Here is a 99289-nt window from a genome sequence, read left to right as displayed (position 1 = left end):
CCCTGACGGAGGCCGGACCCCTGGCGGCGGAGAAACCCCCGAGGGCCTGCAGCCTGTTCCCGCCAGGGCCGGGAATGCACCAGGCGTTGAACTGGTGGGTCTGGCCGCGGCATGGCCGGGCGGCTCTCCGGTCTTCTCCGGCGTGGATGCCGTGGCAGTCCCGGGACGTTGGCTGGCGGTCACCGGACCGTCCGGTTCCGGCAAATCCACGCTGCTCTCGGTGCTGCTGGGCTTCCTGCCACCGGCATCCGGCCAGGTCCTGGTCACCGGCCGGGCTGCCTGGTGCCCCCAGGAAGCCCACCTGTTCGATTCCACCATCCGGGGAAACCTGCTGCTGGGACGGCCCGCCACCAACGGCGCGACTCCGGCAGGGGACCACGACCTGGAGGCCGTCCTGGCCGCCGTCGGACTCTCCGCGCTGGTGGGCCGGCTGCCGGCGGGGCTGGACACCCGGATCGGGCCCGGCGGTGCCTTCCTGAGCGGCGGCGAGCGCCAGCGCCTGGCGGTAGCGCGGACCCTGCTGACGGGCGCGGAAGTGATCCTGCTGGATGAACCCACCGCCCACCTCGATGCCGGATCCGCGGCCGCCATGCTGGCCGACCTGCGCGCCGGACTGCGGGACCGCACCGTGGTGCTGGTGACGCACAACCCGGCTGACATCCACGCCGGCGACGCCCGGCTGGAGCTTTCAACCTCCGCCGGACAGCCCCGAGGATCCCTGGCGCCCTCGCGCTGAGCGTTGCCGGATGCGCTTCGCCGCACCGGCTTCGGGGGCCGGCGGACCCCGGACGTCAGCCGTCGACGTCGTGCAGGTGATGGACCACGTCGTGCAGGAAATACTGTGAAAGCGTCAGGACGGTGAACTCCGAGCCGTTGCTGCGCAGGCCCTTGCGGCCCCAGTCCTCTTCCGGGACGCCGGCGAAGGACTCGGCGGCCTCGTGACCTTCCGCCGCCAGTTCCGGGCCCACCTCGGATGGATCGGCGTTGGCGTAGTCCTTCTCAAGGGCTGTCCGGTCCTGGTCCCAGTCCGCGAAGCGGGCGCCATCCTCGGCGAGCATCAGGTTCAGGCGCTGGTTGAAAAGGGTGAAGACGTCCCGCACATGGCACGCGTACTCCAGCGCCGACCACGTCTGCCCGTCGGGGCGCTCCGCCGCGTCCGGCCGGCGAAGGACGGCCAGCCACCGGGGAATCAAGCTTTCGATGCTTCCGGGAACCGTGGCAGGGGTGGCCGTGGAGGCATGGAAATTGCATTCCGGGCAGGGCCGTGACAGGACCCAGGTCCAGTCCTTTTCATCAGGAACGATAGGCATGGGAGCAGTCTAAGCCGTGCGGGCCAAAAGACTCTGGGCCGGGTGCAGCGGCCCGGCCAGCGTGGCCGCATGAGCCCGGAAGCGCGCCTGGGCGCGCAGAGTATGGTGCAGCTGTCGGGCCTGACGAAGCGGTGCGGCCGGAACACAGCGCTCGACGACGTGACCCTCACCATTGGACCGGGCGAGGTGTTCGGATACCTGGGTCCCAACGGGGCAGGCAAGACCACCACCATCCGGCTCCTGATGGGGATGCTGCGACATTGTGCTGGTGGCCGCGGGCACCATTGCGGTGCTGGTGGCGTTCGCCGTCGCCGGGTTCAGGCGCAGGGACGTAGCCGGCTGAGCCGGAGGTGGCCGCAGCCCTGCTTCGCCACGGGCCCTGCTCCGCGACGGGCCCTACTCCGCGGCGTCCCCTGCTGCGCCGCCGTCCATCCATGCCATGGCCGGCCCCACCACGTCCACGGCCTGGGAGAGCGGGACGCCCGAGCCGTCACGGCGGCCGTGTTCCTGCGGCAGTGACCGCGCCACTCCGCCGGCGGAGGACGCCTTGGCCGGCCCGTGGCCCGCCCACGCGAGGAGCAGCATGTCCTCGCCCTTGAGGAACCGGTGCGACCGGACCCCTGCAGTGGCACGCCCCTTGGCCGGATATTCGGAGAATGCGGTGACCTTGGCCGTGCCCGGGGCGGTGCCTGGGAGGGCGCCGTTGGTCCCGGCGATGGTGACTACGACGGCGGCCTCGTCCTGGGGCTGTACGGCACCAAAGAAGATCACCTGGTCGCCCGCGGCGAGTTTGATCCCGGCCATGCCGCTGGCGGTTCGGCCCTGGGGACGGACCACGGCTGCGGGGAACTTCAGCAGCTGTGCTTCCCGGGTGAGGAACACCAGTTCGGTGTCATCGGCCCCGGCCGGAGCGACTCCCACCACCACGTCCTTGTCCTTCAGGGCGATGACTTCCCAGTCTTCCCGGTTCAGCGGGTAGTCCGGCTGGACCCGCTTCACCACGCCCTGCGCGGTGCCGATGGCCAGGACTTCATCCAGCCGCACGAACGCCACCAGGGTTTCACCCTTCACCAGGGTCAGGAACTCCTTGGCCGACACGCCGCCGGCCAGGTTGGGCAGGCCGGCCACGGGCGGCAGGACCGGCATGTCCATGACCTGCAGCCTGAGCATCCGGCCCTGCGAGGTGACCGCCGCGATTTCGCCGCGGGCCGACGTCTTGACCACCGAGGTGTACACGTCGTGCCTGCTCCGGGGGCCAGCCTCGGCCAGCGGTTCCTGGGTGCTGGTGCGTGCCACCTGACCGGAGGCGGTGAGGATGGCCCAGCAGGGGTCGTCAGCGATCTCCAGGGACAGCGGCGCAGCCTTGCCCTTCTTTGCCCCGGCAAGCTCGGCAGCGGCGACGGTGGGGGACACGGCCTCGGACTCCAGGAGGACCGTCCGGCGCGGGGTGCCGTGTTCCTCGGCAATCGCGCCCAGTTCGTCGGAGACCACGGTGCGGAGCAGTTCCTCGGAGTCCAGGATGGCCTGCAGTTCCGCGATCTCGCGGCGCAGCTCGTCCTGCTCCTTCTCCAGCTCGATCCGGGAGTACTTGGTGAGCTGCCGCAGGCGCAGTTCGAGGATGTAGTTGGCCTGGACCTCGGTGAGGTCGTAGATGGACATCAGCCGCTCACGGGCCGCCGCGGCCTCGTCCGAGGACCGGATGATCTGGATGACCTCATCGATGTCCACGATGGCGATCAGGAGGCCCTCCACCAGGTGCAGGCGGTCCTTCTTCTTGCCCAGGCGGTAGACGGTCCGGCGGCGGACCACGTTGATCCGGTGGTTGACGTAGACGGACAGCAGGTCCACCAGGCCCAGTGTCTGCGGCTGGCCGTCCACCAGCGTCACGTTGTTGATGCCGAAGGAGTCCTCCATCGGCGTGTAGCGGTAGAGCTGCTGCAGGACCGCGTTCGGGTTGAAGCCGTTCTTCAGCTCGATGACCAGCCGCAGCCCGTGCTTCCGGTCCGTCAGGTCCACGATGTCGCTGATGCCGGTCAGCTTCTTGGCGTTGACGGCATCCTTGATCTTCTCGATCACCTTTTCCGGGCCCACCATGTACGGCAGTTCGGTGACCACCAGGCCGGTGCGGCGTGCGGAGAGCTGTTCGACCTCCACCTTGGCGCGGGTCTTGAAGGATCCGCGGCCGGTGGCGTACGCGTCGCGGATGCCGTCCAGGCCCACGATCCGGCCGCCGCTGGGCAGGTCCGGGCCCGGGACGAACCGCATGAGGTCATCCAGGGTGGCGTCGGGGTTGGCGATCAGGTGCCGGGCGGCGGAGATGACCTCCACCAGGTTGTGCGGGGCCATGTTGGTGGCCATGCCGACGGCGATGCCGGTGGCGCCGTTGACCAGCAGGTTGGGGAAGGCGGCGGGCAGGACGTCCGGCTGGGTCAGCTGGTTGTCGTAGTTGGGGACGAAGTCCACCACGTCTTCGTCCAGGTGGTTGGTGAGCGTGAGGGCGGCCGCCGCCAGCCTGGCCTCGGTGTACCGCGGTGCTGCCGGGCCGTCGTCGAGCGAGCCGAAGTTGCCGTGCCCGTCGATCAGCGGCAGGCGCAGCGAAAAGTCCTGCGCCATGCGGACCATGGCGTCGTAGATGGCGGCGTCGCCGTGCGGGTGCAGCTTGCCCATGACCTCGCCCACCACGCGGGCGCTCTTGACGTGGCCGCGGTCAGGGCGCAGGCCCATGTCGCTCATCATGTACAGGATGCGGCGCTGTACCGGCTTGAGCCCGTCGCGCGCATCCGGCAGGGCCCGGGAGTAGATCACCGAGTACGCGTACTCCAGGAAGGAGCCCTGCATTTCGGACGTCACGTCGATATCGACGATGTTTTCCGTGTAGCTGTCGTCCACGATGGGTTTTGAACTTTGCCGGCGGGCCATGGGGTTTGGTGGATCCTTCTGCGGTTACTGCGCAGCCACAGGGTGTGCTGCGATAGTTTTTGGCTAGGCTAAGCCTATGGTGGATCAGCCCGGGGACGGCGAATATCCGGAACATTGGGAAGCCGATGTCGTCCTGCGGGACGGCGGGACAGCGCATCTGCGGCCCATCCACCCGTCGGACGCGGACGCCGTCCAGGCCTTCCATACCGGGCAGTCGCAGAATTCAATCTACATGCGCTTCTTTGCGTTCAAGGCCAGGCTGTCCGCCAAGGAGCTCAAGCGGTTCACCGAGGTGGACTACAAGGACCGGGTGGCGTTCGTCATCACCATTGGCGGCGAAATCATCGGCATCGGCCGGTATGACCGGCTGACCGATCCCACCGAGGCGGAGGTCGCCTTCAACATCGCCGACGCCCACCAGGGGAGGGGCATCGGGTCCATCCTGCTGGAGCACCTGGCCGCCGCGGCGCACGAAAACGGCATCCGGAAGTTCACCGCCGAGGTCCTGCCGGAGAACCGCAAGATGCTGATGGTCTTCTCCGACGCCGGCTACGACGTCAAGCGGCATTTCGACGACGGCGTCGTCAGCCTGGAATTCAACGTCGACCCCACCGAAAAATCCCGTGCCGTGATGGAATCCCGCGAGCACCGCGCGGAGGCGAGGAGCGTCCGGGAGCTGCTGGCGCCGTCGTCCGTTGCCGTCATCGGGGCGAGCCGCCGGTGGGGGACCGTGGGGTACCAGCTGCTGGAGCACATCATCGAGGGCGGTTTCCACGGCCCGGTGTACGCCATCAACCCGGAGGCGCTGGAACTGGCGGGCATGATGTCCTACGGCAAGCTCTCCGAAGTTCCCCAGCCCGTGCAGCTGGCCATGATCGCCGTGCCCTACGAGGAAGTCGCCGGCGTGGTGGAAGAGTGCGCGGCCGCGGGCGTCAAGGGCGTGGTGATCGCCTCCGCAGGCTTCGCGGACGACGGCGAACGCGGGCTCCAGCGGCAGCGCGCCCTGGTGCGCCAGGCCAGGGCGAACGGGATGCGGGTGATCGGGCCGGCGTCGCTGGGCATCGCCAACACCCACCCCGACGTCTCACTGAACGCCTCCATGGCGCCCACCATGCCGCTGCGCGGCAGCCTGGGCCTGTTCAGCCAGTCGGCGGCCATCGGCGTCTCGCTGTATGCCGCCTCCAGCCGGCGCCGGCTGGGGCTGTCCAGCCTGCTCTCGGCGGGCAACCGGGCGGACGTTTCCGGCAACGACATGATGCAGTACTGGGAGGACGACGCCGACACCTCCGCCGTGGGCCTGTACCTCGAATCGATCGGCAACCCGCGCAAGTTCTCCCGCATCGCACGCAGGCTGGCACGCACCAAGCCGGTCATCGTCGCCAAATCCGACACCATGGGGCTGCGCCTGCCACCAGGCCATGCCGTCCGCACCACGCAGGCGCCGGCGGGAGCGCTGGATGCCATGCTGCGCCAGTCCGGCGTGATCCGGGTGGAAACCGTGGAACAACTGGTGGATGTGGCACAGGTGGTGTCGGGAAGGCTGCTCCCAGCCGGGCCCGACGTCGCCATCTTCAGCAACTCCCAGGCGCTGGGCAACGTGGTGGCGGACAGCGCTGCGGCTCACGGCCTGGGAGTGGCGCAGGTGGTTTCCGGGCTCGACCTGGACGCCGGACAGTCCGTGGCCCTGCCCCTGCTCCGGAAGGCCCTCCTTGACGCCCTTGCCTCGGACGCCGTCCACGCCGCCGTCGCCGCACTGCTGCCTGCCCGCGGGCTGACGGTCGACGCGGTGGCCCAGGTCCTCGCAGAATGCTCCGCAAGCGCAGGGAAACCGGTGGTGGCAGCCTTCACCGGAATCCTGGACCCCGCCATCAACGTAGAGGGCCTGCTGGGAACCGAGGGGTGCACCGTCCCCTGCTTCTCAAACCCCGGCGCCGCGGTGGCCGCCCTCGCCGCGGTGGTCCGGTACGCGGAATGGGCCGCCCGCGACCAGGGGCACTTCGTGGAGCCCGCCGGCTGCGACCCGCGGCAGGCGGCGGCTGAGATCGATGAACTGCTGCGGGATGTCACGGGCGAACAGCTCAAGCAACTGGACCCGGCGGCAACCGCCTCCCTGCTGGGGCACTACGGTATTTCCGTCCTGCCCTCGGCGCCGTTCACCACTCCGGATGAGGCGGTCGCCGCCGCCGACTCACTGGGCTGGCCGGTGGTGCTGAAGACCACCGAACTTGCCCTCCGCCACCGGCTGGACCTCGGCGGCGTGCGGCTTGGCATCGAGGACGCCGAATCGCTGCGCCTGAATGTGCTGCAGATGCGGCGTGCGCTCGCTGCCTACGGAGATCCGGCCCTCGAAGTCCAGGCCATGGCTCCCGTGGGACAGGCGTGCACGTTCCGGGCCATCGAGGACCCCCTGCTGGGCCCGGTCATCTCGTTCGGCCTCGCCGGTGACGCCGTCAACCTCCTGGACGACTGGTCCCACCGGGTTCCGCCGCTTTCGGCGGCGGATGTCCACGACTTCATCCGGGCGCCCAGGGCGTCCCGGAAGCTCTTCGGCTACCAGGGCCTGCCGGCCGTGGACGTGCACGCGCTGGAGGACCTCGCGGGCAGGCTGGCATGGATGAAGGACAACCATCCGGAGATCGCACTGGTGGAATTCAACCCTGTCCTGTGCGGCACGTCCGGGGCCACCATCCTCGCCGCGGACGTGCGGATCGGCAACGCCGCGCAGCGCACCGACAGCGCCCGCCGGGCCATGCTGGGCTGAGGCGGTTAGCAAGTGACCGGCCGATCTGTGAAAATGGGGGCATGAGCTTCCAGCCTCCCGCGTCGGCGCCCGAAACGCCCGGAAACGAAAACCAGGCAGTCCGCCAGCACAGCTCACACAACCACGGAGTCCAGGGCCAGAGCCTCGAGGACGCGCTGCAGAAGGCCGGGTTCTACCCCCGCCTGGTATCCGATGTTGTCGATGACGCACTGGATGGCCGGGACTGCGTGGCGCACCTGGTGCACCTGGAAACGCACTTCGACCGGGCAGAAGTGCGCCGCCACATCACCGTCCTGGTCCTCACCGCGGACATGCTGGTCATCACCCATGTGGACGACCAGCAGCTGGATGAGGCGGGGGAGCAGATCGTCGCCCAGATCTCCACGGAGTCCGTTCCCGTGTCCCAGATCAGGTCGGTGGTCCTCAGCTACATGTACGCGCAGCCGCAGAACTACAAGCCCTCCGACCCGGTCCGGGAACTGACCCTGTCCATCGCATGGTCCGGCGGCCAGCGGCTGGACATGGGTCCGGCCAGCTGCGGCGATCCGCAGTGCGAAGCGGACCACGGCTACACCGGAACCATTGCGCAGGAGGACATCGTGCTCCGGATCAGCGCCGAAGCTGACGGGCTGCAGGCCGTGCAGGACGCCAAACTGTTTGCCCGGGCCCTGCGCGCCGTCAACACCGGTTCCGCCGCCCCCGTATCCCACGCCCAGTCCATGGCGCCGCGGCCGCGCTCCGGAGTGTTCGGCAACCGGCTCAGCCGCGGGCACCAGCAGCGCTGATGCCGGTAGACCGCCACCACGCCGCACAAGCCTCCGGACGCACCCCCGACCTTCCGCCTGCTCCCGCCTACGGGCATCGTTCCATCGCTGAAGTGCTGACCAGTGCAGCCGCAAGCCTTGGGGTGGAAGGTTTTGCCAATACCCTCGGATTCCCTGCTGCCTCACGGGTGTGCGTGGTCCTCGCGGACGGACTGGGCCGGAACCTCCTCAAGCAGAAATCCGCCCACACCCCCTTCCTGCGCTCTGTGCTTCAGGCCGGGCAGGGCGACGTCCCGGTGTGGCTGGACTCCGCCTTCCCTTCCACCACAGCAGCGGCCCTGTCCAGCTTTGGGACCGGGCTTCCTGCCGGCCAGCACGGCATGGTGGGCTACGACGTCCTGGACCCTGACCAGGACAAGGTGGTCAACCTGCTGGGGAACTGGGATCCGGGCGTCGATCCGTCGGCCTGGCAGCCGTTCCCTACCGTGTTCGAACGGATCGCCGGACAGGTGGACGTCAGCACGGTCAGCCTCTCCCAGTTCGACGGCTCGCCCATGACCCGGGCCGCACTCCGGGGCGGCAGGTTCATTCCGGGGACAACCGCCCATGCCCGGACCGCCGCCGCGGCCGAAGCCATGGCAGCATCCGGCCCGTCCCTCATGTATTTCTACGTCAACGACCTGGACAAGGCCGGCCACCGCTACGGCTGCCGCTCCGAGCAGTGGGAACACCAGCTGGAAGAGCTCGATGCCACCGTCAAGCGGCTCAACTCCACCCTTCCCGCCGGCACCACCATCCTGCTCACGGCAGACCACGGGATGCTGGACGTGGCCGAACCGCAGCGGATCGATTTCTCCACGGACCCCGCCCTGGTGGAGGGCGTCCGGCACACGGCAGGTGAACCACGGATGGTCCACCTGTACCTTGAAGAAACGCATCTGTCGGACGGCGGCGCGGAGCGGCTGCTGGCGGCTTGGAAGGCGCGGTTCGGCGACCGGATCTGGGCCTTCACACGCGGTGAAGCCGTGGCCGGGGGACTCTTCGGCAAGGATGTCCGGCCCGCTGTTGAAGGCAGGATCGGTGACGTCATGATCGCGGCGCGGGACGCCGTCGCGCTTTACGATGGCCGGCGCATGCGGCCGACTGCCATGGAGGTGGTGGGCCAGCACGGCTCGCTGACCAAGGCTGAGCGGGAGGTCCCGCTGCTCTGCTTCACGGCCGAAGGAAGGAACCGCCGGCGTGGCTGAGCTCATCTTCTTCTCCGGCACCATGGACTGCGGAAAGTCCACCCTGGCCCTGCAGATGGACTACAACCACCGGGCCCGCGGCCGCGGCGGTGTCCGGTTCAGCCGCAACGACCGCGCCGGTGAGTCCCGGATCTCCAGCCGCCTGGGTCTGGAGACGGACGCCGTGGAGGTGCTGGACAGCACCGACTTCTGGGAGGAAGTCATGATCCGCCGCACCCAGGGGCAGCGTGTGGACTACCTGATCTGCGACGAAGCACAGTTCTACACGCCCGAACAGGTGGAGCAGCTGGCCAAAGTGGTGGACGAGATCGACGTCGACGTCTTCGCGTTCGGCATCACCGCTGATTTCCGCACCAGGCTGTTCCCTGGCTCGCAGCGCCTGATCGAGCTCGCCGACCGGGTGCAGGTGCTCCAGGTGGAGGCGCTGTGCTGGTGCGGCCGCCGCGCCACCCACAATGCCAGGACGGTCGACGGCGTCATGGTCACCGAAGGTGCGCAGGTGGTGGTGGGCGATGTGGACATGGTGGTGGAAGCCGCTGCCCCCGAGGCAGGGCATGTTCCGGTGGTGGGGTACGAAACCTTGTGCCGGCGACACTTCATGAGGCGGGTGACGGCTCACGGCGCATCCCTGATGGCACAGCAGGACCAGTTGCTGCCGTTCGACGTCGATGCCTGCCTTTGGCACGGCTCCGGTGGACCCGGCGAGGGCCGGGGGACAGGCTCGAAGGGCTGACCCTTCCCCGCACGTATCCGAACTTCCGCACCGGCGCCTCCATTCCGGGAAGCAGAAGCGCTTCCTTGCGGCTCCGACTCAAAATGTCGTACCCCTTTGTCATGATGGGTTTATGGGGAAGGCAGCGGTGGCGAGGGCGTTCGGGGAGATCAAGGCTGCCCTTGCCGTGCTGAATGCAGAGGTTGATGGGGCCGGTGTGGTGCCTTTTTCTGCGGCGGATCCGTTGGCTGGGTTGGCGGATGGTTGCCTGGAGATTCTGGCCGGGTCCCGTGAGGTTGAGGCCGGGATCGCTGGGTTGAAGGCCAGGGCGGCGGTGACGTACTCGGACACCGCCCACGTTGTTGCGGGGCCGGATGTTCCGGTGCGTGCGCAGGAGATGGCGGTCGCGGCGGAGATCGGGTGTGTGCTGGCCCTGGGGCCGCGGGCGGCGTCGTCGTTCCTGGTCACCTCGCACGCGGTCACGGCGACGTTGCCGCGCACGCTGGAAGCTTTGCAGGCGGGAGTGATCTCCTGGAGCCACGCGGTGGTGATGTCGGACGAGACAGCGTGCCTTGATCCTGATGGGGCTGCGGCGTTGGAAGCGCATTTCCTGGACCCGGACGCCCCGGACCCGGCGCGGGGGTGCCCGGTGGGGCAGTTGCCGGCGCACCGGTTCAAGGCCAAGGCCCGGACTTGGCGGGAACGCCACCAGGCCGGGTCCATCGAAAAACGCCATGCCAAAGGGGTCGCGGAGCGGCGGGTGGAGTTCCGGCCGGACCAGGACGGGATGGCCTGGCTGTCCGCGTACCTGCCCGCGGACCAGGCCCTGGCCGGGTGGAACCGGCTTACCGCGGCCGCCAGGGGCAGGCAGGGACCGGACGAGCCCCGCAGCATGCCCCAACTCCGGGCCGACACCTTCGCCAACGCAATTCTCACCAACAGCACTCCGAACGTCGGCGACACCGGCGGCGGTGTCAGCTCCAGCGGCAGCTTCACCGAGGTTGAGGGTGCCGTCCGGGACGGTGTGCAGTCGCCGATCCGTGCGCAGGTGCTGGTCACGGTTCCGGTGTTCTCGCTGATGGGCGTGACGGATGAACCGGCGGTGCTGGATGGGTACGGCCCCATCCCGCCGTCAATGGCCAGGGCACTCGTCGCTGGCGGTGCTGGCACGTTCTACCGGGTGCTGGTGGATCCTCGGGACGGGGCACCGTTGGAAATCGGCCGGACAAGCTACCGGGTCACCAAAGCCATGCGGGCGTGGTTGCGGCTGCGGGATGGCAAATGCCCGTTCCCGGGCTGCAGCAACAACTCCCTGGACAACGACGCCGACCACATCCTCGCCTGGGCCAAGGGCGGCCCCACCGGGATCAGCAACCTGGGACAGCCCTGCCCGAAACACCACAAACTCCGCCACACCACCGCCTGGAAACCCACGGCCGCCACGAAGAACGAACCACCCGGCTGGACCTCACCCACCGGCCGCCACTACCAAAGCGAACACCAGGACTGGGAACCTGCCCAATGGCCTCCGGGATGGCCGTCCGGGTTCTTGCCCGAGGCCCGCAACAAGCCTGAGAACGGAGCCTTCTGGAAGATGCCCTCCTCCAGCACCTTGCCGTGTGATGCGCCCATGTGCGGCGCACGGCCGGGTTGAGCAGCGCTGACTGCTACTGGGCCGTCCGGCGGTAGCGGATGTGCGTGGCCAAGGGAGAGTGGAGTACCTCGACGGGTTCGAAGCCAAATGATTCAATGCCGTCAAAAATCCGTTCACCCGAACCGAGTAAAACCGGAGCGATGTCCAGGGTGAGCTCGTCGATCACGCCGGCGGCCAGCGCCTGGCGGACGGTGGATGCTCCGCCGGCAATATCCACTCCCTTGCCCCCGGCTGCCTCGAGCGCCGCCGCGTACGCCGCATCGAAGCCGTCGGTGACAAAGTGGAAGGTTGTCCCGCCCTCCATCTGGATCGGATCATGCGGGTAATGGGTAAGGACGAACACCGGCGCATGGTAGGGCGGCTCGGGGCCCCACCATCCGCTCCAGTCCTCGTCCCAGTCTCCGCGGACGGGACCAAACATGTTCCGGCCCATCACGTAGGCTCCCCGCGGGCGCATCAGCCAATCAGCCGCGATCCCGTTGGCCTCGTTGGCGCGGGGATCGCCGATGTGCCAGCCGTGGAGTTCAAGCCCCCGCTTGCCCAGCGGGTTCTCGCGGCTTTGGTCAGGCCCGGCGACGAACCCGTCCAGGGACATTGACATGTGGCAGGTGGTGTCCGGCACAGCGAACCTCCAGGGGTAAGTGCAGCTTCTGACCGATGGTGTGCGGGGAGCCTAGCATGCAGCAGTTGGAGGAACTACCCCTGAGGGTGCCGGCAGAGAGCCTTTAGTCGCTCCGTGTGCCGAAGACGATCTCGTCCCAGGACGGGACGCTGGAACGCTTGGGCCGGGCAGGCCGTTCCGGCGCCTCGGTCTCGGGCAACTGCCCGGTAGAGGGGGATGCATCGTTTTGCTTGGGTGCCGGGCGGCGGGGATTGCTGCCCAGCAGCTCATCCAGCCCGGCGCCGCCGGAGTTACCGGACCCGGCAGCAGGCGCGGAACCGGACGGCTTCTGCGGGGACGCCGCAATGGTGATTTCCCGGGTGTCGGTACTGACGCCGTCGTGAAGCCGCAGGGCGTCATCGTTGCCGTCCCGGTGCGGCGGGAGCAGGCTCAGCCGGGACAACATTGACGGCCTTGCATCACGGCGCCGGATGAACGAATCCCCCTGGGCGGCCGGTGCGTCCTGCGGCCCGTCCTGGGATTCGGGGTCCTCCGATTCCGGCTCAGGAGCGGCCTCGGCGGCTACCTCGGAAGGCCGCGGGTGGGCAGCCGGGACGCCATGGGCCAGGAGCAGCGCCAGGGCGTCGTCCGAATCTTCGTCCACACCCAGCCGCTGGCCGCGCCGCGACCGGAGCATGTCCAGGAGGCCGTCGGATTCCTTTGCGGCTTCCTGCGCAGGACCCTGACCCCCAGAGGATGCCTTGGAGGAGTCCGCGTCAGTCTCAAAATCGAAGGGGCGGTCGGAAACCGCCGTGAGGCGGCGCGCGGGAACGGGGCCGTCCAAAGGCTCGAGTTCGCTCAGCTGCTGTGCCCAGCGGTTGGTGTTCTGCAGCGATTTGCGGCCGGGGTTGAAGGTCCACAGCGCGGGCGGCTCTTCCCCGATTCCGGAGGTCCCGCCGGGTTTGGCCTCAAAGCTTGCCGAGACAGTCCAGGTGCCGTCCTGGCGCCGCCACGAGTCCCATTCCACAGTGCCTGGGTCGATGCCGTGGGCCGAAAGCCGGTGCGCCACCATGTCGCCCAGCGTGGCCGGGTTGTCGCCGAACGCGGACCGGTAGACGTCGTGGCCGGGGGAGGGTGCCGCGACTTCAACCTTCCGTGCCTGCTGCGCAACGTACTCGCGTTCCGCCAGCACCGGGCCCTCGTAGCGCTCCACCTTGGCCAGCGGCATCCCGGACAACTCCGCGACGTCGGCAGCGGTGGCACCCGCACGGATCCGGGCCTGGATATCCCTGGGGGACATGGGAACGGCAGGCCGCTCCGTCCTCGGTTTCGCCGTGGACCGGCTGGCCGTCCTGAGGGCCTCATCGATCGGCAGCTGGAACATCTCGCCGCCGGCCCCGCTCAACAGGAGATGCGTCCCGTCGTCGTGCACGCCTACAAGCCGTAGATCCTGCATACAAATCCTCCACCCTGGCATTACTATCAACCGAAACTCTGCCACCCGGCGGTGCGGATTTGGCTCAAGAGGCAGGGCGCGCCGTGATTTTCCGCCGGATCAGGGCCCGGGCGGGGCGTAACGGGAGTGTCAGCGGCGGGCCAGGGCTGCCGTCAGTTGGTCAGGGTGGCGGGTCGAGGCCAGCCAGTAGGGGGTCCGGTCGGCCGGGTCAGTGATTTCGATCTTCACCACCGGATCGATCCAGCCGCGGATGCAAAGGTAGGCCAGCCCGTTCAGCCGGGTGCCGCGCTCCGCCGTCGCTTCGCCGGACGTGAACTGCTGCACACCGCCCACAAAGCGGCGTTCGATGGTGGCCCGTCCAACAGTGAGGGCGTCCGGCGTCACCGTGATGGAAGGCGTGGAAAGGACCAGGAGGACCGTGATGATGGCCAGGAGCACCAGTGCCGCGGTGTAGCCCGCTGCCATGCTGATGGGGGCGAAGACCAGGATGCCGGCCGCGGAGACACCGGCTGCGATAACCCAGATCCAGGCGTTGGGCCACAGCTTCTCCCGGTAAATAACCGGTCCGCCAGTGGAGGGGGTGCTGGGAACGGACGCGGGCGAGCTTGATTCGGGCATAGCCCAAGCTTTCCACCTTTGGCCCGCTATTTCACCTTGAGGCAAGCCTCCCGGCCAGTGCCGTGGCCGCGGGCTCCTTAGGACTGATTCGGGGGCGCGGGTTAGAGTGAGTGACCACCCTGCAGGTCCAGTTGAAAATGCTGGATCCGGAGCTGGAAGCGCCGTCCTACGCACATCCGGGCGACGCCGGCGCAGACCTCCGTGCCCGCGAGGACGTGGTCCTGCTGCCGGGGGAGCGCAAACTGGTCCCCACCGGCGTCGCTATCGCACTTCCGGAAGGGTTCGTGGCGCTGATCCACCCCCGCTCCGGCCTGGCCACCAAGCACGGCCTCACGATCGTCAACGCGCCCGGCACCGTCGATGCGGGCTACCGGGGCGAGATCTCGGTGACCCTGCTGAACACCGACTCCTCCCAGCCGATTGAGCTGCGCCGCGGCGATAGAATTGCCCAAATGGTCATCCAGCGGGTGGAGTACGCCCAGTTCATTCCTGTCAGCGAGTTGAGCGGTTCCGTGCGCGGCACGGGCGGCTTTGGGTCCACCGGCGGTTTCAACGTCCCCGGAGCCTGACACCAGGACGCACCCGCTGCCACGCCAGCACGCACGACGGCGGGACCTCCGCAGTTCCCACCGGCACCATTCAGAACTGGCACATTTTCAGGATTAAGGAGTCACCCATGGTCTTTGGGCTCGGCAGGAAAGCAAAGAATGAAGAGCCGGCGCAGCCGGCCGACGAGCTGACGATCGCGGAGGCCGGAGAAGGCGAACCGGGCACTGCCGCCCGCCGCCAGGACGGCCCCTTCGACGAGTCCGAAATCAGCAGCCGCGACGGCTTTGTTGACCTCGGCGCCCTGCTCATCACCCCGAGCGAGGGCCTTCAGCTCCGCCTTGAGGTGGAAGAGGCAACGCAGCGGGTAGTGGCAGTCACCCTGGACCTTAACGGCTCCAGCCTCCAGCTGCAGGCGTTCGCCGCCCCCAAGACAGAGACGCTCTGGGACGAGATCCGCGAACAGATCGGCCAGTCAGTCGGCGCGCAGGGCGGCCAGGTTGAAGAGATCGAAGGCGCTTTCGGCACCGAACTGGTGGCCAAGCTGCCCGCCGGACTTCCGGACGGCAGCCAGGGCTACCGGGTGGCCCGCTTCATCGGCGTCGACGGTCCCCGCTGGTTCCTGCGCGGCGTCCTGGGTGGACCCGCCGCGCTGGAACGCCCCGCCGCGGAACCGCTCGAGTCCCTGTTCCGGCAGGTCGTGGTGGTCCGCGGGGACAGCCCCATGCCGCCGCGCGATCTTCTGCAGCTCAGGCTGCCCAAGGACGCTTCAGCCACTCCTCCGCCCGCCGCACCCACCCTGGAGGAGCCCGAACGTGGTCCCGAAATTACCCAGATCGGCTGAGTCCCCGCAGGACGGAGCCACGCAGTCACCGCGTGGGATCACTCCGCTGGGCCAACTCCCCGACCGGGGCCGCGTCACGTGCCAGGGACACATCGACTCCGTGACGTTTGTACCTGCCGACCGGACTGCCGAATTCAGCGCCATCGTTTCGGAGGACGACGCCGCACGTCCGGCCGCTCCGGGACAGGGCCGGCCACCGCGGCTCCGCGTCGTCTGGCTGGGCCGCCGCCGGGTGCCGGGCATCGAAGCAGGTGCGGAAATCCGGGTCGAGGGGATGCTGGCCCGCGGCAAGGACATGCCCACCATATTCAATCCCCGCTACGAGATACTGTCCCGCCAGGAGAACGAATGACCGCGCACCAGCCCGAACAGCCCACCGGACCTGAGAAGCCCGGCAGGAACGGGCAGCAGCAGGGCGGCCCTCAGGCTCCAGGTCCGTCCCCGGTTGCCGGCCTCGCCGCTGAGTACGCTGCAAAGGCCGGACTCCACCGCACCCACGACGGACGCGTGGACGTCCTGCGGAGCGCCGGCGGAGTGCAGGGCATTGCGGAGAGCATCGTTCCCGGCCTTGTCTTCCTGGTGGCCTTCACCATCACCCGCGAGCTCACCCTGTCCCTGGTGGCCGCCCTGGCGTCGGCAGCTGTGTTCACCGTGGTCCGGCTGGTGCAGCGGCGCCCCCTGACCCAGGCGCTGGCGGGAGTGGCCGGCGTCGGCATTTCCGCCTGGCTGGCCAACACCACCGGAAAGGCGGAGGACTTCTACCTTCCCGGCTTCTTCACCAACGGCGCCTACATCCTGGCGATGGTCCTTTCCATTGCCGTCAAGTGGCCCGTGGCGGGCCTCCTCTTCGGTTTCATCCGCAATGAGGGCGTGGAGTGGCGCAAGGAACCGGCCCGGGTCAAGGCATACCGGCTGGGCACGTGGATCATTGTCGCGGTCCTGGCGCTCCGGCTCATCGTGCAGGTGCCCCTCTACCTCATGGGCACCGACGGCCTCGCCGCACTCGCCACCACCCGCCTCATCATGGGCGCACCCCTGTACATCCTCGGGATCTGGGTTGCGTGGCTGGTAACCCGGCCTGCTCCGGCCGAGCCTGAAGCCGGCGCAGACCGTACGGCCTGACGCCCAGGCCTCGCGGCGGCCGGCCTAGCCGTCGAAGCCGTCGTCGTCCAAAGCATGGCCGTGGCCGCCCGCGGTGGCCGGCTGGCCGTTGCCCGGGGCCTGTTCCCCGGCGTCGATGCTGCCCGGGGCGGACGAGAGCAGCTCCCGCAGTCCGTCCTCGGCAGTAATGGTGGTGACGAAGAAAAGTTCGTCCCCGCCGTCGATGACGTCGTCCCTGCTGGGCGTAATCGGCGCCTGGTCCCGCAGGATGGCCACCAGGGTGGCGTCCTCCGGCCAGTGAATGTCTCCCACGGTCATGCCGATGACGTGGGAGTCGTGGGGCACGGTGAATTCCACCAGGGACGCCACCCCGGTCTGCAGCGTCAGCAGGCGGACCAGGTCACCGATCTCCACTGCCTCCTCCACGAGGGCGGTCATCAGCTGCGGGGTGTTGACGGCTACATCAACACCCCAGGAGTCATTGAACATCCAGTCATTCTTCGGGTTGTTCACCCGGCCCACGGTGCGGCCAACACCGAACTCGGTCTTCGCCAGCAGGGACACCACCAGGTTCACTTTGTCATCGCCCGTTGCGGAGACTACGACGTCGGCGTCCTCCACCTTGGCGCCCTGCAGCGTGGAGAGCTCGCACGCGTCGCCCACCAGCCAGTGGGCGCCCCGCAGGCCGCTGCGGCCGATCACCTCGGGCTTGAGGTCGATCAGGAGGATCTCGTGCTTATGCGCCAGCAATTCCCTGGCGATGGATGATCCGACGCTGCCGGCGCCGACGATAACGACTTTCACTGATACTCCTTGGCGGGGGCTTTGGCGAGGATCTGGGCGATCTGTGCGCTGCGGTCCACCTGCAGCATGGCGTGCACGGTGTCACCGTCCTGGTACGCCGTTCCGGCGCCAGGCAGCAGGCCCTCGCCAAAGCGGGTGACATAGGCCACGCGGACATCGGCGGCCTTCTCAATGCTGCTGATCCGGTGCCCGATCCAGCCGGCGTCCAGGTCCAGTTCAGCCAGGACCAGCCGGCCCGAGGGCTCACGGAAATCACCGGCGAGATGTTGTTCGGGAAGGATGCGGCGCAGCACCTGGTCCGCGCTCCAGCGGACGGCGGCCACCGTGGGGATGCCCAGGCGCTGGTAGATTTCGGCGCGACCCGGATCGTAGATCCTGGCGACGACATGCGGAACGTGGAAGGTCTCGCGGGCAACCCGGGTGGCCAGGATGTTCGAGTTGTCACCGCTGGAAACGGCGGCGAAGGCGTAGGCCTCGCCAACTCCTGCCTGCTTGAGGGTCTCGCGGTCAAAGCCCACACCGGTCACCTTCCGGCCAGTGAAGCCCTGGCGGAGCCGGCGGAACGCGCGGTCATCCTGGTCGATGATGGCCACGGAATGACCGGCATCCTCCAGCGTGTGCGCCAGCGTTGCCCCCACCCGGCCACATCCCATGATCACGAAATGCGCCACCGTATCTCCTTTGTATCTAAGTCAGGATCGTGCAGCTAGAACTCTACCGGCATGGCCCTTGTTAGGCCTGGCAGCGGCCCGTCATGACATCGTCCGCGAATCAGACTAGCTTTGTGGGGTGTTGACAATACTGAACGCCGTCAAACGCGTGCTGGTGGGCAGGCCCTTCCGGAATGACCGACTGGCCCACACCCTCCTTCCCAAGAAGATCGCATTGCCGATCTTTGCGTCCGATGCCCTCTCTTCCGTAGCCTACGCACCGGACGAGATCCTGCTCACCCTGGCACTGGCCGGTGTCAGCGCCGTGGCGATCTCTCCGTGGGTCGGCCTGGCGGTGATGGTGGTGCTGCTGACCGTGGTGGCCTCCTACCGGCAGAACGTCCACGCGTACCCGTCAGGCGGCGGCGACTACGAGATCGCCAACGAGAACATGGGCAAGTACGCCGGCCTGACGGTGGCGTCCGCCCTCCTGGTGGACTACGTCCTGACCGTCGCCGTGTCGATGTCCTCCGCCGCGGCGTACCTGACCACGGCTGTGCCCTCGCTGCACGGCGAGCAGGCCGTCATCGCCACCATCGGCGTCGTCATCCTGGCCCTGGTGAACCTGCGCGGCATCAAGGAAGCGGGCAGCGTCTTCGCCGTCCCCACCTACATCTTCATGGCGTCCATCCTCGGCATGACCGCGGTGGGCATGTTCCAGGCCGCCACGGGGCAGTTGGGCGAGGCGCCGTCGGCTGCGTTCACCATTGTTCCCGCCGAAGGCTTCGACCAGGGCCTGGTGGGCCTGGCCGGCGCCTTCCTGCTGCTGCGGGCCTTCTCTTCGGGCGCCGCGGCCCTGACCGGCGTCGAAGCCATCAGCAACGGCGTTCCCAACTTCCGGCACCCCAAGAGCAAGAACGCAGCCACCACCCTGCTGCTCCTGGGCGTGATCGGCGCCGCCATGCTGGCGGGCATCATCTACCTGGCAAATGCCACCAAGGTCCACATTGTGCTGGACCCCGCCAAGGAATTCCTGCTGAACGGCAGCCCGCTGCCTGAGGGCTACATCCAGAACCCGGCCATCAGCCAGATCGCGCAGACCATCTTCGGCGAAGGGTCCATCCCCTTCTACATCGTGGTGGCCGCTACCGGCGTCATCCTGGTGTTCGCCTCCAACACCGCCTTCAACGGCTTCCCGGTCCTGGGTTCCATCCTCGCCCAGGACGGCTACCTGCCCCGCCAGCTCCGGACCCGCGGCGACCGGCTCGCGTTCAGCAACGGCGTGCTGGCCCTCGCGGCAGGCGCCCTGGTGCTCATTATTTCGTTCGACGCGGACGTCACCAAGCTCATCCAGCTCTACATTGTCGGCGTCTTCATTTCCTTCACGCTCAGCCAGCTCGGCATGATCCGGCACTGGGGGCGCGAGCTGAAACTGGCCAAGGACAAGGCCGTCCGGCGGAAGATGATCAAGTCCCGGACCATCAACAGCATCGGCTTCGGCATGACCGGCCTGGTGCTGGTCATCGTCCTCATCACCAAGTTCCAGCAGGGCGCCTGGATTGCCCTGCTGGCCATGTTCATCCTCTTCCTGATCATGTGGAGCATCCGGGCCCACTACGACAACGTCGCCAAGGAACTCGCCGTGGACGAGGACTCCTCACCGCGCGCCCTGCCCACCAGGGTCCACGCCGTCCTGCTGGTCTCCCACGTCCGCAAGCCGGTGCTGCGGGCCCTGGCCTACGCGCGGGCATCCCGCCCCTCCCGGCTGGACGCCATCACCGTGGACATCGACCCGGACGAGACCGCACACACCATCGCGGACTGGGAAAAACTTGAGATCCCGGTGCCGCTGACCGTGCTCGCCAGCCCGTACCGCGAGACCGTCACGCCCATCATGGACTACGTCAAGCAGATGCGCCTGGATTCCCCGCGGGACCTAGTGGTGGTCTACATCCCCGAGTACGTGGTGGGCAAGTGGTGGGAGCAGTTGGTTCACAACCAGACCGCCCTCCGCATCAAGACCCGGCTGCACTTTGAACCGGGAGTCATGGTGGCCAGCGTTCCCTGGCAGCTCAAATCCTCCGAAGAAGCCAAGAACCTCCAGGATGTCCAGTGACCGCCAACCCTTCCGCCGCTTTGCCGGCATCAGATACTTCCCTGCCCGCAGGGGATGAAACCGGCCACACCGGTGAGGAGGCCGTCCTCGACGTCGGTCCGGTGGCCCACGGCGGGCACTGCGTGGCGCGCCATGAGGGCCGCGTGGTCTTTGTCCGGCACGCCATTCCGGGGGAGAAGGTCCGCGTCAGGCTCACCGACGCCGCGGACGGCGCCAAGTTCTGGCGGGCCGATGTCATCGAGGTGCTGGAAGCATCGCCGGACCGGGTGGAACACTTCTGGCACGTGGCCGATTCCCTGCGCGCCTGGGGCCACGGCCACCCGCCGGTGGGCGGGGCCGAGTTCGGGCACATGACCCTGGCCCGGCAGCGTAGCCTGAAAGCGGACGTCGTGGCAGAACAGCTCACCCGGCTGGCCGGCTTCGACCAGGTGCCGTCCGTATGGACCGGCGGGGTCGAACGCGTAGGGGAAGCGGACGACGGCGGCACCGGCCTGGGGTGGCGCACGCGGGCGAGTTTTTCGGTCACCCCGGGCGGCAGGCTCGGGATGCACGCCCACCGCTCCAACCACATCGTTGCGGTGCGGGAGATGCCCCTGGCAAGCGAAGCCATCAACGCACTGCGCCTGTGGGACCTGGACCTGCAGGGCATCGAACGGGTTGAGGTGGCCGCGCCGGCCAACGGTTCCCGGCCCCTGGTGCTCCTGGCCCCCGCGCCGGGCACCAAGGACAAGCGGCTGCGGGCGATCGCCGCGGCGCTGCCGGCGGACGCATCGGTGGCAGCCTTCGATCCGCAGGCCGGCACCGTCACGCAGCTCCGGGGACGCACCTGGGTGCAGGAATCCGCCGCCGGCCATGACTACCGGGTGACCGGCGAGGGTTTCTGGCAGATCCACCGCGACGCGCCCGGGACCCTTGTGGGGGCTGTCACAGAATTCCTCCGGCAGGGTGACTTCCTGAACCCCGGAGCCGTGGTCGCCGACCTCTACGCGGGCGCCGGGCTCTTCACCGCCGTGCTGGCTGATGCCGTAGGGGAGACGGGGTCCGTCCTCTCGGTTGAAGGGGCGCCGGGGGCAAGCCGGGATGCCCGGAAGAACCTGCACTCCGCACCGCAGGTGGAGGTGGTCCAGGGGCGCGTGGAGCGGGTCCTGCGCCAGAAACCGCGGAACTTCGACGCCCTGGTCCTCGACCCTCCCCGCGCCGGAGCCGGGAAAGCCGTTGTCGGCCAACTCGTCGCGTCGCAGCCCCGGGCCATTGCCTATGTGTCCTGCGATCCGGCGTCGTTCGCGCGTGACCTCGGTTACTTCCGACGCTCCGGGTGGGAGCTCGCCGGGCTGCGGGCCTTCGACCTGTACCCCCACACCCACCACCTCGAGACAGTGGCACTGCTGACTCCGGCTCCATGATGCCGCCACGGTTTTCGACTACGATGGCCGTAGTAGTCCCACGTCGCGCCCGAATTCTCGGCCGGCCGTGTGCAAATTTTCGGGCCCTGGAACTACTTAGGGCTTCCTAACTAGCAGGCGGTCAACCGCGCGACAAAGATGAAACTGTTGCGAGAGGAGTCCTGCGATGAGCACTGTGGACAGCTTCGGTTCAAAAGGCAAACTTAATGTAGCCGGAACCGAGTACGAAATTTTCCGGTTGAACTCCGTTGAAGGTGCAGAAAACCTTCCGTTCAGCCTCAAGGTATTGCTTGAAAACCTGCTGAGGACCGAGGACGGCGCGAACATCACTGCCGATCACGTTCGCGCTTTGGCAGGCTGGGATCCGAATGCGGAACCCGATACAGAAATCCAGTTCACGCCGGCGCGCGTGATCATGCAGGACTTCACCGGTGTTCCCTGCGTGGTCGACCTGGCCACCATGCGTGAAGCCGTCAAGGACCTGGGTGGCGATCCCAAGCGGGTCAACCCGCTGGCACCGGCCGAAATGGTCATCGACCACTCCGTCCAGATCGACGCCTTCGGCAACTCCGGCGCACTGGAGCGCAACATGGAGATCGAATACCAGCGCAACGGTGAGCGCTACCAGTTCCTGCGCTGGGGCCAGACCGCATTTGACGACTTCAAGGTGGTCCCCCCGGGAACCGGCATCGTGCACCAGGTCAACATTGAATACCTGGCCCGCACCGTCATGACCCGCGAAGTGGACGGTGCACTGCGCGCCTACCCCGACACCTGCGTTGGCACCGACTCGCACACCACCATGGTCAACGGCCTGGGCGTGCTGGGCTGGGGCGTGGGCGGCATCGAAGCCGAGGCAGCAATGCTTGGCCAGCCCGTCTCCATGCTCATCCCGCGCGTCGTGGGCTTCAAGCTCAGCGGCAGCATCCCCGCCGGCGCCACCGCAACCGACGTGGTGCTGACCATCACCGAAATGCTGCGCAAGCACGGCGTGGTGGGCAAGTTCGTGGAGTTCTACGGTGAGGGCGTCGCGGCCGTGCCGCTGGCCAACCGCGCCACCATCGGCAACATGAGCCCCGAGTTCGGCTCCACCGCCGCCATGTTCCCCATCGACGACGTGACCCTGGACTACCTGCGCCTCACCGGCCGGTCCGAGCAGAACGTTGCCCTCGTGGAGTCCTACGCCAAGGAACAGGGCTTGTGGCACGATCCTTCCCGCGACATCAAGTTCTCCGAGTACCTGGAACTGGACCTGTCCACGGTTGTTCCGTCGATCGCCGGCCCCAAGCGCCCGCAGGACCGCATCGAGCTGACCGAGGCCAAGGACGAGTTCCGCCACGACCTGCTCAACTACGTCTCGCACGACGCGAACGCGGGCACCCTGGACGAGTCCCTCGAGGAGAGCTTCCCGGCTTCGGACGCGCCGTCCTTCACGGGCGGAGCGACCCATATCTCGGACACCGACCGCGAACCGCCGAAGTACTCCGCAGCGCATGGCGGCGCCGGGCGGATCTCCAACCCGGTGCCCGTAAAGATGGCTGACGGCCGCGAGTTTGAGCTGGACCACGGCGCGGTAACCATTGCGTCCATCACGTCCTGCACCAACACGTCCAACCCCTCGGTCATGCTCGCCGCCGCCGTGCTGGCGCGCAACGCCGTCGAAAAGGGCCTCACCGCCAAGCCGTGGGTCAAGACCTCCGTCGCCCCCGGCTCCAAGGTAGTCACCGACTACTACGAGAAGTCCGGCCTGACCCCGTACCTGGAGAAGCTCGGCTTCTACATCGTGGGCTACGGCTGCGCCACCTGCATCGGCAACTCGGGCCCGCTGGAAGCAGAGATCTCCGAGGCCATCCAGGCCAACGACCTCGCCGTCAGCGCCGTCCTGTCCGGCAACCGCAACTTCGAAGGCCGCATCAACCCGGACGTGAAGATGAACTACCTGGCGTCCCCGCCGCTGGTCATCGCCTACGCCCTGGCCGGTTCCATGGACTTCGACTTCGAGGCCGACCCGCTCGGCAAGGACGAGGCCGGCAACGACGTCTTCCTGAAGGACATCTGGCCCAACCCGGTTGAGGTCCAGCAGGTCATCGACTCGTCGATCGACAAGGACATGTTCGCCAAGGGCTACGAGGGCGTCTTCGAGGGCGACGACCGCTGGAAGGCACTGGACACCCCCGCCGGCGACACCTTCGCCTGGGACCAGAACTCCACCTACGTCCGGAAGCCCCCGTACTTCGAGGGCATGAAGGCCCAGCCGGAGCCCGTCAAGGACATCTCGGGCGCCCGCGTGCTCCTGAAGCTCGGCGACTCCGTCACCACCGACCACATCTCCCCGGCCGGTTCCTTCAAGTCCGACACCCCGGCCGGCCAGTACCTGCTGGCCAACGGCGTGGAGCGCAAGGACTTCAACTCCTACGGTTCGCGCCGTGGCAACCACGAAGTGATGATCCGCGGCACGTTCGCGAACATCCGTATCAAGAACCAGCTCCTGGACGGCGTTGAGGGTGGCTTCACCCGCGACTTCACCCAGGCTGACGGCCCGCAGGCATACGTCTACGACGCCGCGCAGAACTACCAGGCAGCCGGCACCCCGCTGGTGGTCCTGGCAGGCAAGGAATACGGTTCCGGGTCATCGCGCGACTGGGCTGCCAAGGGCACCGCACTGCTGGGCGTCAAGGCCGTCATCGCCGAGAGCTACGAGCGCATCCACCGCTCCAACCTCATCGGCATGGGCGTCCTGCCGCTGCAGTACCCGGCCGGCGAGAACGCTGCCAGCCTGGGCCTGACCGGCACGGAAACCTTCTCGGTGGAGGGCGTCACCGCCCTCAACGAGGGCAGCACGCCCAAGACCCTGAAGGTCACCGCCACCGCAGAGGACGGCTCCTCGAAGTCCTTCGACGCGGTGCTCCGCATCGACACCCCGGGCGAAGCGGACTACTACCGCAACGGCGGCATCCTGCAGTACGTGCTGCGCCAGATTTCCGCCAACTAGCGGGAACTGCCGCCCAGGCACCAACCTCCCCGAAGCCCCGGCCGGTCACCGACCAGCCGGGGCTTCGGCTTTGCATTCACACCAAGGCGTTAGAGTTAAACGGCACGTCTACCACCCGAAGGAGGGGTCATTGGGAATCTTGGACACCATCCGGAATCCGCAGGACCTGAACGAGTTGACCGAGGAACAGCTGGAACAGTTGGCTTCGGAGATCAGGGATTTCCTGATCACGAACGTCTCCCAGACGGGCGGCCACCTTGGGCCCAACCTCGGCGTCGTGGAACTGACGCTGGCCGTGCACCGCATCTTCGAATCCCCCCGCGACAGCATCGTCTTTGACACAGGGCACCAGTCCTACGTCCACAAGCTGCTCACCGGACGCCAGGACTTCAGCACGCTCCGCCAGGAAGGCGGGCTCTCCGGCTACCCGGACAGGGCCGAATCGGAACACGACATTGTGGAAAGCTCCCACGCGTCGTCGTCCCTGTCCTGGGCCGACGGCATTTCCCGGGCTCGCCAGCTCACCGGCGAAGGCGACCGGCATGTGGTGGCCATCATCGGCGATGGTGCCCTCACCGGCGGCATGGCCTGGGAAGCCATCAACAACATCGCGGCTGACAAGAAACGCCGCGTGGTCATCGTGGTCAACGACAACGGCCGGTCCTACGCCCCCACGGTGGGCGGCTTCGCCGACTACTTGGCGTCCCTGCGCCCCACCATCGACTCCTTCCGCGCCGCTCCCGCATACGAGGGCGCGCTTGACTGGTGGAAGAAGAAGCTCCAGGACGGCGGCCCCGTGGGGCAGTTCACCTACAAGAGCCTGCACGCCATGAAGAAGGGCATCAAGGACTGGTGGGCGCCGCAGGGCATGTTCGAGGACCTCGGCATGAAGTACATCGGCCCGGTGGACGGCCATAACCTCCAGGCCATGGAGCACGCGCTCTCCACTGCCCGGAACTACGGCGGCCCCGTGATCGTCCACGCCATGACGGAAAAGGGCCACGGCTACGCTCCGGCCCGGGCCCATGAAGCGGACCAGTTCCACGCTGTCGGCATCATTGACCCCGAAACGGGTGAGCCCACCGGCGCCGGCGGCGCCCAGTCCTGGACCTCCGTGTTCGCGGACGAGATCGCCGCCATCGCCGACGAACGCGACGACATCGTGGGCATCACAGGGGCCATGCTGATCCCGGTGGGCCTGCACAAATTCGCGGCCAAGCATCCCAAGCGCGTCATCGACGTCGGCATCGCGGAACAGCATGCGCTCACCGCAGCTGCGGGCATGGCTTTCGGCGGACTGCACCCGGTGGTGGCGGTGTACGCCACCTTCCTGAACCGGGCATTCGACCAGCTCCTCATGGACGTCGCCCTCCACAAGGCCGGCGTCACGATCGTCCTTGACCGGGCCGGCGTTACCGGCCCGGACGGCGCCAGCCACCACGGCATGTGGGACATGGCCATGGTCCAGATCGTCCCCGGATTGCACCTTGCCGCGCCCCGCGACGCCACTCGGCTCCGCGAGGAGCTGCGCGAAGCCGTTGCCATCAGCGATGCCCCCAGCGTCGTCCGCTTCTCCAAGGGATCCGTTGGCCCCGCCGTCGAGGCCCTGGAACGGCTCAGCGACGGCGTGGACATCCTGGCCCGCAGGCCTTCAGGCTCCACGGAAAACGACGTGCTGATCGTCAGCGTGGGCGCCATGGCCGAACTGGCCCTGGACGTTTCCAACCGGCTTGGCGCGCAGGGCATCAGCACCACCGTGGTGGATCCCCGCTGGGTCCTTCCCGTCCGCCGTTCCATCATTGCGCTGGCCTCACACCACCGCCTGGTGATCTGCATCGAAGACGGCGTCCGCGCAGGCGGCGTCGGCTCGCGTATCCGGCAGGAGATGCGTGCCGCGGGCGTCGACACCGCCCTGAACGAGGTGGGCCTGCCGGTGGAGTTCCTCGACCACGGCACCCGCAACCAGGTGCTGGAGCGCGTTGGGCTGACCGCCCAGCAGATCACGCACGACGTCGTCGCGCAGGTCCTGGGAACGAAGGTTCCCTTTGCGCGGCCCCTCCCCGGGCAGCAGCACCCCACCACCGGCAGCCTTCCGATCCTGTGAGGGACGAGGACGAACTGAAGTACCCCGGACCGGCGGGGGAGTCCGGACCGGTCCTGCACACCACCACCACACGCGTTCCCAACGGGCTGGAGCCGGGCCAGCTGGTGGTGTCCAGGAACCGCAAATGGAACGGCAAAGCCCACTGGGTGGTGCCGGGGCGGTACCTGGGCGAGGACCAGCACGGGTGGTGGATCTTCCAGGGCACCAATGAGTTCTGTTCCCGGCCCGGCGCCGCGTTCTACACCCGCTCGGACGCTGTCCTGCTGGTGCCGCGCCAGGGTGACTGGGTGGCCACGTTCTACGACTCCGCCCACCCCGGCGGAGTGCGGGTCTACATCGACCTCGCCGTGGGCCACGAGTGGACACACATCCGGCCTGCGGTAACCGAGTTCCATGTCATCGACATGGACCTGGACGTCATCCGGACCGCCGACCGCGGCGTCTTCATCGACGACCAGGACGAGTTCGCGGAACACAGCGTTTCCATGCACTACCCCCACCGTCTGATCGAGGACATCCAGGCCGCGGCGGACGGGCTCTACCACGCCGTCAAGGCACAGCACGCGCCTTTCGACGGCACCGACGTTGAATGGTTTACCAAAGGACGCACCACATGAGCGGCATTGTCAGGGTCTACAAACGTGACGACGAGGGCGCCCTCCAGTTCCGGGAAGCCTGGTTCGACGAGGAGTACTCCCAGTTCGTGATGAACTTCGGTGCCGTGGGGCACCAGAGCAAGACCGAGGAAACCGACGTCCCCGATGCCGGTGCTGCAGACGGCCTCCTGGACGCCTTTGCCGCACAGTGCGCCGAGGACGGCTACGCGGAGATCCCCAACGAGGAGCAGTTTTGGGTGGTGGCACAGTTCGCCCTCAAGACCAGGGAAGGCACCGACCGGGACCGCCGCCTTGAGCAAAAGGCCAAGGACGCCCTCATCAGCCACCTGGCCTGGCGCGGCCTGGGAACAGTGGAACGGTCCGAATTCACCGACTACAAGCTGAACATCTTCTGCCTGTGCCCGGACGTCAACAAGGCAGTCAACGCCATCAAGGTGTGCGCCCGCGGCGAGGACCTCGACTTCACCAAGCTCAGCATCGCGGCCGCCCCGTTCAGCGACCCCGACCAGTACAAGCTCAAGCACTCCGCCAAGCCCGCCAGCAGCTTCAGCCTCTAGGAGATCCCCGTGACCAGTTACCGCCGCGTTGGAAAATCAGGCCTCACCGTCTCCACCGTTGGCCTGGGCTGCAACAACCTGGGCCGCGCCAACACCGCCACGGAGTCGCAGGACGCCACGGACGCGGTGGTCAACGCCGCCATCGACTCCGGCATCACGCTGTTCGATGTGGCAGACAACTACGGCAGGGAAACGGGACTCAGCGAAACCATGCTGGGCAAGGCCCTCGGCAGCCGGCGCGGGGACGTGGTGGTTGCCACCAAATTCGGGATGGATGCCAAGGGGGCCAATGGTCCGGACTTCGGCGCCCGTGGTTCCCGGCGGTACATCATCCAGGCGGTGGAGGCCTCGCTGCGGCGGCTCGGTACCGACTGGATAGACCTTTACCAGTTCCACACCCCCGATCCGCTCACGCCCATCGACGAAACCCTGTCCGCGCTGGACACCTTGGTCCGCAGCGGCAAAGTCCGCTACATCGGCCACTCCAACCGCTCCGGCTGGCAGATCGCCCAAGCGGAATACGTGGCCCGCGAACTGGGCACCGCACGGTTCATCTCCTCGCAAAACCACTACAACCTCCTGGACCGGCGCGCCGAACTGGAGGTGACCCCGGCGGCGGAGGAATTCGGCCTGGGCGTCCTGCCATACTTCCCGCTGGCCAACGGCCTGCTGACCGGCAAGTATTCGCCGGGCCACGCTCCGGAAGGATCCCGGCTCAGCCACACCCGCACCAACATGGTGGACGACGCCGACTGGGACCAGCTGGGAAGGTACAGCGCCTTCGCGAAGGAGCGCGGCCTGACCGAGATCGAGGTGGCCTTCTCCTGGCTCGCCGCCCAGCCCTCGGTGGCCAGTGTCATCGCCGGCGCCACCAGGCCGGAACAGGTCCGGCAAAACGCGGAAGCGGCGGACTGGGTGCCCACCCCGGAGGACCTGGCCGCCCTGGACGGGATCTTCCCCGCCGTGCCCAAGGTCGCGCTCTTCTAGGCAACAGTGCCCGCCTACCTCCTGGACGTCGATACCGGCATCGACGATGCCCTGGCCCTTGCCTATCTTGCCGCCCTCCCGGACACGGAGTTCGTGGCGGTCACGGCCACCCCGGGCAACGTCGACGCCGACCAGGTGGCGCGCAACACCCTCGCCCTGCTGGAGCTGTGCGGGCGCCCTGGAGTGCAGGTGGCGGTGGGTGCCCGGAAGCCCCTGTCCATCCCCCTGATCACGACCCCGGAAACGCATGGGCCGCAGGGAATCGGCTACGCGGTGCTGCCTGAACCATCAGGCCAACCCAGTCCGCAGAATGCAGTGGACCTGTGGATCGAGCACGCCAGGGCCAGGCCGGGGGAGTTGACCGCGCTCATTACCGCTCCGCTCACCAACTTCGCTTTGGCCCTGCGGCAGGAACCGGAACTTCCCGATCTCCTGGCCAAAGTGGTAATCATGGGCGGCGCCTTCTACCACCAGGGCAACACCACACCCACCGCCGAGTGGAACACCCACGTGGATCCGCACGCGGCCAGGGAGGTCTACGCCGCCTACCGCGGCCGGCCGCTGGAGAAACTGCCCATCGTCTGCTCACTGGACACCACAGAACGCATGGAAATGCACCCGGCCCACGTCAGGGCGCTGGCCCGGGCTGCGGGCGCCGCCGTTCCGGAGCTGGTACTCCCGGAAGACCCTGAGGGCCGCCGCAGCACTTCCGACAACACCCTTATCAGGCACCTTTCGGACGCCCTGCGCTTCTACTTCGAGTTCCACCGGCTCTATGACCAGGGCTACCTAGCCCACGTCCATGACTTCTTTGCCGCCGGGGTGGCCGCCGGCACCCTTGAGTACGCCGCGCGCCCGGCCACGGTGGACGTCGAAACGGAATCGGGGCTCCTCATGGGAACAACCGTGGCAGACTTTCGCGGGCTTTGGGGCGCACCCCCGAATGCCCGGATCGTGTCCGCCAACAACCCGGAGCAGGCGTTCGGTGAGCTGGTGTCCGCCGTGGGGCGCCTGGCCCGGAAGACGGGGTGAGGCAGGCGATCCACGGCCGGCGCGGCAGGAACATCCTGCCCGGGACGCTGCCGGAGGATGGCCGGTAGAATGGGCTCCGGACCGGCCCGGCGCAGTTGCCGCCGGCTGCTGCCGAGGTGACATAGGCAGCCACATCCCGGCCCGGTACTGCCGGGCCACTGCCAGCACCCCAAAGGAACATTCCCCATGTCATCGCCCTCTTTGACGCTTCCGTCCCAGGAACGCCCCGCGGCCCGCCGCCGGCTGCTGGAGATCCTCGGCGCCCTGGCCATTGCCGCCACGTACGTCTACCTGGTCCTTAACCAGCCCGCAGACATCACCGGGGGTCCGGGCAGCGCATCGGCCCTGATCGCCCTCACCGGTTTCCTGGCAGGAGCGGTCCTGCTGATCGTCGCCGTGCTCCCCACCCTTCCTGCCTCCACCCTGGTGCTGATCCCGGTGGCGCTGGTCCTGAACATCGTGCTGGGCCAGTTTGTCGGCAGCACCCTGGTTCCCTTCTACCTCGACGCCATCGGCACGGTGCTGATCGCCGTTCTGGCCGGCCCGGCCGCCGGTGCCGCCACCGGCGCGCTCAGCAGCATTGTCTGGTCCTTCTTCAACCCCACCGTGCTGCCGTTCGCGGCAGGCGCCGCGCTCATCGGCTGCCTGGCCGGCCTCGCGGCACGCTACGGCCTCTTCCGCCGCTTCTACCTTGCCCCGGTTGCCGGCTTCGTCACCGGGATCATCGCAGGCGTCGTGTCCGCCCCCGTGGCAGCCTTCGTCTTCGGCGGAACGTCGGGCGTGGCCACCGGCGCCATCGTCAGTGCCTTCCGGGCCATGGGGGACACCCTCCTGGCCGCCATCACCAAGCAGGCACTCCTGTCCGACCCCATGGACAAGGCCATCGTGTTCACCATCGTGGCCGTCCTGGTCTACGCGCTGCCGCGCCGGACGCGGCAGCAGTTCCCCTTCATCCGCCGCCACCGGGTGCTCGCCGGCAGCAGCCCGGCCCCGGCGCCGCAGACGGGTGCGCACGCCGACGGTTCGAAGCAGGCACCGGGTACTGCGTCGGGACCGGCCAGCGATTCAGCGCTGAACGGCTGACCCAAGCACCGTGACAGCATCCCCGGCGGGCAGGACCGCGGCCCCGGCCAGGCGGGAGCGGCTTAATCCGCTGACCTCACTTGCCGCTGCCGCCAGCACCGCGGTCATGACGACGGCGGCAGCAAGCTGGGTGCTCTCAGGCACCGTGGCTGCAGCCTGCCTTGGCCTGTCACTGGCCACGGGCGCGGCCCGCCGCGTTGTGCCGGCTGCCGCGGCAGTCCTGGTCCCCCTCGGCCTTTCATTGCTGGTGCTGCACGGCCTCTTCTTCCCGGAAGGAAGGACCGTGCTGGCCGAGTGGGGACCTGCCCGCATCACGGCAGAGGGCCTGCAGTTTGCAGTGCAGCGCATCCTGCAGCTTGCCGCGGTGGTCCTGGCCCTGCTGCTGTTTTCCTTCAGTGTCAGCGTCCCGGACCTCGTGGCGGCCTTGTCGGCCCGCGGCGTGCAGGGCCGGTTCGCTTTCGTCCTGGCCTCCACCCTGACCCTGCTGCCGGCCATTGCCGGCCGGGCGCGCCGGATCCGGGAGGCGCAGGAATCGCGCGGCCTGGTCATCACCCGCGGGCTGCTGTCCAGGGTGGCGGCGTTCCGGCTGCAGGCGGTTCCCTTGGTCCTGTCCCTGATCGAGGATGCAGGGACCCGGGCCGCTGCCCTGGAAGCTCGTGGACTGGGCAACCCCGGACCACGGACTACCTACCGGGAAGTGCCCGATTCCACCGCCCAGCGGGCAGTGCGGGCCGTCCTGGTGGTGGCGGCACTGGCCGCACTGATTCTCCGGGTGGTGCAGTCGGGTGCCTGAACGCATGGCTTCTGCCGGCCGCGCCGTCCCCCTGGACAGCCCCGTGCTGGCTGCCGGGATCCGGAACTTTACCTTCCACGATGGGCATGCCCCCGCCCTTCATGACCTGGCTGTTTCCGTTGCGCCGGGCTCCTTCACGGCCATCCTCGGCGCATCCGGGAGTGGCAAGTCCACGCTGGGCCGGTTGCTGTCCGGCTGGCTGGCACCGGGCGGCCACGGCAGGCTGGCGGGATTCCTTGAGCTGGCCGGCACACGGCTGGACTTCGACGGCGGCACCGGGGACCCCCGGATCGATCCCGCCCAGTGGGGCCGGCAGGTGGGTTTCGTGCCCCAGGACCCTGCCGGCGTCCTGTCCACCGTCCGGGCCACGGTGGCCGAGGAACTCGCATTCGGTCTGGAAAACACCGGCATGGACCGTGCCGGGATGAAAGCCGCCGTGGAGCGAACCGCCGCGCTCCTGGGGCTCGCCGGCCAACTGGACCAGGACCCTGCCCGGCTGTCCGGCGGCCAGCTGCGGCGGCTGGCCATCGGCTGCGCGATCATCCCCGGACCTCCGGTGCTGGTCATGGACGAGCCCTTCGCCTCCCTGGACGCGGCAGGGGCCAACGAACTGGCCGTGTTGGTCCGGGACCTCCTCAAACAAGGCACCGCCGTCGTGGTCCTCAGCCAGGCGGTTGACCCGCTGCTGCTGGAGGCCGGCACTTGGCTGGTGCTGGCGGACGGCACGCTCACCTCCGGCGGGCCTCCTGCCGCGCCCAGGTCCGGCTCCGGGCTCCTGCCACCGGCCATCAGGCGCCTCGACCTGGAAACCGCTTCGAGCCCCGCGCCCCGGCCCTCCAGCCGCCGGGCGGTGGAGCTGCCTGCCGGCCCCGCGGCGCTGGAGCTGCGGAGGGTGTCCTTTGGATACCCTGAAGTGCCCGAACGCCGCCGCAGGCGTCGACGGCAGGAGCCGGGGCCGGACCGCCGCGCAATGGTGCTCCAGGACATCAACCTGTCAGTCCATCCGGGGGAAATCGTAGCTGTCACCGGCCCCAACGGTGCAGGGAAATCAACGCTCCTGAGGCACTTCAACGGCCTGCTCCGTCCCACCGCAGGCACTGTCCTGGTCCGCGGCGGCGACATCGCGGGAGCTCCGGTGGGAAAGACAGCGGCGTCCGTCGGCCTGCTCTTCCAGCAGCCCCGTGACCAGCTGTTCGAACGGACGGTGCTGCGGGAAGTCGGGTTCGGGCTGGACCGCCTGTTCAGTCCGGCGATGGCGGCCGATTACGCAGCCGCGGCGCTGGAGGCTGTCGGCCTCGCAGGTACGGCCCAGGAACATCCTGCCGAGCTGCCGGCGTCCGCCCAGCGACTGTTGGCCCTGGCCACCGTCCTGGCCCGCCGGCCTGCCGTCCTGGCGCTGGACGAACCGACGGTGGCGCTGGACGGCGACGGACTCGCGCTGCTCGATACAGCCGTACGGTCGGCAGCGGAGGCGGGCGCCGCCGTCGTGCTGGTCACCCATGAACTGGGCTATGCACGCGCGGCGGCGCACCGCATCCTGGCGCTCGACGGCGGCCGGCTGGTACCGGCCTGACCGCCGGTACGCCTAGTCCCGGGACTTGCTCGACGCGACGCCGGGCGCCAGGAAGCGCTTGCCGTTGACCCGCTCCGATGCGCCCACCCGGTCCAGGTACGGCGTAATGCCGCCCAGGAACATGGGCCAGCCAGCGCCCAGGATCATGCACAGGTCGATGTCCTCGGCGCCGGCCACGACGCCCTCGTCCAGCATGAGGCCGATTTCCTCTGCCAGGGCATCCTGGACGCGGCGCAGCACCTGCTCCGCGGTGGACGGGCTGGAGCCAAAGGACATCAGCTCAAGCGTCGACTGGGGGATGGCCCGGGAACCGTCCGGGGCGGTCTCCCACAGTGCCTTGACGTTGTTGTCGATGAGCTTCTTGAGGTTGTCGGAAACCGGGAAGCGGTCGCCGAAAGCGGCGTTCAGGGACTCCTGGACATGCTGCGCCACGGGCAGGCCCACCATGGCCAGCAGCGTGAACGGTGTCATGGGCAGCCCCATGGGCCGCAGCGCGGCGTCCGCCACTTCCGCGGGGGTGCCCTCGTCGAAGGCAGCCGTTACTTCGCCCATCAGCCGCAGCAGGATGCGGTTGACCACGAACGCGGCCGCATCCTTGACCAGCACGCCGGTCTTCTTCAGGGCCTTGGCCAGTTCGAAGGCGGTGGCGAGCACGGCATCGTCGGTCCGCGGGGCGCGGACGATCTCCAGCAGCGTCATGACGGCCACCGGATTGAAGAAGTGGAAGCCCACCAGCCGCTCCGGGTGCTGCAGGTCCGCGGCCATCTCCGTCACTGAGAGGGAGGACGTGTTGGTGGCCAGGATGCACTCCGGCGACACGATGCCTTCCAGTTCGGCGAAGACCTGCTTCTTGATGTGCAGTTCCTCGAAGACGGCCTCGATCACGAAGTCGGCATCCGCGAAGGCTTCCTTTGACACCGAGCCCGTCACCAGCGCCTTGGTGCGGTTGGCAGCGTCCTGGCTGACGCGCTTCTTCGCCAGCAGTTTGTCCACCTCGCCATGGACATAGGCCACGCCCTTGTCCACCCGGGCCTGGTCGATGTCGGTCAGGACCACCGGCACCTTCAGTTGCCGCGCGAAGAGGAGTGCCAGCTGGCCGGCCATCAGGCCGGCACCCACCACGCCCACCTTGGTGACGGGCCGGGCCAGCTTGCGGTCCGGAGCGCCGGCGGGGCGCTTGCCGCGCTTCTGTACCAGGTCGAGGAAAGCGTAGACGGTGGAGCGGAACTCGTCCGTCTGCATGAGCCCGGCGAGGGTTTCGCACTCCAGAGCGGCTGACTCCGCAGCGGTCATGGTGCGGTTCGCCTCGAGGATGTCCAGGACCTTGGCAGGGGCAGGGGAAGCGTTGGACGTCTTGCCTTCCACGAACTTCCGGCTGGCATCCACGGCAGCGGTCCAGCGGGCCGCAGCGTCAGGGGAGGAGGGATCGACGGCGTTGGGCCGCTCCGGGACCACGTCGCCGGAGATGACGCCCGCGGCCCAGGCCAGCGACTGCTCGAGGAAGTCGGCAGGTTCGAAGAGCGCGTCCGCGATTCCGAGACCGAACGCCTGGGCACCGGAAAGGGTCCGGTTGTTGCTCAGCGGGTTCTCGATCATCACCTTGACGGCGTTTTCGGGGCCCACCAGGCGGGGAAGGATGTACACGCCGCCCCAGCCGGGCACCAGGCCCAGGAAGGCTTCCGGCAGCGCCAGGGCGCCGGCACCTGTTGACACCGTCCGGTAGGTGGACTGCAGGGCGATCTCCAGGCCGCCGCCCAGGGCGGCGCCGTTGATGAAGGCGAAGCTGGGGACGCCCAGGTTGGCCAGGGTGGCATAGACGTCGTGGCCCAGCTGCGCCATCCAGAGTCCGTGCTCGCGCTTTTCCAGGGACTTCACGGCGGAAAGGTCGGCTCCGGCCACCAGGTAGTGCGGCTTGCCGGTGACGCCCACGCCCACGATTTCCCCGCGGGCGGCACGGTCACGCAGGCCTTCCAGCACCGTGCCGAGCTCCACCAAAGTGTTGGGGCCAAGGGTGGTGGGCTTGGTGTGGTCAAAGTCGTTGTCCAGGGTGACCAGGGCAAAGGTGCCCGGGCTGGGCTTCCCTGCAGTTCCCGGCAGGGCGATGTCCTGGACGTAGGAGTGGGTCACGGTTTCGTTGGGGAAGAGGTCCGCCAACGTGCGGAAATCTGCGGCGCTCATGCCATGGCTCCTTCGGAAGCGGTAGCAGCGGTGTCCCCGGCGGGAGTTCCACTGTAGTCGGGGTGGTGCGGGTTCTCCCAGATCACGGTGCCGCCCATGCCCAGGCCCACGCACATGGTGGTCATCCCGTAGCGGACCGACGGATCTTCCTCGAACTGGCGGGCCAGCTGGATCATCAGCCGGACGCCGGAGGACGCCAGGGGGTGGCCCACGGCGATGGCACCGCCGTAGCGGTTGACCCGGGGGTCGTCGTCGGAGATGCCGTAGTGGTCAAGGAAGCTCAAAACCTGGACGGCGAATGCCTCGTTGATTTCGAACAGGCCGATGTCCTCGATGCCCAGGCCGGCGTTCTTCAGCGCCTTCTCGGTGGCCGGGACAGGGCCGATGCCCATGACCTCCGGCTCCACCCCGGCATAGGCGTAGCTGACCAGCCGCATCTTGACGGGCAGGCCCAGTTCGGCGGCGGCTTCCGAGGACGCCAGGACGGCGGCGGTTGCGCCGTCGTTCAGTCCGGCGGCGTTACCGGCGGTGACCCGGCCATGGGCACGGAACGGGGTGCGCAGGCCGGCGAGGTCGTCCAGGGTGGTGCCGGGGCGCGGCGGTTCGTCCTTGCTGTGGACAGTCCAGCCCTCGCCGGGCTTCCGGGCGGCAACGGGAACCAGGTCGGGCTGGATCATGCCGTCCCGGTAGGCGGCTGCCAGCTTGTCCTGGGAGGCCACCGCATAGGCATCGGTGCGCTCCTTGGTGATGGCGGGGAAGCGGTCATGCAGGTTCTCGGCGGTGTTTCCCATGTTCAGGGCTGCCGGGTCCACCAGCCGTTCGGACATGAACCGTGGGTTGGGATCGGCGCCCGAGCCCATCGGGTGGTGGCCCATGTGTTCCACCCCGCCGGCGATGACGACGTCGTAGGCGCCGAAGCCGATGCTGCCGGCCGTGGTGGTAACAGCGGTCATGGCGCCGGCGCACATGCGGTCGATGGCGAAGCCGGGAACCGTGCGCGGCAGGCCGGCCAGCAGCGCGGCGGTCCTGCCGAGGGTGAGGCCCTGGTCGCCGGTCTGGGTGGTCGCGGCGATGGCAACCTCATCGATCCGCTCCGCCGGCAGCGACGGGTTGCGGCGCAGCAGGCCGCGGATGCATTTCACGATCAGGTCGTCGGCCCGGGTCCCGGCGTAGATTCCCTTCTCGCCGGCCCTGCCGAAGGGTGTGCGGATGCCGTCCACAAAGACGACGTCGCGGACAGTGCGCGTGGATGCGCCGCTTCCGTGCTGGCTCACGTGTAACTCCTCATCGAGATGTGGCGCGCCGGGTGCATGCCGGAGGGCGGCAGCAGCCTGGCGTCGGTCACACCGATGTTACTCGTGAGTAACTTAGCCTGCAAGGGGTGGTGCGGGACAGTTACTGGCCGCCGGCCGCGGCGACAGGTTTGGCTTCCTTGGGCGGCAGCGGCTGCGGGTTCAGGAATGCGCCGGCGATCAGCGGTGCACTGAGTTCCACCTGCCACCCGCGGGCCCCGAGCGCCCGCAGCTCAGCGGCAATGGAATCTTCGGTAACGATTGCTGGAGGCCGCCACGCCACGCGCCGCAGGTAGTCGGGCGTCAACAGGTTCTCCAGCGGCAGGTTCAGTTCCTCTGCCTTGGCCTGGAGGAGGGGCCGGGCAGTGGCCAGCCTGGCGGCGGCTTCGGGATCGCGGTCCGCCCAGACCCTCGGCGGTGGCGGGGCGTTAGTGGGCAGGTGCAGGGGCGGCAGTTCCTCCAGGTCCCGTGCTGCGGCGATGCAGCGCAGCCACCGTGGAGCTTCGCGCTGGGCCGCGCGGCCGTGGAACCCCTTGGTGCTGAGCAGTTGCGGGACGGTGGCGGGCATGGCCTTCGCCGCCGCTACCAGGGCGGAGTCCGGGATGAGCCTGCCCGGTGCCACGTCGCGTTTTTGCGCCAGGGAGTCGCGTTCCAGCCACAGCTCGCGGACGGCAGCCAGTTGGCGGCGGTCCCGGATCTGGTGCAGGCCGGAGGTCTTCCGCCAGGGGTCCACCCGGGGCGGAGCGACGCCGGCTTCGAGGATGGCAGCAAATTCCTGCTCGGCGTATTCCAGCTTCCCGTCCGCCTGGAGCAGTTCAATGAGTTCCTCGCGCAGTTCGGTGAGGACCTCCACGTCCAGGGCGGCGTAGCGCAGCCACGGCTCCGGCAGGGGCCGGGTGGACCAGTCGGCGGCGGAGTGTTCCTTGGCGAGCCCGAATCCCAGGAGCTGTTCGATGACAGCTGCCAGGCCCACGCGGGGAAGCCCGGCCAGGCGTGCGGCCAGTTCGGTGTCGAAAAGCTTGTCCGGCCACATCCCGAGTTCGGACAGGCAGGGCAGGTCCTGGCTGGCGGCGTGCAGGATCCATTCGACGCCGCGCAGGGCGTCATTGATGATGTCCAGGTTTCCGAAGGGTTCGGGATCGATCAGCCAGGTCCCGGCACCTTCGCGCCGGATCTGGACCAGGAAGGCCCGCTGGCCGTAGCGGAACCCGGAGGCACGTTCGGCGTCAACGCCTGCAGGGCCGGTGCCGGCGGCAATCGCGGCGGCGCAGCGCTCCAGGCCGGACTGGGTTTCGATGACCAGGGGAACGCCGTCCCGGGGTGCATCAAGATCGATGATTTCGGGGATGGGACTGTCAAAGCCCTCCACCGTGATGTGGGGTGCGGCAGCAGCAGCCGGGACGCCGGCTGTGGTGTTTTCCGGAATGTTTGGGGTCATGATGCCCCCAGTTTACCGGGCTGCCCCATAACCGTTCTGCCGGCCGCGGCGCCGGGGCGGAAGGGCCGTCACACCGTCGGGCAGGGGCGGCAGGCCCGCGAACGTGCAGACCATGTCGGACCAGGCTTCCAGGTGTGCCTGGACATCGGAGGAATCCGGCGTCCAGGAGGCCCGGAGCTCGATGTCGATGGAACCCGGGCGCCCGGCCAGGGTGCCGAAGCTTTCGGACAGGACGCGGGTGGCTGTGCCGCCGGCTGCCCTGTAAGCGGCCTTGTGGTTCTCCAGCGCTTCGACCAGCCACGTCCATGCCACGGTTCCCAGCATCTGGTCGTTGCCCATTTCCGGTTCCAGTTCGGCCCGTATGTAGGTCACGATGCGGAACTCACCGTCCCAGACCGCTGAGCCGTCCGGATCGTGCAGCAGGATGAACCGTCCGGTGGCGAGTTCCGTCTCGTCGTCGTCCGCAGCTCCTGCGGCGGCGGTCCCGGATGCTGCTGCGAAAGCCAGTGCCGCCGGTCCGTGGACGGGCGTGGAAAGGCTGCCTGTGCCGGGGGCCATGACTTCGGCACCGAGTGCGACGGCGAACGGAGCCAGCCGCGCAGGGGCAGGGATTTCGGCCAGGTGCAATTCCTTGCGGCACCGGGCTTTCCTGAGGGTTCCCAAGGCGTGGAGGAAATCCGGGGGAACCTGGTCAAGTGCGTTCACCTTGGCAGATTACGGGGCCGGGCGGGGCCGGGCAGGAAGGCTCGCCGTCAACGGACGGTCACCCTGCCTGGCCATCCCGGTAATCCCGCAGTTCATGGCGGATCGCGGCGGCAAAGGCATCAACATCCTCCTCGGTGGTGTCGAAGGAGCACATCCAGCGGACTTCCCCTGCTGCCTCGTCCCAGTCGTAGAAGCGGAACGAACTGCGCAGCCGGTCCGCCACGCCGGGTGGAAGGATGGCAAAGACGCCGTTGGATTCCGTCTTCTGGGTGGGGCGGACGCCCTCAATGGTGTCAACGGCGTCCCTCAGCCGGGAGGCCATGGCGTTGGCATGCGAGGCGGAGCGAAGCCAGAGGCCGTCTTCGAGCAGGGCGATGAACTGGGCGGACATGAACCTCATCTTGGATGCCAGCTGCATGTTCATCTTGCGCAGGTACACCAGGCCGTGGGCGGCCTCAGGGTTCAGCGCCACCACTACCTCGCCGAAGAGCAGCCCGTTCTTGGTCCCGCCGAAAGAGAGGATATCCACGCCGGCGTCCCTGGTGAAGGCCCGCAGGGGGAGGTCCAGGTGGGCGGCGGCGTTGGCCAGCCGTGCCCCGTCCATGTGCAGCTTCATGCCCTTTGCGTGGACATGGTCGGCGATGGCCCGCACTTCCTCCGGGGTGTAGCAGGTGCCCAGTTCAGTGGTCTGGGTGATGGAGACGGCCAGCGGCTGCGCACGGTGCTCGTCGCCCCAGCCCCAGGCCTCCCTGTCGATCAGCTCCGGGGTCAGCTTGCCGTCCGGGGTGGGGACCTGCAGCAGCTTCATGCCGCCGATGCGCTCGGGTGCCCCGTTCTCATCCATGTTGATGTGGGCGGTGGAAGCGCACACCACGGCGCCCCAGCGGGGGAGCAGGGACTGCAGGGACAGGACATTGGCGCCGGTGCCGTTGAAGACCGGGAAGCATTCGATGCCCGGGCCGAAGTGTTCCACCATCAGTTCCTGCAGCCGTGCGGTGTAGAGGTCCTCGCCGTAGGAAACCTGGTGCCCCTCGTTGGCTGCAGCCAGGGCTGCCAGCACCTCGGGGTGGACGCCGGAGTAGTTGTCGGAGGCAAAGCCGCGCACGCTGGGGTCGTGCAGCCGCAGCGTCGAGCGTGTTTCTGCTGTTGTCGTCATAGGGTTGCTCACGCTTTCAGTGTAGGTACAGTCATGGCGGTATCAGCCCGCCAGCCGGAGGCGGACCCCGTTGAGTTCGGCGGACGGCGTGCCGAAAAGGCGTACGACGGCGGCGGCCAGGTCAGCCACGTCCGTGGCCCCCGGGAATTTCCGCTCGGGGTGCGCGCGGCGCAGTTCGTCGTCAACGAGTGCCTTGACCACCAGGATGGTGGCAGCAGCCAGGTGTCCGCCGTCCCCGGCGGCGCGGCGGAAGCCATCCGCCATGGCCATGGTCCAGGCTTCCGCGGCGGCCTTCGCTGCAACGTAACTGGCCACCGCGGCGGTTGGTTTGTCCAGGGCGGTGGAGGACACCATGGCAAACCTGCCGGCCGGAGATGCGGCGATGTCGTCGAAGAAGACGCGGGAGACGTTGCGCAGTGTGGTGATGGCCCCGCGCTCCAGGAAGTCCCAGTCGTCGTCGGACTGGTCGGCGATGCCCTTGGCCCCGCGCCAGCCACCCACCAGGTGGATCACGGCGTCAAAGGGCCCGACGGCGGCGCTGACCTCTGCCCGAAGCTGCCGGACGGCCTGGAGATCGGCGAGGTCGCATGTGAAGGGGGTGACGCCGTCGCCCGCCTTGTCCGCAGCCTCCGTGATCCTGGCCTGTTCCGATCCCACGGTGGCCACGCGGTGCCCGGCCGCAGCCAGTGCGCGCGCAACAGCGACGCCGGATGCGCCGCTGCCGCCCGCCACCAGGACGGTCAGGGACCCGGTGGTGTGGGCGGCAGCGGCGGTGCCGGAAGGGGTCACAGGGCTGAGTGGCCGGTGATCCCGGCGGTTGACTCAATGACGGGGCGCATCTTCTTCTCCAATGCCTCGTAGAACATGGACAGCGGGAATTCGTCGTCCAGGACCTGGTCCGTGAGGCCGCGGGGTGTTCCCGCCAGTGGCAGCGCGTCCGGCCCCTTGGCCCACACGGAGGCCGGGTTGGGGGTGACGGTTGCGGACACCAGCTGGTAGGCCGCCAGCCAGTGGGCGGTCTTGGGCCGGTCGATGGAGCGCCAGTACAGGTCATCGATGCTGGCTCCGAGCGCGATCACAGCGTCCGCCACCTCATCCCAGTCGATGGTAAGCCGTGTGTCCGTCCAGTGCAGTACGTGCTGCTGGTGCAGCCACGCGAAAAGGAGCTGGCCACCCAGGCCGTCATAGTTGCGGACCCGGCTGCCGGTGATGGCGAAGCGGAAGATGCGGTCGAAGATGATGGCGTACTGCACGAGCCTGGCGTGCCGCCGGGCCTCGGGGTCGGCGGCGTCGTCCTTTTCGATCCGGACGGACTCGCGGAACGCGGTGAGGTCGCAGCGCAGCTCCTCGAGCGAGTACAGGAAGTAGGGCATCCGCTGCTTGATCATGAAGGGATCGAAGGGCAGGTCGCCGCGCATGTGCGTCCGGTCGTGGATCAGGTCCCACATGACGAAGGTGGCCTCGGTGAGGTCCTGGTCAACGAGCAGTTCGGCCGCGCCCTCCGGAAGCTCCAGGGAGGTGATCGCCGCGGCCGCCTTGAGCACGCGGCGGAACCGGGCAGCTTCGCGGTCGGCGAAGATGGCACCCCAGGTGAAGGTGGGGGTCTGGCTGACCGCTACCGTCTCGGGGAAGAGGACGGCCGAGTTGGTGTCGTAGCCGGGCGTGAAATCGACGAAGCGGATGGGGACGAACAGCTTGTTGGAATAGTCGCCGGCTTCCAGTCCCGCGATGAACTCAGGCCAGATCACTTCGACCAGCACGGCCTCAACCAGCCGGTTGCTGCTGCCGTTCTGGGTGTACATGGGGAACACCACCAGGTGCTGCAGGCCGTCAATGCGCTGCTGCTGCGGCTGGAACGCCAGCAGGGACGACAGGAAGTCCGGGACGGCGAACCCGCCCGCGGCCCATGCCCGGAAATCAGCGCAGGCGGCCTCAAGGTACTCCGCATCGTGGGGGAAGGCGGGGGCCAGCGCCGTGAGGGCCTCCACGATGGTTTCCACGGACCGGGCTGCCGCCGTGTGGTCCGCGGGCTCGGGGACGGAACCGTCCTGGACCTGGAGGGCCTGCAGGGCGGTGGCTGCGCCCTTGAGCCGCAGCCAATCCTCGTTCTGCGCGGAAATACCGGTGACGGCGGTGGTCAGGGTCTCTGTCATCGTCGGCTGCCTTTCTGGTTGCTTGCTTCTCTGGTGAGCGTAACAAGCAACCAGCAGGACTTATGCCCGAAGGGTTGTTGAATAAGAAATTCTTACCCTATGGCCCGGCTGGGGAGGAACGAGACCGGCCCCCGGCTGTGGGAACAGTTGGGGGCCGGTCTTTTTGGACGGGTTGCGGGGACTTCCCGTGGTGCTTATCGCTTAGCCCTGGGGTCCGTCGCCGGCTGCCTCTTTGGCCACGAGCCGGAGGGAGACCGAGTTGATGCAGTAGCGCTGGTCGGTGGGCGTTCCGTAGCCCTCACCCTCGAACACATGGCCCAGGTGCGAGTCGCAGGCGGCGCACCGCACTTCGATCCTGTCCATGCCCAGGGTGCGGTCATGGATGTAGCGCACCTTGCCCTCGGTCAAAGGGGCCCAGAAGGAGGGCCACCCGCAGTGGGAATCGAACTTCTCCTTGCTGGTGAACAGTTCAGCGCCGCACGCGCGGCACTGGTACACGCCCTCCGTATGGGTGTCCCAGTATTCGCCGGTGTACGGCCGTTCCGTGCCCGCCTGGCGCAGGACGTGGTATTCCTCCGGAGTCAGTTCCTCCCGCCACTGGGCATCACTTTTCTGGACTGCGGCCTCGCTGTCAGCAGCCTCCTGTGCGCTGCCATGCTGCGTTCCGGCGCCAACGCCCGGTGCCCTGTTGCCGAAGATGCTGTTTCCAAAGATGCTCATAGCTTTCCCAACGCTTAGGAGTCGCCGATAAATCCCGAGCCCGCGTACAGGTGGAGCACGGGGACGCCGAGTTGGTCCTGGGCCTTGTTGGCCCAGTCAGTGTGGAACGTATCGGCCACGGCATGCGGCCGCGTGATCACCACGGCCTGGGAAGCGCCGGTTTCGCGGACCTTGGCCACCAGGCTGTCAACCGCCTTGCCGTCCACCACCTGGCCGGTCACGCCGGAGCCCAGTCCCTCGAGCGCCGCGAGGGAGGCCGCCAGGGTTTCGTCGGCGTGCGCCCGTTCGGTGGCGGCATCAGGGTTGCGGGCGGCGAGTTCGCGGAAAGCCTTGGCAACGTCCAGCATGGACAGGTTCTCAAGGAAGTCCACCAGCAGGTGCCGCTCGGTATTGGCCGGGACCAGGACCAGCAGGCGGCTGTCCGCACCATCCACGAGCCGTTCGATGTTAACGCGGTCGTCCGCGCCCAGGGGTTCTTCAGTCAGGATGACGATGGGATCACTCATGGCCTTAGCCTAGTCCCGCCCGCTGGCCCCCGCACTGCCTGCCTTTGGACTGCGCGGGCCCTTGAACTGCGCGGGCCCTCGAACTGCACCGGCCCCTGAACTGCACCGCGGCCCGCGTCCCTCCCGGGCCGGCCCGGCGTCGCCGTGCCGCCCGGGTGCGGGAATGCGGGTATCTGCGGCAGGGCCGGTAAGAATAGTCCCATGGCACCTTTCCGGCGAGCGCGCCCTGCAATGACTGCATCCACCAGGGAATCCGTTGGGGTGTCGCCGGGGGCCAAATGGGCCGTTGGCGGCGCCATCGCCGGCGGCTCGGTGGCGGGCCTGCTGGGAGCGGGTTCCTCGGCGCTCGCCGTGTATTTCGCGCGGCGGGTCATCACTCCGGCACGGCAACGGGCGGCCGACAAGGAAGTCCTGGCGGTGATCCGGGACGGGCAGAAGCTGCAGGTGATCCTAGCTGCCGATGATGACACCACGGTGGACGGCGTCTACGGGTTCTTCTTCGACGGCGGCAAAGGGCACGCGCGGATCGGCCGCATCGTCTCCTACTCGCCCGCCGAGCGGACTGTGCTGCGCGAGGTCGAAGCCGTGTACAGCGGGGATCTCTTTACGGCACGCTGGGGATGGTGGAGCGGTGCCACCTACCCGGACCCGGCCGCCGTCGGAATCCCTGCCGAGGACGTCCTGATTCCCGTCGAGCGCGGCGAAGCTCCCGCCTGGCTGGTCCGGGCAAAGGGAACTGCCCGGACCTGGGCCATCATGGTGCACGGGCGCGGTGCCACCCGGCAGGAAGCGCTGCGGGCCGTGGGACCCGCGCTGGAACTGGGCCTGACCAGCCTGCTGGTGTCCTACCGGAATGACGGGCTGGCACCGTCAGCCGATGACGGCCGCTACGGCCTGGGGTCGACGGAGTGGCAGGACATCGAGGCTGCCATCGGGTACGCGATGGCCAACGGTGCCGAGGAAGTTGTCCTGTTCGGCTGGTCCATGGGAGGGGCCATTTGCCTGCAGACTGCCGATCTCTCCCGCCACCGCCACCTGATCAGGGCGATGGTGCTGGACGCACCGGTCATCGACTGGGTGACAGTGCTTGCCCACCATGCGCAGCTGAACCGGATTCCGTCGCTGGTGGGCAGGTACGGCCAGCTGATGCTGGGCCACCCCCTGGGACGCAGGCTCACGGGCCTCTCAGCGCCCGTGGACCTGAAAGTCATGGACTGGGTGTCCCGGGCCGTCGAGCTGCGGACGCCAACACTGATCATCCACAGCGTCGACGACGAGTACGTACCGTACGGGCCGTCCGCCCTGCTGGCCGAGCGGAACCCGGAGATGGTGACGTTCGAGACGTTCAACCACGCACGGCATACGAAGGAATGGAATGTGGACCCCGAACGCTGGGAACGGCTGGTGAAGGCCTGGCTGCGCCAGCAGCTCGCTCCGCGCCTCAATCCCGGCTCCGGCTCCGGCCTGACCCCTGGACGCGAGGCGAAATCTTCGGCCCAGCCCACGCAGGCGGGTGCCTGACATGGCGAAAGCACGCCCGGCAGGAACTGTGACCGGCCGCGGCAGGGAGCTGGCGGCGGAGCTTGCCGGGCTCGTGGCGTCGTCGGGCCCCGGACGGCCGGCGCAGGCCTCGCACGCGCCCTTCGACGGCTCAGTGGTGGGTGAAGTACCCGTATGCACCCCGGACGACGTCCATGCCGCCGTCGAAACCGCGAGCATGGCGCAGCGGCAGTGGGCAGCCCAGCCAATCGCCGAACGCCGCGCGGTGATCCGGCGGTTCCTGGCGCTGCTCCTGGACCGCGAGCAGGACGTCCTTGACCTGGTCCAGGCGGAGAGCGGCAAGTCCAGGCTGAGCGCCTTCGAGGAGTTCGCGGACGTGGTCCTGACGGCCGGCTATTACGAGCGGACAGCTGACCGGTACCTCCGCCCGCGCCGCCGGAAGGGCGCGGCCCCGGTCCTCACGCGCACCACGGAATACCGGATACCCAAGGGGGTTGTGGGTGTCATCAGCCCCTGGAACTATCCATTGACCCTTGCGGTTTCGGACGCCATCCCGGCCCTGCTGGCGGGCAACGGCATCGTCCTGAAGCCTGACTCGCAGACGCCCTTCACGGCCCTGCTGATGCTCAGGCTCCTGCGGGAGGCGGGCCTTCCGGAGGACCTGTTCCGGATCGTCACGGGACCGGGCACGGAAATAGGGCCTGCCTTGATCGGGCGGGTGGACTTCCTGATGTTCACGGGATCCTCCAGGACCGGCAAGACCGTCGCCAGGCAGTGCGCTGAGCGGCTGATCGGCTTCTCCGCCGAACTGGGCGGCAAGAACCCGATGCTGGTGCTCGCGGATGCGGACGCGGGCAAAGCGGCTGCCGGCGCGGTGCCCGCCTGCTTCTCCAACTCCGGGCAGCTGTGCGTCAGCATTGAGCGGATCTACGTCCATGCCGACCTTTATGACCGGTTCCTTGCGGCGTTTACAGCCAAGGTGAAGGGCATCCGGATGGGGTCCGGACCGGACTGGGACATTGGCATGGGGTCCCTTATCAGTACGGCACAGGTGGAGCGGGTGGACCGCCACGTCCAGGATGCGCTCGCAAAAGGCGCCCAACTCCTGGCCGGAGGACGGCGCCGTCCGGACCTGGGTCCGCTGTTCTATGAACCCACCGTCCTGGCCGGGGTTACGGATGAGATGCTCGTCGCCCGGGAAGAGACGTTCGGGCCGGTGGTTGCCGTCTACCGCGCGGCCGACGACGACGCCGCCGTCGCCCTGGCCAACGACTCCGACTTCGGGCTCAACGCCAGCGTCTGGTCCGCCCGCCGCGGCGAAGCAGTGGCCCGCAGGCTCCAGACGGGGACCGTCAACGTCAACGAGGGCTATGCGGCCACCTGGGCCTCGCACGATGCACCGATCGGCGGCATGAAGGACTCCGGCGCGGGCCGCCGCCACGGCCGGGAAGGCATCCTCAAGTACACGGAACCGCAGACCATCGCCGTGCAGCGGCTGCTCCGGGTGGCCCCCGCCCCCGGAATGTCCAACCATGCCTACGCACGGATCATGAAAGGGGCCATCACCTTGATGGGCCGCCTTCCCCGAAACCGCTGAGGACACAGCCTGTGCCAACACCCGAGGAGAACTGAGATGGCCAAAGGAACACGACTTTCCGGTGCAACACTGTTGGTCACGGGAGGGGGAAGCGGGCTGGGCCGCCGCCTGGCACTCGGCGCCGCCCGGCGCGGGAGCCGGGTGGTGATCTGGGATGTGGACGCGGCAGCGGGAGCTGCGGTCCGCGACGAAATCCGGGCCGCCGGCGCGCAGGCTGAAGCCCACGCCGTGGATGTCACGGACCGGGAGGCGGTCAAGGCCGCCGCAGCGAGGACCGGGCCGGTGGATGTGCTGGTGAACAACGCCGGGGTGGTCAGCGGGCACCGGCTCCTTGATGCGACGGATGAGGCCATCGAACGCACCATGCACGTCAACGTCATGGCCCTGTACTGGGTGACCCGCGCCTTCCTCGGCGGGATGGCAGAGCGGGGGCACGGCACCGTGGTCACCATTGCCAGTGCTGCGGGGATGGTGGGCGTCGCCCGGCAGACGGACTACTCCGCCAGCAAATTCGCCGCGTTCGGTTTCACCGAGTCACTGCGGGCCGAGCTCCGGGCGGACCAGACCGGGGTCAACACGCTGGTGGTCTGCCCCTACTACATCAACACGGGGATGTTCGACGGCGTCCAGACCCTTTGGCCCCGGCTCCTCCCCATCCTTGAGGAGGAGGACGTGGCCGCTGAAGTCCTTGACGCGATCGAGGCCGGCCGCCGGAAACTGGTCCTGCCGCCCCTGGTGAACCTGCTTCCGGTCCTGCGGATTCTGCCGGTCGGCGTCTTTGACCGGCTCATGGATGTGCTGGGCGTCAACCGCACCATGGACCACTTCACGGGCCGTCCCGGCAGCCGCGCGGGGGAGCCGGTCCGGGAAGGCCCAGGGCACGTCCCGGCCCTTTCACCGGAAGGGGACACTCGGCCCTGGCGCTGACAAAGGGAGCTGCCTACCGTCGGCTGCAAGGGGGGAACCATCAAGGCAATTGAAATGGGGCCCACAATGTATCTGACAAGGCGGCAACTCCTGCAAGCCGGCGCCGCAGCCGGTGCGGCCGTTGCGACGCAGCCGTATGGACCGGGAAGCGGGCGGGCAATTGCCACGCCAGGACAGGCCGGCCAATTCACCGAGCAGCTTCCAACGCTGGCCGAACTCGGCGTCCTGGACATGAGTGCCGGCGGCACTGCGTCTCTCTGGATGCGAAACGCCCAGCACCGCTTCCAGGCCGGCATGGGTGTGGCCGACACCCTGGCGTACCAGGACGGGACCTCCTCCCGTACATATTTGGGCCCGGTCATCGTCGCCCGGAAAGGAACCCCATTCAGCCTCACCGTCCATAACGGGATCGAACGGCATCCCCTTGGCTACGCCGTCGACGCGGAGCTCGTTCCTCCCGGCAGCAACGATGCTGCAGCGCCCAGGACGTCCGTGCACCTCCACGGAGGCAACACCAGGCCAGAGTTCGACGGCGGTCCCGAGCAGGCATTCAGGCCCGGCGCTTCCTACACATACAGGTATGGCAACGACCAGGACGCGGCCGGTCTCTGGTACCACGACCACGCGCTCGGCATTACGCGGTTGAATGTCTATGCGGGGCTGGCCGGCGGCTACCTGTTGCGGGACTCAGGTGGATCAGGAATAGATACCGGCGACGGTACCCACCTGCCCCCGCCGCCCTATGAAGTTCCGCTGATCATCCAGGACAAGATGTTCAACCCCGACGGCACGCTTGCGTACCCGCCGAACCCGGACCTTTCCACTGCCGGCGGAACACCGCGTCCTTGGGCGCCGGAGTTCTTCGGCGACGCGGCAACAGTCAACGGCAAGTGCCGGCCGAATCTCGACGTGGCCCGGGGGAAGTACCGGCTCCGCATGTTCAACGGCTCCAATGCCCGGTTCTACGACCTCAAGTTCACAGTGGATGGCGCGGCGCTCGCCTTCTTCCAAATAGGAACGGACGGCGGCCTGCTCAACGTACCGGTCAGGCTGAACAGGCTGCTCATGGGACCGGGCGAGCGGGCGGATATCGTGATCGATTTCGCCGGACACAAGCCCGGCACACGGGTTGTTCTGGCCAACAGTGCCCGCGTCCCCTACCCGGACGGCCCCGCCACCATCCAGCTCGGGGGACTCCCGCTGCCGCAAATCATGCAGTTCACTGTGACATCCCAGGCCGGATACACAGCGCCGATGCCTGGCAGCCTCCGGGACTGTTCCATCACCGATCTGGTGGCCAGGACCCCGGAGGCCATCAGGCCCATGGCACTGGTGGAAGTGGCCAACGCCGCCGGGGTTCCCCTCATGGCGCTCCTGAACAACCGAAAATTCGAGAGCGAAGACATTCTCCGGGTCCGGAGCGACAGCCTCGAAGAATGGGAACTAATCAATACCACGGGGGATGCCCACCCGATCCATGTGCACTTCACCCAGTTCCAGGTCCGCGACCGGCAAAAATTCGACGTCGACGGGTACCTGGCAGCCACCGGCTATGTAGACCCAGGGACCGGCCTGGTGACGCCAGGCCGCGGCAGCGCCGTTCCGGTCCGGCCCTTCCTGATCGGACGCCCTAAAGGGGCGCCGGCACATGAGCAGGGCTGGAAGGACACGGTCATTGCCATGCCCGGGGAAGTCACCAGGATCCGTGTTCCGTTCGGGGCAGGGGCGGCGGATGGAGCCCCGCTGGCCATCGGCTCATCCTTCAGTGGCGAGTACGTCTGGCACTGCCACATCCTGGAGCACGAGGACAACGAGATGATGCAGCGGTACATCATCGAGTAGCGGAATGAACCACCCCTGCTGCGGCTAAGCCCGGAGGTTGCCTGCGGCCAGGGAGCCGATGGGAGCCGTGACGGCGTCTGTCAGCCGGACCAGGTCAGCCGGCGCCAGCTCAATGTCCAGGCCCCGCCGGCCGCCCGAGACCAGCAGGGTCTCCAGTCCCAGGGCGCTGGAATCCAGCACCGTGGGGGAAGGCTGGCGCTGGCCGAGCGGGGAGATGCCGCCGAGGACATAGCCGGTGCGGCGCTGTGCTGCAGCGGGATCTGCCATGGCGGCCTTCTTGGCCCCCAGCGCCATGGCCATTGCCTTCAGGTCCAGGGTTCCGCTGACGGGAACAATGCCCACCGCGAGCCTGCCCTCCACGTCCACCATCAGGGTCTTGAAGACGCGGGACGGATCGATCCCCAAAGCCTCGGCTGCCTCCACACCGTAACTCGCCGCCGAGGGGTCATGGGTATACGGATGCAGCACAAAGGGAACCCCGGCCGCGGTCAGGGCCGCTGTGGCCGGGGTTCCCTGGGAGTTGTTCCTGCGTGCCATAACGGCGGGGTCAGGCCTGGCTGCGGGATGCTGCGGCAACCTTGCGCTTGATCCTGCCCAGCATGGCGGTCATGCCCCGCATGCGCAGGGGGGTGATGGCGCGGGTGAGTCCCAGCAGCTCCGGCATGTCGTCCGGAACCGACAGGATCTCGTCCGCTGTCAAACCGTCCAGGCCCTCGTGCAGCACCCCGGCGAAACCGCGCGTGGTGGGCGCCTCGGGCGGTGCCTTGAAGAACAGGCGGACGGCGCCGTCGTCGTTGGTTCCCGTCTCAACGGTGAGGAACAGCGGCGACTGGCATTCCACCACCTGCTCCAGGAGTTCGGGGTGGTCCTTGAGCCGGTCCGGGAGTTCCGGCAGTCCTTCCGAGAACTCCAGCAGCAGCTGCAGCCTCTCGGGTTCGGACAGGGCCTGGAAATCGTCCACGATCGCCGCCAGGGCGGAAGGCAAAGCTTGAGTAGTCATCGTTCCAAGTCTACGCGGGGGAGCGGGGTCAGGCTCCGACGGCGACGGGAACGGAACCCCGCTCGGCGCCCTTGACGATCGGGACGCGCACGGCGTTGCCCCACTCGGTCCAGGATCCGTCGTAGTTGCGGACGGTCTCAAAGCCCAGGAGGTACTTCAGGGCGAACCAGGTGTGGCTGGACCGCTCGCCGATGCGGCAGTACGCCACGACGTCGTCGCCTTCGGCCAGGCCGGCCTCGCCGAGGTAGATGGCTTCCAGTTCCTCCCTGCTGCGGAAGGTGCCGTCGGCGGCAGCGGCGCGTGCCCACGGGATGGACGCTGCAGTGGGGATGTGGCCACCGCGGAGGGCACCCTCCTCCGGGTAGGCCGGCATGTGGGTGCGCTGACCGGTGTACTCCTCGGGGGAGCGGACATCGATCAGGGGACCGGTGCCCAGGTGGGCCAGGACGTCATCCTTGAAGGCGCGGATCGGGGCGTCCTCACGCTCCACCACCGGGTAGTTTCCGGGAGCGGGAGCTGGCCGGTCCCTGGTCAATTCGCGGCCTTCGGCAACCCACTTGTCCCGGCCGCCGTCCAGCAGCCGGACGTCCTGGTGGCCGAACAGCGTGAAGACCCAGAGGGCGTAGGCGGCCCACCAGTTGGACTTGTCGCCGTAGATCACCACGGTGCTGTCGCGGGAAATGCCCTTCGACGCCGCGAGTTCAGCGAAGGCGGCACCGTCAACGTAGTCGCGGGCCACGTCGTCGTTCAGGTCCGTGTGCCAGTCGATCTTGACGGCGCCGGGGATATGGCCGGTTTCGTACAGGAGCACGTCCTCGTCGGACTCCACCACGACGAGTTCGCCGCGGGCCACGGCACCGCTTTCAACGGCGGCAGCAAGCCACTCAGTGGAGACCAGCCGCTCCGGGTGGGCATAGGCTGCGAACTTCTCATTCTGTTCAACCGGGTAGGGCATGGCTTGGCCTTTCACTAAGAGCACGGGAAACCGCGGAACATGCATTGGAACCTGTTCCCACACTAACCAGCGCCCGTGGGGTTGTCCGTATTCCGTTAATAGGGCGAAATGTTGCCTTCATCACGCCCTGGGGCGTGAGGCCGCCGTCCCGCCCGGGTAGGGCCCGCATTGCCGGTATCCTTTCTGGGGACCAACCACCAGCAGAACGGACCACCTTGGTACAGATCGAACAGCTTGCCGCCCGCACTCCGGCAGTATCGGTGGACGAACTCCTTAAGGGCTTCTACCCCTCGCCCCGGTTTGGGGAGGTTTCCTTTTCGAGCTACCGCCCCGACCCGAAGCAGCCCAGCCAGGCCGCCGCCGTGCGTGCCCTGGAGGGATTTGCCGACGGCGTGGGGTCGGGCAACGGAGGCGGGCTTTTCAAGAAGCTGTTCGGCAAGAAGGACGAATCCAGGGCGGGAATCTACCTGGACGGCGGCTTCGGCGTGGGCAAGACCCACCTGCTCGCCTCCCTGTGGCACGCGTCGCCAGGCCCCAAGGCCTTCGGTACGTTCGTGGAGTACACCAACCTGGTGGGCGCCCTTTCCTTCCGCAAAACGGTGGACGCGCTGAGCAGCTACCAGCTCGTGTGCATCGACGAATTCGAACTGGACGATCCCGGCGACACCGTCCTGATGTCCCGTCTCATGCGTGAGCTGGCTGACGCCGGGGTCAAACTTGCTGCCACGTCCAACACGCTGCCCGGCTCCCTGGGCGATGGCCGGTTCGCCGCTGTGGACTTCCAGCGCGAAATCCAGGTCCTGGCGGACCAGTTCGACGTGATCCGCATCGACGGCGAGGACTTCCGGCACCGTGGCCTCCCGGCTGCACCGGCGCCGCTGAAGAACAGCGAGCTCAACGCGCACATGAAGGCGGAATTCGACGGGAAGACCGTGGCCCAGGATGAGTTCTCCACCCTCATCCACCACCTGGCCGGCGTGCACCCCAGCCGCTACCGCCAGCTGATCCACGGCATTGACGGCGTGGTGTGGCGCAACGTGGAAACCATCACGGAACAGGCTGTAGCGCTGCGGTTCGTGGTCCTTGCAGACCGGCTCTACGACAAGGACGTGCCGATCCTGGCCAGCGGCGTCCCCTTCGACAAGCTGTTCACCGAAGAGATGATGTCCGGCGGTTACATGAAGAAGTACTTCCGCGCCGTCTCCCGCCTCACTGCGCTTGCCCGTGAAGGCCAGAACCACGAGCCCTCCTAGGCGGACTTCTTCCCGGGCCGGGGCCGCAACGCCAGCCGGACCAGCAGTCCGGCCAGCAGCGCCCAGAAAGCAGAGCCGATCCCGGCGAACGCCAGGCCGGACGCGGCCATCAGGAACGTAACGGCCGGAGCAATCCGGTCGTCCGGGTCCGCCAGGGCTGCCGAGGCCGCCGAGGCGAGGGTGCCGAGCAGTGCCAGCCCGGCAACGGCTTCAAGCATCCCGGCCGGCGCTTTGCTGACCACCGACACCAGGGCGGCCGAGAACGCAGCCAGCACCAGGTAGGCCAGGCCGGACGTGAAGCCCGCGATCCACCTCCTGCTCCGGTCCCCGCCGGCTTCCTCGCCGGCGGCAAGGGCAGCACTGAGCGCCGCGAGATTGATGGCGTGGCCGCCGAACGGGGCCCCAGCAACAGTTCCCGCCCCCGTGACGAGCATCGCCGAGCGCCACGGTGCCTCATATCCAAAAGACCTCAGCACGGCCACCCCGGGAATGTTTTGCGAGGCCATCGTCACCACGAACAACGGGAGCGCAAGGCCCGCCATCGCCTGGAGGCTGAACGCGGGTGTGGTCCAAGCCAGTGCCGGGACCAGGCCTGCCGGTTCAACAGGGGTTCCGGCAGATACCAGGGTTATTCCGATCACGCCCAAGGCGGCCAGCAGGGCTGCCGGCACCGCCCAGCGCGGGGCGAACTTCATCATCAGCAGCCAGCACAAGATCACCGGCGCTGCAAACGCCGGGGCGGAGCCGAGGGCCTTGAAGGGTGCCAGGCAGAGCTGGAGCAGGACACCGGCCAGCATGGCCTGGGCCAGGGAAGTCGGGATACGGGCCATCAGCCTGCCAAGCGCCGGCACCAGGCCGGTCATGGCCAGCAGCAGGCCCGCACCGAGGAAGGCTCCGACGGCGGCCGGCCACCCGCCGTCGGGCACTCCCGATGACGCAAGCAGTGCTGCGCCCGGCGTTGACCAGGCCAGTGTCACCGGGACCCTCGAACGCCAGGCGAGCACCAGCACGCCGAGTCCGACGGTGAGCGTTACGGCCAGGAGGCCGGACGCAGCCTGGGCAGGATCAGCGCCGACTGCCTTGAGTCCGGCCAGGACCACGGCAAAGGATGAGGTGAAGCCCACCAGCGCGGTGACGATCCCTGCGACCACCGGCCGGGAATCGGTCCGGGCCAGTCCGGGCTTGGTTGCCGTGGTGGGTGCGGGGGACTTGGGCATACCGGCAGGTTACCGGCCCGGGTTTGGCAACCGGCAATCCGGGGCGGCGAATGTCGCCGTTAAACGCCAAAGGTGCGGGTGCCGCCTCCCGGCGGGACCCGCACCTCCTTGACGTGCCGGGCAAAGCCCTGGCCAAATCCTCTACGGAGCCCTGTCAACCGGCGGAACCGGATTTCCAGGAGCTGCCGGGGGAACCTGCTCGGCGGCAGGTTCCTGCCCCGGGGTGCCGTTCTTGTCAACGAGCTTGGAAGCGCCATCCTGGATCTTGTCGACGTGGCCTGCGTACTTGCCGCCGGTCCTGGTGTCGACGAAATCGCCGGCCTTGGTGATGCCGTCCTTGATGGCCTGCTCGTTGCCGCGGATGAGACCCTGAGCCTTGCCCTTTAGATCGTCAATCAAACCCACGGGCACCTCCCTTCTATCGCGGAGCCAGGTCGCTCCTCGCGCATTCGATCCTATCCGGGCCCGGGAGGCGTGCCAAGGGAATCACGTTCGCCAGCAGCGGATGCGGCTTAAACGGAAAAAGCAGCTCCGGAGAGCTGCTGTTCGTGTGTGGGCGATACTGGGATCGAACCAGTGACCTCTTCCGTGTCAGGGAAGCGCGCTACCGCTGCGCCAATCGCCCGGAACCGGAAGACCGGCTGATGGGATATAAGAGAGCGGACGACGAGATTCGAACTCGCGACATCCACCTTGGCAAGGTGGTGCTCTACCAGCTGAGCTACGTCCGCATTGTGCAGATTGTTCCGGAAAATCCGGCGGTTCTGCCGGCAAGTTGCCTTGCCGAGTGGGCGATACTGGGATCGAACCAGTGACCTCTTCCGTGTCAGGGAAGCGCGCTACCGCTGCGCCAATCGCCCATTGCATCCGGAAACCCGGAAACCATGGTTTTCACCGAGGTGGGTACGGGATTCGAACCCGTGTATACGGCTTTGCAGGCCGCTGCCTCGCCTCTCGGCCAACCCACCGTGTTAGCGTCAATTCCGAAGAATGTTTGCTGTGACAGTGTCCTGCGAGCGGACGACGAGATTCGAACTCGCGACATCCACCTTGGCAAGGTGGTGCTCTACCAGCTGAGCTACGTCCGCATTTTGGAGGCTTGATTCCTTGCCGTTTCCGGCATTTCCTCGCGTTCCAACGAGTAAAAACAATATAGGAGGTTCCGGGAAACTCCAAATCGCCCCGGCGCGGCCGGCCCGCATGGCCCCTGCAACCGCGGAATTCCGCGGAATTTTCGAGTTACAGGCGTGTAATTCCGGCCGGGGTGAGTACGGCCGCCCCACCTTGTAATGCCTGATGCGCTGCTTTCCTGCAGGTGATGCGCTGCTTTCGTGCAGGCGCGGGCGGGGGTGGACGTGGCTGCAGGACCCCCATGGAGCATGGCTTTGAGTGTGGCGCCGGCCCGATTTTTCAATTGGGGCAGACGTGGGCTAGCATTCAAATGCATCGGGGCGATTGGCGCAGTGGTAGCGCGCTTCGTTCACACCGAAGAGGTCACTGGTTCGAACCCAGTATCGCCCACCGCAGAGGTCCGTTTCCGCTCATCAGCAGCGGAAACGGACCTTTTTTGCGTGCGGCTCCTGCCGCCGGAGATTTTGTCGGCCCCCTGTGAAAGAGTCTTTTGTATGACTGATCCGCTTCTTGCCCACGCCACCGAATACGGCCGGATGTACGCACGGTCAACGTCTGAGCAGTTCTCGGTTCCTTCCATCACCACGGTGATCAGCCAGCAGCCGCACGGCCTCGATGGCTGGTTCGGCTATATGGGTGCGAGCAGCCTGGCCAACGATCCGCTGCTCTCCGACTGCCTGGGGAGCCCGGCCAAAATCAAGCAGGCCATCAACCGTGCGGCAAAGGCGGCCGAAACGTACCGGGATGACGCCGCCAGGCGCGGGGACCGGGTACATAACTACTGCGAGCAGGTGGCCCTGCGGGCGCTCGGACGCCCCCATTCCATGAAGGAAGCCCGCGACGCCCTGGCCGCCAACGGGGAGGAGGCTTTCGCCGTGCGTTTCGACGAATGGTGGGAACTGTTCCGCGTGGAGCCCATCGCCCCGGAAATCACGGTCTGGAACAACTCGGTGGGATACGCCGGAACCCTTGACCTCGTGGCCAGGATCAACGGACGCATCTGCCTGATCGACTACAAGACCAAGGGCACAACCCGGGACGGTCAGGTCAAGCCCCTGGATGACAAGGTGGTGATGCAGCTGGTTGCCGGCATGAAGGCGGAAGAAAGCCTCGTGGATCCGGAGGCGGGGACCTGGGAGCCTTGGAAGTACGGTGAGGACCCGGTCCTGTTGGCGGTTGCCATCGGCGAAACGGAGGTCCGCCCCGTCCGGGCCAACCCTGAGGTCCTCAAGCACCACTGGTGGAAGTTCTGCGCCCTGCGCCGCGTCTGGGAACTTTCCGCGGACACCATCGGCGCGGGCACTGCGCTGCTGCCCATCGCACCCCCGCCCCTGGCCCGTACTGCCTAAGGAGACGGTGCACGTGAAGAGACTGCACCTAAACTGGACAGGTTCACTTTCCCGCCAACCGTGAGGACACCCAGCGCATGGCTATTCTGAATATCCGCATCATCGGCGATCCTGTGCTGCGCACAGTTGCCGATCCCGTGACGGAATTCGGACCCGACCTTGCAAAACTGGTCGCCGACATGACCGAGACCATGGAGGACGTGGAAGGAGCCGGCCTTGCCGCTCCCCAGATCGGCGTCAGCAAGCGCATCTTCACCTACCGGATCGACGGCGTCGAGGGCCACATCATCAATCCTGTCCTGGAGAACAGCGAGGACTACCAGCCGGACCACGTGGAGGGCTGCCTGTCCATCCCGGGCCTGGGCTTCCCGGTCCGCCGTTTCCGCGCCACCCGTGTCACCGGCGTTGACATGCACGGCAACCCGGTCACCATTGACGGCGAGGGGATGCTGGCGCGCTGCTTCCAGCACGAAAACGACCATCTGGACGGCATCCTTTACACGGACCGCCTCGAGGGCGAGGACCGGAAGGCGGCGCTGAGGTCCATCCGCAACGCCAATTACGACGCCGTCGCCGGACGGACCACAGCCAAACGCGCCAAGAGTGTGGGGTCAAGCTTCGGCGGGACCAGCTTTGGCGGAACCAGCACCCCCGGCTCCAGCTTCGGCGCAGCCGGGTGAGGGTCCTCTTCGCGGGGACACCCGCCGTCGCAGTTCCCTCCCTGGAAGCGCTGGTCAACGCCGGCTTCAACGTCGTTGCCGTCCTGACCCGGCCCGACGCGCCGCTGGGCCGGAAACGGGTGCTGACGCCGTCGCCCGTTGCCCAGCGGGCCGCGGAACTGGGCATCGAGGTCATCCGTGCCGCACGCGTCGATGCCGAGGCCATTGCCAGCATCAGCGCGGTGCAGCCGGACGTCGCGGCCATCGTCGCCTATGGCGGACTGGTTCCCCGCGATGCCCTGGGCATTCCGCGGCACGGCTGGGTCAATCTGCACTTCTCCCTGCTGCCCGCCTGGCGCGGGGCGGCGCCCGTCCAGCGGTCCATCATGGCCGGGGACGACGTCACCGGCGCAGTGACGTTCCAGCTTGAGGAAGGCCTGGACACCGGGCCCGTCTTCGGCACCCTGACGGAGGCCGTCAAGCCCCAGGACACGGCGGGTGACCTTTTGGAACGGCTGTCCCACAGCGGCGCGGTCCTGCTGGCCCAGACGCTTTCTGCCATCGATGCCGGTAAAGCAGCGCCGCAGCCACAGGCCGGCGATGTCACGCTGGCGCCGAAGCTGACCCTGGAGGATGGCCACCTGAGCTGGGCGCATCCGGCCCTGGCCATCAGCAGGCAGGCGCGCGGTGTCACCCCCGAGCCCGGTGCGTGGACCGTGCTGGACGGGCAGCGGGTCAAACTTGAGCCGGTGCGGCTGCGGCCGGATGTTTCCGGGCTTGCCCCGGGATCCGTGGCACTGCGGGACAAGGCCGTGCTGGTGGGGACAGGTTCGCACGCGGTGGAACTTACCCGGATCCAGCCCGCCGGGAAAAAGATGATGGCCGCCGCCGACTGGGCGCGCGGTTTGGCTTCACTGGAGAGCGTGGTGTTCGAATGACCGGGTCCGAAGGCAATACGGGCGGACGGGGAAGTGCCGGGGGACGCAGCGGCGCCGGGAAAGGCGGGCAGGGCGGCAGCAGCGGACCTTCCGGCGGCGGCCGTGGCAACGGCGGTCCCCGGGACGCCAGCCGGCGGAACGCCAAGGGGCGGGAACGCAACCGCGGGCCGCAACGGAGCTTCACCGACCAGGCGCCGTCCCAGCGCACCAGGCGCGCAGATCCCGCCCGCCTGGTGGCCTTCGAGGTGCTCCGCGCCGTGGCGGCGGAGGATGCCTACGCCAACCTGGTCCTGCCCGCACGGATCCGGCACCACCACCTGGACAAGCGGGACGCCGGATTCGCCACCGAGCTGAGCTATGGGGCCCTCCGCGGCCAGGGAACCTATGACGCCATCCTGGCGCGGTGCGTGGACCGGCCCCTGGCGCAGCTTGACCCGGCCATCCTCGATGCCCTCCGCATCGGTGCCCACCAACTGCTTGCCATGCGGGTCCCCGCCCACGCTGCACTGGACCAGACCGTGGGGCTGGCCCGCGCCGTGATCGGCGCCGGACCGTCGACGTTGATCAACGCCGTCCTTCGCAAAGTCGCAGCCCGGAGCCTGGAGGAATGGCTGGACCTGCTGGTGGAAGGCGAAACCGACGCTACGAAGGTAGCCGCGGTGAGGTACGCCCACCCCGAGTGGATCGTCCGGGCCATGCGCCAGTCCCTCGTAGCCCACGGCCGTTCCGCAGCAGAGATCGACGAACTGCTGGAAGCGGACAACGACGCACCTGTGGTTAACCTCGTAGCCCTGCCCGGCCTGGGCAGCCTGGACGAAGCGCTGGAAAACGGCGCCACCCCCGGGGAACTGGTCGAAGGCTCGGCCCTCTCCAGCGGCGGGGACCTGGGCCGCCTGGCCTCCGTCCGCGCCGGTACCACCAGGGTGCAGGACGTCGGTTCCCAGCTGGTGGCCAGGGCCCTGGCCGCGGTGGACCTCGGTGCACCCGGGGGAGCGGGCGGCGCGGGAAGTGAACCCACGGCCGGTGACGCTGAAGCATGGCTTGATCTCTGTGCCGGTCCCGGCGGAAAGGCAGCGCTCCTTGGTGCGCTGGCACACCAGCGGGGCGCCAAACTGCTCGCGAACGAGCCCGCGCCGCACCGGGCAAAGCTGGTCAGCCAGGCACTGTCCGCCGTTCCGCACGGCAGCTGGCAGGTCCGCACCGGTGACGGCCGTGAAGTGGGCGGTGAGCAGCCCGCGCGGTATGACCGTGTCCTGGTGGACGTTCCCTGCACGGGCCTGGGAGCATTGCGCCGCAGGCCGGAGTCCCGGTGGCGGCGCTCGCCCAAGGACATTGCGGATCTCGGGCCGCTGCAGCGCGAACTGCTGGCCTCGGCCCTGGCTGCCGTCCGGCCAGGGGGAGTGGTGGCCTACGTGACCTGTTCACCGCATCCCGCCGAGACAACAGCCGTCGTGGAAGACATCCTGCGCAAGCGCCCTGACCTGGAACTACTCAATGCCGGTGCGGCCCTGGACGCGGTCAGCCTGACCGGGAACCTGGGCGCCGGCCACGAGTCGACGGCGCAGCTCTGGCCCCATATCCACCACACCGACGCGATGTTCCTGGCCCTGATAAAGAAGAAGGCCTGACCGGGCAGAACGCCTGGGTTTTCCACCACGCACCTTGAAAGGCACCCCCGTGACGCAATGCTGCATCAATCCGAGCATCCTCTCCGCCGACTTCGTGAACCTTGAGGCCGAACTACAGCGGATCAGCAATGCCGACGCCGTGCACGTTGACGTCATGGACAACCACTTCGTGCCCAACCTGACCATCGGGTTGCCCGTCGTGCAGCGGATCCAGGCCGTCAGCCCCGTACCGCTTGACGCCCACCTGATGATCGCCGACGCGGACCGCTGGGCGCCTGGTTTCGCGGACGCCGGCCTGGCCTCCGTGACGTTCCACGCCGAAGCTTCCATTGCGCCCATCAAGCTGGCACGGGAACTGCGCAGCAGGGGATCCAAAGCGGGCATGGCCCTGCGCCCGGCAACCCCGGTGGAGCCATACCTTGACATGCTGCCGGAACTCGACATGCTGCTCATCATGACGGTGGAGCCGGGCTTCGGCGGCCAGGCGTTCCTGGACATCACCCTGCCCAAGATCCGCAGGGCCCGCGCGGCCGTGGAAGGCTCCGGGCTGGAGGTGGCCATCCAGGTTGACGGTGGCATCACGGAAGAGACCATTGCCCGGGCCGCCGAGGCCGGGGCGAACATCTTTGTGGCCGGTTCCGCCGTCTACGGCGCCGACGATCCCTCAGCTGCCATCGACCTGCTGCGCGCCAAGGGCAGCCGGACATTACGCGCGGCGACGGAATAACCGGGAGCCCATCCCGGTTGTGGCACAATAACAACACACATACGTGCTCCGGGGTCGGTGTAAGTCCGAACCGGCGGTGACAGTCCGCGACCCGCGCGCCGTTGTTCTCCCAGGAGGGCTCCGGCGAACGGTTGAACCGGTGGAATTCCGGTACCGACAGTTAAAGTCTGGATGAGAGAAGCACGTACAGCTGTATCTGCGCAGCCTTTTGGCTCCGCAGCGTTCTGCTGTCGTATCCCCGGAGCCATCGCGGTTCGACAGGGAAGGAACGACACACGAATGAACCCCCAGCGATGGCTCTTAAACGCCGCAAGCCCTGCCGCTTCAAAGGCAGGCCACACCTCCGCAACGGCAGCCGCATGACGGGCGCCGTAAAGCTTCAGCCCGCCGCCGGGGTGGTCACCGCCTTCAGCGCAGCCGAAACCGCCGCCATGGAGCAGGCCCTCCAGGCAGCGCTGAAAGGCCCCCGCGGCGCGAATCCCCTGGTGGGCGCCGTCGTCGTAGGCGCTGACGGCAAGCAGCTCGTTGCCGGCTACCACCGCGGCGCCGGCACCGCACACGCCGAAGCCGACGCGATTGCCCAGGCCGCCGCCGTCGGACTGGACCTTTCCGGCTGCACCATGGTGGTCACGCTGGAACCCTGCAACCACGTGGGCCGCACCGGGCCGTGCACGGAGGCGATCATCGCCGCCGGGATCACCGATGTGGTCTACGCCGTGGACGACCCCCACGATCCCGCTGCCGGGGGCGCGGCAACACTGCGCGCAGCCGGCGTCAGGGTCCGCAGCGGCCTGGGTGCCGACGAGGCCCTGGACCTGAACCGCCAGTGGTTCGAGGCGGTGGCTGCCAAGCGGCCGTTCGTCACCCTGCACATCGCGCAGACCCTGGACGCCCGCATCGCTGCCGAAGACGGCACCAGCCAGTGGATCTCCAGCCCGGAGTCCCTGGCTGACAACCACGGGATCCGCAGCCGCATCGACGCCATCCTGGTGGGCACCCAGACCGTGATGGTGGACAACCCACGGCTGACCGCCCGGGACGCCGCCGGCAACCCCGCGCCCAAGCAGCCGGTCCGTGCCGTCATGGGTCTCCGCGACATTCCGGAGGGCGCTGCAATCCACGGCGACGATGGCCTTGCTGTCCACCTTCCCACCCGCGACCCGCGCGAAGCCCTGTCCATGCTGTACTCGTCCGGCATCCGGCACGTCATGGTGGAGGGCGGGTCCAGCATCCTCAGCTCCTTCCTGGCGGCAGGCCTGGTTGACGAACTGATCGTTTACCTGGCGCCCACCCTGCTGGGGTCGGGCACCCCCGCACTGAACGGGCTGGGCATCACCAGCCTTCCCGACGCCCAGCAGTGGGAATGGGACGCGTCCGACGGCGGCGCGGTCCGGACGCTGGGCCGGGACCTCAGACTCCACCTCAGACCGCAACGGCACGTTGCACTTGACCACTCACCAACCCGCACAGCCGCGGAGCCAGCCCAGGGAGGCTACTGATGTTTACCGGAATTATTGCCGAGCAGGGGCAGGTGCTGTCCGTCGAGCGCGACGGCAACACCAGCGCCACCGTCCGGCTGCATGCGCCCGCCTCCACCGAGGGCCTGGCACTTGGGGGCTCCATCGCCGTCAACGGGGTCTGCCTCACGGCAACAGCGATTGACGGCAAGGACTTCAGCGTCGACGTCATGGGGGAGACCCTGGTCCGGAGCACCATCGGCGAGCTCACTGCAGGGGACTCCGTCAACCTGGAGCGTTGTGTTCCCGCAGGCGGCCGCCTGGACGGCCACGTGGTGCAAGGCCACGTGGACGGCGTGGGCATCCTGCTCGAACGGGAACCGCAGGGCAACTGGGAGCGGCTGCGCTTCGGCGTCCCCGCCAACCTGGCCCGCTACATCGCCGAGAAAGGCTCCATCGCCATCGACGGCGTCTCCCTCACCGTGACGGCGGTCAGCCCGGCCGCAGAGCAGGAACCCTGGTTCGAAGTGGGCCTGATCCCCACCACCCTCGCCGAAACCGGCCTGGGCACCAAGACCACCGGCAGCCGGGTAAACCTTGAAGTCGACGTCCTGGCCAAATACACCGAACGGCTCCTTGCCTTCAGCAGCGCCGCCGCACCGGCCGGCAGCGGCGAAGCTGCCATTGCGGGAGGTGCACTGTGAACGCAGCAGTACGCCTGGAACCCGCCGTGGCCCATGACCCCGTGACCAACGCCGTGACCGGCACCCCGGCATCCGGTGACCCGGTGACCGGCCGGGCATCGTCGGCGCCCGCCCGGGGACTGGACCCCATCGCGGATGCCGTGCGCGCCATGGCCGCCGGGCGTCCGGTGCTGGTGGTCGACAACGAGGACCGCGAAAACGAAGGCGACATCATCTTCGCCGCCCAGCACGCCACGCCCGCGCTGATGGGCTGGACCATCCGGTACAGCTCGGGCGTGATCTGCGTGCCGCTGACCGGGGACCGCGCGGACGCACTGGCACTGCCACCCATGACCGCTGTCAACGAGGACGCGAAGGGCACTGCCTACACCGTCTCCTGCGACGCGGCCGTCGGTGTCAGCACGGGAATCTCCGCAACGGACCGCGCCCTGACCGCGCGCATCCTGGCGGACCCGCAGGCCGGTCCGGCATCCGTGACCCGGCCGGGGCATATTTTCCCGCTCCGTGCAGTTGACGGAGGTGTGCGGGAACGCCAGGGCCACACCGAGGCCGCGGTGGACCTGTGCCGCCTGGCGGGCCTTGAGCCCGTCGGGGTGATCGCGGAAGTGGTGCACGACGACGGCGAAATGATGCGCCTGGACGGGCTCCGTTCGTTCGCAGCTGAACATGGGTGCCCCCTCATCTCCATCGAGGATCTGGTGGCGTATCTTGAAGCCGGGGCCGGGGGCGCCCCGGATGAGGATGCCCGGGCGGTTCCGGGTGAAGAAAAGGAGAAACGATGACGGCAGCGGCAGCCAGCGACGACAGCCAGCACAACGGTCACCGGAAGCCCCACGCGGTGTCCGGTGACGCGCCCCATCCCGTCAGCGGAGGGCCCGTGGTGCAACTGCCCACCGCCTTTGGCGACTTCGTGGCGCAGGCGTGGACGGACCTCGTGACAGGCGTGGAGCATCTGGCTGTCAGTTCCCCCAATGCTCCCACCGACGGAAAAGCTCCCCTTGTCCGGCTGCATTCCGAGTGCCTCACCGGGGATGTTTTTGGTTCCTACCGTTGCGACTGCGGGGAACAGCTCGCCTTCGCGCTGGAGCTGATCCGGGACAACGGCGGAACGCTGCTCTATCTCCGCGGCCAGGAAGGCCGCGGCATCGGCCTGGCCAACAAGATCAAGGCCTACGCGCTGCAGGAAGCCGGCTTTGACACCGTTGAAGCCAACGAGCAGCTGGGTCTTCCCGTTGATGCCCGCTGCTACAAGGCCGCGGCGCAGATCCTCGCGGAAATGGGCCTGCATGAAGTACGGCTGCTGAGCAACAACCCGGACAAGCAGAACAGGCTGGCCAAGGCCGGGGTGACGGTGGTGGAAATGGTTCCCACGGAGGTCCCCTCCCGCGAACAGAACATCCGGTACCTGCGCACCAAGAAGGACCGCATGGAACACCGGCTGCTGCTGGACACCCAGGTGGATCCCGTGCCTGTGACGGCCCCCGAAACCCCCTACGACCACGAACAAGACTGACGTCTTCACGAACGAACGGAACACAAGAAACCCATGAGCGGACACGGCGCCCCCGACATCGACCTCAGCACCCTCAACCCGGCTGAAACCTCGCAGCTGAAGCTGGCCATCATTGCTGCCAGCTGGCACACGCAGATCATGGATGGCCTCCTGGACGGTGCACTCCGCGCCGCCAAGGATGCCGGGATCGCCGAGCCCACCGTGCTCCGGGTTCCGGGCAGCTTCGAACTTCCCGTTGCCGCCGCGCGGCTGGCACCGCACTTTGACGCCGTGGTGGCCCTCGGCGTCGTAATCCGCGGCGGCACGCCGCACTTCGACTACGTCTGCCAGGCCGCGACGTCGGGCCTCACCGACGTCAGCGTCTCCACCGGCGTGCCGGTGGGCTTCGGCGTGCTCACCTGCGACAACGAACAGCAGGGCCTGGACCGCGCCGGCCTGCCCGGCTCCAAGGAAGACAAGGGCCACGAGGCCGTCACCGCGGCACTGGCCACCGCCGTCGTCCTCAAGCAGTACCGGAGCTAAGCGGCACTCCGCTGCACGGGCGCGGTGTGTATTCCCTCACATCGCGCCCGTCATGCAACCGCCCGGGAAGCGCCCTCACGGCCGCAGCAAGTAGGCTGGAGGGCGTGAAGAATTTCGAGACGCTGTTCGCTGAGCTCAGCGAGAAGGCAGCCACCCGCCCGGAAGGCTCCCGCACCGTCGCTGAATTGGAGTCCGGTGTTCACGGCATCGGCAAAAAAGTCGTTGAGGAAGCAGCCGAAGTATGGATGGCTGCCGAATATGAATCCGATGAAGCTGCGGCCGAGGAAATCTCCCAGCTGTTGTACCACCTGCAGGTTCTGATGCTCGCAAAAGGCCTGACCCTGGAAGACGTCTACAAGCATCTGTAGCCACCGGCCGGCGCTTTGCCGCCGGCCTCCTGTGGCCTGCATTGCCTGAAAACCCAGACCTTCCACCCAGAAAGAATTTCCCATGCTGCGAGTAGCCGTCCCCAACAAGGGCTCCCTGTCCGAAGCCGCCTCCGCCATGCTCTCCGAAGCCGGATACCGCCAGCGGCGCGACAGCCGCGAGCTGGTCATGGTTGATCCCGACAACGACATTGAGTTCTTCTTCCTCCGCCCCCGCGACATCGCGGTGTACGTGGGCCGGGGAACGCTCGACGTCGGCATCACCGGCCGCGACCTGCTGCTGGACGCCGAGGTGGAAGCGGAAGAACTGCTTCCGCTGGGCTTCGCCGCCTCCACGTTCCGCTTTGCGGGCCCGGTGGGCGATTTCAGTTCCGCCGCCGAACTCGAAGGCAAGCGCCTTGCCACCAGCTACGACGGACTGCTGCGCAACTACCTGGCAGAACGCGGGATCAATGCCAAGGTGGTGCGGCTCGACGGCGCCGTTGAATCCTCCGTGCGGCTCGGCGTTGCGGACGCCATCGCCGACGTCGTGGAAACCGGCAACACCCTCAAGGCCGCCGGCATGGAAATCTTCGGCGAACCCATCCTCAAATCCGAAGCCGTCCTGATCCGTCGCACCGGCGCCGGCGGAGCCGCCAACGGCACGGCCAAGGAGATCGAGGTCCTCATCCGCCGCCTCCAGGGCGTCCTGGTGGCGCGCCAGTACGTCCTGATGGACTACGACATCCGCAAGGAACTCGTAGAGAAGGCCGCCAGCCTGACTCCCGGCCTCGAATCGCCCACCGTCTCCCCGCTGCGGGACTCCGACTGGGTAGCCGTCCGGTCCATGGTGCCCAAAAAGGAAACCAACCGGATCATGGATGAACTCTACGACCTGGGCGCCCGCGCCATCCTGGTCAGCAGCATCCACGCCTGCCGCATCTGATCACCGGCTTCCCCAGCACCACCGAATACCAGGAGTTCCCATGGCAGTAGCAGTACGGGTCATTCCCTGCCTTGATGTCGACGCCGGGCGCGTCGTCAAGGGCGTCAACTTCGAGGGCCTCCGCGATGCCGGCGACCCCGTGGAACTCGCCCACCGCTACGACAACGCAGGCGCCGACGAACTGACCTTCCTCGACGTCACCGCGTCGTCCGGCAACCGGGAAACCACGTTCGACGTCGTCCGGCGCACCGCCGAGGAAGTCTTCATCCCGCTCACCGTTGGCGGCGGCGTCCGCGGCGTGGCCGAGGTGGACAAGCTCCTGCGCTACGGCGCGGACAAAGCTTCCATCAACACCGCGGCCGTGGCGCGGCCGGACGTCATCGACGAGATCACCCGGCACTTCGGTTCCCAGGTGCTGGTCCTGTCCGTCGACGCCCGCCGGACGCGCCCGGGATCCCAGCCCACGCCGTCGGGCTTCGAGGTGACCACCCACGGCGGCCGCACCGGCACCGGGATCGACGCCATCGAATGGGCCCGGGAAGCAGCCGACCGCGGTGTCGGGGAGATCCTGCTGAACTCCATCGATGCCGACGGCACCAAGGACGGGTTCGACCTCGAACTCATCAAGCTGGTCCGGGCCGCCGTCAGGGTCCCCATCATCGCCTCCGGCGGTGCCGGGGAGCCGGCGCACTTCCCGCCCGCCGTCGCGGCCGGCGCAGACGCCGTCCTGGCTGCGTCAATTTTCCACTGGGGCCCGGACAACATGATGTCCCAGGTCAAGGAAGCGATCCGGGCAGCGGGTTTCGAGGTCAGGTAGTCCCCACGGTCAAAAGCAAGGCCAGGTCACTGTCTGTGGCCTGGCGTTTGCTTTTAGAGCCCTACTTCGGCTGACTGGAGGAGGGCGACGGCGTCCGGCTGGCCTTCGAACGTGACCAGGGCATGGCGGGTGCGGCCGTGGGCGTGCATCAGCAGCTCGCCCGGCTCGCCGACGATGGCCACCGAAACAGGCGCACGCTTGGCTACGTGCCGCGGCCCGGACGGGCGGACCAGGACAATGCCCAGGTCCACGCCGCGGTAAAGGATGGCGGCGCGCTTAACCAGTTCGTCCCAGAGCGCGTCCGAGTAAGCCTCGTCCAGTGCCCGGGGGGCCCACCGGTCCACGGCGCGCCGGACGTCCTCCGTGTGCACGAAGTACTCGATCAGGTTGGCGCTTTCGTCCAGCGCCCGGATGCTCATCGGGGAGAGGGCCGGCGGCCCGGCGCGGAAGGTGTTCACCAGCCGGGCGTAGTCCTCGTTGCTGGTGAGCTTGGCGGCCAGCTTTGCGGTGGCCTGGTCCGAGGCCTTGGCCAGGCGCTTGATGATCAAACCGAGCCCGACGGCGGCCTTCCGCTCGCGCAGGTAAAGGTGCGCGGCAAGGTCCCTGGTACGCCAGCCCTTGCACAGCGTGGGCGCATCAGGGCCGGCCGCAAGCAGGGTTTCGGCCAGGACTTCTCGGGACGGTTCGACGAAATGCATCACTTGTGAAACTAGCACGAGTGGTGTGGAGATGGGCAGCACTGCGGCGGCCGGTGGCGTGCCGTTGTTCACAACAGGAGACCGGCCCGGGGAAGGCACTAGACTTGACCCGATGTCTGAGCAGCCAACCCCCGTCCAAACCGCAGGATCCGCCGTGTCCGCGTCCGTGCAGTCCGTGCCGGCGCCTTCCGTTGAATCCGCCCCGCCGGCAAGCCCGCTTCCCGAGGAGGTGGCCGCCGCGCTCAAGCGCGACGGTGCAGGCCTGGTGGCCGCTGTGGTGCAGCAGTACGACACGAACGAAGTGCTCATGCTTGGCTGGATGGACGACGAAGCCCTCCACCGCACCATGACCACCGGCCGCGTGACGTTCTACTCCCGCTCCCGCCAGGAGTACTGGCGCAAGGGGGACACCTCGGGGCACGTCCAGTGGGTCAAATCCGTGGCCATGGACTGCGACGGCGACGCACTGCTGGTGCGCGTCGACCAGGTGGGCGCTGCCTGCCACACCGGCACCCGGACCTGCTTCGACGGCAGGGACCTCGACGTGGTGGCCGGCCAGGCAGGGTAGGCGGCAGCCGCAGCCCGGCCGGCGTTTCCACCCGGCGGCGGCCATCCCAGCAAAGCACAACCAAGGTGCCGGCAACGCCGGCCCTTTTTGAAGAACAGGCGGACAAGCACAGCCATGCAGGACCTCGGAACCATCAGCCCAAGCCTTGAGGAGTTCCGGGAACTCGCCGGCCACAGCCGCGTCATTCCCGTCCGGCTCAAGGTCCTCGCCGACGCCGAAACCCCCATCGGCCTGTACCGGAAGCTGGCCCAGGGGCAGCCCGGCACCTTCCTCATGGAATCGGCTGCCGTGGGCGGAGCCTGGTCACGCTACTCCTTCATCGGTGCCAGGTCCCGCGCCACGCTCACCACCAAGGACGGCCAGGCGCACTGGCTGGGCGAGCCGCCCGCCGGGGTGCCGGTCAGCGGCAGTCCGGTGGACGCCATCCGCGACACCATCGACGCCCTGCGCACGGACCGCTTCGAGGGACTGCCGCCGTTCACCTCCGGCCTGGTGGGCTTCCTCGGCTGGGAAACCGTCCGGCACTGGGAGCGTCTGGTCAGTCCGCCGGAGGACGATCTGCACCTGCCCGAGATGGCCCTGAACCTGGTCACGGACATGGCGGTGCACGACAACGTGGACGGCACGGTCCTGCTGATCGCCAACGCCATCAACTTCGACAACAGCTCCGAGCGCGTCGATGAGGCCTGGCACGACGCCGTGGCCCGGGTCAAGGAACTCCTGGCCAGGATCAGCGCTCCCGTGGTGCAGCCTGTGTCCGTGCTGGCACCCGCTGCCCTGGACTTCGCCTCGAGCGTCCAGGAACGCTGGGATGAAGCCGAATACCTGGCGGCCCTGGACCGAGGCAAGGAAGCCATTGTCGACGGCGAAGTCTTCCAGGTGGTGATCTCGCGCCGCTTCGAGATGGAGTGCAACGCATCCGCCCTGGACGTCTACCGCGTGCTCCGGAACACCAACCCCAGCCCGTACATGTACATCTTCAGCCTCGAAGACGCCGAGGGCCGCGAATACTCCATCGTCGGGTCCTCCCCGGAAGCGCTGGTGACGGTCACGGGCGAGGAAGTCATCACCCACCCCATCGCCGGCTCCCGCCCCCGCGGCAAGACGGTCGAAGCGGACAAGGCCCTGGCCGAGGAACTGCTGGCGGACCAGAAGGAACGCGCCGAGCACCTGATGCTGGTGGACCTGTCCCGCAACGACCTCTCCAAGGTCTGCGTTGCCGGCACGGTGGATGTCACCCAGTTCATGGAGGTGGAGCGCTTCAGCCACATCATGCACCTGGTATCCACCGTGGTGGGGCAGCTCGCCCCGCAGGCCAAGGCTTACGACGTCCTGAAGGCCACGTTCCCGGCCGGCACGCTCTCCGGAGCCCCCAAGCCCAGGGCGCTGCGCCTCCTCGATGAACTGGAACCGCACCGCCGCGGCATCTACGGCGGCGTGGTGGGCTACCTCGACTTCGCCGGGGACATGGACATGGCCATCGCCATCAGGTCCGCGCTGCTCCGGGAAGGGCGCGCCTACGTCCAGGCCGGCGGCGGGATCGTGGCGGACTCGGTGAACCCCACCGAGGCCATGGAAACCGTCAACAAGGCTGCCGCCCCGCTGCGCGCAGTCCACACCGCCGGATCGCTGCACAACATTTCGGCGGAATCCCTGCCCGGCGGGACGGATTCCTGATGCCGGAGTCCGGAGTAACTGAGGGCACGGCCGGCAAGGCAGGGAAGGCGCGGAAGAACCGCAGCACGCCGGTGTGGGCACGCAAGTCGACGCTGGTGCTGCTGATCGCCCTCCTCGCGCTGGCCGCCTTCGGCACCACCACCCAGACCTGGATGACTGCCACCCTGGACCCCAACCAGGTGGGCCAGGCTGCCGCCACCCAAAGTGCCATCCAGGTGCAGGGCAGCAAGGCCGCCACCACCGTCACGGCCCTGGCCCTGGTGGCCCTTGCCGGGGGACTGGCAGCTGCCATCGCCGGCAGGATCGCACGGTGGGTCATCACCGCCATCATCGTCCTGGCCTCAGCCGGCGTGGTCACCGCCGCGGCAACGGTCCTGGCGGACCCGCTCTCGGCCGCGCAGGGAACCATTGCAGGCGCCACCGGGATCTCCGGCAGCCAGGCGCACGTGGAGCTCACTCCCTTTCCGGTCCTCGCCGTCGTCGCCGGCTGCCTCCTGGCGCTGGCAGCGCTCCTGATCCTGCCGGCGTCCCGTTACTGGAAGGCGCGCACCAAATATGACGCGCCCGGCGCCCCGGGAACCGCTCCAGCGGCAGGACCGGTGGACGAGATTGACAGCTGGGACCGGCTTTCCCGCGGCGAGGACCCAACGTAAGGCCTGCGGCCACCACCGCCGGCGCGGGCGTCGGGCCCAGCGGTACGCGGTCGGCGGCCAAAAAATGGCAGAATGTAAGCAGTATCCACCCTGAGGAGATTTTCCATGAGCAAAGCACCTGCGTCCGTTTCCAAGCCCGGCACCCGCCAGGTTGCCCCGGGCGCCATTGACCACAGCCAGGAACTGGGCCACGGCAACAGCCCGGCAGCATGGACCTGCGTCATCGTCATGCTCGTCGGCGCCCTCATCGCAGCCATCGCCTTCGTCATCGCCAGCACCCCCATCTTCATCGGCGGCGCCGTCGTCATGGTCATCGGCCTGATCCTCGGTTACGTCATGCGCAAGGCAGGCTACGGCGTCGAAGGCAGCAAGCTGAAGAACTCCGGCCACTGATGGCGACTGTTCTCGACGACATCAACGCCGGTGTCAGGGAGGATATGGAGGCCAGGAAGCGGCTCGTTTCCCTGGCTGAGCTGAAGGACCTGGCCCAGGCAGCGGCACCCGCCCGCGATGCCTGGGCGGCCCTCGGCGGAACCTCCCCAACCCGGGAACAGCTGAAAGTCATCGCCGAAATCAAGCGCCGGAGCCCCTCCAAGGGCGATCTCGCCAGCATCGGGGATCCGGCGTCGCTCGCCCGGCAGTACGCCGACGGCGGTGCCTCCGTCATCAGCGTCCTCACCGAACAGCGCCGCTTCAACGGGTCCCTGGCCGACCTCGACGCCGTGCGCGCCGCCGTCGACATCCCGCTGCTGCGCAAGGACTTCACGCTCGACGAGTACCAGATCTGGGAGGCCCGTGCCCACGGTGCCGACCTCATCCTGCTCATCGTGGCCGCGCTTTCCGACGCCCAGCTCACGGAGTTCAGCGCCCTCAGCCGCGAGCTCGGCATGAACGTGCTGGTGGAGACGCACACGGAGGAAGAAATCGAGCGGGCCGTCGCGGCCAACGCCCGGATCATCGGCGTCAATGTGCGCAACCTGAAAACGCTCGACGTCGACCGTTCCGTTTTTGCCTCCCTGGCAGGAATGATCCCCGCCGAGGCCGTCGTGGTTGCCGAATCAGGCGTCCGCGACGCGGACGACGTCACGCATTACGCCGCCAGCGGCGCCAACGCCATACTGGTGGGCGAGGCCCTGGTAAGCCACGCCACGCCGCGGGAACGCATCGCCGAGTTCACTGCCGCCGGCGCCGCCGCCATCGCTGCCCGCAGCTAAGGCACGCACCATCGAGCCTCCTGCGGGGCAGCAGCACGCTGGCCCGCGGGACAGGCACCCGTTCCGGCCCGGTACCGGAACTGCTCACTTTTTGACCACCAACTTCGAACAGGACAGGACTGATGGCTGAAGCACCCTCAGGAAACGCTGACAACACCACCGCGGAAGCATTCCTGCAGGGGGGATCCCTCCGCCACGCCCCGGGGCCGTACTTCGGCAACTACGGCGGCCGATGGATGCCCGAGTCCCTCATCGCCGCCCTGGACGAACTTGAAGAGACCTTCAACAAGGCCAAGGACGACCCCGAGTTCCGGGCCCAGATCGCGGACCTGAACAAGAACTACTCCGGCCGCCCGTCCCTGCTCACGGAAGCCAAGCGGTTCTCCCAGCACGCCGGGGGAGTGCGGGTGTTCCTCAAGCGCGAGGACCTCAACCACACGGGCTCGCACAAGATCAACAACGTCCTGGGCCAGGCCCTGCTCGCCAAGCGCATGGGCAAGACCCGCATCATCGCCGAGACCGGCGCCGGCCAGCACGGCGTGGCCAGTGCCACCGCCGCCGCCCTCATGGGCCTGGAGTGCGTGGTGTACATGGGTGCCGAGGACTGCCGCCGCCAGGCGCTGAACGTTGCCCGCATGGAGCTGCTGGGGGCCAAGGTCATTCCCGTGACCAGCGGGTCCCAGACCCTCAAGGACGCCATCAACGATGCCCTCCGGGACTGGGTAGCCAACGTTTCCACCACCCACTACCTGCTGGGCACCGCCGCCGGAGCCCACCCGTTCCCCGCCATGGTCCGCTACTTCCACGAGGTCATCGGCGAGGAAGCCCGCGCCCAGATCCTCGAGCAGGAGGGCCGGCTCCCGGACGCTGTCTGCGCCTGCATTGGCGGCGGCTCCAACGCCATCGGCATCTTCCACGGGTTCCTGGATGATCCCAGCGTGAAGATCTACGGGTTCGAGGCCGGCGGCGAAGGCGTGGAGACCGGCCGGCACGCCGCCACCATTACCCTGGGCAAGCCCGGGGTGCTCCATGGTGCACGCTCCTACCTGATGCAGGACGACGACGGGCAGACCATCGAGTCGCACTCGATCTCCGCCGGACTGGACTACCCCGGGGTCGGCCCGGAGCACTCCTACCTGGCCGATATCGGGCGGGTCAGCTACGAGCCCATCACCGACGGCGAAGCGATGGACGCCTTCCGGCTCCTGTGCCGCACCGAGGGCATCATCCCCGCCATCGAGTCCTCGCATGCGCTGGCCGGAGCCATCAAGGTGGGCCAGCGGCTTGCCGCCGAGGACGCCGCTTCCGCCGGCGAAAAGATCATCATCGTCAACCTGTCCGGACGCGGTGACAAGGACGTGGCCACCGCCGCCGAATGGTTTGACCTGTTGGACAAAAATTCCGCCGAATCGGAAATCGGCAAAGAGGGGGAGCAGCTGTGAGCAGCGCAGACATGGCCAACCAGGCTGAGACGGCCAGTAAGTCGGCAGCAGCGATCGACAGGGCCCGTTCCCAGGGGCGCTCGGCGCTCATCGGCTACCTTCCCGCCGGCTACCCCAGCGTGGAGGAAACCATCGCCGCAGGCATCGCCCTGGCGGAGAACGGAGCCGACCTGATCGAAATCGGCATCCCCTACTCGGATCCGGTCATGGACGGACAGGTCATCCAGGCCGCCACCACAGAGGCCCTGGCCAAGGGCTTCCACGTCAGCCAGGTGTTCGACGTCGTCGCCGGCATCACCAGCAGGACCGATGCTGCCGTCCTGGTCATGACCTACTGGAACCCCGTGGTCCGCATGGGCGTGGATGAGTTCTCGCGCCGGCTCGCCGAAGCCGGCGGCGCAGGGCTCATCACCCCGGACCTCATTCCGGACGAAGCCGCCGAATGGATGGCAGCCTCTGACAAGTACGGCCTGGACCGGGTGTTCCTGGTGGCACCGTCCTCGACGCCGGAGCGCATGCAGCGCACCGTGGACGCGAGCCGCGGGTTCGTCTACGCCGTATCCATCATGGGGGTGACGGGCGCACGGACATCCGTCAGTACGGCCGCCAAGGATGTTGTGGCGGCAGCGCACGGTGCAGGCGCCGAACGCGTCTGCGTGGGGCTTGGCGTCTCCACCGCTGACCAGGTCCGCGAAATCGCAGCCTACGCGGAAGGCGTCATCGTGGGCACGGCCCTGGTGGCCGCCCTCCGCGACGGGGGAGTGGACGCCGTCGGCGCCCTCACCAAGGACCTCGCCACCGGGCTGACCCGGGAATCCGGCCTCACGCAGGAAACCGGGGCGTAGCCAATGCAGCCGCTCCTTCAGGCAACCGCCCTGGCACCCACGTTGGTGTCCGCCAGCATCCCCAGCCCGGACTGGTCCGGCTTCGACATCCCCCTCCCGTGGGGCAGCCTGCGGATCCACGCCTACGCGCTGTGCATCCTGGCTGGCATCGTCGTAGGCCTGTGGCTGACGTCCGTCCGCTGGGCCAAGCGTGGTGCCCCTGAAGGCAGCGTCTGGGACATCGTCATCTGGGCCATCCCCTTTGGCATCATCGGCGGCCGGCTTTACCACGTGGTCTCATCCCCGGACGCCTACTTCGGCCCCGGCTTCGACGGCACCGGAGACCTCTCCCTGATCCCGCAGATCCAGCGGGGTGGCCTGGGAATCTGGGGCGCCGTCGTGCTCGGTGCGGTGGGTGCCTGGATCGGGTGCCGCCGCAGCGGCGTCAAGCTGAGCGCCTTCGTCGATGCCGCAGCGCCGGGACTGCTCCTGGCACAGGCCATTGGCCGGTGGGGCAACTACTTCAACCAGGAACTATTCGGCGGCCCCACCACCCTGCCGTGGGGCCTGCAGATTGACGCGAACAACCCCAACTTTCCGGCCGGCATGCCCGCCGACACCCTCTTCCACCCCACGTTCCTTTACGAGTCGCTGTGGAACCTGGCCGGCGTCCTGATACTGCTGGCCCTGGACCGGCGCTTCACCTTCCGCCGGAGCAGGCTCTTCTGGCTGTACGCCATGTACTACACGCTGGGCCGCGTCTGGATTGAAGCGATGCGCATCGACGATGCCGAACAGATCAGCATCCTTGGCATCACCACCAGGCTCAACGTCTGGACCAGCATCTTTGTGTTCCTGGCAGCCCTAACCGCCTTCATTCTGCTGGGCCTCAAGGGCCGGCCGGATCCTGACACCGTGTACCTTGCGGGCCGCGAACCGGACAAGGCCGTGACAACGGGACCACATGCCGGGACAGTCACAGAGGTCCGTGATCCGGACAATGTTGTCTCAGATAGTGATTCGCGTGGTAATCTCCCTGATAACCACAGCGGTTCCAGGCATGCTTCCGACCCCACGGAAGAAGCCGAGGCGGCACCGGCCGGCCGAAAGCCCGGAGCGGATGCGACGGCTGCCGGACACTCCGGCAGCACAGCCACGGAACCCGCACCGGAGGCCGGCACCGGCAAGTAGGGCGCCGGCCAGGCAGGGCAGTAGAGCCACCGCTCGAAGAGCCCGAAACCACAACGTCGTGGCATGGGGCACCGTCCGTACAGCGTGAAGCTGCTGTCCGGTGTTGCCCCGGGCAGGGGCCTGCGTAACCGTTAGTTCAGCAGGCTGCGCTGACCTACAATTTCCAGTAATCAACACTTTGTTGTGCCCTTGCAACGGCGCCGACGAGTGGGGCCAACGGTGTCCCTTCCATACGCACGATCAGGAGGAAGGACGTCTCCCATGACCCAAACTCTTAACACTCCCAGCTGGTCCGAACCGGATCAGCCCGGGGCTGCACTGTCGCCGTTCAAGCGCTTCGCCGCCATGCCGGAGGCCGCCGGGCTGTACAACCCGGAACAGGAAAAGGACGCGTGCGGCCTCGCCATCATCGCCACCCTTCGCGGCGAACCCGGGTACGACATCGTCGATGCCGCCCTCACCGCGCTGCGCAACCTTGAGCACCGCGGTGCCGTGGGCGCCGACGAGGGAACCGGCGACGGCGCGGGCCTGCTCATGCAGATCCCCGACGAGTTCTTCCGGGCCGTCACCGAATTCGAGCTGCCGGCCCCAGGCCAGTACGTTGCCGGCACCGCGTTCCTTCCTGCCGAGCAGCGGGAGGCCGACGCCGCCAAGGCAGGCATCGAGGGACTGGCCGCCGACGAGGGCCTGAAGGTCCTCGGCTGGCGCGAAGTGCCGGTAGTCGCCGACCTCGTGGGCGCCATGGCCCGTGCCTGCATGCCTTACTTCTCCCAGCCGTTCCTGGCATCCGCCACCGGTGAGGAACTGGACCGCAACGAACTGGACTCCCGCGCCTGGCGCATCCGCAAGCGCGCCCAGAACAAGTTCGGCGTGTACTTCCCGTCGCTGTCCTCGCGCACCATCGTCTACAAGGGCATGCTCACCACCGCCCAGCTGGAGCCGTTCTACCCGGACCTGTCGGACAAGCGCTTCAAGACCAAGCTCGCGATCGTCCACTCACGCTTCTCCACCAACACCTTCCCGTCCTGGCCGCTCGCGCAGCCGTTCCGGACCATCGCCCACAACGGTGAAATCAACACCGTCAAGGGCAACCGGAACTGGATGCGCGCCCGGCAGTCCCAGCTTGCCAACCCGCTGCTGGGTGACTCGCCGGAAGAGCTGTACCCCATCTGCACCCCCGGCGCCTCCGACTCCGCCTCCTTTGACGAGGTAGCGGAACTGCTGTGGCTGTCCGGCCGCCCCATCACGCACTCGATCATGATGATGATCCCTGAGGCCTGGGAAAACCACGCCACCATGGATCCGGCCCGCCGCGCCTTCTACGAGTACCACTCGCTGCTGATGGAACCCTGGGACGGCCCCGCCGCTGTTTCCTTCACCGACGGCAACCTGGTGGGCGCCACCCTGGACCGCAACGGACTGCGTCCCGGCCGCTTCTGGATCACTGAGGACGGTCTGATCGTCTTCGCCTCCGAGGTGGGCGTGATCGACGTCGAACCCTCCAAGGTGGTCAAGAAGGGCCGTGTGTCCCCGGGCAAGATGTTCCTGGTGGACACCGAGGCCGGCCGCATCATCGACGACGAAGAAGTCAAGGCCGAAGTGGCCGCGGCCAACCCGTGGGCCGAGTGGGTCAAAGACAACCTGATCGACCTCAACGACCTGCCCGAGCGCGAACACGTGGTGCACACCGCCGCTTCCGTCAACATCCGCCAGCGCACCTTCGGCTACACCACCGAGGAACTGAAGATCCTGCTGGGCCCCATGGCCCGCACCGGCGCCGAGCCCCTGGGCGCCATGGGTTCCGATACCCCGGTGGCCGTGCTGTCCAAGCGCCCCCGCCTGCTCTTCGACTACTTCGTGCAGTCCTTCGCGCAGGTCACCAACCCGCCGCTGGATGCCATCCGTGAAGAACTGGTCACGTCGCTGACCTGCGCCATCGGACCCAACGGCAACCTCCTGGACACCAAGCAGGTCCGCCAGCCGCAGGTCCAGCTGCCCTTCCCGGTGATCAACAACGACCAGCTCGCCAAGATCGCCAACATCGAGGACGCCGACGGCAACCGCGTGGCCATGAAGGTCCGCGGCCTGTACCGCCCCGAAGGCGGCGAGAATGCGCTCCGCGCCCGGCTCACCGAAATCTGCGAGCAGGTCTCCGGTGCGATCAACCGCGGTGTCCAGTACATCGTGCTGTCCGACCGTGACTCCAACGCCCAGTGGGCGCCCATCCCGTCGCTGCTGCTGGTCAGCGCCGTGCACCACCACCTGCTGCGCAGCGCCAACCGCACCAAGACCGCCCTGGTGGTCGAGGCCGGCGACGTCCGCGAGACGCACCACGTGGCCGTCCTGATCGGCTACGGCGCCTCCGCCGTCAACCCGTACCTGGCCATGGAATCCGTGGAGCAGCTCATCGCGGCCGGCGACGTCACCGGGGTGACCCCGCAGGACGGCGTCTACAACCTCATCAAGGGCCTGGGCAAAGGCGTCCTGAAGATCATGTCCAAGATGGGCATCTCCACGGTGGCCTCCTACACCGGCGCCCAGACCTTCGAGGCCCTGGGCCTGGGCCAGGAACTGGTGGACGAATTCTTCGCCGGCACGCACTCCCAGCTGGGCGGCGTGGGCCTGGACGTCATCGCTGCCGAGGTCTCCGCTCGCCACCAGATGGCCTACCCGGAGGGCGGCATCGAACAGCCGCACCGTCCGCTCCTGGGCGGCGGCGAGTACCAGTGGCGCCGCGACGGCGAGCCGCACCTGTTCAACCCGGAGACCGTCTTCCGGTTGCAGCACGCCACGCGTGAGCGCCGCTACGACATCTTCAAGGCGTACACCAGGGGAGTGGACGACCAGTCCACCAACCTCATGACCCTCCGAGGCCTGCTCAAGTTCAAGAATGAGCGCCCGTCCGTTCCCCTTGAGGAAGTGGAGCCCGTCTCCAGCATCGTCAAGCGGTTCTCCACCGGTGCGATGAGCTACGGCTCCATCTCCCAGGAGGCCCACGAGACGCTGGCCATCGCCATGAACCAGCTGGGCGGCAAGTCCAACACCGGTGAGGGCGGCGAGGACGTGGACCGCCTGCTCGACCCGAAGCGGCGCTCTGCCGTCAAGCAGATCGCGTCCGGCCGTTTCGGCGTGACCAGCCTCTACCTGACCAACGCCGACGACATCCAGATCAAGATGGCGCAGGGTGCCAAGCCCGGCGAAGGCGGCCAGCTGATGGCGCAGAAGGTCTACCCGTGGGTTGCCCGCACGCGGCACTCAACCCCCGGCGTCGGGCTGATCTCCCCGCCCCCGCACCACGACATCTACTCGATCGAGGACCTGGCGCAGCTCATCTACGATGCCAAGCGTGCCAACCCCTCGGCCCGTGTCCACGTAAAGCTCGTCTCCGAAGTGGGGATCGGCACCGTGGCGTCCGGCGTGACCAAGGCGAAGGCCGACGTCGTCCTTGTCTCCGGACATGACGGCGGCACCGGCGCCTCGCCGCTGAACTCGCTCAAGCACGCCGGTGTTCCCTGGGAACTTGGCCTGGCCGAGACCCAGCAGACGCTCATGCTCAACGGCCTGCGCGACCGCGTGGTGGTGCAGGTGGACGGCCAGCTCAAGACCGGCCGCGACGTTGTCATCGCTGCCCTGCTGGGCGGCGAGGAGTTCGGTTTCGCCACCGCCCCGCTCGTGGTGGAAGGATGCATCATGATGCGCGTCTGCCACCTGGACACCTGCCCCGTGGGCGTCGCCACGCAGAACCCCGAGCTGCGGGCCCGCTTCAGCGGCAAGCCGGAATTCGTGGTCAACTTCTTCGAGTTCCTCGCCGAGGAAGTCCGCGAAATCCTCGCCGAGCTTGGATTCCGGAGCCTCGAGGAGGCCATCGGCCACGCCGAGGTCCTGGACACCCGCGACGCGGTGGACCACTGGAAGGCCGACGGCCTGGACCTGGACCCGATCCTGCACGGCCTGGAGTTCGACGACGACGCGCCGCTGCGGAACATGACCGGCCAGAACCACGAGCTGGACAAGCACTTCGACCAGCGCCTGATCACCATGGCCACCGAGGCCCTGACCGACCGCAGCCCGGTGAAGATCACCGTGGACGTCATCAACACCGACCGTTCGGTGGGCACCATGCTGGGCCACGTCGTCACCAAGACCTTCGGTACCGATGTCCTGGCCACGGACACCATCGACGTCACGCTGAACGGCACCGCGGGCCAGTCCCTGGGCGCCTTCCTGCCCGCGGGCATCACGCTGCGGCTGTACGGCGACTCGAACGACTACGTGGGCAAGGGCCTGTCCGGCGGCCGGATCATCGTCCGTCCGGACCGTACCAACGTGTTCAAGGCGGAGACCAACGTCATTGCCGGCAACGTGATCGGCTACGGCGCCACCAGCGGTGAGATGTTCCTGCGCGGCCAGGTGGGCGAACGCTTCCTGGTGCGCAACTCCGGTGCCACCGCCGTCGTCGAAGGCATTGGCGACCATGGCTGCGAGTACATGACCGGCGGCCAGACGCTGATCATCGGGCGCACCGGCCGCAACTTCGGCGCGGGCATGTCCGGCGGTACCGCCTACGTCCTGGACCTGCGGACCACCCGCGTCAACAAGCAGGCGCTGGAGTCCGGCGAACTGCAGCTGCGCGAGCTGGACTCCGAGGACCGCGACATCGTCCACGGCCTGCTGGTCAAGCACGTGGAAGAAACTGACTCCCAGCTGGCGGCACGCCTCCTCGAGAACTTCGATGACACCGCCGCCCGCATCACCAAGGTGCTGCCGCGCGACTACGCGGCCGTGCTGCAAACCCGTCTCGACGCCATCGAAGAGGGCCTTGACCCCGACGGCGAAGAAGTATGGTCTCGAATCCTGGAGGTTACCGGTGGCTGATCCACGCGGATTTCTGAAAGTACGCCAGCGTGAAACCCAGCCACGCCGCCCCGTTCCTGTCCGCATCATGGACTGGAAAGAGGTCTACGAGGCGCAGGAAAAGGGCACGCTGAAAGCCCAGGCCGGACGCTGCATGGACTGTGGTGTTCCCTTCTGCCACCAGGGCTGCCCGCTGGGCAACCTCATCCCCGAGTGGAACGACCTCATGTGGCGGGACAAGGGCGATGAGGCAATCGAGCGCCTGCACGCCACGAACAACTTCCCCGAGTTCACCGGCCGGCTCTGCCCGGCGCCCTGCGAGGCGTCCTGCGTGCTGGGGATCAACCAGCCCGCCGTGACCATCAAGCAGGTGGAAGTTTCGATCATCGACGAGGCCTGGGACAACGGGTGGGTCAACCCGCTGCCGCCGGCCCGCCTCACCGGCAAGACTGTTGCGGTGGTCGGCTCCGGCCCCGCCGGCCTGGCCGTCGCCCAGCAGCTCACCCGGGTGGGCCACACCGTTGCCGTCTACGAGCGGGACGACAAGATCGGCGGCCTCCTGCGGTACGGCATCCCCGACTTCAAGATGGAAAAAGAGCAGGTGGACCGCCGCGTCGAGCAGATGAAGGCGGAAGGCACCCGGTTCCGGACCGGCGTGTCCGTGGGCACCGACGTCACCTGGGAGCAGCTGCGCAGGCGCTACGACGCCGTCGTGGTGTGCACGGGTGCCACCGTTCCGCGTGACCTGCCCATCCCGGGCCGCGACCTGGACGGCGTCCACTTCGCCATGGACTACCTGGTGCCCGCCAACCGCGCGGTGGCCGGGGAAACCATCGAGAACCAGATCAACGCCCACGGCAAGCACGTGGTGATCCTGGGCGGCGGCGATACCGGTGCCGACTGCCTGGGCACCGCCCATCGCCACGGCGCCGCCTCCGTCACCACCCTGGCCATCGGCAAGCAGCCGCCGGCCGAGCGGGCCAGCCACCAGCCGTGGCCGACGTTCCCCACCCTCTTCGAGATGGCCAGCGCACACGAGGAAGGCGGCGAACGCACCTACCTCGCCTCCACCGTCGAGTTCGTGGGCGAAAACGGCAAGCTCACCGGGGTCAAGGTGGCCGAGACCGAGTTCGTGGACGGCAAGCGGCTCCCCAAGGCCGGCACCGAGCGGATCATCCCCGCCGACCTGGTGTTCCTGTCCCTGGGCTTCACCGGCGCCGAACCTGCCGGCATCACCGAACAGGTGCACGCTGAATTCGACGGCCGCGGCAACGTGGCACGCGACGGCTACTACATGACCAACACCGAGGGTGTGTTCGTTGCCGGTGACGCCGGCCGCGGGCAGTCCCTGATCGTGTGGGCCATCGCCGAAGGCCGCGCCGCCGCCGCCGCGGTGGACAAGTACCTGATGGGAAGCACCATCCTTCCTGCACCCGTCGCGCCAACGGACCGCGCCATCGCTGTCCTCTGACCGCTGTCCCGGGGGATGCATCGAGGGTTCACCTCGCAGACAACTTAACCAATGCAAGAGACCAATAGGGTAGGTATATGAGACGCGCAAAAATTGTGGCTACGTTCGGCCCGGCAATTGCCAGCTACGAAAACACCCTCGCGGTGCTGGAGGCCGGCGTTGACGTCGCCCGCATGAACATGAGCCACGGTGACTACACCGTGCATGACAACACCTACGAGAACGTCCGCAAGGCCGCGTCCGACCTGAGCAAGGCAGTGGCCATCATGGCCGACCTGCAGGGTCCCAAGATCCGCCTGGGCCGCTTCGTTGACGGCCCGCACGCCCTCGCTGTTGGCGACATCTTCACCATCACCACTGAGGATGTTCCCGGCACCAAGGACATTTGCTCCACCACGCTGAAGAGCCTCACCGAGGACGTCAACGTGGGCGACGCCCTGCTGATCGACGACGGCAAGGTGGCGCTGCGCGCCATCGAGGTCGACGACGTCAAGGTGGTCGCCGAGGTGACCGTCGGCGGCATGGTGTCCAACAACAAGGGCATCAACCTCCCCGGCGTGGCAGTCAACGTCCCCGCACTGAGCGAAAAAGACGAGGAAGACCTCCGCTGGGCCATCCGCCGCGGGGTTGACCTGGTGGCGCTCTCGTTCGTCCGGGATGCCTCGGACATCACCCGCGTGCACGAGATCATGGACGAGGAAGGCCGCCGCGTGCCGGTCATCGCCAAGATCGAAAAGCCGCAGGCCGTGGAGCAGCTGCCCGAGATCATCGACGCGTTCGACGCCATCATGGTGGCTCGTGGCGACCTTGGCGTGGAACTGCCGCTGGAGGAAGTGCCGATCGTCCAGAAGCGCGCCGTTGAGCTGGCACGCCGCTGGGCCAAGCCGGTCATCGTGGCCACCCAGGTCCTGGAATCCATGATCGACAACCCGCGCCCCACCCGTGCAGAGGCGTCCGACTGCGCCAACGCCGTGCTGGACGGTGCTGACGCCGTCATGCTGTCCGGTGAGACCAGCGTGGGCAAGTACCCGATCGAGACGGTCAAGACCATGGCCCGGATCATCGAGTCCACCGAAGTGCATGGCCTGGAGCGCGTTCCCCCGCTGGGGACCAAGCCCAAGACCCGTGGTGGCGCCATCACGCGTGCCGCCGTCGAAATCGCCGACCAGCTGGATGCGAAGTACATCTGTACCTTCACCCAGTCCGGCGACTCCGCCCGGCGCCTCTCCCGCCTGCGGCCCATCAAGGCCGTGTTCGCCTTCACCCCGGTGGAGCACGTGTGGAACCAGCTCGCACTGACCTGGGGCATCCAGCCGGTGCTGGTCCCCATGGTGGGGCACACCGATGAGATGACGTCCCAGGTTGACCGCAGCCTGCTGGAAATGGACCTGGTGGACGACGGCGACCTGGTGGTCATTGCCGCCGGTTCACCTCCCGGAAAAGCCGGCTCCACGAACATGCTGAAGGTCCACAAGGTGGGCGACCTCGCCGATGCCGGCAGCCAGGGCGGCGAGCCCGGCAGCAACCGTGAAAAGCTCGGCCCCTGGCCGGAAAAGAAGAAGAAGAACCAGGCCGCCCAGGCCTAGGCTTCACCGAAAAGGACCCCTGCCGGTTGGCAGGGGTCCTTTTTCGTTGTGGTGGTTGGCTGGTTCGGTGACCTGCCTGTGCGAGGCTGGCCCGCCGTCGTGCGTTTCCGCGGGCCAGCCGAAGCGCTAGTTGACCTGGTTGATGATGGTTTCGGCGACCTCGCGCATGCTGAGGCGGCGGTCCATGGAGGTCTTCTGGATCCAGCGGAAGGCTTCCGGTTCCGTCAGGCCCATCTTGGTGGTCAGCAGGCTCTTGGCGCGCTCGACGAGCTTGCGGGTGGCGAACTGCTCCTGGAGGTCCGACACTTCACTTTCGAGGGCCTTGATTTCCTCGTGGCGGGAGAGTGCAATCTCCAGGGCCGGGATGAGGTCAGCAGGCGTGAACGGCTTGACCACATAGGCCATGGCGCCGGCGTCGCGGGCACGCTCCACCAGTTCCTTCTGGCTGAAGGCGGTCAGCAGCACCACGGGGGCGATGCGGGCCTTGACGATTTTCTCGGCCGCGGAGATGCCGTCCATGACGGGCATCTTCACGTCCATGAGGACCAGGTCAGGCTTCAGTTCCTCGGCGAGCTGGACGGCCTTCTCGCCGTTGTCCGCCTCACCCACAACGTCGTAGCCTTCACCGCGCAGGATCTCGATGATGTCGAGGCGGATGAGGGTTTCATCCTCTGCCACAATGACGCGGCGCGCCGGCTGGGACGTGGGCTTGGACTCCGTCTGTTCAGTCACGGGATCTCCTTGAAAAGGTACGGCGGGACATCACTATCTTAGGTGCCACCGCGGCTGTACTTGGCTTGCAGGGGTTCGTTTGCGGCGACGGCGGCGCGATTCTGGAATTCAGCCTATCTGCATGTAGAGTAATTCCGCGTACGTGAAGCGATCGCGTTGCTCACAGTCAGCTGTGGGCGTACTTCGGCTCCACGTAATCCGCGCCCGAGTGGCGGAATTGGCAGACGCGCCGCACTCAAAATGCGGTATCGAAAGGTGTGTGGGTTCGAGTCCCACCTCGGGCACGACAGATCGCCTCGTCAGGGGCGATTTTGCTTTGGCGTGTGTACAAAGCTTGCGGTCGCGTCGCCTGACGGGTTGGGTCGCGGGCTGTAGCCTGGCCGCCGCGGGCGGTATGCAGGTGTGTGGGTGGCGGGTCCAGGACCCTGGCTGGTGGGCCCTCCGCGTGCTGTTTGATGGGGTCGTACGGTTCCTCGCTTCCGGTCTTGTCGGGTGGGCCCCGGGGTGGCTTACACCTATTCATGGGCCGGGGGAGAGACGACGACATGACCGCAGCGCGTTTGATTCGCGGCCTCCGATGCGAGGTTTCGACGACCCAAAAAGCACCTTGCGTTCATCGCTTTGTCCAGCCAAAGTAAGTGTGGACACTGTCCACACTAACGTCTGATTTGATGCTCTGCCCGGCGCCGGCCGGGAGTTCGAGTTCTCGCATTCCCGCTTGCCGTGACTTAGCACAGGGCCGTCAGATGAAAGACTGTTGGACTCGGCGGTGTGCCGCTCTTCCCCGAGGCAGGTGGGAGGGTCAGCTTGAGATATATCGCTGCTGGGAGTCGGTGTCCAAGGGGCCGTAATCCGACTCTAACCTGACGCCGTCGGACGGTCAGACTGATGTCCGATTAGGGTGTAGTGCCCTCGGATTCGCGCCCTTATCGGATTTGCTTCTGGTTGAGCCAAGGTTGGCCTCCCGGAGGCTTGTCGGCTGCGCAGGCACAGCCGATGGAATGTACCGCATCAATGCCAGCGTCTCCCCAGGACCGTCACAGCGGCGGTGATGGCGATGCCGAGGCCGATCGGGACGCTGAGATGGATCTGGAGCAGGAGTACTCCGATGGCGGCCCCGGCGAACATAGCGAGGACAGCGCCCAGCCGTCGGTTGAGTAACCGGGGCCGTTGCTTGCCCACAAGTGACTCTCCGGCGAGGGAGGTCATGGTGGACGTAATGACCACTGTGGTCATGTCTCGTACGCCCAAATGCCGCGCAATCAGGGCCTGGGAGCCCATGTGCATGGCGATAAGGGCGGCAACAATGACACGACTGGACTGGTGGCCGACGTCTTCCACGATGAGAGAGATGGCAGCGGTTCCCGTCAACGCGATACAACCCGCTGTGAGAAGGAGCGTTACCCTGCGGTTCCAGCCTTTCGGGCTTGACTGGAGCGTAAATCCGGCGACCGCAGCGCCGAGGAGAAAGGCGCCAAGTGCTACCAGTGGGCCCAAAGTTGGCAGGTTCGCGGCCCCGGCCAACGCCATCGCAAGAATTACCACGTTGCCGGTCATGTTTCCGGTGAAGACGCGATCAAGTCCAAGGTAGCCGACGGCGTCGACCACACCTGTAACGAGCGTGAGGGCCATCATGAGCATCAGTCGGAACTTTTCCGGAGACGCATTTTCTTGCCGAGTAGAGGTGGTTTTAGTACCTGAGCTGGCTATGGCTGATGTCATGGTTTATGGAATCCTTCATCGTGAGGGGTGGTCTCTATGACCACCCCTCGGACATGCTTATTGGTCATCGTCAATCAGGCCCTCGTCAAGGACGTGGTCGTTGGCCGTCTGTGCGTCCATGCCGCCAACCACGAAGCGCGAATGGCGGCAGTTATACTTCCGCCGTCGTGAGCCGTTCTGCTTCCTGCCTCGCATTGTTGGCGCGGCGCTCAGCCTTCAAGCTTGGAATGCTCGCCCAGGCGGTGCCATGAACGGTTGTGGTAAACCAGAGCGTCGCCGGGTTCGCCCGCTTGGACGTCACGCATCACACGGGACTCCAGGGCGTGAACGGCGATGATGGTGGAAGTCCCCACCTCCATGCGATCGATGACGGCGCAGCGCACCCAAGCGCGGACATCGTCATACACCGCTTCGCCGGTTGCAAGGGCCGACCAGCGGTGCGTCTGGTCAAAACGGTCGGCACCGGGGGTCGCTCCCAACTTGGCCAGGTCGACGTCGTGCGCGTCCAGCAGGTGCACGACGACGGTCTCGGCGCGCGACAGCACCTCGGACGAAGAAGACAGTGCCGAGACCGAGAAGATCAGCAACGGAGGGTCCGCACTCACCGACACGACCGAGGACACCGTCAGCGCCACAGGCCCTTCGCCGGCATCGGCCGTGACGACGGCGACACCTCCCGGGTGCCCACGGAACAGTGCTTTGAACTCATCGGCCGAGAGGGAAGACGGGAAGCTTTGCTGCGGAGCCTCGAGCCAAGTGTCTGCGGGGTAGGCGTGAAACACCGTTATGACACCTTGGGGGTGGAGCGGGCCAGTTCTTCGCGAACGATGGTCGTCCCTGCGCTGAGAGCACTCAGCTTGGCCAGTGCGACATCCCGGGGGAACGGTGCCATGCCGCAGTTCGAGCTGGGCAGGAGCTTGTCCGCATCAACGAACTGCAGGGCCTTGCAGAGGGTGTCTGCGACCTCCTCCGGGGTCTCGATGGTCTCGCTTGCGACGTCGATTGCCCCGAGCATGACTTTCTTGCCGCGGAGGAGCTCGATGAGGTCCATGGGCACGTGGGAGTTCTGCGATTCCAGCGAGATGATGTCGATGCTGGAGCTCTGGAGCAGCGGGAACGTTTCCTCGTACTGCCGCCACTGTGAGCCGAGCGTCGCCTTCCAATCATTATTCGCCTTGATCCCGTAGCCGTAGCAGATGTGCACGGCGGTCTCCGCACGCAGTCCTTCTGCCGCTCTCTCAAGCGCAGCCACGCCCCAGTCCTTGACCTCATCGAGGAAGACATTGAACGCGGGCTCGTCGAACTGGATGATGTCCACGCCGGCCGCCTCGAGTTCTTTCGCTTCCTGGTTAAGGATCGCGGCGAACTCCCAGGCCAGCTTCTCGCGGCTCTTGTAGTGGTCATCGTAAAGCGTATCCACCATCGTCATCGGACCGGGAAGAGTCCATTTGATCGGCTTGTCGGTAGTTGAGCGGAGGAATTTTGCGTCTTCGACGAATACCGGCCGTTCGCGGCGCACCGGCCCGACGACGGTTGGCACGCTCGCGTCGTAACGGTCACGGATGCGCACGGTCTTGCGCTGTTCAAAGTCCACCCCGACGAGATGCTCGATGAACGTCGTGACGAAGTGCTGGCGGGTTTGCTCGCCGTCGCTGACGATGTCAATGCCGCGCCGGGTCTGCTCGTGGATGGCGATGCGCAGCGCGTCCTGCTTGCCCTCGAGCAGCGCATCCCCCTCCAGCTTCCACGGGGACCAAAGAGTCTCCGGCTGTGCGAGCCACGATGGTTTCGGCAGGCTTCCGACAAGGGTGGTGGGCAAAAGTGTGTTCATGATTGGCGATTCTCCGAGGGTCAGTTGACGAGAGCGGGGTAGTTGGCGGTCCACTGGTCCAACAGATCCTTGTGGGGCGTGATGAAGTGTTCCTCCGTGTACTTCGCCTGCGTGACCGCGAGCTGACCGCGCTCGACGCGGTCGTAAGCGATCTGGGTCCGCGAGAAATCCTGCTCGCCCAGGCTCGGCTGGTAGACGACGGCGGCGGCGGAGTTCGCGTTGTAGACCTCCGGGCGGTAGATCTTCTGGAACGTCTCCATGGTGCTGATCGTGCCGATGAGCTGCAGGTTGGAGTAGTCGTTGAGCAGGTCGCCCCGGAAATAGAAGGCGAGGGGAGCCACGCTGCCGCGGGGCATGAAGTAGCGGACCCGCAGCCCCATCTTTGCGAAGTACGCGTCCGTCAGCGAGAACTCGTCCTGCTGGTACTCGACGCCCAGGACCGGGTGATGGTTTCCGGTTCGCCGGTACGTCTTGCTCGTGGAGACGCTGATGCAGACCACTGGCGGTTGCGGGAAGCGTTCCCGGCATACCGGGGAATCGAGGAAGTGCTGGAACAGCTTGCCGTGAAGGTCTCCGAAGTCCTCGGGTACGGTGGGCTTGCCCGAGTCAGCTGCTGCCGCTGGCAGTACGACGCTGAAGTCGAAGTCGCGGACGTAGGAGGAGAAGTTGTTGCCGACGATCCCTTGGTGGCGGACCCCGTTCAGCAGGTCGACGATCTGGATATCGAGAACCTCGAACAGCGGGAACTGCTGATCCGTACCGTCCGCGGTGAACTGTATCTGCACGGAAACGATCTCAAGCTCGAGCGTGTAGCGGTCCCGGTCCGGGTTGTCCCAGTCTGCGAGATCGTTGAAACGACGCCGAATCATGGTCAAGGCGTTGCGGAGGTTCTCCTGGCGGTGCTCGCCACGTGCCAGGTTGGCGAAGTTCGTCGTGATCCGGGAGCCTTCCGACGGGGAGTAGTCCTCGTCGAAGCGGGTGGTGGTAATGCTGAAGGTGAAATCGTCGGCCATGCGCTGCCAATCGTTGATGGGCCGGAGACGGCCTTTCCGAAGGGGATGTATCCATGGTGCAGCCTTTCAAGGGGTATCAAGTAACTAGGCGTTACTATGCATTCATATAGAATCTTCCTATGGCCCAGATTTCGACCGGACTGACCCTGCAGCAGCTCCGCTACTTCATAGAAGTTGCCGCTGAGGGGTCGATCTCCGCCGCGGCCGATCTTCTCTACGTCGCGCAGCCGACCATGTCCGCTGCCATGAAGGACCTTGAGGCACGGGTGGGCCGTGCACTCCTGGTTCGCTCCGCCCGCGGGGTCACCCTCACCGCCGACGGGGTAGAGTTCCTCGGCTACGCGAGACAGGTGGTCGAGCAGTTCGCCCTCCTCGAGCAGCGCTATCTTGGCAGGCCACCGACACGACGTCTGCTTGGGGTGTCCACGCAGCACTACTCGTTCGCGGTGGACGCCTTCGTCCGGATGGTCAAGGCCACTGAGGTGGCCGAATACGAGTTCTCGCTCCGCGAGTCCCGCACCTGGGACATCATCGAGGATGTCCGGACACTCCGCAGCGAGATAGGCATCCTCTACCGGAACGATTTCAACCGGAAGGTCATCGACAAGCTGCTCCGCGAATCCGGGCTCGCGTTCTCTCCGCTGTTCCTCGCCGATCCACACATTTTCATTTCACGGAAGAACCCGCTCGCGTCAAAAGAGCGGGCGACTCTGGACGATCTTGCCGCCTTGCCGCGGCTGACCTTCGATCAAGGTGCGAACAACTCTTTTTACTTTGCCGAGGAGATTCTCTCCACCTTGTCCAGTAAGCAGGAGATCCGGGTCTCCGACCGCGCAACGATCTTCAACCTCATGATCGGGCTCCACGGTTACACGATCTCGACGGGCATCATCAGCGGGCAGCTCGACCCGGAGATCGTCGCCATCCCGCTCGAGGTTGACGAACGCATCGAGATCGGCTGGATCGGCCACGCCGCGATTCCGCTTACCGACCAAGCGCAGCGCTACCTCAGGGAACTGCGCGCCGTCGTCGCGGAGTTCGGCGTAGCGCTACTCGACTGACCGCAGTTGAGTGGACGGGTCTGATCTGCTCAGGCGCCATGAGGACGCGTGACGGCATGCCGGGACCTCGAGCATGCCCTTCAAGTAGTCGATCGGTACGACTTCCATGAGGATGATGTCCGTTTGTTGGCCGAGCGTTGGCCAGGCCGGCGACGACTGTCAAGGAGGATGCCGAGGCTTACCCGGAACTGGTGTCGTCGGAGTCGCCGCGGGAACTATTGACTTGCTGGACTCTGCCGCCCAAGTTCACGGCATCTGCTGCCCCGGCAATACTTTGCCATCTCCGAAAACGGGTGTGGACAATGTCCGCACTTTTGGTCTCGTACTGCCGCGTAGAGCCTTCGGACGGGTCGGATTCCGCATGTTTCGCGGGTTCGCAGTGTTTGCAAGGCCGCGAATGTAGTTCGAGTCCCACCTCGGGCACAGTGTCTTCTCAGGTCAGAGGCGTCTTGGCGCGCGTAGCGCTGACAAATCTTGACCGCGGCTGCGATAACAGCGATCAGGATGACAAAGGACGACGGCGGGAATCCCGCCGTCGTCCTTTGTTGGTTTTCAGGCTCTATAAGCCCATTGTGCGAGCAGCCGCCCGTCGTCGTCGTACTTTTGGACGGCCAGTCCTGGGCCGTGGTAGCTCATTCCGGCAAGAGGGTTGTGGTGGTCGTAGGTGAAGGCGACCAATTGCCCCTGCGATGTGACATCCTGCAGGTGAAACCGGGTTTGTCCGGCCCCCTCGCGGGCCAGGGCGCTGACTGCCTTTCGGCCCCGGTATGTCCTGTCGACTTCGACGATGGTGTATTGAATGTCGTCGTGAAAAGTGGCGATCAGGGGTTCCGGGTTCCCGTTGTTGTAGGCCGCCATCACGGTCCGGACTGTCTCGGAAAGGGTGCTCACTACTGGACACCTGCTTTCCCTTGATTTGCCGGTTTCAGGGCGGTCTCACACCCTTCGTCGACATGTTCCGGGTTCGTCCGGGTGCGGGGGATGGCAAGGGCTGCCAGTGCCCCGGCTACCGCGACGCCTGCGATGAACAGGAGGGGAACGATGACGTTGCCGGTCCAGTCCTGGCCGAGCCCCATGACGTAAGGGCCAAGGAAGGACCCTATGGAGCCGATGGTGTTGATCAGCGCGATGCCTGCGGCGGCCGCCGTCATGCCCTTGAGCTGAGGCGGCGTACCTTCACTGAACACTGTCAAGCAGCGGCCTCTCGGACTGCCGCCGAACACCTCAGATCCCAAGAGTTTTAGACAATCCGCTTGTGTAGCTTTCAAGCCCCCTTCGCGGGACAGCCTTGCGGGCGGTTCATGCGGGAATTAGCCGCCATCCCTCCGGTGCGTCCCTGACGGCCGCATGCGGCGCGGCCGGTTGAGGACCGGCTGGTGGCACGATTGAGGGCCGTATGCGGGACGGGACGTAAGAACCGAAGGGGTACATTGATGGCAGTCTGTGAAAGACCGGGCTCAGCCATAACTTCAAGGGGGAACTGATGTCGCCGTTGTTGATCGCTGGCCTGGCCGTCGCCGCACTTGGTGCCCTCGGTTGGCTCATTGCGCCCCGCTTGGCAAAGTTCGGCGCTCAGAGCAAGGCTTACTTGAAACCGGACCTCGACCAAGAGTGGGAACGGCGAAGACAAATTCCATTGATCCGGATGGTTGGTACAGCCCAAATCCTTTTTGGATTGGGAATCGTCCTCCTTTGGGCTCTCAACAACGGACGCGCATGATGACTGCGTACAGCACAACGGTGCTGATAGTCCTTGGAGTGGTCATCATTCTCATACGCGGCTTTTATGCGCGCTTCCTGTTCTCCTGCGTACACACCCTGGCGCCTTTCAAAGCACACGAACAGTTGGTCCTGAAGTGGCTTCGCATAGCGATAGTATTTTTTGGCAGTGCTTTGATCAGTCTTGGCATCTTGGTGGGAATCGGCGTCGTCGACTTCGCCAGTCGACGCTGAACTGGTCGCATCAGCGGGGACTCGCTTCACACCGATGGATTCGGATGTCCATCGTGACCTTGGAATTTGCACCTCGGCTCGCGTGCCCCGCGGAAGGATCCGTCAACGGGGCCGCCTGCCCTTTGCCCCTGGTCGCTGCCCTTCCGATTTACTTCGCACCGGTCTCATTGCCTCTTCCGCGCATTCTGGGTCAGAACCACTACGATCGCCACAACTGTGATGCTGGCGACCAACGTCGGCCAGAACATGCTGCTTGCCGTCCCCAGGGTCAGTGCAAGAATGCCGGCACAGACAAACGAGCCAAGTATCAGGCTGCAGACGATGGCTAGAACTTGCGTTTTGTCCATATAGCCTCCGGTGGGATTGCTAAGACTCTAGACCCAGGCATATAAGGATGGACAGCCGTATTGATCCCTTTCCCGGCAACCAGTAAGGGATCCGTCACCGAGATAGGTGATCACAGGGCGGACCTATGAGTGCGTAGTCTGCTTGCATGGGTGAGTTCATTCGTTATCAAAGCGCCGTCCCTAACCGCCGAGGACGATTTCCAGGAGTTTTCGCGATGGCCAACGGACTTAGAAACGAAGGGCTCTTCCACGACACTTCTCGATATGACGGCTGCATACCTAGACCTACTCGACCGGAACAACATCCCCTGGATGGTGCTTCGCACCCGGAACCCCGGCCGACTTGTCTACGAGGACGAAGTCCAAGTCGTCGCAGTTCCTTACACCTATCCAGACCATTGGCCGTTCCAACCAGCCCGGTAGGGGATCGGCTTATGGGCGGCGCACTTTTTCGCACGCGCAAGCTGGCCTTCGATGCGATGACCGCCTGACAGGGCAAGATGCTTGCATGAGCAAGTTGAACCATGAATGGGCAATCAAGGAAATCGACCAGTTCCTACGCGTGACTGACCAGGTCGGCTACGACAACAGCGGCGGAGGAGTCGTAGTGCTTGGAACACGCATGCGGGGATCGCAGACTGAAGCGTCCCAGCGTGCGCATGTTGTGGAACAAATACTTGATCGTGTTCTGCCCGGTTGGGGACAGGATCGGCCAGAGAAGGACGCGAAACTTGCTTGGCTCCGGGACCAAGCCTCAAGAGCCAAAGCCGCAATGCAAAGGGCAGCAGAGCTCGCTGAAAACCTAGGGGATAACGCTCCGGACATGGACGCGGCCAATCTTCACCCCTGGGCTTGGGAAAACGGGCGATCCTACTGGAACACAGGGCATTATCATCAGGCCGTGATGCAGGCCGCTATCCGTGTCAATGCCGAGACGCAAGCGAAGATTAGGCGCATGGATGTCTCTGAGACAGCGCTGTTCAATGAGGCGTTTTCAATGGATGCGCCAAAGGAAGGCGCGCCGCGACTCAGGCTGACAGAAGATGATGGGGGTAAGACGTATCAGAACCTTCACCGGGGCGCTCGATCTTTCGCGGATGGGCTTTATACAGCTATCCGTAATCCTGGCATGCATAAGCCACAGGAAAGTCACGGCGGCGAGGAGCAGCTTGCCCTAGAACAACTAGCAGCCTTCAGCTTGCTGGCTCGTTGGATCGACCAAGCACAAGTCCACCGGATATAAGCTTCGGATCGCGATCCTTTATAGGGTGCTGCTCTCGGTTCCACGGCTGGACAAGGAGACAGAGACGACTTTCACCGAGGACAGAGGCCTAGTGTTGGGTCATGGATCGCTCTGGTGAGGCCCTCCCGTCGACGCTTCGCCCGCCACTGGAGGTGGTGTTGGCGAAGGCCGTGAAGGGCATTCCGGCGCCTGCTGCTCTACCCGGTCAGATGCTCTTCGAACCGAAGTTCGACGGCTACCGGGTCTTGATCTTCCGCGATCGTGACCGCGTGAGCTTATGGTCACGCCAGGGCAAAAATCTGACCCGGTACTTTCCGGATTTAGCGGAGGCGGCAGGTCGCATGCTTCCCCCCGGCTTCGTGGTTGATGGGGAAGCCGTGGTGTGGTCGGAGGGGAGGTTGAATTTTGAGGCCCTCCAACGCAGGTTGTCTGCAGGTGGGGCGGCACTGCGGTCCGCGGCCGCCGAACGGCCAGCCAATTTCGTGGGCTTTGACATTCTCGGCGTGGCTGGGCAGGATGCCAGGGCCCTGCCACTGGCGGATCGTCGGGTCCTTTTGGAAGAGCTGGCAACGCTGTGGGCTCCCCCGTTTTCGTTATCGCCTCAGACCACCGACCGGGAGCTCGCCCGGCAGTGGTTTGAGGGCCTCGCCGGGGCCGGGATGGAAGGGCTTGTGGCCAAGAGCAGCATCCAGACCTACACCGGCGGGAAACGGATTTGGCTTAAGGCCAAGCACGTCTCAGAGCTGGACGTGCTTTGCGCTGCCGTTGTAGGCCCGATGGAGAGGCCGACCGAAATGGTGGCCGGCCTGCCTATTGACGGCGAGCTGCGTATTGTCGGCCGCAGCTCCACCCTGAAAGCCGCTGACAGCAGGGCGCTTTCCCGCTGGCTACGGACACCTGAAGGGCCTCACCCTTGGCCGCCAGTGGTGAAAGGAACAACGCTGGACAGGTTCAACCGTGATGCCTCCCCTACTGAGCTGACTCTCGTTGAGCCCGTCGTGGTCGAGGTGCTAGCCGATGCTGCCTGGTCCGGTCAATCGTTTCGGCATTCACTGAAGTTCCGGAGAGTTCGTCCCGAGCTGAACCCCGTTGAGGTCGGGCTCCCCTCAAGCCTGACCGTCAGTGACACGGACAGGCCTGGGTGATCCAGTCATTTCGTTGCGTCGGCGACGAAGGTGGACCAGGTTCTCCTCGAGGGCTTTGACCTCGCCCAGCCACTGGTGCTTCCGGGCTTCGTCCAGGCGGGCTTCGGCGTTCGCGGTCATGTCCTCTACACGTCCTGCTTGTGCGGGGTCGACCTGCAGGAAGCGGCACTTGATGCAGGCGTGCTCGTGCACGCAAGGGGTGGCGTAGGGCCGGTGACAGGTCCCCAGAGCGACCCGGCGCAGGAGGAAGTGTTGTTCGAACTCCTGCCATTCCTCCGATGACGCCGTGCGCAGTTCATGGCCGGGACGGGTTTGTCTGCGGCGTTCAATAAAGGCGTGGTGGGCCTGGATGACGTGCTCGGGGAACACTGCCGTGTAGCCGCGGGTGGTTTCCAGGTTCAGGTGTCCAAGGAGGGTGGAGACGATGTGCAGGGGTAGGCCCGAGCCTACGAGCTCGGTCGCGAAGAGCCGTCGAAAATCGTGCGGTGTGAAAGTCACGGGCATCCCGCCATCGCTGAGGCCTGCGTGGGAGGCGATGCCGATGAGTAGCTTCCGAACGTAGTGGTTGGACAGAACGTTTTGGGTGGGCCCGACCAGCCGGGCGAACAGGTGAGGCAGGCGTTCGCTGAAGGTTTTGTCGTTGGGATCGTATCGGGTGGAAAGTGGCACGGCTTGGCCGGTGCCGCGGGCCCGTCGTTGCACCTCGACGAGGATTTTGACCAGTTCAGGGGACATTGGAATCAGTCGCTCCTGGTCAGTCTTGGACGGCACGATGTGCAGGAGCGGCACGATGGTGTTGGTTGTGGGAGCCACATAGTGGCGCAGCGACAGCTGAGTCAGCTCCAGTAGTTCTTCGATCCGAACTCCGGTTTCCTTGAGGGTGGACGCCACCGCCCAGCCCCAGAAGTTGTCGGCCTCGACAGAGGTGATGTCGGCCCGTTTTCCCACCGGAACAGGTGGGCTGGAACCCGCCTCGGCGCTTATCACTTCTGCCCAAATCCTGGCGCGAGTGTTCGCCTTGGTCCGTACGGGCGGGTCGTGGCGCCGATAGGTCACCCCGTCGACGGTGTAGGTCTGCAGGTGGGTGGCGGCCACGGTGCGTTCGAGTAGCCGGTGGCCTTTTTCCTTCAGGTCCTCTGCGGAGCGCATGAATGCCGGCAAGAGAGGTGTGAGGGATCGGGTGCGTTGCTGCATGCGTGCCTCGACTTGGCGTCGGTGCCTGGAGGAGGCCTTGGATTCGGCGCGTGGAAGTGGAATTGGTGCAACCCAAACGGCCCAGCGTTCGGGTTGCTCGTGCGACCACTCGGCGATGTCCCGGTAGAGGGCCCGCACGGCGAAGAACGTTGAGGCTGTCTCGTTGCGTGGTGTTCCCTCCAACGTGGTCTTGACACGCTCGCGCCACTGAACAGCGACGTCAGGGGCAAGATGCAGGTTCTGCTGGGCGGGGTTGATGTCGAGTACCTCTGCCCAAAACAGCCGGATCAGCCTGTAGGAAAGGCTTTCGAGCGAGCCGTAATCCATGCTGGGTTTAAGCTCTTCGAGGTAATCGATGAGCAGATTCCTGACGCCTGATTCCGGAATGCCGTACCGTCGAACCAGGGTTTCAACGGTGTGTCTGCGGTTGACCACGTTTGCGTGCCAGGCTGCCCGCAGCGTCGCGGGCTCTCCGGCGAGGGGCCCGAGGGTGACCAGCAGTTCCCATGCCAAGTGTTCCTTGGCGTGCCGCGTGCTCGTACGAGCAGTGTGTGAATAGGCCAGGATGTCTTCTCCGGTCAGCTGGCCCAAGCGTTTGCCCGTTCTCACCATCACCCTTGCAATGGCGTTCTCAGCGTTCCGGCGCACGAGTTGGTGCGCTGCCAGGTATTGGGGAAGGCCACGCATGCGCGGCGTCTCCACCGGTTCGGCCGCGTCCAGGAAGCTGACAGCTCCCTGACTGAGGTTCCATTGCTTCGAAGAGAACATCCACTCGTAGGACGGGCGGACGAGCCGGGCCCGAACGATGCTCGTGATACCCAGGCTGATCTGCTGCCTCGGTCGTGCCAGGCGTTCACTGAGTTCACCGAGGCCAGTTCTCGGCGCCTGGTCCAGCCCGGACGCGAACCAGCGTTCTTCCCATGTCTCCCCCGGAAAGCGCAGCAGCCATTCCAGCACGTCGCGTGTAGCACGGCTGGTGGATCTTTCCCGCTTTGGGCTCCTCCCGTAGGCGCCGTTACTGCGATCCACCCATGCGAGGGCTTCCTCAGTTCCCAGCGACTGTAGATGCCGGAACTCCCAATGTTCGTCCTGCGGACCCAGAATGCCGGCGTCGTACGCTGGACGGGGCATGGCCTTATTCCGTGCCGTAAAAGTACTGTCCGCCTGCAGCCGCAACTCCTTGACCCGGGCAGAGGTCTGGGCTGCGGCGATCTGGGCCGCCGACCGGAGGTCCTGCGTGACGGTTTCGCCCGTCATTCCGGCAATCCCAGCAGTTCGCGCAACGCCGCGCCGTCGTACTCCGGTTCGATGCCCGGCGCCTCTTGCGGAGGTCTGGCGTAGTGCTCCAGGACTTTCTGCAACACGTCCTCCATTCGGGGCTGGGTGTAGATGGTTGTGGTCGTGACGTTTACGTGGCGAAGCACGGTTTGCACGTCGACGAGAGTGAAGGCGGGATCGGCGATCATCCGCTCCGCGGCCGTGTGCCGCAGATCGTGGAGGGTCCAGTTCGACCCCAACTTTTTCTGCGCTCTGGCAAACATCTGCCGCGCGGCCGCGTACTCAAGCGGCCGCCGGTTCTTGGGGTGCAGCGTCCACCAGACGCGGTCCCCGGGAGAGGCCGGCTGACCTTCGCGCATGTACAGCGCTAACCACACGAAAGCATCAGCGCTGGCAGGAATAAGATCGCGATTGCGGGTTCCCTTGCTCGTCACCACCAGCGTGTGTTCCCCGAAATCGTAATCCCCGTGGCACAAGCCCAGCAGCTCCTCCGCGCGGGCACCGCTGCTAAGCCAAAAGGACAACATGGCCCTGTCCCGATGACTTGTCAGCCCATTGAAGATAGACGCCATAGCCGCGTCCGGGATCCCCCGCCAGGCTGGTTTTGGAACACGTTGCCGGTAAGTCCCCCGCCGGCTCGGCCGAAACTGCTCCATGGGATTGTGGTGCGAGTAAGCCCTTACCCCCGAGCCCCGCTGCCGGGGCACCGGATTAGCCAGTGGACCCAAATTCATCTCGAGGGCGAAGTCGTAAAAGCTGGATAAAACCGTGAGCTGATGATTGATGGAATTGGCTGAGAACGTGGTCCCTGGTCCTCGTTTTCGCGTCACTGTGTTGGTAGTGACGGTCTGATCGCTCCCCCTTCGCAAAGTGTTAGCTGTGGGGGAAGCCCGCATGTGTTCCACCAACGCCCTGACATCGAGTCGTTCAGCACGTTCCCAAGGTACGAACCGGTCATGAAGAAATCGGAACCAGCGCAACAAGTCATAGGCGTAACTGCGCAATGTGGCAGGAGAACAGTCGGAAGCCGAAAGGTCACGCAGGAACGACGAAACAGCCAGGTGTTCCGTGTCCGGGAAAATCAGCCGGTACGGAAGACCAACATCTGACTTCAGCACCCTGCCCATATTGCCTGTCACAGGTTCCAGCCTTCCTGACGCGGGTTTCCAAGAGACCAACATAAGGTGCAGTTAACATGCCCATCCCAAGCAGGCCCGACTCTCACTTCTGTGTGCGTTGGCGGTAGTGCCGCGGGGTTTCTCCCGTGTCGTTGAGGAAGTGTCGGTTGAAATTGGAGAGGTTGGTAAAGCCGACTTCGTAGCAAATGTCTGACACCGCCTTATCGCTGCGCTCAAGCAGGCGCCGGGCATGTGCCAGCCGCAGTTTCCGGACCAGGTCACTGAAGTTCTGTCCGGTGGCGCGCTTGAAGTACTTGGAAAAGGTGGGCTCCGGCATCCCCACTAGGGCAGCAGCCTCAGACATCCGGACGCTGCCGGAGTGATTGCTGAACACGTACTCCAGGACAAGGTCGACGACGGCGGCGGCCTGTCCGTCCAGCTGCGGCCTGAACCATTCTTCCGCGAGATACCGGCGGTCACCTTCCGGCGCCGCGGCAAGGAGTGCGAACAATTCAAACAGGTGCTGGAGGCGCTCCAGGCCGGTGGTCTGGCCCATGGCCTCAATGGCCGCCGCCGCTGCCACTGCGGTTTGTCCCAGGAATTCGATGCCACGCGCTGACTGTTCGAGCAACGGACGGACCTCGGCCAGCTCGGGGACCACGCCGGACGCCTGCTCCACCCACTTCCCGTCGAACTGGATGACAGCGTCCCGGTTCTCCAGTACTTCGCCCGGCTCCAGGTCGCTGACCCAGTCGTGCGGCAGGCCAGAACCCACGATCGACACGTGGCCGGCCTCAAAGGTGCCGATGTGGTCGCCGACGATGAATTTTCCGGTGCCCTTGCGGATGAGGTGGATCTCGTACTCAGGATGGTAGTTCCACCGCGCCAGTGGGCTTGGGTAGCTGTGCTGGTGCCACCGAACCGAGTGGTTGGGATCCGGGGGAATCACCTCACGGTTGGCCCGCATGCCCAGAAGTCTTTCGGCCAGCCGGGCAGTCGCTTCCTCGGCATCATCCACTGTGGCCATGGCAGTCTCCGTGTATTCGGTGGTTATGAATTTTGGACAGCATCCCCTGCGCCCTGACCAGCGTACCGGCTGATGAGGCTTATCAGATCGGAAAATAAGTATCAGAAACGGGCAACGGTGACGCTAGTTGTGGCACATCCCGCACACCTATTGTTGAGGAACAAGAGCACGGCACCGGGATCCTGGAGGCCGGCCGCACACCAGACCGGCACCCTGACGCAGCAGTCGGGTGCATCTGCCCTGAATCTTCCTGAAGAACAAAGGAGTCCTTAATGCGCCCGAAAACGCGCGCTGCCGCCCTGTCCGCCGGAGCCCTCTGCATCGCTCTGGGCGCCACCGCCTGCACAGGTGCCGGCGGAGGCAATTCCGCCGGCAACCCCAACAGCATCAACGTCCTGATGGTCAACAACCCCCAAATGGAGGACCTGCAGAAGCTCACCGCAGACAACTTCACCAAAGAAACCGGCATCAACGTCAACTTCACGATCCTGCCGGAGAACGACGTCCGGGCCAAGATCAGCCAGGAGTTCTCCAGCCAGGCCGGTCAATACGATGTCGCATCGCTGTCCAACTACGAAATCCCGTTCTATTCCGCCAACGGCTGGCTGGCACCGCTGGACAGCGTGGCCAAGGACCCCGGCTTCGACCAGGCGGATATCCTCCCCGCCTACACTGCTTCCCTCACCGGTACGGACGGCAGGCTCTACGGCGAACCGTTCTATGGTGAATCGTCCTTCCTGATGTACCGGAAGGACATCCTCGAGGCCAAAGGTCTCTCCATGCCGGACAAACCCACCTGGGACCAAGTGGCCGACATCGCGGCGAAAGTAGACGGCGCAGCACCCGGCATGAAAGGCATCTGCCTGCGCGGCCAGCCCGGCTGGGGCCAGGTCTTCGCGCCCCTGACCACAGTGGTGAACACCTTTGGCGGCACCTGGTTCGACAAGGACTGGAATGCCCAGGTCAACAGCCCGGAGTTCACCGCCGCCACCGAGTTCTACACCAACC

86 protein-coding genes, 7 tRNA genes, 1 pseudogene and 1 riboswitch are annotated in these 99289 nt (G+C 66.6%); of the genes and pseudogenes, 57 read left to right on the top strand and 37 right to left on the bottom strand.

Annotated features, from left to right (window positions below):
• Window positions 1–736 (top strand): ATP-binding cassette domain-containing protein (locus BACI349Y_RS11350; RefSeq protein ID WP_159632188.1); only part of this gene is annotated, 736 nt, incomplete at its 5' end.
• A 55-nt stretch (window positions 737–791) separates the two neighbouring features.
• On the opposite strand, the gene BACI349Y_RS11345 is transcribed toward BACI349Y_RS11350, so the two are convergent.
• Window positions 792–1310 (bottom strand): DinB family protein, encoded by a 519-nt coding sequence (locus tag BACI349Y_RS11345; RefSeq protein WP_159632187.1) that lies wholly within the window; start codon window positions 1308–1310, stop codon window positions 792–794.
• 69 nt (window positions 1311–1379) lie between these two features.
• Between BACI349Y_RS11345 and BACI349Y_RS11340 the strand changes: the two are divergent.
• Window positions 1380–1568, top strand: a pseudogene (locus BACI349Y_RS11340) (ATP-binding cassette domain-containing protein); the annotation flags it as partial.
• Between the two features lie 138 nt (window positions 1569–1706).
• Here BACI349Y_RS11340 and BACI349Y_RS11335 read toward each other — a convergent pair.
• On the bottom strand, window positions 1707–4229 hold the full coding sequence (locus BACI349Y_RS11335) for a DNA gyrase/topoisomerase IV subunit A (RefSeq protein WP_159632186.1): 2523 nt from the start codon (window positions 4227–4229) through the stop codon (window positions 1707–1709).
• 76 nt (window positions 4230–4305) lie between these two features.
• On the opposite strand from BACI349Y_RS11335, the gene BACI349Y_RS11330 reads away from it, so the two are divergent.
• The 5 genes from BACI349Y_RS11330 (at window position 4306) to BACI349Y_RS11310 (ending at window position 11367) form a co-directional block, all read left to right on the top strand.
• Complete coding sequence (locus BACI349Y_RS11330) at window positions 4306–6990, top strand: bifunctional acetate--CoA ligase family protein/GNAT family N-acetyltransferase (protein ID WP_159632185.1); 2685 nt, start codon at window positions 4306–4308, stop codon at window positions 6988–6990.
• A gap of 41 nt (window positions 6991–7031) precedes the next feature.
• Entirely contained in the window at window positions 7032–7775 is a 744-nt protein-coding gene (locus tag BACI349Y_RS11325; protein ID WP_159632184.1) for a DUF5998 family protein, read from the top strand.
• The gene (locus BACI349Y_RS11320) at window positions 7775–9001 is read left to right on the top strand and encodes an alkaline phosphatase family protein (protein WP_159632183.1); all 1227 of its coding nucleotides are present in this window, start codon (window positions 7775–7777) and stop codon (window positions 8999–9001) included. Before BACI349Y_RS11325 ends, BACI349Y_RS11320 begins: the two co-directional genes overlap by 1 nt.
• Window positions 8994–9734 carry a thymidine kinase gene (locus BACI349Y_RS11315; RefSeq protein WP_159632182.1) on the top strand — a complete coding sequence of 247 codons (741 nt, stop codon included), beginning with the start codon at window positions 8994–8996 and terminating at the stop codon, window positions 9732–9734. The genes BACI349Y_RS11320 and BACI349Y_RS11315 overlap by 8 nt, the downstream gene beginning before the upstream one ends.
• A gap of 112 nt (window positions 9735–9846) precedes the next feature.
• On the top strand, window positions 9847–11367 hold the full coding sequence (locus BACI349Y_RS11310) for an HNH endonuclease signature motif containing protein (RefSeq protein WP_159632181.1): 1521 nt from the start codon (window positions 9847–9849) through the stop codon (window positions 11365–11367).
• A gap of 13 nt (window positions 11368–11380) precedes the next feature.
• Here the strand turns inward: BACI349Y_RS11310 and BACI349Y_RS11305 are convergent, their stop codons facing one another.
• The 3 genes from BACI349Y_RS11305 to BACI349Y_RS11295 form a co-directional block, all read right to left on the bottom strand.
• A complete protein-coding gene (locus BACI349Y_RS11305) occupies window positions 11381–11968 on the bottom strand; it encodes a dihydrofolate reductase family protein (protein ID WP_201302429.1) in 588 nt (195 codons plus the stop codon).
• A 124-nt stretch (window positions 11969–12092) separates the two neighbouring features.
• On the bottom strand, window positions 12093–13424 hold the full coding sequence (gene sepH, locus BACI349Y_RS11300) for a septation protein SepH (protein ID WP_159632179.1): 1332 nt from the start codon (window positions 13422–13424) through the stop codon (window positions 12093–12095).
• 129 nt (window positions 13425–13553) lie between these two features.
• Entirely contained in the window at window positions 13554–14042 is a 489-nt protein-coding gene (locus tag BACI349Y_RS11295; protein WP_159632178.1) for a DUF3093 domain-containing protein, read from the bottom strand.
• A gap of 110 nt (window positions 14043–14152) precedes the next feature.
• Here BACI349Y_RS11295 and dut point away from each other — a divergent pair, with 110 nt between their 5' ends.
• The 4 genes from dut to BACI349Y_RS11275 all read left to right on the top strand — a co-directional run bounded on the left by dut (window position 14153) and on the right by BACI349Y_RS11275 (window position 16554).
• The gene (dut, locus tag BACI349Y_RS11290) at window positions 14153–14611 is read left to right on the top strand and encodes a dUTP diphosphatase (protein WP_159632177.1); all 459 of its coding nucleotides are present in this window, start codon (window positions 14153–14155) and stop codon (window positions 14609–14611) included.
• Between the two features lie 107 nt (window positions 14612–14718).
• Window positions 14719–15432, top strand: a complete 714-nt coding sequence (locus tag BACI349Y_RS11285; RefSeq protein WP_159632176.1) for a DUF3710 domain-containing protein — start codon at window positions 14719–14721, stop codon at window positions 15430–15432.
• Window positions 15433–15532: 100 nt separating this feature from the next.
• Window positions 15533–15784, top strand: a complete 252-nt coding sequence (locus BACI349Y_RS11280) for a hypothetical protein (RefSeq protein ID WP_307489592.1) — start codon at window positions 15533–15535, stop codon at window positions 15782–15784.
• Window positions 15781–16554 (top strand): DUF3159 domain-containing protein, encoded by a 774-nt coding sequence (locus BACI349Y_RS11275; protein ID WP_159632175.1) that lies wholly within the window; start codon window positions 15781–15783, stop codon window positions 16552–16554. The genes BACI349Y_RS11280 and BACI349Y_RS11275 overlap by 4 nt, the downstream gene beginning before the upstream one ends.
• Before the next feature lie 24 nt (window positions 16555–16578).
• Here the strand turns inward: BACI349Y_RS11275 and BACI349Y_RS11270 are convergent, their stop codons facing one another.
• Window positions 16579–17337: a potassium channel family protein gene (locus tag BACI349Y_RS11270; protein ID WP_159632174.1), complete on the bottom strand. Its 759-nt coding sequence runs from the start codon at window positions 17335–17337 to the stop codon at window positions 16579–16581.
• The gene (locus BACI349Y_RS11265) at window positions 17334–18008 is read right to left on the bottom strand and encodes a potassium channel family protein (RefSeq protein ID WP_159632173.1); all 675 of its coding nucleotides are present in this window, start codon (window positions 18006–18008) and stop codon (window positions 17334–17336) included. Before BACI349Y_RS11265 ends, BACI349Y_RS11270 begins: the two co-directional genes overlap by 4 nt.
• 118 nt (window positions 18009–18126) lie before the next feature.
• On the opposite strand from BACI349Y_RS11265, the gene BACI349Y_RS11260 reads away from it, so the two are divergent.
• The 11 genes from BACI349Y_RS11260 to BACI349Y_RS11210 all read left to right on the top strand — a co-directional run bounded on the left by BACI349Y_RS11260 (window position 18127) and on the right by BACI349Y_RS11210 (window position 33244).
• Window positions 18127–20103, top strand: coding sequence for an APC family permease (locus BACI349Y_RS11260; RefSeq protein ID WP_159632172.1), 1977 nt, complete (start codon window positions 18127–18129; stop codon window positions 20101–20103).
• A gap of 41 nt (window positions 20104–20144) precedes the next feature.
• Complete coding sequence (locus BACI349Y_RS11255) at window positions 20145–21506, top strand: class I SAM-dependent RNA methyltransferase (RefSeq protein ID WP_159635555.1); 1362 nt, start codon at window positions 20145–20147, stop codon at window positions 21504–21506.
• A gap of 166 nt (window positions 21507–21672) precedes the next feature.
• Window positions 21673–24498 (top strand): aconitate hydratase, encoded by a 2826-nt coding sequence (locus tag BACI349Y_RS11250; protein ID WP_159632171.1) that lies wholly within the window; start codon window positions 21673–21675, stop codon window positions 24496–24498.
• 130 nt (window positions 24499–24628) lie between these two features.
• Window positions 24629–26602 carry a 1-deoxy-D-xylulose-5-phosphate synthase gene (gene dxs / locus BACI349Y_RS11245; protein ID WP_159632170.1) on the top strand — a complete coding sequence of 658 codons (1974 nt, stop codon included), beginning with the start codon at window positions 24629–24631 and terminating at the stop codon, window positions 26600–26602.
• Window positions 26599–27219: a DUF402 domain-containing protein gene (locus BACI349Y_RS11240; protein ID WP_159632169.1), complete on the top strand. Its 621-nt coding sequence runs from the start codon at window positions 26599–26601 to the stop codon at window positions 27217–27219. Before dxs ends, BACI349Y_RS11240 begins: the two co-directional genes overlap by 4 nt.
• Window positions 27216–27776, top strand: a complete 561-nt coding sequence (locus BACI349Y_RS11235; RefSeq protein WP_159632168.1) for a hypothetical protein — start codon at window positions 27216–27218, stop codon at window positions 27774–27776. Before BACI349Y_RS11240 ends, BACI349Y_RS11235 begins: the two co-directional genes overlap by 4 nt.
• 9 nt (window positions 27777–27785) lie before the next feature.
• Window positions 27786–28763 (top strand): aldo/keto reductase, encoded by a 978-nt coding sequence (locus tag BACI349Y_RS11230; protein ID WP_159632167.1) that lies wholly within the window; start codon window positions 27786–27788, stop codon window positions 28761–28763.
• A gap of 6 nt (window positions 28764–28769) precedes the next feature.
• Window positions 28770–29795: a nucleoside hydrolase gene (locus BACI349Y_RS11225; RefSeq protein ID WP_159632166.1), complete on the top strand. Its 1026-nt coding sequence runs from the start codon at window positions 28770–28772 to the stop codon at window positions 29793–29795.
• A gap of 186 nt (window positions 29796–29981) precedes the next feature.
• The gene (locus BACI349Y_RS11220) at window positions 29982–30878 is read left to right on the top strand and encodes an ECF transporter S component (protein WP_236560797.1); all 897 of its coding nucleotides are present in this window, start codon (window positions 29982–29984) and stop codon (window positions 30876–30878) included.
• Between the two features lie 10 nt (window positions 30879–30888).
• Window positions 30889–31671: an energy-coupling factor transporter transmembrane component T gene (locus BACI349Y_RS11215; RefSeq protein ID WP_159632165.1), complete on the top strand. Its 783-nt coding sequence runs from the start codon at window positions 30889–30891 to the stop codon at window positions 31669–31671.
• A 4-nt stretch (window positions 31672–31675) separates the two neighbouring features.
• The gene (locus BACI349Y_RS11210; protein ID WP_159632164.1) at window positions 31676–33244 is read left to right on the top strand and encodes an ABC transporter ATP-binding protein; all 1569 of its coding nucleotides are present in this window, start codon (window positions 31676–31678) and stop codon (window positions 33242–33244) included.
• Window positions 33245–33256: 12 nt separating this feature from the next.
• Here BACI349Y_RS11210 and BACI349Y_RS11205 read toward each other — a convergent pair whose 3' ends face one another.
• The 9 genes from BACI349Y_RS11205 to BACI349Y_RS11165 all read right to left on the bottom strand — a co-directional run bounded on the left by BACI349Y_RS11205 (window position 33257) and on the right by BACI349Y_RS11165 (window position 43392).
• Window positions 33257–35422, bottom strand: a complete 2166-nt coding sequence (locus tag BACI349Y_RS11205; RefSeq protein WP_159632163.1) for a 3-hydroxyacyl-CoA dehydrogenase NAD-binding domain-containing protein — start codon at window positions 35420–35422, stop codon at window positions 33257–33259.
• Window positions 35419–36696: a thiolase family protein gene (locus tag BACI349Y_RS11200; protein ID WP_159632162.1), complete on the bottom strand. Its 1278-nt coding sequence runs from the start codon at window positions 36694–36696 to the stop codon at window positions 35419–35421. Before BACI349Y_RS11200 ends, BACI349Y_RS11205 begins: the two co-directional genes overlap by 4 nt.
• A gap of 121 nt (window positions 36697–36817) precedes the next feature.
• Window positions 36818–38152 (bottom strand): HRDC domain-containing protein, encoded by a 1335-nt coding sequence (locus tag BACI349Y_RS11195; RefSeq protein ID WP_159632161.1) that lies wholly within the window; start codon window positions 38150–38152, stop codon window positions 36818–36820.
• Window positions 38153–38164: 12 nt separating this feature from the next.
• Window positions 38165–38857, bottom strand: coding sequence for a DUF3000 domain-containing protein (locus BACI349Y_RS11190; RefSeq protein ID WP_159632160.1), 693 nt, complete (start codon window positions 38855–38857; stop codon window positions 38165–38167).
• A 58-nt stretch (window positions 38858–38915) separates the two neighbouring features.
• Window positions 38916–40013, bottom strand: a complete 1098-nt coding sequence (locus tag BACI349Y_RS11185) for a threonine aldolase family protein (protein ID WP_159635552.1) — start codon at window positions 40011–40013, stop codon at window positions 38916–38918.
• 42 nt (window positions 40014–40055) lie between these two features.
• Window positions 40056–40802, bottom strand: a complete 747-nt coding sequence (locus BACI349Y_RS11180) for an SDR family NAD(P)-dependent oxidoreductase (protein ID WP_159632159.1) — start codon at window positions 40800–40802, stop codon at window positions 40056–40058.
• Window positions 40799–42166: a DUF6421 family protein gene (locus BACI349Y_RS11175; protein WP_159632158.1), complete on the bottom strand. Its 1368-nt coding sequence runs from the start codon at window positions 42164–42166 to the stop codon at window positions 40799–40801. Before BACI349Y_RS11175 ends, BACI349Y_RS11180 begins: the two co-directional genes overlap by 4 nt.
• Before the next feature lie 201 nt (window positions 42167–42367).
• Window positions 42368–42886, bottom strand: a complete 519-nt coding sequence (gene msrB, locus BACI349Y_RS11170; RefSeq protein ID WP_159632157.1) for a peptide-methionine (R)-S-oxide reductase MsrB — start codon at window positions 42884–42886, stop codon at window positions 42368–42370.
• Window positions 42887–42900: 14 nt separating this feature from the next.
• Entirely contained in the window at window positions 42901–43392 is a 492-nt protein-coding gene (locus BACI349Y_RS11165) for a hypothetical protein (protein WP_159632156.1), read from the bottom strand.
• A gap of 231 nt (window positions 43393–43623) precedes the next feature.
• Here BACI349Y_RS11165 and BACI349Y_RS11160 point away from each other — a divergent pair, with 231 nt between their 5' ends.
• The 4 genes from BACI349Y_RS11160 (at window position 43624) to BACI349Y_RS11145 (ending at window position 49258) form a co-directional block, all read left to right on the top strand.
• Complete coding sequence (locus BACI349Y_RS11160; RefSeq protein ID WP_159632155.1) at window positions 43624–44913, top strand: alpha/beta hydrolase family protein; 1290 nt, start codon at window positions 43624–43626, stop codon at window positions 44911–44913.
• A 1-nt stretch (window position 44914) separates the two neighbouring features.
• Window positions 44915–46489: a succinic semialdehyde dehydrogenase gene (locus BACI349Y_RS11155; RefSeq protein WP_159632154.1), complete on the top strand. Its 1575-nt coding sequence runs from the start codon at window positions 44915–44917 to the stop codon at window positions 46487–46489.
• A 36-nt stretch (window positions 46490–46525) separates the two neighbouring features.
• Window positions 46526–47416 (top strand): SDR family oxidoreductase, encoded by an 891-nt coding sequence (locus BACI349Y_RS11150; RefSeq protein WP_159632153.1) that lies wholly within the window; start codon window positions 46526–46528, stop codon window positions 47414–47416.
• Between the two features lie 66 nt (window positions 47417–47482).
• On the top strand, window positions 47483–49258 hold the full coding sequence (locus BACI349Y_RS11145) for a multicopper oxidase family protein (protein WP_159632152.1): 1776 nt from the start codon (window positions 47483–47485) through the stop codon (window positions 49256–49258).
• Window positions 49259–49282: 24 nt separating this feature from the next.
• Here the strand turns inward: BACI349Y_RS11145 and ybaK are convergent, their stop codons facing one another.
• From ybaK to BACI349Y_RS11130, 3 genes are read right to left on the bottom strand one after another with little or no spacing between them, the layout of a single operon-like run.
• Window positions 49283–49795 (bottom strand): Cys-tRNA(Pro) deacylase, encoded by a 513-nt coding sequence (gene ybaK / locus BACI349Y_RS11140; RefSeq protein ID WP_159632151.1) that lies wholly within the window; start codon window positions 49793–49795, stop codon window positions 49283–49285.
• A gap of 10 nt (window positions 49796–49805) precedes the next feature.
• Complete coding sequence (locus BACI349Y_RS11135) at window positions 49806–50258, bottom strand: SufE family protein (protein ID WP_159632150.1); 453 nt, start codon at window positions 50256–50258, stop codon at window positions 49806–49808.
• A gap of 28 nt (window positions 50259–50286) precedes the next feature.
• Window positions 50287–51213, bottom strand: coding sequence for a sulfurtransferase (locus tag BACI349Y_RS11130; RefSeq protein ID WP_159632149.1), 927 nt, complete (start codon window positions 51211–51213; stop codon window positions 50287–50289).
• 215 nt (window positions 51214–51428) lie between these two features.
• On the opposite strand from BACI349Y_RS11130, the gene zapE reads away from it, so the two are divergent.
• A complete protein-coding gene (zapE, locus tag BACI349Y_RS11125) occupies window positions 51429–52466 on the top strand; it encodes a cell division protein ZapE (protein WP_159632148.1) in 1038 nt (345 codons plus the stop codon).
• On the opposite strand, the gene BACI349Y_RS11120 is transcribed toward zapE, so the two are convergent.
• The 7 genes from BACI349Y_RS11120 to BACI349Y_RS11090 all read right to left on the bottom strand — a co-directional run bounded on the left by BACI349Y_RS11120 (window position 52463) and on the right by BACI349Y_RS11090 (window position 54771).
• Window positions 52463–53683, bottom strand: a complete 1221-nt coding sequence (locus BACI349Y_RS11120) for a benzoate/H(+) symporter BenE family transporter (protein WP_159632147.1) — start codon at window positions 53681–53683, stop codon at window positions 52463–52465. The two genes, zapE and BACI349Y_RS11120, sit on opposite strands and share 4 nt — an antisense overlap.
• Before the next feature lie 141 nt (window positions 53684–53824).
• Entirely contained in the window at window positions 53825–54088 is a 264-nt protein-coding gene (locus BACI349Y_RS11115) for an antitoxin (RefSeq protein WP_159632146.1), read from the bottom strand.
• A gap of 148 nt (window positions 54089–54236) precedes the next feature.
• Window positions 54237–54308: transfer RNA gene (locus BACI349Y_RS11110), tRNA-Val, on the bottom strand.
• Window positions 54309–54341: 33 nt separating this feature from the next.
• A tRNA-Gly gene (locus BACI349Y_RS11105) sits at window positions 54342–54414 on the bottom strand.
• Window positions 54415–54471: 57 nt separating this feature from the next.
• Window positions 54472–54543, bottom strand: a tRNA-Val gene (locus BACI349Y_RS11100).
• A 37-nt stretch (window positions 54544–54580) separates the two neighbouring features.
• Window positions 54581–54651, bottom strand: a tRNA-Cys gene (locus BACI349Y_RS11095).
• A 47-nt stretch (window positions 54652–54698) separates the two neighbouring features.
• A tRNA-Gly gene (locus BACI349Y_RS11090) sits at window positions 54699–54771 on the bottom strand.
• Window positions 54772–55132: 361 nt separating this feature from the next.
• On the opposite strand from BACI349Y_RS11090, the gene BACI349Y_RS11085 reads away from it, so the two are divergent.
• The 14 genes from BACI349Y_RS11085 (at window position 55133) to hisF (ending at window position 66439) form a co-directional block, all read left to right on the top strand.
• Window positions 55133–55204: transfer RNA gene (locus BACI349Y_RS11085), tRNA-Val, on the top strand.
• Window positions 55205–55308: 104 nt separating this feature from the next.
• Complete coding sequence (locus BACI349Y_RS11080; RefSeq protein WP_159632145.1) at window positions 55309–56163, top strand: cytochrome; 855 nt, start codon at window positions 55309–55311, stop codon at window positions 56161–56163.
• Between the two features lie 77 nt (window positions 56164–56240).
• Window positions 56241–56843, top strand: coding sequence for a peptide deformylase (gene def / locus BACI349Y_RS11075; RefSeq protein WP_159632144.1), 603 nt, complete (start codon window positions 56241–56243; stop codon window positions 56841–56843).
• Entirely contained in the window at window positions 56840–57760 is a 921-nt protein-coding gene (gene fmt / locus BACI349Y_RS11070) for a methionyl-tRNA formyltransferase (RefSeq protein WP_159632143.1), read from the top strand. Before def ends, fmt begins: the two co-directional genes overlap by 4 nt.
• Window positions 57757–59388, top strand: a complete 1632-nt coding sequence (locus BACI349Y_RS11065) for an RsmB/NOP family class I SAM-dependent RNA methyltransferase (RefSeq protein WP_159632142.1) — start codon at window positions 57757–57759, stop codon at window positions 59386–59388. Before fmt ends, BACI349Y_RS11065 begins: the two co-directional genes overlap by 4 nt.
• Window positions 59389–59437: 49 nt before the next feature.
• Complete coding sequence (gene rpe, locus BACI349Y_RS11060) at window positions 59438–60115, top strand: ribulose-phosphate 3-epimerase (protein ID WP_159632141.1); 678 nt, start codon at window positions 59438–59440, stop codon at window positions 60113–60115.
• A 39-nt stretch (window positions 60116–60154) separates the two neighbouring features.
• A riboswitch (FMN riboswitch) is annotated at window positions 60155–60303 on the top strand.
• A 171-nt stretch (window positions 60304–60474) separates the two neighbouring features.
• Window positions 60475–61614, top strand: coding sequence for a bifunctional diaminohydroxyphosphoribosylaminopyrimidine deaminase/5-amino-6-(5-phosphoribosylamino)uracil reductase RibD (ribD, locus tag BACI349Y_RS11055; RefSeq protein ID WP_159635549.1), 1140 nt, complete (start codon window positions 60475–60477; stop codon window positions 61612–61614).
• Entirely contained in the window at window positions 61614–62276 is a 663-nt protein-coding gene (locus tag BACI349Y_RS11050) for a riboflavin synthase (protein ID WP_159632140.1), read from the top strand. The genes ribD and BACI349Y_RS11050 overlap by 1 nt, the downstream gene beginning before the upstream one ends.
• Window positions 62273–63058 carry a 3,4-dihydroxy-2-butanone-4-phosphate synthase gene (gene ribB / locus BACI349Y_RS11045; RefSeq protein ID WP_442858409.1) on the top strand — a complete coding sequence of 262 codons (786 nt, stop codon included), beginning with the start codon at window positions 62273–62275 and terminating at the stop codon, window positions 63056–63058. The genes BACI349Y_RS11050 and ribB overlap by 4 nt, the downstream gene beginning before the upstream one ends.
• Entirely contained in the window at window positions 63055–63789 is a 735-nt protein-coding gene (gene ribA, locus BACI349Y_RS11040) for a GTP cyclohydrolase II (protein WP_159632139.1), read from the top strand. Before ribB ends, ribA begins: the two co-directional genes overlap by 4 nt.
• Window positions 63790–63822: 33 nt before the next feature.
• Window positions 63823–64311: a 6,7-dimethyl-8-ribityllumazine synthase gene (ribH, locus tag BACI349Y_RS11035; protein ID WP_018770776.1), complete on the top strand. Its 489-nt coding sequence runs from the start codon at window positions 63823–63825 to the stop codon at window positions 64309–64311.
• Window positions 64312–64415: 104 nt separating this feature from the next.
• Window positions 64416–64679: a phosphoribosyl-ATP diphosphatase gene (locus BACI349Y_RS11030; protein ID WP_009358176.1), complete on the top strand. Its 264-nt coding sequence runs from the start codon at window positions 64416–64418 to the stop codon at window positions 64677–64679.
• 82 nt (window positions 64680–64761) lie between these two features.
• Window positions 64762–65622, top strand: a complete 861-nt coding sequence (hisG, locus tag BACI349Y_RS11025) for an ATP phosphoribosyltransferase (protein ID WP_159632138.1) — start codon at window positions 64762–64764, stop codon at window positions 65620–65622.
• Between the two features lie 40 nt (window positions 65623–65662).
• Complete coding sequence (gene hisF / locus BACI349Y_RS11020; protein ID WP_159632137.1) at window positions 65663–66439, top strand: imidazole glycerol phosphate synthase subunit HisF; 777 nt, start codon at window positions 65663–65665, stop codon at window positions 66437–66439.
• A gap of 53 nt (window positions 66440–66492) precedes the next feature.
• On the opposite strand, the gene BACI349Y_RS11015 is transcribed toward hisF, so the two are convergent.
• A complete protein-coding gene (locus tag BACI349Y_RS11015) occupies window positions 66493–67137 on the bottom strand; it encodes a TIGR03085 family metal-binding protein (protein WP_110544633.1) in 645 nt (214 codons plus the stop codon).
• A gap of 112 nt (window positions 67138–67249) precedes the next feature.
• Between BACI349Y_RS11015 and hisI the strand changes: the two genes are divergently transcribed.
• The 11 genes from hisI to pyk all read left to right on the top strand — a co-directional run bounded on the left by hisI (window position 67250) and on the right by pyk (window position 82617).
• The gene (gene hisI / locus BACI349Y_RS11010; RefSeq protein WP_159632136.1) at window positions 67250–67705 is read left to right on the top strand and encodes a phosphoribosyl-AMP cyclohydrolase; all 456 of its coding nucleotides are present in this window, start codon (window positions 67250–67252) and stop codon (window positions 67703–67705) included.
• 114 nt (window positions 67706–67819) lie between these two features.
• Entirely contained in the window at window positions 67820–69382 is a 1563-nt protein-coding gene (locus BACI349Y_RS11005) for an anthranilate synthase component I (RefSeq protein ID WP_159632135.1), read from the top strand.
• Window positions 69382–70035: a Trp biosynthesis-associated membrane protein gene (locus BACI349Y_RS11000; protein WP_159632134.1), complete on the top strand. Its 654-nt coding sequence runs from the start codon at window positions 69382–69384 to the stop codon at window positions 70033–70035. The genes BACI349Y_RS11005 and BACI349Y_RS11000 overlap by 1 nt, the downstream gene beginning before the upstream one ends.
• A 105-nt stretch (window positions 70036–70140) precedes the next feature.
• Window positions 70141–70428, top strand: coding sequence for an HGxxPAAW family protein (locus BACI349Y_RS10995; RefSeq protein ID WP_159632133.1), 288 nt, complete (start codon window positions 70141–70143; stop codon window positions 70426–70428).
• Complete coding sequence (gene trpC, locus BACI349Y_RS10990; protein WP_159632132.1) at window positions 70428–71249, top strand: indole-3-glycerol phosphate synthase TrpC; 822 nt, start codon at window positions 70428–70430, stop codon at window positions 71247–71249. Before BACI349Y_RS10995 ends, trpC begins: the two co-directional genes overlap by 1 nt.
• A 122-nt stretch (window positions 71250–71371) precedes the next feature.
• Entirely contained in the window at window positions 71372–72691 is a 1320-nt protein-coding gene (trpB, locus tag BACI349Y_RS10985; protein WP_159632131.1) for a tryptophan synthase subunit beta, read from the top strand.
• 11 nt (window positions 72692–72702) lie between these two features.
• The gene (trpA, locus tag BACI349Y_RS10980; RefSeq protein ID WP_159635543.1) at window positions 72703–73536 is read left to right on the top strand and encodes a tryptophan synthase subunit alpha; all 834 of its coding nucleotides are present in this window, start codon (window positions 72703–72705) and stop codon (window positions 73534–73536) included.
• 3 nt (window positions 73537–73539) lie between these two features.
• Entirely contained in the window at window positions 73540–74706 is a 1167-nt protein-coding gene (lgt, locus tag BACI349Y_RS10975; RefSeq protein ID WP_159632130.1) for a prolipoprotein diacylglyceryl transferase, read from the top strand.
• 261 nt (window positions 74707–74967) lie between these two features.
• Window positions 74968–79581: a glutamate synthase large subunit gene (gene gltB, locus BACI349Y_RS10970; RefSeq protein WP_159632129.1), complete on the top strand. Its 4614-nt coding sequence runs from the start codon at window positions 74968–74970 to the stop codon at window positions 79579–79581.
• Window positions 79574–81031: a glutamate synthase subunit beta gene (locus BACI349Y_RS10965; protein ID WP_159632128.1), complete on the top strand. Its 1458-nt coding sequence runs from the start codon at window positions 79574–79576 to the stop codon at window positions 81029–81031. The genes gltB and BACI349Y_RS10965 overlap by 8 nt, the downstream gene beginning before the upstream one ends.
• Before the next feature lie 77 nt (window positions 81032–81108).
• Entirely contained in the window at window positions 81109–82617 is a 1509-nt protein-coding gene (gene pyk / locus BACI349Y_RS10960) for a pyruvate kinase (RefSeq protein ID WP_159632127.1), read from the top strand.
• Window positions 82618–82743: 126 nt separating this feature from the next.
• Here pyk and BACI349Y_RS10955 read toward each other — a convergent pair whose 3' ends face one another.
• Complete coding sequence (locus tag BACI349Y_RS10955; protein WP_009358190.1) at window positions 82744–83349, bottom strand: ANTAR domain-containing response regulator; 606 nt, start codon at window positions 83347–83349, stop codon at window positions 82744–82746.
• A gap of 202 nt (window positions 83350–83551) precedes the next feature.
• Between BACI349Y_RS10955 and BACI349Y_RS10950 the strand changes: the two genes are divergently transcribed.
• A tRNA-Leu gene (locus tag BACI349Y_RS10950) sits at window positions 83552–83633 on the top strand.
• Window positions 83634–84360: 727 nt separating this feature from the next.
• Here BACI349Y_RS10950 and BACI349Y_RS10945 read toward each other — a convergent pair.
• The 4 genes from BACI349Y_RS10945 to BACI349Y_RS10930 form a co-directional block, all read right to left on the bottom strand.
• Window positions 84361–85071, bottom strand: coding sequence for a YoaK family protein (locus BACI349Y_RS10945; protein ID WP_236560796.1), 711 nt, complete (start codon window positions 85069–85071; stop codon window positions 84361–84363).
• A 209-nt stretch (window positions 85072–85280) separates the two neighbouring features.
• Window positions 85281–85853, bottom strand: coding sequence for a flavin reductase family protein (locus BACI349Y_RS10940; RefSeq protein ID WP_159632126.1), 573 nt, complete (start codon window positions 85851–85853; stop codon window positions 85281–85283).
• Window positions 85854–85855: 2 nt separating this feature from the next.
• Window positions 85856–86902, bottom strand: coding sequence for a methionine synthase (locus BACI349Y_RS10935; protein ID WP_159632125.1), 1047 nt, complete (start codon window positions 86900–86902; stop codon window positions 85856–85858).
• Between the two features lie 20 nt (window positions 86903–86922).
• The gene (locus BACI349Y_RS10930) at window positions 86923–87915 is read right to left on the bottom strand and encodes a DUF1852 domain-containing protein (protein WP_159632124.1); all 993 of its coding nucleotides are present in this window, start codon (window positions 87913–87915) and stop codon (window positions 86923–86925) included.
• Between the two features lie 119 nt (window positions 87916–88034).
• Between BACI349Y_RS10930 and BACI349Y_RS10925 the strand changes: the two genes are divergently transcribed.
• The gene (locus tag BACI349Y_RS10925; protein ID WP_159632123.1) at window positions 88035–88976 is read left to right on the top strand and encodes a LysR family transcriptional regulator; all 942 of its coding nucleotides are present in this window, start codon (window positions 88035–88037) and stop codon (window positions 88974–88976) included.
• Window positions 88977–89528: 552 nt separating this feature from the next.
• On the opposite strand, the gene BACI349Y_RS10920 is transcribed toward BACI349Y_RS10925, so the two are convergent.
• Both BACI349Y_RS10920 and BACI349Y_RS10915 read right to left on the bottom strand, forming a co-directional pair.
• Window positions 89529–89867 carry a nuclear transport factor 2 family protein gene (locus BACI349Y_RS10920; RefSeq protein ID WP_159632122.1) on the bottom strand — a complete coding sequence of 113 codons (339 nt, stop codon included), beginning with the start codon at window positions 89865–89867 and terminating at the stop codon, window positions 89529–89531.
• A complete protein-coding gene (locus BACI349Y_RS10915) occupies window positions 89867–90169 on the bottom strand; it encodes a hypothetical protein (protein WP_159632121.1) in 303 nt (100 codons plus the stop codon). The genes BACI349Y_RS10920 and BACI349Y_RS10915 overlap by 1 nt, the downstream gene beginning before the upstream one ends.
• A 1615-nt stretch (window positions 90170–91784) precedes the next feature.
• Here BACI349Y_RS10915 and BACI349Y_RS10910 point away from each other — a divergent pair.
• Both BACI349Y_RS10910 and BACI349Y_RS10905 read left to right on the top strand, forming a co-directional pair.
• Window positions 91785–92519 (top strand): TIGR02391 family protein, encoded by a 735-nt coding sequence (locus tag BACI349Y_RS10910; protein ID WP_159632120.1) that lies wholly within the window; start codon window positions 91785–91787, stop codon window positions 92517–92519.
• 101 nt (window positions 92520–92620) lie between these two features.
• A complete protein-coding gene (locus tag BACI349Y_RS10905; protein WP_159632119.1) occupies window positions 92621–93664 on the top strand; it encodes an ATP-dependent DNA ligase in 1044 nt (347 codons plus the stop codon).
• Here BACI349Y_RS10905 and BACI349Y_RS10900 read toward each other — a convergent pair.
• The 3 genes from BACI349Y_RS10900 to BACI349Y_RS10890 all read right to left on the bottom strand — a co-directional run bounded on the left by BACI349Y_RS10900 (window position 93626) and on the right by BACI349Y_RS10890 (window position 98281).
• Window positions 93626–96115, bottom strand: a complete 2490-nt coding sequence (locus tag BACI349Y_RS10900) for a tyrosine-type recombinase/integrase (RefSeq protein WP_159632118.1) — start codon at window positions 96113–96115, stop codon at window positions 93626–93628. The genes BACI349Y_RS10905 and BACI349Y_RS10900 overlap by 39 nt on opposite strands.
• On the bottom strand, window positions 96112–97275 hold the full coding sequence (locus BACI349Y_RS10895) for a tyrosine-type recombinase/integrase (protein WP_201302427.1): 1164 nt from the start codon (window positions 97273–97275) through the stop codon (window positions 96112–96114). Before BACI349Y_RS10895 ends, BACI349Y_RS10900 begins: the two co-directional genes overlap by 4 nt.
• Before the next feature lie 82 nt (window positions 97276–97357).
• The gene (locus BACI349Y_RS10890; protein ID WP_159632116.1) at window positions 97358–98281 is read right to left on the bottom strand and encodes an AraC family transcriptional regulator; all 924 of its coding nucleotides are present in this window, start codon (window positions 98279–98281) and stop codon (window positions 97358–97360) included.
• A gap of 272 nt (window positions 98282–98553) precedes the next feature.
• Between BACI349Y_RS10890 and BACI349Y_RS10885 the strand changes: the two genes are divergently transcribed.
• A partial coding sequence (locus BACI349Y_RS10885; RefSeq protein ID WP_159632115.1) for an ABC transporter substrate-binding protein occupies window positions 98554–99289 on the top strand: 736 nt, incomplete at its 3' end.

This window comes from Arthrobacter sp. 8AJ (assembly GCF_902506025.1).
Lineage (GTDB): Bacteria > Actinomycetota > Actinomycetes > Actinomycetales > Micrococcaceae > Arthrobacter.
Note: the sequence above shows the minus strand (reverse complement) of the source record. Positions and strands in the feature narration are given on the sequence as shown.

Coding starts and splice junctions, on each gene's coding strand:
- BACI349Y_RS11345 (WP_159632187.1), bottom strand. CDS start 1,310: ATGCCTATCGTTCCTGATGAAAAGGACTGGACCTGGGTCCTGTCACGG.
- BACI349Y_RS11335 (WP_159632186.1), bottom strand. CDS start 4,229: ATGGCCCGCCGGCAAAGTTCAAAACCCATCGTGGACGACAGCTACACG.
- BACI349Y_RS11330 (WP_159632185.1), top strand. CDS start 4,306: ATGGTGGATCAGCCCGGGGACGGCGAATATCCGGAACATTGGGAAGCC.
- BACI349Y_RS11325 (WP_159632184.1), top strand. CDS start 7,032: ATGAGCTTCCAGCCTCCCGCGTCGGCGCCCGAAACGCCCGGAAACGAA.
- BACI349Y_RS11320 (WP_159632183.1), top strand. CDS start 7,775: ATGCCGGTAGACCGCCACCACGCCGCACAAGCCTCCGGACGCACCCCC.
- BACI349Y_RS11310 (WP_159632181.1), top strand. CDS start 9,847: ATGGGGAAGGCAGCGGTGGCGAGGGCGTTCGGGGAGATCAAGGCTGCC.
- BACI349Y_RS11305 (WP_201302429.1), bottom strand. CDS start 11,968: ATGTCAATGTCCCTGGACGGGTTCGTCGCCGGGCCTGACCAAAGCCGC.
- sepH (WP_159632179.1), bottom strand. CDS start 13,424: ATGCAGGATCTACGGCTTGTAGGCGTGCACGACGACGGGACGCATCTC.
- BACI349Y_RS11295 (WP_159632178.1), bottom strand. CDS start 14,042: ATGCCCGAATCAAGCTCGCCCGCGTCCGTTCCCAGCACCCCCTCCACT.
- BACI349Y_RS11285 (WP_159632176.1), top strand. CDS start 14,719: ATGGTCTTTGGGCTCGGCAGGAAAGCAAAGAATGAAGAGCCGGCGCAG.
- BACI349Y_RS11275 (WP_159632175.1), top strand. CDS start 15,781: ATGACCGCGCACCAGCCCGAACAGCCCACCGGACCTGAGAAGCCCGGC.
- BACI349Y_RS11250 (WP_159632171.1), top strand. CDS start 21,673: ATGAGCACTGTGGACAGCTTCGGTTCAAAAGGCAAACTTAATGTAGCC.
- BACI349Y_RS11235 (WP_159632168.1), top strand. CDS start 27,216: ATGAGCGGCATTGTCAGGGTCTACAAACGTGACGACGAGGGCGCCCTC.
- BACI349Y_RS11220 (WP_236560797.1), top strand. CDS start 29,982: ATGTCATCGCCCTCTTTGACGCTTCCGTCCCAGGAACGCCCCGCGGCC.
- BACI349Y_RS11210 (WP_159632164.1), top strand. CDS start 31,676: ATGGCTTCTGCCGGCCGCGCCGTCCCCCTGGACAGCCCCGTGCTGGCT.
- BACI349Y_RS11205 (WP_159632163.1), bottom strand. CDS start 35,422: ATGAGCGCCGCAGATTTCCGCACGTTGGCGGACCTCTTCCCCAACGAA.
- BACI349Y_RS11195 (WP_159632161.1), bottom strand. CDS start 38,152: ATGACCCCAAACATTCCGGAAAACACCACAGCCGGCGTCCCGGCTGCT.
- BACI349Y_RS11185 (WP_159635552.1), bottom strand. CDS start 40,013: ATGACGACAACAGCAGAAACACGCTCGACGCTGCGGCTGCACGACCCC.
- BACI349Y_RS11175 (WP_159632158.1), bottom strand. CDS start 42,166: ATGACAGAGACCCTGACCACCGCCGTCACCGGTATTTCCGCGCAGAAC.
- msrB (WP_159632157.1), bottom strand. CDS start 42,886: ATGAGCATCTTTGGAAACAGCATCTTCGGCAACAGGGCACCGGGCGTT.
- BACI349Y_RS11165 (WP_159632156.1), bottom strand. CDS start 43,392: ATGAGTGATCCCATCGTCATCCTGACTGAAGAACCCCTGGGCGCGGAC.
- BACI349Y_RS11160 (WP_159632155.1), top strand. CDS start 43,624: ATGACTGCATCCACCAGGGAATCCGTTGGGGTGTCGCCGGGGGCCAAA.
- BACI349Y_RS11155 (WP_159632154.1), top strand. CDS start 44,915: ATGGCGAAAGCACGCCCGGCAGGAACTGTGACCGGCCGCGGCAGGGAG.
- BACI349Y_RS11150 (WP_159632153.1), top strand. CDS start 46,526: ATGGCCAAAGGAACACGACTTTCCGGTGCAACACTGTTGGTCACGGGA.
- BACI349Y_RS11145 (WP_159632152.1), top strand. CDS start 47,483: ATGTATCTGACAAGGCGGCAACTCCTGCAAGCCGGCGCCGCAGCCGGT.
- ybaK (WP_159632151.1), bottom strand. CDS start 49,795: ATGGCACGCAGGAACAACTCCCAGGGAACCCCGGCCACAGCGGCCCTG.
- BACI349Y_RS11135 (WP_159632150.1), bottom strand. CDS start 50,258: ATGACTACTCAAGCTTTGCCTTCCGCCCTGGCGGCGATCGTGGACGAT.
- BACI349Y_RS11130 (WP_159632149.1), bottom strand. CDS start 51,213: ATGCCCTACCCGGTTGAACAGAATGAGAAGTTCGCAGCCTATGCCCAC.
- BACI349Y_RS11120 (WP_159632147.1), bottom strand. CDS start 53,683: ATGCCCAAGTCCCCCGCACCCACCACGGCAACCAAGCCCGGACTGGCC.
- BACI349Y_RS11080 (WP_159632145.1), top strand. CDS start 55,309: ATGACTGATCCGCTTCTTGCCCACGCCACCGAATACGGCCGGATGTAC.
- def (WP_159632144.1), top strand. CDS start 56,241: ATGGCTATTCTGAATATCCGCATCATCGGCGATCCTGTGCTGCGCACA.
- BACI349Y_RS11065 (WP_159632142.1), top strand. CDS start 57,757: ATGACCGGGTCCGAAGGCAATACGGGCGGACGGGGAAGTGCCGGGGGA.
- ribD (WP_159635549.1), top strand. CDS start 60,475: ATGACGGGCGCCGTAAAGCTTCAGCCCGCCGCCGGGGTGGTCACCGCC.
- BACI349Y_RS11050 (WP_159632140.1), top strand. CDS start 61,614: ATGTTTACCGGAATTATTGCCGAGCAGGGGCAGGTGCTGTCCGTCGAG.
- ribA (WP_159632139.1), top strand. CDS start 63,055: ATGACGGCAGCGGCAGCCAGCGACGACAGCCAGCACAACGGTCACCGG.
- ribH (WP_018770776.1), top strand. CDS start 63,823: ATGAGCGGACACGGCGCCCCCGACATCGACCTCAGCACCCTCAACCCG.
- hisG (WP_159632138.1), top strand. CDS start 64,762: ATGCTGCGAGTAGCCGTCCCCAACAAGGGCTCCCTGTCCGAAGCCGCC.
- hisF (WP_159632137.1), top strand. CDS start 65,663: ATGGCAGTAGCAGTACGGGTCATTCCCTGCCTTGATGTCGACGCCGGG.
- BACI349Y_RS11015 (WP_110544633.1), bottom strand. CDS start 67,137: ATGCATTTCGTCGAACCGTCCCGAGAAGTCCTGGCCGAAACCCTGCTT.
- hisI (WP_159632136.1), top strand. CDS start 67,250: ATGTCTGAGCAGCCAACCCCCGTCCAAACCGCAGGATCCGCCGTGTCC.
- BACI349Y_RS11005 (WP_159632135.1), top strand. CDS start 67,820: ATGCAGGACCTCGGAACCATCAGCCCAAGCCTTGAGGAGTTCCGGGAA.
- BACI349Y_RS11000 (WP_159632134.1), top strand. CDS start 69,382: ATGCCGGAGTCCGGAGTAACTGAGGGCACGGCCGGCAAGGCAGGGAAG.
- BACI349Y_RS10995 (WP_159632133.1), top strand. CDS start 70,141: ATGAGCAAAGCACCTGCGTCCGTTTCCAAGCCCGGCACCCGCCAGGTT.
- trpC (WP_159632132.1), top strand. CDS start 70,428: ATGGCGACTGTTCTCGACGACATCAACGCCGGTGTCAGGGAGGATATG.
- trpB (WP_159632131.1), top strand. CDS start 71,372: ATGGCTGAAGCACCCTCAGGAAACGCTGACAACACCACCGCGGAAGCA.
- trpA (WP_159635543.1), top strand. CDS start 72,703: ATGGCCAACCAGGCTGAGACGGCCAGTAAGTCGGCAGCAGCGATCGAC.
- lgt (WP_159632130.1), top strand. CDS start 73,540: ATGCAGCCGCTCCTTCAGGCAACCGCCCTGGCACCCACGTTGGTGTCC.
- gltB (WP_159632129.1), top strand. CDS start 74,968: ATGACCCAAACTCTTAACACTCCCAGCTGGTCCGAACCGGATCAGCCC.
- pyk (WP_159632127.1), top strand. CDS start 81,109: ATGAGACGCGCAAAAATTGTGGCTACGTTCGGCCCGGCAATTGCCAGC.
- BACI349Y_RS10945 (WP_236560796.1), bottom strand. CDS start 85,071: ATGACATCAGCCATAGCCAGCTCAGGTACTAAAACCACCTCTACTCGG.
- BACI349Y_RS10935 (WP_159632125.1), bottom strand. CDS start 86,902: ATGAACACACTTTTGCCCACCACCCTTGTCGGAAGCCTGCCGAAACCA.
- BACI349Y_RS10930 (WP_159632124.1), bottom strand. CDS start 87,915: ATGGCCGACGATTTCACCTTCAGCATTACCACCACCCGCTTCGACGAG.
- BACI349Y_RS10925 (WP_159632123.1), top strand. CDS start 88,035: ATGGCCCAGATTTCGACCGGACTGACCCTGCAGCAGCTCCGCTACTTC.
- BACI349Y_RS10910 (WP_159632120.1), top strand. CDS start 91,785: ATGAGCAAGTTGAACCATGAATGGGCAATCAAGGAAATCGACCAGTTC.
- BACI349Y_RS10905 (WP_159632119.1), top strand. CDS start 92,621: ATGGATCGCTCTGGTGAGGCCCTCCCGTCGACGCTTCGCCCGCCACTG.
- BACI349Y_RS10900 (WP_159632118.1), bottom strand. CDS start 96,115: ATGACGGGCGAAACCGTCACGCAGGACCTCCGGTCGGCGGCCCAGATC.
- BACI349Y_RS10890 (WP_159632116.1), bottom strand. CDS start 98,281: ATGGCCACAGTGGATGATGCCGAGGAAGCGACTGCCCGGCTGGCCGAA.